Source organism: Streptomyces sp. NK15101, assembly GCF_020400725.1.
GTDB lineage: Bacteria > Actinomycetota > Actinomycetes > Streptomycetales > Streptomycetaceae > Streptomyces.
The window spans coordinates 1-113024 of the sequence record NZ_JAINVG010000011.1 but is presented as its reverse complement, the minus strand read 5'-3'; the positions used below and the strand labels follow the sequence as shown (position 1 = coordinate 113024).

The window sequence follows — 113024 nt, the reverse complement described above, 5'->3', positions numbered from 1 at the left end:
CATCCGCAGCAGCAGCACGATGAGCGCGACCCCCAGGATGGCCACGCCGACGCCGCCCATGATCACGGTGACGCCCGGGTCGTCCCGCTGTCCCGGTGCGTTGAGGGCCGTGACCGCGAACCATACGAGGGCGGCGGCCACGATCGAGCCGATCACGCCGTCCACGTACCGGAAGGCGGTGTGGGAGAACACGGTTCCGCGTCGCACCATCGTCACCAGCCGCCAGACGCAGACCAGGGCGACCTGGGCGGACACCATGCCCAGGATCGTGATCAGGCGCAGGGGGGTCAGCGGGAGCGACCCGTCCTCGGGGTCGGTGGCCAGCGCCCACACCATCGACGCCTGTACGAACACGGTGCCGGCGAGCACCACCACGAGCACGACGCGCAGCGCGCGCACGGTCAGCTTTCCCATAGCCCGTCCTTCCATCGAGTTGCGATGGAAATCTATCGAATTTCGATAGGTTGAACAAGGGTCGGGGCAGAGGGCGGGCCGTGGTTCGACACCGTGACGTGGCGGGGGCGGTGCCCGGCAACCCGGCCACCGCCCCTTGGGCGCCCTCGTTCACCGCCGCACGGATCAGGCCTTGACGTTCACCGCCGCCCAGGCGGCGTCCACGGCCCTGACCTCGGCGCCGTCGGCGCCGTAGAGGTCGGCGGCCGCCTTCAGGGTGCCCTCACGGGCGCCGTGGTAGTCGGTGGTGGAGGTGAAGTAGGCGGTCAGCGCCCGGTACCAGATCTGCACGGCCTTGTCGCGGCCGATGCCGGTGACCGTGGAGCCGTCCACGGTCGGGCTGTCGTAGTGCACCCCGTTGATGTCCTTCGCACCGCTGCCCTCGGACAGCAGGTAGAAGAAGTGGTTGGCGACGCCGGAGGAGTAGTGCACGTTCAGGTTGCCGACGCCGGCGCTCCAGTAGTCGACCGAACCGCGGCCGTCCTTGCTGGGCCGGTCCTGGTGGCGCAGCGGCTTGCCGTTGCCGAAGACGTCGATCTTCTCGCCGAGGAGGTAGTCACCCGGGTCCTGGGCGTTGTTCGCGTTCCACTCCACCGCGGTGCCGAAGATGTCCGAGGTGGCCTCGTTCAGGCCGCCGGACTCGCCGGAGTACTGCAGGCCGGCGGTGGCCGAGGTGACGCCGTGGCTGAACTCGTGGCCCGCCACGTCGAGCTGGGTCAGCGGGTGCTGGTCGTTCGCGCCGTCGCCGTAGGTGATGGTGAAGGACCGGTCGTCCCAGAAGGCGTTCTGGTAGGCGTTGCCGTAGTGGACCTTGGAGACCGGGGCCCGGCCGTCGTTCTTGATGCCGTTGCGGTGCAGGACGTTCTTGTAGAAGTCCCAGGTCTGGGCGGCACCGTAGGCGGCGTCCACGGCGGCGGTCTGGTTGTCGGCGGGAGTGCCGTCCCCCCAGGCGTTGTCGGCGTCGGTGAACAGGGTCCCCTTGCCGCCCGTCCGGTGCTGGAGGTCGACGACGCCGGCCCCGCCGCGCTCGTTGTCGACGAGGTCGTAACCCTTCGAGGACGCAGTGGTGTTGAGGCTGACGGTGCCGCTGTACTGGCTGACGCCGGTGCCGACTGCGCCGGCCTGGGGGCTGCCCGGCTTGCCGGCGGCGGAGACGCCGTTCTTGCCGGTGGCGCCGTCGGCTATGCCGTCGATCAGCTGGTTCTCGTACAGCTTCTTGCCGGTGTCGGCGTCGGTGACGACGCGCAGCAGACTCGGGGTGACGCCGTCCCGCTGGGTGCCGGTGACGACGGTCTCGTAGGCGAGGACGGGCTTGCCGGCGGCGGCCCAGACGACCTTGCGGGGGGCTTCTCCGGTGGCGGCCCCCGTGGTCTTCGCGGCCCGGGCGGCCTTGACCGCGGCGGACGCGGCGGCGGTCGCGGTGAGCTTCGGGGCGAGCGAGTCGACCTCGATGGCGGCCTGGACGGCCTTGGTGACGTCCTTGACGGTCCCGTCGGCGGCGCGATGGACGATCAGGTCACCGCCCAGGACCGGCAGACCGGCATAGGTGCGGTCGTAGCGGGTGTGTACCGTGCCGTCGACGTCCCTGATCACGTCCTTGACGACCAGCTCCTCCTTGGCGCCGAGGCCGAGGGATCCGGCGGTGACCGCGACGGACGTGCCGTCGTGGACCGGAGCGGAGCCCGCCGATGCGGTGGTGGCACCGACGGCCAGCAGGCCGCCGGTGAGGACGACCGCGCCCGACGCGAGCGCGAGACGGCGCGCCCTGCTGCCGGCAGAGGAAAACGTGGACATGTGGTTTCTCCAGAAGGTCGTGGGGAGTTGGACGGGATCGCCGCCGCCCGCCCGGACAACGGGGGACTGCCTCGATGGCCGGGGACGCTCCCAGTCCGCCGCGCACATGTCACGTGCCATAAAAGGGGGTTGAGCCGCTCACGCCCGAAATGCGGCCCACCCTTTCATCCGAAGAACAAGGTCCCGATACACGCCGACACAGGGGCCACAACAACCCGCAACACACGTGAAAGAAGCCCGTACCGCACCCGGGCCGCACCCGTACCGCACCCGCACCGCACCCGGGCCGACTTCCCTCCGGCGCACGGCTCCCGCCCGCATGACGAGGCAGGTGCCGTCCAGTTCCTGGCGGACTTGATCAGCGGGACTTCGGAGCCGTGGGCACTGCCGCCGGTGCGCCCATCCGTCGAGGGCCGCTGAAGGGGACCAGGGGGCGGTTCACCCCCTCGGGAGACACCGGGGTCGGCAGCCGCTCGTTCTCCGCCGAGGCGCGCCGGCGCCTTCCCCGGTGATGTATTGGGTTGTTCGTGAAGGGCTGAACCTGCGACGGTCACCGGTATGAACGTGGTTCTGGGAGACAAGCTCCGGTTCGCCGCCGAGATCGGCGAGCCGGGCCCACTGCGCCGTGTCGACCTCTGGGCCGTCGGCAAGTGGCTGACCTGCGACGACAACATGGCTTACGGCCCCCAGTTCCGCCGCGACGTGCTGGACACCGCCGCCTGGCTGCGGTCCGGCGAAGGTTCTCCCCAGCCGTTCGCCGGCCTGTCCGCCGAAGCCGCACACCGGCGTCTCGTGCGGAGCACGACGAACGACGACGAGTCCGAGGCCGCCTACCGGTTGCACGGTCGATTCCGGGCCCTGCTCTGGGGGCCGACCACCGACAACGTGTTGGCGCACCTCTTCCGCGAAGAGGACCGCCTGGTGATCACGCTGGAGTTCTGGCGTGAGGAACACCTGCTCAGCCGCCCCGAAGACGTCGGCACGGTCTTCGTGGTCGAAATCCCGGCGGACGAGTTCGTCGGGATCCTCGAGGACATCGCGGCCGCGCTCGGCACCACCCGGAGCGAGAGCCGTTCGTGATCCCTCGGTGGCGTCGCTCCGGCCGGCCCCGAGGCGGCATCGCCGAGCACGGCGAACGCCCCGCCCGGCCGGCCTCCGTCCACCCTTCGCCCAGCCGTCCTCCGTCCACCCGGTACGAGGTCCACCCGGTACGAGGTCCTCCCGGCGGAGGCGGCCCCTCCGGAGGGGCCCCTGCGCGGCATCCGGAACGGCGTCACCGGGCCGGGATCGGCTGGGTGAGGTTCAACGGATTGCCGTCGGGGTCCTGGACGTGGGCGACGCGCTGTCCCCAGGGCATGTCGTTGGGGCCGCCGCTGACCGAGCCGCCCAGTGCCGTCACCCGGCCGAGCGTCTCGTCGACGTCGTCGACACCGATGCCGAGCAGGATCCGCGGCGCCTCCCTGCTCCCCAGGTCCGCCTTGGCCACCAGCCCGAGGTCGCTGTCGCCGATGCGCAAACCCAGATAGAAGACCGGGCCTTCCTCCGGTACCCGGAAGATCTCCTCGGCACCGAACAGTTCCGTGTAGAAGCCGAGCAGGGCGTCCAGGTGGTCGGTGACGATCACTGGCTGGATGGTGGACATGGCACTCCTGTCGAGAACGGTCGTGTCGCTGGGTGGACCGTTCGAGGACGGTGAACTCATCGGCGACCCGCCCTGCCGGGCTCGGCACCGCCACCCGTGGCGAGAAGACGGCGACCATCCCCCGGCCCGGGCCCGGTGTCGCCGGCGTCTTTCTCCGGTCCTTCGGACCCGTGGCTCAGGAGCGGGAGCGAAGCGCCTCGGCCAGGCGCCGGGACTGCGGTAGTGGTTCCTGTGCCCCGCGGCGAGTACGTGGCGCAGTTCGGCGAGGTGCCGGGTGTCCGGGGGGAGATCCAGCCGGTCGAGGAGGGCCAGTGCGGCAGCCGGCTCCAGGTCGCCGTAGACGTCGTGGAAGCCCGCCCGAAGACCACGGAAGAGGGCTGGACGCAGGGCGGGGAGCCGCGCGGCCGTGCGGTACGCCGGCTCCTTCACCGTCCAGCGCACCGGCCCCGAGCACTCCAGAACCCGACGGGCTCGGCGGAGCAGGGCTTCCGGTCGATCGGCCACCACTCGGTCGACGTCGTTGCCGAGCACCTCGGCGAAGGCCGTCGCGGAAGTGGTGTGGTCCTCGAACCAGTCCACCCACAGCGAGTAGGTGACGGCCTCGGCATCCCGGTCCGCTTCCAAGCGGCGACGGTAGCCGTCCCACAGCACGTCGGCCGGCAGGGGGCCCTCCGCGCTCTCGTTCGCGAACCGGATCTCGCACGTGACCCAGTACTCGTCGAGGAGGTCCAGCAGTCCGAAGGCCAACCGCACCTGGTCGGCTGCGTCCAGGTCCTCGGCGAACACATCGCCGGCCCAGGAATGCGCCACCTGGCCGGCCGTGAGCACCACGTCCGGTTTCTCGTCGCTCACCCACCCGTCGCGCACCTGGCTGACGCCCTGATCGGCCAGCCAACGCCGTGCCGCCTCCACGGCTCGCACCTCCATCCGGGAAGTATGACAAGCCTCGCAAGAGCCGGAGGAAGCGGCCCGGGGATGTCTTTCGGATCACCCTGACGGACCGGAGGGAGAGGATTGGTGCCGTCGGGAGCCTGCTGCGGGAGCCCGCGTCCGCCGGGGCGCGGCGGGCATGATCCAGCGGATCGCCGCGACGACGGCGTGTCCGCCGGGGCGGGCGAGCGGGAGCAGCAGGCGCGTGGCGTACGGCAGGTCGAGACGGGCCCGTACCCAGGCGGGCAGCAGCTCGACCGCCGCGGCCGCCAGGAACGCGTAGGGCAGCCGGGCGGGCCACGGCAGCGGAGGACGCGAGAGCAGGTAGCGGGCCGCGGCACGTGATTGCGCGGTGGCGCGCAGCTCCGGGCGGTACCGCGCGAGCCGCGCCGCCAGTTCCCTGGTGTTCTCCGGCGGGTCCACGACCCCGAGCCGGCGTGCGACCTGTGCCATGTCGGCGACGTAGCCGTCCGCCTCCACAGGATCCAGCGGACGCCTTCCGTACCGCTGGTGGGCCCTGAGGAAACAGGCGGTCTCGGCCGCGTGCACCCAGGCGAGCAGATGCGGGTCGGAGGCCCGGTACGGCACGCCCTCCGGCGTCCGCCCCCGCACCGAGTCGTGCACCCGGCGCACCCGGAGCACCGCGCGTTCCGCGTCCTGCGCCGTACCGAACGTGGTGGTCGCCAGGAAGGTGCTGGTGCGCTGGAGCCGCCCCCAGGGGTCGCTCTCGAACCCGGAGTGCGCGGCGACCGCCGCCATCGCCACGGGGTGCAGCGACTGCAGCAGCAGCGCGGCGAGCCCGCCGACGTACATCGCCGCGTCCGGGTGCACGAGGCGCACCGGACGGTCGGGGCCGAACCAGCGCGGCCCCGGCGTTTCGTGGATGCGGGCCCGCTTCTCGTGCGCGGTGGGGCCCGCGACCCGGTGCAGGAGCGCCTCACCGGCCCGCTCCCGCAGCCCGCCGAAACACGGTGGGGTCCAGACCACGCCTCCAGTGTGCGCCAGAACCCCCCACGGGTGGCGCCCTCCCCGCAGAACCCGGAAGCCCCGCGCGGTGGGCGGGCCGGCACCCCCGCACGCTCGGGTCCGCGCGACCCCGCGGGCTCCCGGGGCGTGCCCCTCACCACCTACGACGACGCCACCAGGTTCTTCACCACACGGGACACGGGCGTCCGCGGTACGGCGGTCGACCCCGTTCCGAACGCCCTACGCGTGTGCCTCTGCGGCAGGACAGGGCGACCCCGTACGAGAAGCTGGAGGAGCTCCCGGCGGAGGCCTCGCGTGATCTTCGAGCGGCCTGTCCCGGTGACCAGGCCGGCGGCCCGCAGCTCGGTGAGGCGGTCGGAGAGCATGCGCGCGCTGATGCCGGGGACCGTACGCCGCGGGTTTGAGAAGGGGGCCGGACCGCCCATCAGTGACGTCATGGCGATGCCGGTCCAGCGCTTGCCGAACAGCTTGAAGACGCGCTCGACCGCGTTCCCCGTCGGTTCCACCCCGCGTGACGTCACCCAGGTCTTCAAGGAGAACTGGCTCGCCCAGCCCCCGGAGGGCGAGGCCGTCTACCGTGACCTGGGTGCCGAGCCGCTGCCGCACCTGGACGCCGTGGGCATCTCCGCCGGCTTCTCGGACCCCTCCACTCAGGCGGCAGCTGACAATCCGTGGATCCGACCGACGGCACGCAGGACCTCGTCCCGGTTCTTCGCTCGCTTGATCCACGTCGGAAGGCGGGCCACCAAGGTCATCTTCTGCCCGGTGTCGTACCAGGGCGCTCGTTCCCGCAGCGACGCCTGGACGAAACGGTGGATCAGGTCGAGATGTTCGAGGTCGTACGCCCACAACCAGCCGTGCCGGGTCTCCACCTGGAGCCACAGCGGCACGCCGAAGTACGGATCCGTCGCGGGTCGGGCCGTGCCGTGGGGGAGCGCGACACGACGGCCGCTCCACACCCGTGACAGTCCGCAGCCACGGCAGACCAGACGCCGAGGCCTGAACAACACCCGGCCGCCGGGGAAGGAGTCCCCCTCGGGGGCGGGAACGACGCGAGCGGCCTTCGCGCAGCCGGGGCAGCGCACCGTGATCGAACCGATGAAGTCGTACTCGGTGCTGCGCGGATCCCGAAACCGACCGGAGGGTGAAGCCATGCGACGAGTATGCGACCGCCCCGCAGACCGGCGCATCCGAATTCGGGTCGGCAGGGCGGCTCCGCCCTGCCGGCTGAGCAGGCCATCGCGTTGTTTCTCTCTGCGGCGAGCGGGTGACCTGACCCGGCATGCGGCCCGCGCCGTCGCGGCGAGGGCCGATTGGCGGTGTCAGCCCTGGGACGCCCCGAGGGTCTGGTCGGCCGTCGCGAAACGGTGCTGCGTCGGCCTCGGTACTTCGTGGAGGGAGTCGAAGTACTCCGTGTCCGCCGTCCCGGTGAGCACCGCCAGCAGGAAGGCGGAGCACCCCATGTCGTGGTGCTCCCACAACGGGCCGCGCCCCTCGTTGTAGAGCACGGTCCACTCGTCGGGCTGCCGGCCGGGCCGCGCCAGCCAGTACAGGAACGCCCCCGTGCCCTCCTCGAAGGCCCACGGCACGACCCTCGCGCCCGCCTCCAGCAGTTCCGCGGGCTTCGCCTCGAACTCCCACAGGTTGCTCAGGATCTCGACTCGTTCCGTCGCCTGAGTGCGCAGGTCGCAGTCGTCGTAGGCGGAGTCGGGGACGAGCAGCCAGATCGTGTCGTCGAAGACGCCGTCGCCGTACGCGTCGACGAGCTGCTTGTAGTCGGCGGGCAGAGCAGTGCCCAGGGAGCCTTCGGCCTGCGCCCAGTCCACCGCGGGCGGCGGATCGGCCGGCGGCGGGCAGAGGCGGACGAGGGCATCGAGGGCTGTCATGGGGACGAACGTTACGGGAATCCCAGCGGGCGCCTGGATTCCTCGCAAGCGCGGGCGCGAGCACAAGCGCGGGTGCGGGTGCGGGCGGGCGCGGCTGGAGACCCGGAGCGTGGATGAGGTGTCCAAAGCGCCGTCAGTGTCGTCAAGTCAGCGTCGCCGGTGACGATGCCGTGGACGACGACGAAGCCGGCGTTCGTGGCGGTGCGGAAGGTCAGGACGCGGCGCGCGCCTGTGCCTTGCGCCGGCTGGACAGGGCGAGCAGCGCCGCGGTGAAGAAGGCCGCCGAGGCGATGAGGGCCGAGACGTGCAGGCCCGAGACCAGGTCCCGGTCTGCGAGGAGGGACGCGAAGAGAGCGACGCCGAGCGAATTGCCGGTCTGGCGGGCCACGTTGAACACCGCTGAGGCCACGCCGGCGTTCTCGACGGGGGCGCTCTGCATGATGGCGGCGGTGGCCGCCAGAACCGTGGTCGGGGTGGCGAGGCCGGTCGCGACGAGGGCGGGCAGCAGCGCCCAGTACGGGGTGTCGGGACCTGCGAGCAGCCAGCCGGTGAACCCGGCCGCGCCGAGCAGCAGGGCCCCCGCCATCGGTGCGTACGGGCCGTAGCGGGCGGTCAGACGGCCGGCGAGCGGAGCTGCGACGAGGGCCATGCACACCGTCGGCAGCAGGACGAGACCGGCGCCCAGCGCGTCGTAGCCGCGTTCGTTCTGCAGATAGAGCGTGGACAGGTAGAGCATGCCGTAGTAGCCGAGGTTGAGCAGGACGCCCACCGCGGTGGTGGCGGAGAAGCCGGGTGACCGGAAGAGCGACAGGGGGAGCAGGGGCGGCTTCTCGGCGAGGCCGCGTGCCTCCGTCCGCAGCTCGACCAGGACGAACAGGGCGAGCGCGGCCGCACCGAGGAGACCGGTGCCCAGTACCACCGGCGAGGTCCAGCCCCGGGTGCCGGCCTCGTTGAGCATGCCGGCCGACGCCAGCACACCGACGACGCCCAGGAGCTGGCCGAGCGGGTCCAGACCGCGTGCCCCCGCCCGGTTTACGGGTGAGGGAACGTTCTCGAGGGTCAGCCAGACGGCCAGCAGTGCGACCGGAACGTTGATCCAGAAGGCGGCACGCCAGCTCAGGCCCGTCACCAGCAGACCGCCTACGAGGGGGCCCGCCGCGAACGCGATGCCGGAGATGGCGGCCCAGAAGCCGAGGGCCTTCGCCCGCACCGCCGCGGCCGGGTAGGCCGCGGTCAGCAGGGCCAGGGAGGTGGGCACCAGGAGGGCGCCGCCGGCACCCTGTGCGAGACGCCCGGCGATGAGCGCCGCCGGGGTGGTGGCCAGGGCGCAGCCTGCCGAGGCGAGGGTGAAGACACCGAGGCCGGTGAGGAACACCCTCCGGTGCCCGAGCCGGTCACCGAAGCCACCGCCCATGAGCAGCAGGCCGCCGAAGACGGCACTGTAGCCGTCGACGACCCAGGCCGCCGCCGAGGCGCCTGCACCGACCGAGTCGCGGATGACGGGGACGGCCACGGTGACGACGGTGACGTCCAGCATCACGAGGAAGTAGCCCAGGCTGAGGGCGATGAGAGGGGGCCACGAGAGTTTCCCGGCCGGGGAGACGGGTGCCTCGTTCGCCGCTGCTGTTCCGGTCGTATTGCGCATGTCGGCGATCCTCGGCTCCCGATATTTAGCCGCTCGCCAAACCGTGCTTGTATGACGCGCATGGACGAAGCCGCAGACCAGTCAACGGCCAGAACGGATGTGGAGCCGGAGTCAAAGCCGGAGCCGCAGCCGGAGCCGGAACTTGCGCGCGCCGCACGCCTGTTGGCCAGCGCTTCGCGGGCCCGGATGCTCAAGGCGCTGTGCGACGGCCGACCGCTGGCCGTCACGGTCCTGGCGGCCGAAGCCGGGGTGAGCGTGCCGACGGCGAGCGTGCACCTGACGCGGTTGGCCGAGGCGGGGCTCGTACGGGCCGAACACTCAGGACGCCACCGGTACTTCCGCCTGGCCGGCCCCGACGTCGTCACCGCCCTGGAGGCGCTGGCGGTCATCGCGCCGCCCGACCCCGCTCCGGTGACCACGTTGCGCGCCCACAGCCGGCGGAACGCGCTGCGGCGGTCGCGCACGTGTTACGACCACCTCGCGGGGTCCCTGGGCGTGCTGCTCATGGAAGGCTTTCTCGACCAGGGGCTGCTGCGGCGGGAGGAGGACGTCCCCGCATCCGGCCGGCGCCCCGATCGGCCCGCCTCCTACGGCAGGCGGGCGACGTACCACCTCACGCCTCGAGGAGCCGAGCGCTTCACCGGGTTCGGCATCGACGTGGACGCACTGCTCCGAGGGCGACGCCCGGTGGTGCGGTACTGCGTCGACTGGAGCGAACGGCGCCATCACCTCGCCGGTGCGCTGGGCGCCGCACTGGCCGCCAGGTTCTTCGACCTGACCTGGCTGCGGTACGGCGTCTCGCCGCGCGTCGTCCATCTCACCGACGCGGGCGGGAGCGGGGTGCGGGACGCCTTCGCGATCGAGGTCGCCGACTGAACCCGGCGCGGCACGGCCTCGCGTCCCTCACGCCGGACGTCGCGGCCCCTGCCTGTCGGGCGGTGCTGCTTTCCGGACAACCCCCAGGAGCCGGCCCGCAGGGATCGTCGGGCCCGTGCCGTCATCCCCGCGGCAGCGGTACGGCCGCCGACGCCGGCGGACCGGAGGTCCGCGTCGCCAGGGACGCGCCCGCACGGCGCACCGCGTCGAGGCGGAGGCGCTGGACGCCGACGAGGGCCTGGACGAAGGGTGGCCGGTACGGAGGGCCGGTACGGACGGTCCACCACGTCCGTGAGCGCGGCCGCCCGTTCGTCCGGTGTCCCGCGGTCGATCCGGCCGTCGGTGTCGTGCATGAACGCGACGGCGGCCACGACGTGCGGCAGCGGCACGGTGGGGAGCAGCAGCCGCGCGACCGCGTGCTCGGCCTTCCTGTACCTCCGTGCCGGAACTCCTCGGCGCGGACCGCGAGGCCCGCCGCCCGGCCCCGGAGGGGCCGGCCGGGGATGACGCCCGGCGAATTCATCGCCGGCGGGCGATGAACGCCCGGCGCGTCTCGATCACCTCGGCCGGATGGACGGCCCTGTGGCCCATCGCGGTGCTCGGCGCCTGTGCGGGCCACCCGAGACGTCCGTCACCAGCGCTCGTACACGGTGAAGGCGTGCCCCGCGCTCCCTCCGACCACCACCACCAGGTCCTGATGGGTGAGCACGTCCCCCGCGCCCGCTACACGGTCGCGGAACGCCCGCTCATCCTCCTCGTCGCCCGTGGCCGCGTCGATGACGAACATCAGGTCGCCGTTCTTGTAGCTGGGCCTCACGACCGTCACCCGGCCGTCCGCCACATCGAACGCGGAGCCCCCGCCGGCCTTCCGCCACAGCTCACCGCCGGTCGCCAGGTCGAAGGCGACGATCCCGCCGAAGGGGCCGCTCTGTCCCCTCCCCGACCCGGTGAGAGCGAAGAGCCGTCCGTCCTCGACGACCGCCGTGAAGATCTGGCCGTAGTCGCCGACGGCGTCGATCCTGCTCCGGGCGCGGCCGTCCGGTCCGAAGGCGAGGACGGCGCCCGGTCCGTCGCCGTCCGTCTCGTGGACCCGGACCGTCGGCGGGTCGGCGGAGACGACGCTCAGCTCCGCATCCGCGTCGACACCGCGCCGGGCGTCGACGGGCACGGTCCACCGTGTCCTGCCGTTCACCGGATCGAACGCTGCAACCACGGCCCCGGTGCCGCACATCAAGGCGACGACCACCTGCTTCGGGGCCAGACCGAGGCCGCGCGGGTCGCAGCCCTTCGACAGCGGAGCCGTCCAGCGCGGGGCACCGGTCCTCAGGTCGACGGCGCGCAGGCGGCCGCCGTCGAGGAGAACGCCGAGGCCGCCGCCGGTGGTGACGACATCGTCCAGGAACGCCGCCGAGACGCCCGTGGTGCGCCACAGTTCCCGGCCGTCGGCGAGGTCGACCGCCACGACGGTGACGCAGCCCTTCTCCTGCGGCCTCGCCTCACGGAATGCGATCAGGGCGACCCCGACGGCGATGTCGGCACCCGACCCGCACGTCTCGGCCCGGTCGGGCACGAGGTACTCCCAGCGCTTCTTCCCCGACCGGACGTCGAAGGCGGTCGCGCCGTCGACGCGGCTGCGGACGACGATGTCGCCGACGAGCCAGGTGTCGTTTCCGCCCTCGGCGGCCTCGCCGTCGTGCGGTGCCTCCCAGACGGTGGTCATCGCGTTGAAGGGCATGTAGCCCGGCAGGACGAGATAGACGAGACCCGCGATGAAGGCGAGCGCGATGGCCGCCACGACGGTCAGGGCGAGTGCCGTGTGCCACCTGCCCGCCGATTCGGGTCGAACGGCGCGCGCGTCGTTCGTTCGCCATGTCATACGATCCCACCCCTGGTTCGACCGGCGTAAAGATCAACAGGTTAGGCGGTCTTCGACCGGCGGACACCATGCGGCTGCCGCGACATCGCGACCCGGAGCAGCCGTCGCTCTCGCAGCACCGTGAGCGTGAGATCCGACTGGTGGCCGGTTCCTGGGAGGAGGGGCTCGTGACGATCCCGGCGCACGGTGATGAGAGCCGGCTCGGTGGACCCGGTGGCGGAGGTGCTGCCCTGGCCGAGGGCGTACGAGTGGAAGTGCGGAGGTGCGTACGAGAAGGCGTGCCGAGCCGGTCGCGAGGGGGGAATCGGGTGCCGGCGCGGGGCGTCGCGGGGAAGAATGGCCGGCATGACGATGTGAAGAGCACATGGCGAGCGGCGGCGGTGGATCAAGACCGGATCCTGGGAGACGGTCCAGGCTGGTGACCAGCGGATCTGCGCGGCCTGCGAGACGCCCGTCCGCTCGTACGCATACCGCTTCCATCCACCTGAGTCGCCCCTGTTCGAGCGGTGCATAGCGTTGGCCTGGTGTTCCGGCTGCCGCGTCTACTCCGGCTCGATGGTGCGAGTTCCCAGGAGGAGGACCCTTGCCGACGCCTTGGCGTCGCTGCCCCGAGACCAGAGGGAGCGTCTCGAGCGAAGCGAAGTCAGGTTGATCGAATACCTGGACCGGCAGCTCCGGGCAGGCGGACCGCCGTCCGATCGCTGACGGCCTGCCGGATGCGTGCGGCGGCGCTGATGGCTCCGGCCGCACAATTCGCCGGTACCGCCTCCTGGGCCGGCCCGGGGGTCAGAGCGAGCGCCGCATCGCGCCGCCGGTTGCGCCTGCGCCCCTTCGGGCATGCACCGGTGCTCCGGCCGCCGGGTTTCGACGACTCCTCCGGCGGCCCGGGGCTCGGTGGCGGTTCACCGTCGAAAGGTCACCTGCCGGCGGGTCACTCCCGCCCCGCGGGGGCCTCGGCCGCCGGGGCGGGCTCCTGAGGGGCCGGCCCCGGGCGGCGGTGGGCGGCGAGCGCGGTGCGCATGAGGCGGCGGGCGCGGGGCGCGGCGCGCTCGTCGTCGAGGAGCTGGATCTCCTGGTTGGCGGCCATGGCGAGGCCGGTCAGGAGGGACACGAGGTCCTCGGGGTCGAGGTCCGGGTCGAGGTCGCCGGCGGCCTGCGCGATGGTGATCTGCTCGGCCAGGAAGCTCCGCCACCGGGTGACCGTGTCGTACAGACGGGAGCGCAACTCGCCCGGCCGGCCGTCGAGTTCGCAGGACGCGGCCGTGACGAAGCAGCCGTTGGGGAACGGACAGTCGGCCAGGTAGGCGCACCAGGCGTCGATCACGGCGTGCAGGCACGGCAGGCCCGCGCCGCCGGCGCGACCGGGCGTCACCACCGCCGCCGTGAACATCTCCACCGCCCGGTCGAGGGCGGCGAGTTGGAGGCCGGCGCGCGAACCGAAGGGGCCGACGACCCCCGCCTTGCTCATCTCGAGCGTCTCCGCCAGCACGCCGATGGTCAGTCCGGACAGTCCCAGTCCGGACGCCTGGTGCACCGCGGTCTCGACGATGCGTTCCCGGGTGCGCCGGGCCTCTTCGGCCGATTTCCTCATGCCCACGATCTTACCGATCGATCGTCTGCTATTTTAGCGAACGATCGTCCGGTAAAAATCGATGGGGGAGGACCTCACATGCGTGTCCGTTGGCTCGGCTGGGCCGGAGTGGAGCTCGAAGCGCAGGGCGAGAGCCTGGTCATCGACCTGCTCGGCCGGCCCGAAGGCGTCCTGGAGGGGACGGCGCTCTCGGGAGTGCCGCTGCCGAAGGTGGTGCCGCCCCGCACCGAAGGCCAGGTGCTCGCCGGACTCTGCACCCACCTCCACCGCGACCACACCGACGCCGGCGCCCTCGCCCGCGCCCTGCGGCCCGGTGGGACGGTCCTGCACCCCGAGTCCTTCGGCGGCGACGACCACGAGAACCTCTGGACCCTCCAGGCGGAGGCCGAACTCACCGCCCACGACCTGCCCCGGCGGCCCATGGGCCTGTGGGAGACCACGACCATCGGGCCCTTCACCATCGCCGCGGTCCCCGCCGTCGACACCCTCGGCGATCCCCAGGTCTCCTGGGCCGTCGAAGCCGACGGAACCCGTGTGATCCACCTGGGCGACACCATGTACCACGGCTACTGGTGGCGCGCCGCCCGCCGCCACGGCCCCTTCGACGCCGTCCTCACGCCCATCAACGGGCCGACCGTCTGCTTCCCGCACTGCCAGCCGGCGAGCCCCTACCCGGCCTCGCTCGACGCCCGGCACGCGGCCGTCGTGGCCCGTCTCCTCCAGGCGAGGACCGCGATACCGATGCACTACGACGGCTTCCACTCCGAAGGCTTCTACACCACCCGGCAGCCCGACGAACTCGCCCGCTTCCTCGACGCGGCTGCCGGCGAGCCCTACGAGGTCCTCACCCCGGGCCTGGGCGAGGAACTGATCCTCTGACCCGCCGCGGGCCTCCCCGGCCGGGCCTCCCTGACCGGCCCCCCGGACCGTCCTGCCGCGCGCGTCGGAGCCCACAGGACCTCGGACCGGCTCGCCGGACACGGTGCCGTGTCGTGAATTCGACGGTCCGTCGCCCGTCACCGGGCCGGCGCATCCGTTCGCCACGTGACGGGGGACCGGCGCAGGCTCAGGAATGGGCGCGGCAGAAGTCGCGGACGGCTCGGTTGAACTCCTCGGGCCGTTCCAGGTTGCTGACGTGCCCCGCGCCCGGGATCACGACCAGCTCGGCGTCCGGGATCGCTTCCTGGAACCGTCGCGCCACGGCCAGTGGCGAGCGCACGTCCCGCTCCCCCCAGAGCAGGAGGGTGGGCACCGAGACGGTGGGCAGGAGATCTTGCTGGTCCGTCTCGGCCATGAGGGACAGCTGCCTCCGCATGGACTCGGGGCGTACGGCGTCCGTCATCGCGTTCAGCAGGGGCGCGTACGCGGCGGGCGGCTCGCCGGCGAACAGTCCGGGCAGGGTCGGATCGAACTCGCCGGGCGGCGCGGCCAGCATCCGGCGCGCGCCCTCGACCCGGGCCCGCACCTCCTCCGCGGGCAGGGAGCCCTTCCAGCCCGCGTAGGTGTCGATGAGGACCAGCGTCCTCACGAGGCCCGCGTGGTGGCGGTAGAACTCCAGGGCTAGGGTGCCTCCCCAGGACAGACCGGCGATGTGCGCCGGTCCGAGCCGCAGTGACTCCACGACCGCGGCCACGCAACGGGCGTAGTCCGCGAGGACGAAGGACTCGGGCACGTCGGAGGAGCGGCCCGCTCCTGGCTCGTCCCAGGCCACCACCGTGAACGCGTCCGCCAGCGCGTCGAGTTGCGGCCGCCAGGCGCGGGCGTCCTGCGCCGCACCGTGCAGAAACACGAGGGGCGGCCCCTCGCCCACGCGGTCGTAAGCAACCCCCAGGCCGTCGACCTGTACCGTCGCCATGACTTCAGGGTAGATCCCCCACGCTGTCGCGGCACCGGACACCGGGGGCCACGGCCTCGACGGCCCGGGGAAGCCCGCGCCCCTCGCCGTCGGGAGGGCCTCTGGATCTGCTCGGCGTGGCGGTGGTGGTCCTGGACGCCGGGGGGCGGATCGTGTTCTGGAGCCCACAGGCCGAGGAGGTCTTCGGCTACAGCGCGCAGGAGGCCCCGGGGCAGAAGGCGGACCGGCTGCCGGTCCACCGAGTGCACAGGGATCCGGTGATCAAGCTGTTCGTCGAGGTGATGAGCACCGGGGCCTGGCCCTGTACCCGAGAACGGGTTCTGGCACGACCTCTGCGGGCCCGTGGCAGCGGTCGCCGACGACCGGATAAAGGATTCGTCCGCGGAGAACGGTGTCTCTACGCTTGGTCAGAGCGGGAGTGCGCGCGTTTCCGCAGGTTGCGGTGCCGTGGCAGAGCGGTCCATTGCGATCGCCGTGGGCGAGGTCCCTCCCACGGCGACTGACGGGGACGGGGCGGACCTGCTCCCATCTGTCTCGCGGGTTCGAATCCCGTCGGCACCGCAACCGACCAGGACGTCGTACGGCGCACGGACCCGCCGCCTCGCGCCAGGTCCACAGAGGTTGTGCCAGAACCCGAGTGCGGGAGGCACCCGCCACTGACTCGATGGGTACACGTACGTGTGCCCAGACGCCAGTGGTCGAGCCACGTGGCCCGCGCCGCCGACATCGTCACCAGTTGCCACCAGCTCGGCGGCTGCGCCCTCCGTCGGCTCTTCCGCTCACCAGCCCCGTTCACCCCGAGCACTTCCGGTACATCATTCGGAGATCAGGGCGACTCGGCCAGGAGTTCAGTCGTCGAACACGTTCAGGAACTTGGTGGACGCCCACCGGAACTCCTCGTCATCGTCGCGCGACTCCAGCAAGCCGGCTTCCACAAGCGCCAAGAGGGTGGCGTGGAGAGCTCGCCCAGCCGGGTTGTCTTCCCAGAAGATCCTCTTGCTCTTCGAGAAGGGAACGTCAGCCGTGAGCACACCGAGGCTCAACCCCAGCTCATATGCGGCCTGGTCCCAGTAGACCCAGTCCTCCATCGCTTCCGAAAAGACCATTGCACTCACTCACCCTTCTCCTCGTTACGGTTCCCTTCGAGTCCAAAGGCCGCACGCCGGACCGCGAGTGACTCCCGAACTCATCGACGTCGATCATGGAACAGGGCCGTGCGGTGACCCCCGAAGCCGTCGACGAACGACTCCCGTTCTCGGGCTCCGGCTCACTTGTGGACGGCATTGATGCCGTCCACCGACCACCAACCGTCCTCTGTGAGCACGTCAGCGCTGGGTGATTCCGAGTCGGTGAACTCACGGATGCACTCGGCACGTGTTCCCTCATAGCCGATCACAGGATGCTCCTCTGGACCGATGGATCCCACGAGCCCCGGATACCCCGTGTCCAGGCTGAAGGGGTGGTCGAGGTAGGCCTTGATCAACGGCTGGTCCCGGTAAGCGGCAAGCCGTTGCATCCAGGATCATCGTGGATGAGCCGGGGATCTCCCCAGTATCCAGGGGCAACTGCGAAACCCCTGCCGTCGCTGCCTCCGGCAACGCGCCGCACATCGCACATGCCGCGCTCCGCGGGGTTCTCCTCCGTGTCTATGCACAAAGGCGCGAGAGCCCTTGTAAGCGCCCCTTCGACATCGCCTGCGGCCTCACCTGGCAGACGCGTCGTCGCCCAAACGCCCGCCATCCGCCCCCCTGCCGCATCGGCGAGCAGCATGATCGCACGTGGATGGAGACGCGCCACGAGCCAGGGTGGCCGCCGGCGCTGGACGCGTCGGCAGGATGACGCAGACAGGAGCCGTAAACGCCCTCCGACCAGCCGCACCCAGCGCAACCGTCACTCAGGGCGCAAGCTTCACGGAGAGTGGGCCAGAACCCGTTCTCGCGTACAAAGCCCCCGCAACGAGGTCCTCGGCGCCTTCGGCCTCATGCGCGCCCGCAACCCCCTGCCGTTCGACGAGGACGACGTCCTGCTGACCGTCCTCGACCGGCCGCCCCAAGGCCTCGGAAGAACCTGCGGCTCTGCCGGTCGCGCGCCGGGCGGTGGTGGAGGACCGTTCTCATCCGAGTGCGGCGGGGGAGTGAGCGTTGCGCAGCAGCAGCCGGGGCTTGCCGGAGCCGTCGGCGGGGACGGTCCAGAGGTCCTTGGTGCCGTCGTCGTGCTGCTGCGCGTACGCCAGGGTGGAACCGTTCAGCCAGGCCGCCTGGTCGTCCACGCTGCGGGCCTCGGCCGTGGCGGTCACGCGGCCGGTGGCCAGGTCGAGGACGGAGAGCCGCCACCCCTTCGCCGAGTCACCGTCGACGGGGGCCTTGAACGCGATCCTGGTCCCGTCGGGGGAGAGCGAGGGGCACTCGACGCGGTCACGCAGAGTGCGGACGGTGCGGGCCGCGAAGTCGCCCTGGACCAGGTACCGGTGGCCCTTGGTGTACATGGTCGCGTAGAAGGTGTTGTCGTCCTTGGTGAACGTCACGCCCCAGTAGTTGACGTCGGACGACTGGTAGGGCTTGCCGTCCTTGACGACGGAGAAGGTCTCCAGGGTCTTGAACAGGGTTCCCGTCCTGGTGTCGTAGATGCCCGTGCGAGTGGCGAAGTCGAGCGTGGCGTAGCTGTCCCCGCCGACGAAGGCCGTCCAGGAGACCATGCGGCCGCTGGCCGAGACGCGGACCCGGTTGGGGACGCCGCTGACCGGGATGGCCTTGCGTTCCTTGAGGTCCGGCGACAGCACGCGCATCGTCACGGTGCCGAGGACCCCGTCGCCGTAGAGGCAGGCCACCGTGCCCGCCGCGGCGTAGACGCGGTCGCACTTGGTGTCCGACACGGTGCGTGCGCCGCCCGGGTCGGTCTTGTCGACGGTCGTGATCTGCCCGGTGCTGGTCAGGGTCAGCAGCCGCGGGCCGGGTGCCAGCGACACCGTCTCCGCGGTGGCGGCCGTGTCGGGGGCCTGGGCCGACGAGCTGTGCCGGGCGTAGCCGATGGCGACGGCGGCGAGCGCGAGGGTGGCGGCCACCGTGGTCGCGATGCGGGCCGTCCGCCCGGACCGGCGCAGCGCGGGGACCGGGTGCGCGTCGGGCTCGGCTTCGATGGTCGACTGCTTGCTCATGCGGTTTCCTCGGTGTCGGTGGGGTGGTGGGGCGGACGATCAGCAGGAACGCGGTGGCGACGACCGCCGGCACGACCAGGGCGGCGGCGCACCGGACGGCGACGACCGGGCCCCACAGCTGCCAGGCGAGTCCGAAGAGGACGGAGGAGGCGAGGTAGGCGAGGGCCTGTCCGGTCTGGATCAGCGCGAGGCCGGTGGTGCGAAGGTGCTCGGGGAGCACCGGGCCGGCCAGCGCCATCAGTACGCCGTCGGTGGCGGCGTAGAAGAAGCCGTAGAGCACCAGCACCAGTGCCACCAGCGGCCGGCCGTGGAGGAGGCCGGAGAGGAGCAGGTAGACGCCGAGCAGGGCCGTGTAGCCGCCGAGCACCACGGGCACACGGCCGATCCGGTCGGCCAGCGCTCCGATCGGGACCGCCAGCAGGAGATAGACCAGGCTGGTGCCGACCGCCAGCAGGGGGAAGCTGCTCAGGGACACCTCTTCCCGTCGCTGCAGGAGCAGGTAGACGAAGCCGTCTCCGATGACGGCGAAGCCGAGCAGGCACGCGGCGGCGAGCAGGCGGCGGACCGGGGCGGACCGCAGCAGCGCCACGGCCTCGCGTGGCGAGGCCACGGCGGCGGGGGGCCGTTCGTCGTGCCGGTCCCGGACGAAGAGGAAGAGGACGAGCACGCCGAGTGCCGCTATGCAGAAGCTGGTGACCAGGACGGCGTCGAAGGCCTGACCGGCGGCCGCCAGCACGGCCAGCGCGACGAGCGGTCCGAGGAACGCGCCGAAGCTGTCCATCGCCCGGTGTACGCCGAAGGCGCGGGCCAGGGCGTGCGGCGGGGCCGACAGGGTGATCAGGGCGTCCCGGGGAGCCGTTCGGAGTCCCTTGCCGGCCCGGTCGGCGGCGATGACGAGCCCGATCGCACCGGCCGTGCGGCCCGCCGCGAGCAGCCCGAGCTTGGCCAGCGCCGACAGCGCGTATCCGATGCCCGCCACCGTCCTGGGCCTGCGGACCCGGTCCGCGACATAGCCTCCGACGAGCCGCAGCAGAGCGGTCGCTCCGGTGTGGAGGCCGTCGAGCGTGCCGTAGGCCAGGGGGCTCATGGACAGCCCGAACACCAGGTACACCGGGAGGATCGCGGTGACCATCTCGGCGGAGACGTCGGTCAGCAGGCTGACCGTGCCGAGCGCGAACACGTTCCCGCCGACGACCGTGATCCCGCGGAGGCGGGAGCGAACGGCGGTGGGTGCGGCATCGGCCCCTGGCCTGTCGATCGAGGACAGATACATGCGGGCGGACCTTTCGGGGCGGGGAGCGGAGCGGGGGCACTCGACGGGGAGCGGGCGCTCGACGGGGAGCGGGTGCTCGGCGCACGGAGGGAGGCGCCCTCCCCGGCCGGGGAAGGCACCCGTCGCTCATGTGCCTGTCAGTGGCAGGAGTTGGTGCCGCTGTCGGTGAAGGTCTTGCCCGCCTCGGGGACGAACTGCCAGTCGTAGCCGCTGGGGTGCAGGGTCAGCTTCAGCACGCCCCACGTGTTGCTGTTGCGGACCTGGCTGTTGGGCTGGATGGTGCCGAAGCCACCCAGACCGGTGCCGCCCATGCCGGCGACGAACTGCCGGATGCCACGGGTGTTGTCCAGGCCGCCGGTGGCGTTCATCGGGGCGAACCGCTCGTAGTTGTGGTTGTGCCCGGTCACGATCACCTCGGCGTTGTTGTCGTACAGCGCCTGGTACAGCGGCTGCACCGAGGTGTTCGGGCCGTGGCTGGCGCCGGACGTGTAGCGCGGGTGGTGCCAGTACGCGACGGTGCACGGCTTGGTGCTGGCCGCGAGGTCGCTGCGCAGCCACTGCTCCTGTGCCGAGCCGGCCGCGCAGGACACGATCGAGCAGTTGGAGTTGAGGGCCACGACGTGCCAGCTGCCCAGGTCGAAGGAGTAGTAGCCCTTGTTCGGGTCACCCGCGGAAGCGCCGAAGTAGTTGAAGTAACCCGAGGCGCCCGAGGTGTGGTACTCGTGGTTGCCGGTGGCCGGCTTGGTGCGGGCCTTGTGCCTGCCCCACGTCGGGTTGTAGCAGTTGGTGTAGTCGGCGGCGGTGCCGTCCGGGTAGGCCGTGTCGCCGATGGCCATGACCGTGCCGCTGATGCCGTCGAGGAGGTCGGAGGTGGCCTCGTCACCGCCGGTGCCGCAGTCGGCGATGTCGCCGGCGCCTACCAGCACCGGGTCGGACGTCGGCGCCGACGTGGACGGCGTGGGCGTGGGGGAGGGGGCGGTGCCGGTGGTGATCACGAGCTGCGGGGCGTCGGCGCCGGACTCGCGGGAGTCGTAGTACGCGCCGTCGGAACTGGTGGAGCTGCCGCCGAAGCCGAACGTGCCGTTCCCGGTCACCACGGAGGTCACGTCGATCTCGACCCACTGGTCGTTCGCCACCGCGCCGAGCGACGCGAGCGTGGCGCCGTCGACGACCGGCTTGTTGTTCCACGTGACCGCGGTCTCCGACCACGTGGTGTCGCTCATCGACTTCCAGACGCCGCCGTTGCCGCTGTTGCCGGTGCTGGTGACGCGGATCCGCAGCTTGGCGCCGACCACGTCGTCGGTGAGGCCGCTGACCGTGAACTTCAGGTACGACCGGCGCACCGGCGAGTTGTCCGTGGTGAACAGCGACGAGGTGCCGTAGTTGGTCGACGGGGCGGTGTCCTGCACATAGGTGTCGGCGACCGGTGTGAAGGTGCTGGTGGCGGCGCTGGCCGACGGAGCGGCCGTGAGCAGGGCCACGACGGCGGCGGTGGTCGTGGCGACTGCTGCGGCCGCCAAGGACGCTCTTCGGATGCGGCGGGTGCCCATCAGGTGAATCCCTTCGGAGGTGAGGGTGTCGCCTCGTGCACGAGGCAGTGAGGAACCTAGGGATCCGCCACGAGCCACGACTACAGCCGCCGAATGAACCTTGGGTGCCTGGAACGTGAGCGTTTCCCTCTGTGACGTGGGCGCATTGACACGCCGTGGGAGCGGGCTGCCCGGCGGTGGTGTGTCCGTGCAGTGGCGTGTCCGTGTCGCCGAGAGTTCAACGGGACATCGAGGCCAGGACATGAGCACGTCACGCGGCCCACTCTTCTCCGGGCTCCACTCCTCGGCGTGACGATCGCGACTCCGCCGCCGGGACATCGAGGCGCACTCCGCAGAACGACCATCGCGTGGCTTCGCGTCGCGCTCGGCGCCGTGGTCCTCGCGGGACTGCTGCTGTCGTGGACGGCCCCGGCCGCATCGGCGCACGTCCCGACGACGGACGGCACGTCGGTGATCCGTCAGGACGGGGCATCGGTGCACTACACCCTGGAGCTGGACTACGACACGCTGACGAAGGCCGCCGGATTCGGCACGCTGCCGCGCGGCACGAAGGACGCCGAGCACGCGGCCTTCCTCGAGGCCCACCGCGCACCGCTCGTCTCGTACCTCTCCGACCGCCTCACCGTCGCCCTCGACGGCTCCCCGTGCTCCGCCGTGCTCGGCGGGACGGGGATCACGAAGCGGCAGCGGTTCCTCTACGCGCGCCTGCTCCTCACCTACCGGTGCCCGGAGTCGGAGAGCGGCGAATTCACCGTGCGGTACCAGGTGTTCTCCGAGGCGGACGCCATCGGTGCCGAGCACACCAACATGGTCGACTACGAACTCGGCGGGTCCGGCGGCAGCGACGTCTTCGACATCGGCCATCGCGAACTGCGGGCAGGCCGGAGCGGTGCCGCCCACGCGGGGCGCGACGCTCCGCGTGCGGACGGCCCGGACCTCTCGTGGGCGTCGACGGGCCGCTTCGTGTCCTTGGGCCTGGAACACATCCTGAGCGGCGCCGACCACGTGCTCTTCCTGGTGCTCCTGCTCCTCGGCGCGCAGGGATGGCGCAGCGTCGTCCGGCTCGCGACCGGCTTCACCGTGGCACACAGCGTGACGCTCGCCCTCGCCGCACTCGGGTGGCTCGACGTCCCCACCGAGATCGTCGAACCCCTCATCGCCCTGTCGATCGTGTACGTCGCCGTGGAGAACATCATCCGGGGCGAGTCGCGGCACCGCCTCCTGGTCGTGTTCGGATTCGGCCTGCTGCACGGCCTCGGCTTCGCCGGGGCACTGGATTTCACCGGCGACTTCAGCGGCCGGCTGCTCGTCTCGCTCCTGGGCTTCAACCTCGGCATCGAGCTCGGTCAACTCGCCATCGTCCTGGCCGTGTTCCCGCTGATCCTGCTCGCACGCCGCCGCTCCTGGTCGGTGCTCGCCCACGTCGGCGCGGCTGCCGCCGTCGGCGTCATCGGCCTCGTCTGGTTCGTCGAGCGCCTGCTGCCCCCCGGCGGCGCCGCGTAGACGTGCGACGCGGCCTCGGCAAGGAGCAGGCGTCCCCCCGGCCGGAGCACGGGTCGGCCGAAGAGAAGTTCACAGGACGTCGCCCGTCGTGGCCGCGCGGAACCGAACCCCGCGGCCCGGGAGATCAGGAGCCGCTCCATGGCGGACAAGATCACGCTGCGCCCCGTCACCGCCGACGACCTCGACGTGTGGGAGCGGGAGTTCGACGGGCCGGAGCTGGACGCACCGGCACCCGATGAGCCGGAGATCTCGGCGGCGGAGTACTACCGCCCGGACGACCGCTTCTCGACCCGGAGCAACGACACCCGGATCGCGCCGGCCCGGGACCGCGCGGCGCGGTCGGCCGACGGCGCCGCCTTCGCCGGGGACTTCGCCGCCACCTGGCAGCGGGTCGACCGGCTGTGCCGGGTCCAGCCGGCGGGCCGGACCGTACGCACGCGTCATGGCGACGCCATGCTCCTGTCGGAGTTCCTCCTCGCCCGCGTGGTGGAGGTCGCCGCCCACGGTGTCGACCTGGCCGACGCACTCGGCCACGAACCCTGGCTCACCCCGTCCGCCGGGGACGCCGTGACGGAGCTGCTCCTCGGCACGGAACACGTCGCGGCCACCGAAGAGCTGGGATGGAGTCGGACGCGTCTCCTGCGCAAGGTCACCGGCCGGGAGCCGCTGGACGAAGCGGGGGCCGAGCAGATCGAACGGCTCGGCCTCCGCTGGCTCGCCCTGGGCCGAGTACCCCCGGCGAAACGATCCCGCCCGGTGGTGGGATCCCCTCGGGAGTGCTGATCGGGGTACGGGGCGGCCCGGTCGGATTCGATTCCGGAGGGGCTGCGGCCGAGCGAGAACGTCTCCTCAGGGCCAGGACGTCTGTTGCCGGGTCGCGTGGAGAGTCCGCACAATCGCGGTATGACCAGCACCGTCGACGCAGCCTGGCAGAAGGTCCTCACCACTTACGGCGAACCCGTCCCGCCGGAAGGATCACCGCTCCGGAAGTCGTTCGCCGCGCTGGCTCGGGTAGCGCATGCCGAACCGGCGCTTCGTCGGCTCCATCCGTGGACCGGCATGTGGGAGCTGCACTTCAGCAGGTGTACGGAGAGGGACTACACCTGGGACGTCCCCTACATCGGCACGCTCGGGGACGGCCGGTACTACGTCGAAGGGCCGAGTCGGCGCAGTCCGCGGATCGCCGTGACGGACAGCGCGCGGGCCGCGGTGGCGATGGTCGTCGATCGTCTGCCGCCAGGCTGTGGCCCGGCCTTCGTCGGCAACGCAGGGGAACTGGCCGCTCACGAGAGGGCACGAGGCGGCAGGTAGGGCGGACGCCCCGGACGGAATCCGGAGCTCTGGTCCGGCTGTGCGCACCGGCCACCGCCCTCGGCCGGACCGCCGATCAGGTCCCGCCACCCACGGAGCGCCGGGACCGTCCTGGTCGTTCACGTACGTCTTCCCTCGGACTCCGCCTTCGCCGTGTGCTGGATCCCATCCGGTGGGGCGCGGTTCGTCAGCCGGACCCGTCCAGATGCGCGGTGTCGTCGAGGGCGGCGAGGATCCAGCGCGTGTTGTCGTAGCCGTCCTGGCGCCGTTCGAAGCGGGTGAGGCCTGCGTGGGAGGTGCCGAAGCCGATGGCCGAGCTCTTGCTCACCGGGATGCCGAGGAGGAGATGGCAGGCCGCGTGGAGGGTTTCTCCGTGGGCCGCCAGCAGGATGTGCTGACCGTCGTGGCGTTCGATGAGCTCCGCGAGGTGTCGGGTCGCTCGGGCCAGGTAGCTGTTCCAGGGTTCGGCGCCAGGTGCGTACGGGCGGTCCGGATGGGCTTGCGGGGCTCCCTTGAAGGCCGATTCGACCTCGCGCCAGAGCATGCCGTCCGCTTGGCCGTGCCGGGGGCCGTCGAGGCCGGGATCGGTGAGGAGAGGGAGGTTCAGGGCCGCCGAGAGGAGGCGACCGCTCTCCTGAAGGCGTCGGCGGGGCCCCGCGTAGACGGCGTCGATCCGGCCGTCGGTGCTCTGCGCAGCGGCGAGCCGGGCAGCCAGGCGTTCGGTCTGTCGCCGGCCGAGGTCGGTGAGTCCGGTGCAGGTCTTCGGCCCGCCGACGCGGCCTTCGACGTTGCACCGGGCTTGTCCGTGGCGGGCGATGTCCAGACGTGTGGTGACGGTCATGATCGATGTGCGGTCACAGGCTTGCGGCGAGTCTGTCGGCCGTGCGGAGGGTGAGAGCGGCGAGGGTGAGGGTGGGATTGGCGGTACTGCCGGTGGGGAAGACGGAGTTGCCGACGATCCAGAGGCTGGGGTGTGCATGGGAGCGGCCGTCGGCGTCGACGACGGAGGTGGCACGGTCGGTGCCCATGCGGGTGGTGCCCATGGGGTGGCCGGCGCCGTTGTACTTCAAGGTCGGCTGGAGCGGCTCGACCTCCTCTGCGCCGGCGGTGTGTTCCAGGTGTTCCCAGATGCGGCGTGCGACGGAGTGTCCGTAGGCGAGGGCGCGCTTGGAGTACTCGTCGACCTTGAAGGCGATCTTGGGGCGTGGGACGTCGAGTCCGTCGCGCTGGTCGGAGAGGGTGACGCGGTTGGCGGGGTCCGGTAGTTGCTCGGTGGAGTAGCCGATCCGCATCATGCGGGTGACGCGCTCGGCGAGCCGGTGCTGCAGGTCGTCGCCGTAGTGCTTGAGCCGCTTGGCCACCGGATCCCACATGAGCTTGTCGAGGGCGGCGCCGGGGGATTCGAAGCGGCCCCACCCGTCGTTGCCGATGGTCATGCGGAACGCGCCGGTGGTGCGCCGCCAGTCGCCGTCACGGAAGGTTTCGATGCTCAGGGTGGACTGGGGGCCGCGGAAGGGGAAGACGGGCTGTCCGAAGAGGCCGACGACCTCCTCGGCGAGGTGGTCCATGAGGTTGCGGCCGACCTGGTCGCTGCGGTTGTCCAGTCCGGAGATCAGCCACAGCTTCGGCGTCTCGATCGCGTTGAGGGCGAGGACGACGTGCGTGCCGTCGACCTGCTGCTCGAGGCGGTCGGTGGTGGTCCAGTCGCGGAAGACCACGGTCGGCGACGCCGTGCCGGGCCTTGGGGCGAGGCGGGTGACGGTGCAGCCGGTGCGCACCTCGACGCCGAGCTCGTCCCGGGCCCGCAGCACGTGGACGGAGGCGTCGTACTTGGCGCCGGAGGGGCAGACCGGGATGCAGCTGGAGTTGCCCTGGCAGGCGGGCCGGCCCTGGTAGTCGCGTGAGTTGCGGGCCTGTGGGGTGGTGACCACGGTGAGCGGCACCTCGTCGATCTCCTTGAGAGAGGCCAGGGCGGTCCGCACGAGCTCGTCGCCGTAGCTGGCGACGATGCCGGGCATCGGGAAGTCCGTGCTGCGCGGGGTGGCGGTCTCCCATTCGGCGCGGTTGCCGGAGACGCCGAGTTCGTTCTCGGCCTGCGCGTAGAAGGGTTCGAGGTCGCTGTACGTCAGGGGCCAGTCCACCGCGACGCCGAAGCGGGTCTTCATCTCGAAGTCGCTGGGCAGGAAGCGGGGGCTGTTGCCGCGCCAGGCCCAGGTGCTGCCGCCGACCATGCGTTGGAACCCGCTCTTGTACAGGTCGGGTCCGGTCTCGACGTAGTAGCGGTTCATCGCGACCGGGTCGCCGACGCCGTCCGAGGAGGGGGCGTAGCCGTCCTTGTTGTTGCGCAGGGCCGCGTACGGCGAGGGCACGTTCTTCGAGGCGGAGAGCTGGTAGGCGTCGACGAACGCGGCGCGCTGGGCGTCATCGACGGCGTTGTCGCCGGCGTCGATGAGCAGGACGCGCGCCTGGGGCTTGGATTCCTTGATCCGGCAGGCGCACAGGGCTCCTGCCACGCCGGCACCGACGATGACGACGTCGTAGGCAGTGTCCATGGGAAGGGTTCCTCGTCTCAGGGGTGCCGGGCCCAGTAGCCGTACCCGCCGGGCACCGGCGCGGCGGAGAGCGGGTGGGCCTGGATCACCCGCCACACCAGGCCTTCGCGGTAGCGGGCGGGTGTCTCGGGCCCGACCTGGGTGTTGTCGGGACGGGCGAACTGGGCGGTGTACCAGATGGCGAGGGTCTCGCGGGCGACACGGGCGAGCTCGGGGTCGGCGTTGACCGCGGCGAACAGCGCCGCTCCCGGATCGGGCTCGCCGGAGACGCTGCGGTAGGTGTCGATCAGGCGGGTGAGCGCTGCCGCGTAGTGGGCTTCGAGGCGGGTGCGGTGCGCGTCTGCGGTGGCTTGGTCCAGCGGAGTTTCGCCGGTCAGGAGTTCGGACAGGGCGCGGAAATCCGCGGCGGGGGTCATGGCGCTCCTCGTTCAGTTCTCGACGAAGACGAGGTCCTCCGGCGGATGGGTCATCCGCACCTTGCCGTCGATGACCTCGACGACGGCGTCGAGGCCGGTGGTGGGGTGGCTGGTGGAGATGATCCAGAACTCGTCCGCGGCTTCGTCGAGGAAGGCGGGGAAACCGGTCAGATCCGGGTTGTCGGGGTCGCCGAGGTACAGGTAATCCACCAGGCGCCGGAACAGCTTGGGCAGGATCACCACGTCGTCCTGAAGGGAGTCGATGCCGGTGACGGTCGCGCCGTCGAGCGTGTCGTCGTCCCTCCACAGGCCCTTCTCCTCCTCCTGCGCCTGGCGCACCGCGGCGGTCAACTCGTCGCGCAGGTCGGGGAAGAGGTTGGTGTAGTACGTCGGGTAGGCCAGACCCGCCAAGAGCACGTGATGGTTGAACGTGGTACGCAGCAGCGCCTCGTCGACGTTGATCCACGTGCCGCTCGTGCCCGGGGGCGTGCCCTTGCCGGCAAGGGCGATACAGCGCTTGTCACGGCCCGCGCCGCGGGTGAGGATCCAGCCGGGCCTGGTCGTGGGAGTGGCCGCGGTGACCGTCTCGTCCGGCGCGCGCTCGACGGTGGTGAAGCCGAGCCATTTCGTCAGCTCGTCCCGGGCGGCGCGGCCGTGGAGCCACGGCTGGTGGACCTCGGGGTTGCCTTCGCGCGCGTAGTGGGTCTCCAGCGTGTCGATGGCGTCCAGTCTCAGCTTGGCCTTGCCGGACCCGTTGCGCTTGACCTTGTGGGGGCCGGGGACGAGGTTCCACTCCTCCTTCTCGTCCGCCACGAACTGGATGGTGTCTCCGTCCGGCCGGCCGTTGACGAGGTGGTACGAACCCTTGATCAGCAACATGGGCATGACGATGCGGCTCCCTCACGACGGGCATGAACACCGAACGGATGCTCACTCGGCGTCACGTGGAGTGAGGGTACGGGACACGGACGGTGAAACCAGGCATGCCGTTCGCTCGTTGAGCCCTTTCCAACTCGTTCAGCGGTCACCGCCAGGTCCAGGCTCCCTCAGGCCCGTTCCGGTCAGCACGCCCTTCGGTGCGCTGCCGGAGAGCGGTGTCCCGCCGCCACCGGCGAACAGCAATGGGACCATGGCCACGGCGAAACCTACGGGAAGGTAGATCCACTGCAGATGGAACCGGCATCGCAGCCCCCGGACCGAGCGCGGCGGCAGCGGCCCGTTGCTGCGTGGTGACGATGTGCATGCCGATCGGTGGAGCGAGGATGCGTGGGGACGGTCCCGCTCTCGGCACCGCGGCCGATGACCGAGGTCGTGTGACTGTCCCCGCGTCCGAACCGCGCGTCGGCGTGGACCCGGGCGCCGCCTTCCCCGCGGAAGGCGGCGCCCGCGTCCGCTCTCACGCCCCGCTGCTCCCGCTGACCCGCTCGACCGGGATCCACAGCTGGGAGTCCGTCTCCGTGCCGATCTCCACCGGCTGCGTCCGCAGCAGCTCCGGACCCGGCCGGCTCGCGTACGGGTTCGAGGGGAACCACTGCGTGAACACGTCCCGCCACAGCTCCTGGAGGGCGCTCGGATACGGCCCGTGGTTGTCGAATACCGCCCAGGTGCCGGCCGGCACGTCGAGCGCGTCGAGCTCGTCCGCGGCAGCCTCCGGATCGGCGACCACGCCGATCCAGTAGTCCACCTCCGCGCCCTCCTCCCGGCTGTCGGTCAGGTGCACCACCGCCGACAGGACCCCCTCCGGCTCCCCGTCGGCCAGCTCCTTCATCCTGACGATCGCCTGCTCGTCCAGGCTCTCCACGTGCGCCGCGGCCGCCGCGTTGACCCCCTCGTGCACGAGGGGGACCCGGGCCTTCCTGCCGACGACCCGAAACGCTTCCTTCTCGACGATCCGATACCGCATGGTCGTACTCCCTTCGACGACGACACGGAAGGACATGCGCGACTGCGCCGTGAGCGTCGCGCCCGTGCGCCGGGCCTCGCCCGGCCCGATGCCGTGCACCGACCGGAACGCCCGCGCGAACGCCTCGCCCGAGCCGTACCCGTACCGCACGGCCACGTCGAGCAGCGTCCGCTCCCCGCCCAGTACCTCGGCCCCGGCGAGCGTCATGCGCCGGCGCCGTACGTACACGGAGAGCGGCATCCCGGCGAGCGCCGAGAACAGGCGCCGGAAGTGGTACTCCGACGTCATCGCGATCCGGGCGACTTCGGCGATGTCGACTTCCCGGCCGGCCTCCGCCTCGAGGCAGTGCTCGATGTGGTCGAGCGCCTGGTTGAGCTGATCCAGCACGGGTGCGTGTCCTTCCCTCTGATGTCTTCACCGTAGGAACCGCCACCCTCCCGGGACCCGACGATCCGTGCCCGGAACGATCGGGTGACGGATGCGCGGTGTACGCCGCGTCCGCTCCTGCGGCCTTCGTACGGGCCCGGGACAGCCGGCCCGACCTCGACCCCGCCCCGAGCCGCAGGCCTCGCACCGAGAGGGCCTCGGACCGAGGAGGCTTCAGGCTGAGAAGGCCTCAGACGGCGACCGAGAGCAGGTCCACCACGAAGACGAGCGTCGAGCCCGCCGGGATCAACGACGAGGGCGACTGGTTGCCGTAGCCGAGGCGCGGGGGAATGACGATCTCGCGCCGGCCGCCGACCTTCATCCCCCTGATCCCGCGGTCCCAGCCCTTGATGACCCTGCCACCGCCCACGGCGAACTTGAACGGCCGGCCCCGGTCCCAGGAGGCGTCGAACTCCCTTCCGGACTCGAAGGTGACCCCGACGTAATGGACCTGGACGACCCTGCCCGGCTTCGCCTCCGGCCCGTCCCCGACGACGAGGTCGCGGATCGTCAGCTCGGTGGGGGCGTCACCCTCCGGAAGGTCGATCTCGGGCTTCGTCAGTTCACTCATCGCAGCCTCATTCACTCTCCGCCGGAAGCCCTTGCACGGACCGGCCGGGCGCATGGTCACTCCATGCGGCAGCTGATCACGCTACCGATAACGCGGGTCCCTGGAGTGCGTCGAACCCGACGGAAGACGCGCCCAGCGCGACTGGGCGCGCTGCTCCCTCGGTGTCGTCACGGCGAGGCCCGAACCGACCGGGTGCTCGTCGCCGACGAGGACGAGCCGGTTCCGGCGGGTGAATCGGGCACGGTCGGCTCCGAGCCGAGCGGTCACCGGATGGCGTACCCGTCCCACAACGGGCCGCCGGCCAGGTCCAGCACCTCTGTCACGACCGCGGTGAAGGCCTCCGCGTCCCCGGCGATCGCCCGCGGGGCGGCTTCGGACAACGCGCGGTGCACCGCGGGGTCGGCCGCGGCCAGCCGCCGTGACAACCACTTGCCGGCGCCGAGCCAGTGTCCGCCGGTCAGCAGGACCAGCTCCGAGGCACGCTGGAGGACGTGCGAGACCAGATACACCCGCTCCGCGGGGTCCGTGCAGCCACGCAGGTCATCGAGCAGGTCGGTCAGGACGTACCGCTGGTGGTCGCGCTCGTGGTCCGAGAGCGGCGGCGGGCCCGCGGCCCAGCGCCTGCGTGCCTCGTCCTGAAGCGAGGCGCCCAGTCCGTCCCTGTCCACCAGGAGCATGCCGTCGGCACACATGGCGAGCAGCGGCGATCTCCGCGTCGCGGCCTCCTGGTCGGCGAAGCCGCGCCAGACGGCCTCCGTCTGTACGAACAGCTCCACGGGCCAGCCGCGGTACACGAGGTTCTCCCGGTGGGGTGCGGGCGGCCCGTCCAGGAGAACCACGATGTCCAGATCGGATGCGGGCGTCCGGCGATCGGTCAGCACGCTGCCGGCGAGGAAGGCCGCCTGGGCGTCGGGAAATCGGTCCCGCAGCAGTTCGCGGGCGGTGAGCACGGGGTTGTCCATGATCGCAGCGTACGGGCGGCGTCGGCCTCGCCGGTACGCGTACGTCGGACTCGACGTCCCGCGACCCTGACCAGCGGTGAAAGCGGCCCTCTACCTGGGCGGCTGTTCCCCTTCGAGGCCGTCCGGCATCTCGGCAACGCGCGCAACGAACCGTTTCATCAATGCGAAAGGCACCGGTTGCTCCGGATCGAAGCGCACGAACGGCGGCTTCTCCACCTCTGCGTCATGGGCGACTACGGCAACCATGACGACGCCGGGCATGACGGCCCCCTCATGCTCCGTCCCGGCCCAGGAAGCAGGGGCCGGACGCGCCTCGCTCAACTCGAAGACCCACGCCTCCTCGCTCTCCACGTGAGCGGACCGGAAGCAGTAGTACTCGCCCTCGTCCTCCCGCATCTCCGATGCCATGGCGGGCATGCCGTCACAGCCCCCGTGAGCGTCCGCCTTCTGCGGGCTCCGGTGCGGCCGTCACGGCATGTGGGCACAGCCGGTTCCATCGATCCTCATCGGTGTCGTCAGGAGCCTTGCGAGGTCGGCGCTGTCAGAAGCCGCTCGTAGGCTCGAAGAAGGCGGGTTGCCCGCCCTGACCCGGCCACCAACGGATGGCACGACGAGCAGCCGGTGGTACGGCGGGGCGTAGATCAGCTCGATGGCGCGGTACGGGTCGACGCCGGCGGCGACCCGTCCGTCCGCCTGGGCGCGGCGGACGCGCTCCGCGCACGCTCATATACTCGTGCGAGCTCATGGAGGGGGAGGTGGAGACAGTGAAGCTTGCCGAGGCACTGGCGGAACGTGCGGAGGCGACGCGCCGTGTGGAACAGCTGCGAGCGCGCGTCGTCAGCAGTGCGCGGTACCAGGAGGGGGAGACCCCCGCCGAGGACGCGGCTCAGCTGCTGGCTGAGGTCGGTGAGGTGCTGGACTCTCTGGAGACGCTGATCCGTCGGATCAACCGGACCAATGCCACTGTGGAGATGGGTCCGGACGGCACGCTCACCGACGCCCTCGCGCGCCGCGACGTCCTGCGGTTGCGCCACTCCGTGGTCACCGCGGCGGCGGACGCGGCGGCGGGGAGCGGCGAGCGGGGATACGGCCGGCAGCTTCGGTCCGAGTTGCTGATGCTTTCCGCGCTCCCGGTCGCGGAACTGCGCGCTCAGGCGGATGCGCTCGCCCGGGAGATCCGCGAGGTCGACGTGCGGATCCAGCGTACGAACTGGGAGGTCGACCTGCTGGACTGAGCAGTCCGGCAGGGCGGGGCCATGTGGAGCAGGTAGCGGCTTCGGAGGCGTGCACACACCGAGGGCCGGCGGTTTTCCGGCCCACTCCTGGTGCGTGAAGAGCAACGCTGGGGTTCGAATCCCCGACAACGGTGCAGCTCAGCATCGCGTACAGGTAAAGGTGCACATCGCACGGCACATCACCACGTGCAGATCCGGGGCCGCGAGGGCGGGTTCGGGGCTTTCCACATCGCGGTACCACTGAGAACCGCTGGCGCGTGATCAACAGTACGGGGCCCTGACGGGTGTCGGGACGAGTTCCGAGCCGAGTCGAACGCGCTCGAACCGGAGCCGGTCCGTCGGCCGGCGCCGCGACTCCGCTCGCCGGCGGTTCAGGTGCCGGGCGACGAGTCGTCCGTCCTTCCGGCGGCGGTCCGGCGGCGGTGGTGTCGCGTTGGGGCGAGGGTGTGCCGGGCGTCAGGACGTGGTGGCACCGTCACCGGCCGTCAGGCGCCGGCGCTGGTAGTGGCGAGCCGCGCGGGCGCGGTTTCCGCACGAGGGCTTGCACCATTCCTGCCGTCCGTGGCTCTTGACGAAGTAGCGCACGCAGCGGGGCGCGGTGCAGGCCCGCAACCGCTCGCGTGGCGGACCGCTGAGGAACTCGACGGAGGCGCGCGCCAGGGCCGCCACGAGCCGGGTCTTCGGATCGCCCTCCGTCGAGAGCAGACGGGTCACGGGCGTTCCTTGTCGCGGCCAGTCCAGCTGCGGGACGACCGTTTCACGAGCGGCGACCGTGTTGAGGCGGGTCAACGCCCGGTCGGCAGGCATCAGCAGACGGGCGTCCGCCGAGCTGGGGGGAGCGGGGCTGACCGCCCGGGCGAACAGTGACCGGACCGCCTGCCGCAGTTCGACGATCTCGATCCGCAGGCCTTCGTCCACCGTGACCTCCCCGGCCGGGACCGTGCCGGCCAGAAGGTCGGCCTGGGCCTGGATCCAGCGGACGGTTCCGTGTGTCGTGGCGAGGTCGTCGGCGACGCCGCCGTCCCCGTCGTGGCGGATCGTGCTCGCCAGTTCCAGCGCCAGCCAGCGCTCCATCAGCGCCTCCCTCCCTGTCTGTTCGACGACCACTTGATCACATTCCGATGCGCACCCTAGAGTCCCTAACGGAAAAACAAGAGCATCCGTTAGAAGCCGGCGTGGATCACGAACCCGCGTCGCTGTGACCCGCGGCCGGAGCCGCCAGGGGAGGACGAAGCATGACGGTGTTGCTCGCCCAGATCAGTGACCTGCACCTGGACGGCAGCGAGAGGGCCACCCGGCGCGCCGAGCGCGTCATGGACCACCTGCGGGCCCTGCCTCACCCGGTCGACGCGGTCCTGGTCACCGGGGACATCGCCGATCACGGCGAGGAGGCCGAATACGAGCAGGCGGCCCGTATCCTGGCGGCCCCCTTCCCGGTGCTCACCTGCCCCGGCAACCATGACGTGCGTCCGGCCTACCGCAAGGCCCTGCTCGGAGAAGCACCGGACCACGGGCCCATCAACCGGCTCCACCACATCTCCGGGACCGCCGTCCTGATGTGCGACTCCACCATTCCCGGCCGTGACGAGGGGCGCCTCGACGCCCAGACGCTCGACTGGCTGGACACCACCCTCGGCGGTCTGCCGCGGGACACCCCGGCGCTGGTCGCCTTCCACCAGCCGCCGGTCGAACTCCACCACCCGCTGCCGGACTCCGGGATGCTCGAGCAGCCCGGACGACTGGCCGCCCTCCTCGAGTCCCATCCGCAGGTGGTCGCCGTCCTGACCGGGCACGCCCACACGGCAGCCGCCTCGACCTTCGCCGCCCGTCCCCTGATCGTCGGCCCGGCCGTCACCTGGACCCTGCGCATGCCCTGGGAGGGCGACCGCCCCGCAGACCGGGACCAGCCGCCCGGCATCGCCTTCCACGTCCTGGGCGACGACCGGCGCCTGACCACCCACTACCGCGTGGTGCTCTGACTCCGCCTGCCCGATCCGGAGAATCGCGGCCCACCCCTGCGCCGTCCTCGGATCCCCGGCGGCGGCCTCCTCATGACGCGCGACGGCACCGGGCCCACGCCGACGATCCCCGGCCCGTCACCGTTCCAATCGGACGCGCACGGCCTCTGCGGACCAGTTGAACGCCGGTGCCAGGCTCTCCGGAGCGGGCCAGCCGTTGATCACCGCGAGCAGCCGGAGGTGCCGATCCCGGCGCGGGTCGTTCATGCTCTCCAGCCGGGCCAGCAGCAAGCGGCGCAGCTCGGCGTCGTCGGAGCGGCCGAGGGCGCGGGCATGGTGGGCCGCAAGCGCCGCGACGATCGGATCGGCCCGGTGCGACATCGGGTCGATGCCCGCCGCCAGGGCGGGGCCGACCCGGTCACGGACGACCGCACCGAGGCCGCGGCGCGGGCCCGTCATCCCGCCTCGTGCCTGTTCGGCCGCGTGGTCCTCGGCGATCCGCCGCAGACTGGTGCGGAAATCCGGGTCTGCGGCCAGTTCGGCCCACTCCACCCATGCCCGGACCTGCTCCGCCTCGGGGCTGTCGGGCATCGCGGGGGTCATCGAGCACCTGACCCCCGCCCACGCGGAGTCGGTGTCGGGACTGCCGAAGACGGCATCGAGGAAGTCCCCGATCAGACGTCGGCGTTCGTCCTCGGAGAGCTGGGCCAGCTTGTGCATGAGATCCGTCTCTTCAGCAGTGAGCCCGCGCTCGGCCACCGCCGTCAGCACCGTGTGCCGCAGGCGCAGGACGCGGATCTGCACGGCCAGGGCTTCGGCGTGCGCTGCGGCGACCTCGGGAAGCGAGAGTTCCCGGTCCACGACCCTGCGGATCGTGGTCAGGTCCACTCCCAGGTCCCGCAGGGTCCGCACGAGGTCCAGGCGTGCGACGGCGTCGGTGCCGTAGAGGCGGTAGCCGGCCGGGCTGCGGTCCGTCGGCGCCACGATCCCGCGATCGGAGTAGAACCGGATGGTCTTGACCGTCAGGCCGGTCCGCCGGGCCAGTTCGCCGATCGAGTAGAGCGTGTCGCCGTTCATGCCCTCACTCTGACGTCTCCCCCTACGGGAGACTCAAGCCCCTGGCGAGGCGTGCAAGCGGTGCGATGCCGTTCTTTCCGCTCCGTCATCGCGCCGCCGGAGCGGACCGCCGGGCGCCGAGGAATTCTCCGGAAGATTATGGAGGAGTTCTGACGGTCGCGTGACTTTTCCGTCGGGGATTCGCCGCCCGCATCTCACCGAACGCGCGTGCGCGTCCTTCCAACTCATTGGTAACCGGCCTCTGACCTGGGAAGACGCGTTCACGGAGCGGTCTGTCGCGAATATCCCGCCCCTTCAGACGGCCGATGTATGGTCGGGCCGCCCTCGTACGGAGGGGCGTGAAGGCGAGGCAATTCGAGGCGAGGCACACCGATGGGAACTCCGACCACTCCGTCGTCCGACGGAGCAGGCGAAGGCGGGGGTTGGTTCGCCCGAAGGCCGGCGCAGGCGCCCGACGCGTTTTCTGCGCCCCAGGTGCCCCCCGCATCTCGCGCGCCCTCCGCGTCCGGTGCGTCCCGGATGCCCCCCGCGCCTCACGACTCCCGCACGGCCCGGGGACTCCGCACGCCGGCCGGCCAGGCCGGGACCGGTCCGTCGGACGAGTCGGACGCGGCCCTCCTGCGCCGCACCATGGCCGAGATCGAGCCGGTCGCCGACCAGGTCACCTCGTACTTCTACGCCCTGCTCTTCCTCCACCACCCCGACCTGCGGGAGCTCTTCCCCGCGGCGATGGACACCCAGCGGGACCGCCTCTTCAGGGCACTGCTCACCGCCGCGGCCCACGCGGACGACCCCGCCACCCTGACCACGTACCTCGCCCACCTCGGCCGCGGACACCGGAAGTACGGCACCCGCCCCGAGCACTACCCGGCCGTCGGCGAGGCCCTGATCGGCGCCCTCACCCGTTACGCCTCCGCCGTCTGGGGGCCCAGGACCGAGGCCGCGTGGGTGGCCGCCTACACCACGATCTCGCAGATCATGATCGACGCGGCGACCGAGGACGAACTCCGTTCGCCCGCCTGGTGGCAGGCGGAGGTGGTCGCCCACGAGATGCGGACCCCGGACATCGCGGTCGTCACGGTCCGGCCCGACCAGCCGTACCCCTTCCTCGCCGGGCAGTACACCGCCCTGGAGACCCCGTGGTGGCCGCGCGTCTGGCGGCACTACTCCTTCGCCTCCGCGCCCCGCTCCGACGGGCTGCTCTCCTTCCACGTCAAGGCCGTTCCGGCGGGCTGGGTGTCCGGCGCCCTCGTGCACCGCGCCCGTCCCGGCGACGTCATCCGGCTCGGTCCGCCGGCCGGCTCCATGACCGTGGACCACAGCACCGACAACGGGCTGCTGTGCCTCGGCGGCGGCACCGGCATCGCCCCCATCAAGGCCCTCGTGGAGGACGTCGCCCGGCACGGCCGGCGCCGCACCGTCGACGTCTTCTACGGCGCCCGCGAGAACCACGGCCTGTACGACATCGAGACGATGCTCCGGCTCCGGCAGACGCACCCCTGGCTCTCGGTCCGACCCGTCCTGGACGACGGCCCCGGCGGCCTGCCCTCCGGGGGACTGCCCGACGCCGTCCGCGAACACGGCCCGTGGCACACCCACGACGCCTACCTGTCCGGCCCGCCCGGAATGATCCGCCGCGGTGTCGAGGCCCTGGTGGGCGTCGGCATCCCCACCCACCGCATACGACACGACTCCCTAGAGGAACTGGCCGGGGCAACGACGTGAGCACTTTCCAGCAGGACCCGAGCACTTTCCGGCAGGACCCGAGCACCCGGCAGTGCTCGCGCGCCTTCGAGCGGACCGGACTGCGGACCGCACCCCCGCGCACCGCCCGCCCGGGCAGCGACGGCGAACACCTCGTCCAGTGGCGCCTGGGCACCGCCGAACGCGCCGACCGGTTCTACGCCGAACAGGTCCTCGACCGGCTGAACCCCCGGATGCGCGAGTTCACGGCACGACAGGAGATGTTCTTCCTGGCCACCGCCGACCGCCACGGAGCCTGCGACAGCACCTTCCGCGCCGGCCCTCCCGGCTTCCTGCACGTCCTCGACGACACGACGCTCGCCTACCCCGAGTACCGGGGCAACGGCGTCCACGCCAGCCTCGGCAACATCGAGGAGAACCCGCACGTCGGCGTCCTGATGGTGGACTTCCTCCGCGACCGCATCGGCCTCCACGTCAACGGCCGGGCCAGGGTCGTCGCCGACGACGAGATGCGCCGCGCCCACCCCGACGCCGGACTCGCCGTCGACCCGGTGCCCGGCCGGCGGGCCCTGGTGTGGGTCGAGATCACCGTCGACGAGGCGTACATCCACTGCGCCAAGCACATTCCCCACCTCCAGAAGGTCCCCGCCCGCGACAGCGGCAGGTCCTGGGGCACGGACGACGTCAAGCGCAAGGGCGGAGACTTCTTCGGCGCGGCCGCCGGCGCCTCGGAGCGCGGCCCGTTCGTGCCGCCGCCCCGCGCGGACCGGGCGACCTGGCGCGCGGCGGCCGAGACGGTGCTGGCGAAGGCCGACTCCGCGGCGGGAGCAGGGGGGTTCAGCGGCTGGTTCAGTCGCAGCACCTGCCCGCGCTGAGACGCCCGGGCGAAGGCGGCGGAACCCCGCGTGGCGGGCACCGGCCCGCACCTGATCGGGCGTCATCCGCCCGGCGCGACGGGAAGGTGTCATCGCCATCGGGCCGTGTCGCTGCCGCGGCGACCGCGCGGCGACCCACAGCATGGACGGGCGGTCACAGGGTGGGTGTGGCGCTCGTCGGCGGCCGAGCCCGCCGGCCGGACCGGTCTGCGAGCTTTGGAGAAGGTGTTGACGAGGACGCCGCCCCGACGAGCCCCCGAGCCCGTCGCCTTCCCGTTGTTGAGCATGCGGTGGGAGCGGCTCGCGATGGTGCACTGGAGGTACGAGGCCGAGGTCGTCCAGCGCCTGCTGCCCAACGGCTTGCTCGTGGACCGGTTCGAGGACCGGGCCTGGGTCAGTCTGACGCCGTTCACGATGTCGTCCGTCCGCGGCCTGGGGCTCGTGCCGCTGCCTCCCGCGGACTTCCCCGAGACGAACCTGCGGACGTACGTACGGCTGCCGGACGGACGCAGCGGGCTGTGGTTCTTCTCCCTCGACGTCACCGCGCCCTATCTGTTGGGCGCGCGGGCGATCGGGGTGCGTTACCGGCTGGCGGACCTGACGGTGCGTGAGCGCGGCGCCGAAACGTTCTACGGTGGACGACGCCGGGGTGCGGAGGGCGCCGGATACCGGATGCGGATCCGCGCGGGCGCGCCGGTCGAGGAGATGTCGGCCCTCGACGAGTGGCTCACTTCGAGGTGGGTCGCCTTCTCGCGGAGCGCGGGCCTCCTGTGGCTCGCCCCGGTGCACCACGAGCCCTGGACGCTCAGGCACGGGACGGTCGGGGAGCTGGAGCAGACGCTCACCCGGAGCGCCGGTCTCCCCGATCCGGAACCCTCGCCGCTGGTGCACGTGTCCCCGGGAGTCGGTCCCGTCCTCCTCGGGCCTCCCCGCCCGGTGCGCTGACGGCGACGTTCAGGCGAGCAGGTTCACGGCGCTCTGGAACAGACCGGGGAACCGGGCGGCCGCCGGCATGATCAGAGGGGCCAGTGGCGGCTGGTTCCGCACCCAGAGCAGGGACCTCGTCAGGAGCCGATAGCTGCGGGACAAGCGGCACCAGGCCTGTTCGTACGCCTGCGGACGCCCCTCGCTAAGGCAGCGCACGAGGGCGTCCGCCGCCGTCAGGGCGAGGGTGAGGCCCTCGCCGGTCAGCGCGTCGACGTACCCGGCGGCGTCGCCCACGAACAGCACCCGCCCGGCCGTCCGGGTACGGGCCTGCTGACGGAGCGGCCCGGCGCCCCTGACGGGTGTCCCGCCGGCCGCGCGCAGACGGGCGGCCAGTGCGGGGAAACGGGTCAGCTGGTCGTCGAAGGGCCGTTGGCGCGAGGTGAGGATGGCGACGCCGACCTGCCGCGGTCCGAGCGGAGTGACGTACGCCTCGCAGTCGGCGGACCAGTACACCTCGACCAGGTCCGTCCACGGCTCGACGGCGTAGTGGCGCCGCAGCCCGTACCGGGGCGTGTGCCGCCGGGTGGCGGTCGGCCGTACGGTCAGGCCGAGCGCGCGCCGGGTGGGCGAGTGCAGTCCGTCGGCCGCCACGAGATAGCGGGCGGTGATCCCGTCGGCGGTCACGTACCCCTCGGACTGGGTCACCCGGCGGATGCGGTGCGGGACGACCGGGACACCGAGCCGGGCGGCCCGGGCGGCGAGCGCCCCGTGCAGCACGGTCCGGCGCACGCCGAGACCGGACCCGGTGCGGAAGCGGGCTTCGGCACTTCGGCCGCCGGCGGCGTCGGCGTAGCGGATGCCGCGGAGGTCCCGGCCGGGCACGTGCACGTCGAGGGCTCCCAGGGCGTGCACCGCCGTGGGCATCAATCCCTCTCCGCAGGCCTTGTCGATCGGTGCCGGCCGCGGCTCGGCGACCACGACGTCGAAGCCGCGTCGCGCTCCGTGGATCGCGGTGGCCAGCCCCGCCGGGCCGCCACCGACGACGAGGAGGTCGATCACGACGCGGCTCCGGTGGGGGAGAGGGTGCGTGAAGGTGCCAAGGCGGTGTTCTCGCAGCGGATGCGGACGGTGAGCAGGGCCGCGTTCAGGAGAGAGAAGCCCAGGGCGGTCACCCAGGCGGTGTGCACCAGGGGCAGGGCCATGCCCTCGACGACGACCGCGACGTAGTTGGGGTGCCGGAGGAAGCGGTAGGGGCCGGAGGCGACGAGCGGGAGGTCGGGGACGATCAGCACCCGGGTGTGCCAGCGGGGCCCGAGCGTGCCGATGCACCACCATCGCAGGGCCTGGGCGGCCAGTGTGAGGGCGAGGGCGGCCCAGCCGAACAGCGGCAGGAAGGGCCGGTCGGCCGCCCGGGGCTCGACGAGGCAGCCGAGGAGGAGCGCGGCATGCAGGACGACCATGACCGGGTAGTGCCCGGCGCCGTGCTCGCGGGCGCCCCGGGCCCGGCTCCAGGCGCCGTTGCGTCGCGCCACGGCGAGCTCCGCGAAGCGTTCGGCGACGACCAGCAGGACCAACACGGTGTACGGCGTCACGGTCACGACGGCCTCACCAGGCCAGGAGGACGAGCTCGGAGGAGAAACCGGGCCCGAAGGCGAGCAGCAGGCCGGTCGTTCCGGACGGCGGCCGGTCGGCCTGGGTGTCCTTCAGGATCTGCAGCACCGACGCGGAGGACAGGTTGCCGTGGGCGGCCAGGGCGCGGCGGCTCGCCGCGAGGGCCGAGTCCGGCAGGCCGAGCCCGTCGGCGAGCGCGTCCAGGATCTTCGGGCCGCCGGGATGGCAGATCCATGCCCCCACGTCCCCGGGCTTGAGGTCGTGGACGGCGAGGAAGGACTCGACCTCCTCGGCCACGTGCAGCCTGACGAGTTCGGGGAGTTCCGGCCCGAGGACCATGCGGAAGCCCCAGTCACCGACGTCCCACCCCAACAGGTGCTCGGTCCCGGGGTACAGGCGGCTGCGTGCCGCCACGACGCTCGGCACGGAGGCCCCGGACGGGTGCGGTGCCGTACGTGACGTCGTACGGGGGCGGTCACCGCCGACGGCCACGAGTGCGGCGGCTCCGTCCCCGAACAGACCGCCCGCCACCAGGTTCGCCATCGACCTGTCGGCGCGCTGCAGGGTGAGCGAGCACAGTTCGGTGGAGAGAAGGAGAGCGGTGCTGCCCGGCCGGCCGTCGAGGAAGTCGTGGACGCGGGCCAGGCCGGCGGCGCCCGCGGAGCACCCGAGTCCGAACAGGGGCGTGCGCCTGACGTCGGGCCGCAGACCGATCCGTGCGGCGAGGCGGGCCTCCAGGGACGGGGTCGCGATGCCGGTCACGGTCGTCGAGACGACCAGGTCGACCTCTTCCGGGCGTACGCCGGCGTCGTGGAGGGCACGCTCGACGGCTTCGGCGCCCAGTGCGGCGGCCAGTTCGACGAAGAGGCGGTTGGTCTCGCCGAAAGTGCCGAGATCACGGTAACGGTCGAGGGGGAGAGCGAGATGACGGCTCTCCACGCCGGCCGCCGCGTGCAGCCGGCGCACGAGATCCCTGTCGGATCCGGGCGGCAGGCCGGAGACGAGGTCTTCGGTGATCTCGTGCTGCATGTAGCGGTGCGGCGGGAAAGCCGTGCCCACCGCGAGGACGCGGGTCATTGCTCCAACATAGGGACGGTGAGGCGTCGACACCCTCAACCCGGAGGTCATGGGCGCGCCGTCGCCTAGCGTGGTGCGGTGCGCCCCACCACGGACGAAGGAACCCACCGCCTCGCCGCCCCGGCCGTGCCCGGCCCGGCGGAACGCCCGTACGTCGTAGGCCTGCTGAGGGCGAGTCACCCGCTGCCGGCGGCGACGGTGACGGTCCTCGCGGCGCTCCTGTCCGCCGCCTCCGGGCTGGACTCCGCCTCCGCGGCCGAGGCGGTGGCCGCGGTCGCCGCCGGCCAGTTGTCGATCGGCTGGTGCAACGACCGGCTGGACCTCCGGCGCGACCGGGCCGCGGGACGCCGTGACAAACCACTGGCCACGGGGAGCGTACGGCCGGGCACGGTGGGCGCGGCGGCCTGCGCGGCCCTGCTGGTCTGCGTCCCGCTGTCGCTCGGCTGCGGGCTCCTGGCCGGAGCGGTGCACCTCGGCTGCGTCGCCGCCGGATGGACGTACAACCTCTGGCTCAAACGGACGGTCCTCTCCTGGCTGCCGTACGCCGTCGCCTTCGGCCTGCTGCCCGCCTTCCTGACGCTGGCTCTCCCGGGCCACCCGTGGCCACCCCTGTGGTTGACCGCCGCGGCGGCGCTCCTGGGGACCGGCGCCCACTTCGCCAACGTCCTGCCGGACATCGCGGACGACCTCGCGGGCGGGGTGCGCGGCCTCCCGCAGAGGATGGGCCGGCGCGGATCCACGGCGTCGGCCGCGGTCCTGGCGCTGGCCTCCTGCGTGATGCTGACGGCCGGTCCGACGGGCCGGGTGTCCCCGGCCGGGGCGGGCCTGATCGGCGTGACCCTCGCGCTCTGCGCCGTGGCGGTGGCCGGACCGCCCGCTCTGGTGCGCGGACGCGTGCCTTTCGTCGCCGTCCTGGTCATGGCCGGCCTCGACGCCGCACTCCTGGTGCTGGCCGGAGGCGCGCCTCCCGCCGGCCGGGTCTGGCCGTGACCGAAGCGAACGGATCCTCGGGGACCCGCCTCAGAGACTGGTGAGGATCTGCGGCGAGAGCACCTTGATCATGGTGTCGGTCCAGCGCATCTGCCGCAGCGTCCGCGGGTGGCAGTCGGAGGACAGGGCCAGGAGCCGGTCCTCCCTCGCCGCCTGGGCGTACTGGGCGAGCATTTCCCAGTACAGGGAGTTCCCGGCCGCCGCCAGGTGGAGGGAGCGCAGGTCACGCAGGAGGAGGAGACCGGGCTCCGGTCGATGCCCCAGCCACTCGGCGGTCTTCTCCCGCACCGCGGAGAGCAGGCCTTCGCCCGGCTTCTCCTCCGCGCCGCCCTTCAGGTCGAGCCCGTGGGCCCGGGCCGCGTCCGCGATGCGGTCGGCGTGCTCGTCGGACCAGCGGGCGAGATCGGTGGCGACGTGGTGCACCTCGTGGTCCGTGCGGTGACGGTCCGCGACGGCCACGAGCTCCTTCTCCAGGTGGCGCTCGCCGTGGTGGAGCGCACGCAGGACGAGGGTGATGCCGCTCATGGCCGTTCCTCCGTCGCGTAGGCCCGCGGTCCTCCGCCGGTGGCCGGAACACCGTCCGGCGCGGACGGGGCGGAGGCGGTGTTGGTCGGGGCGGGCGCCGGCGTGCCGTCACCTCGTGCGACGCGTTCGACGCGGGCCGCGGCCGTCTTGAACAGGGGCTGTTTGGAGGCCGGGTCCCAGGCGGTGATCGTCGTCTCGTTGGCGGCTCGGCCTTCCGCCGGCGAGGCCGGGCCGTGGCCTCCGGGGGTGTCCCAGTAGCCGTAGTGGAAGGGCACGAAGACGAGCCCGTCGCGGATGTCGGTGATCCGGACGCGGGCCTGCAGCGATCCCCGCGCCGTGGTGATCAGGGCGAGGTCCCCCTCGTGGAGGTCCCGCGCGGCGGCCTCGGCGGGACTCAGCTCCGCCCACACCTCCGGGGCGGCGGCGTCGAGCTGCGGCACCCGGCCGGTCTTGGTGCGGGTGTGGAAGTGGTAGAGGGTGCGGCCGGTGGTCAGCTGGAGGGGGTACTCCTCGCTGGTGTCCTCGTGCGGCGGGAGGTACTCGGCGGCCTTGATGACCGCCTTCCCGTCGGGGTTGAGGGACCGGTACTCGACCACCTCGACGGACGCGCCGGTGACCAGGTCCTTGCCGTAGCTCTCGCAGACGTCGGGATGCGCCCAGCTGATGCCCTCGGTGTAGAGGCGCTCGGTGCCGTCGGGAGCGTCCTCGTTGCAGGGCCACTGGATGCCGGTGCCGCCCCGCAGTTTCCCGTACGTCAGACCCGTGTAGTCGCACGGCCGGCCGGCGCTGCAGCGCTTCCACGCCTCGAACGCCTCCTCGGGCGTGCTCCACTTGACCAGCGGGCCGTCGTCGCGGTCGCGGAAGTCCATGCGCCGTGCGTAGTCCAGGAAGATGTCCAGGTCGGGGCGGCTCGCCCCGGGCGGTTCCACCGCCTTCTCCGAGAGGTGGACGGTGCGGTCGGCGTTGGTGAACGTACCGGTCTTCTCGCCCCACGTCGCGGCCGGCAGGACCACGTCGGCCAGCTGTGCGGTCTCGGTGAGGAAGAGGTCCTGGACGACGGTGAAGAGACGCTCCTGCCCGAGGATGCCGCGGATGCGGGCGAGTTCCGGCAGGGACACGGCCGGATTGGTGCCGCTGATCCACAGCATGCGCACCGACCCCTGTTCGGCGAAGCGGAAGATCTGCATCGCCGGGGTCGGCGGGGCGTAGTGGGGGACGGCCGACGGGTCGACGTTCCAGACGCGGGCCAGGTCGGCGACGTGCTGGTCGTTCTGCCAGTTGCGGAAGCCCGGCAGGTCGCCGTCGGCACCGGTCTCGCGGGTGTTCTGGGCGGTCGGCTGGCCGTTCATCTGCAGCACTCCGCAGCCCGGCCGGCCCAGCATCCCGCGGATCAGGTGCAGGTTGTTGACCTGGACGGCGGCCGCCGTGGCCTGGTGCGACTGGTAGACGCCCTGCAGCACCGTGGACAGGAGCCGCTCGGCGCCGCCGAGCAGCTCCGCGGCCCGTCCGACGGCCGCGGCGGACACGTCGCAGATGTTCGAGGCCCACGCGGGGGTGCACTCCGCGACCTGCTTGCGGAGTTCCTCGAAGCCCACCGTGTGCGACTCCACGAAGGCGTGGTCGATCCGGTCGTTCCGGATGACCTCGTGCAGGAGCGCGTTGAACAGGGCGACGTTGGTTCCCGGCCGGGGCGCCAGATGGACGTCGGCGCGCCGGGCCACCACGGTGGGACGGGGATCCACGCACAGCAGCCGCGGCGGGGCCTCGCCCTCCAGCCGGTCCAGCACCCGCATCCACAGCACCGGCTGCGTCTCGGCCATGTTGTGGCCGAACAGCGCGAGGGTGTCCGCGTGGTCGACATCCGTGTACGAGCCGGGCTGGCCGTCGCAGCCGAACGACTCCTTCAGCGCCTCGGCCGCGGTGGAGGTGCACAGACGGGTGTTGCCGTCGAGGTGGTTGGTGCCGATCCCGGCGCGGGCCAGAACGGCCAGGGTGTAGTACTCCTCCAGGAACAGCTGCCCGGTGGTGTAGAACCCGATCGCTCCTGGCCCGTGGGCGGAGAGGAGTTCGCGGGAGCGCTCCACCACGCGGCCCATGGCCGTGTCCCAGTCGCACTCGACCAGGCGCCCGCCCTCCCGGACCAGTGGGCTGCGCAGCCGGTCGGCGGCGTGGTTGGCCTGCCAGCCGAAGAGGTCCTTCGGCCCCAGCCGGCCGCGGTTCACCCGGTCCACCGCACGTCCCCGGACACCGACGATGCGGCCGTCCCGCACCGCGATGTCCATCGCGTCCCCGTTCGAATGCAGCACCGACGCGGACTGCACCCACCGCTCGACGTCGGCCGCCGTGACGCCGTCGGCGAGATGCGTGTCCACCCGGGCCGGCCACGTCCCGCCGGCGCCGTAGGCGGTCCGGCCACCCCAGGGCCGTGCGATCCGGTCGACCGGAGATTCCATTCGACCCTCCGCCTTCCCTCTCGTCCTTCGGTGGCGTGCGTCTACCCCTGGCCCCTCCGGTCAAGCGGCGCTCCCGAACCGCTGCGCGCAGCGCCCGCCCGGGACGGCTCCGTCCGCGCCCGGCCGCGTCTCGCCCGCCCGGGCGGACGACGACCGGCCCGCCGGCGGTACGGACCACGCGCTGTCACGAGTGCCCGACGCACGGAGGCTGCCGCCGCCGACAAGGCGACGACAGCCCACCGGTGCGGTCCGCGGGACCGGGGCGCGGGCGCCTCAGTCCTTGCCGCGCCCGGTCATGGCATCCCGCAGCCGGTCGACGAGACCCATGCCGGGGGCGAGGAGCTTGTTGGCCGGGGGCGTGTCGGGAGCGGAGGGATGGGGACGGGTCGGCGCCATCTTCTTGGCCCGTCGCACCTTGTCGCCCAGTTCGTCCAGCATGTCGGCGGGACACGCCTGGCGCAGCCGGGGGAAAAGGTTGTTCTCCTCGTCGGCGACATGGGAACGGATTTCGCTCATGAGCCGCATCATCAGCTCGTCGAACCGCGGATCATCGGCGGCGCAGCCCTCCAGCTCCTTCATCGTGCGCTCAGCCGCGGCGTGGTCCTGGAGTTCCTTGTCGACCAGGCCGTCGCCCTGGGGGACGTGTTCCCGGACCGCCGGGTAGAGGTAGGACTCTTCCGCGACCGAATGTCGCACCAGCTCCATGGTGACCTGATCCGCGTGGTTCTTCCTGCGCGGATCACCGGAAGGAAGTCCCTGGATCTTGGCGAACAGCTGCTCCACTTCCTCGTGGTCGGCGGTGAGCTCGGCGATGACATCGCCACCGTGTCCCATGTCCCTCTCCTTTTCTTTTCTCCGGTGTGGACTTCCAATGAAGCGCGAGGAGAGGGAAAAAGGTCGCAATTCCCGGGACGTCAGCGTGTCGCTCTTCCGTGCTGCGTGACCTGCGTCATTTCGGGTTTGCGGAGTGCCGGTTACCGTGCTGGGGTTTTCGCTCCCCTCTTCTCCGTACGGACGGTCAGCCGTGCCCGCAGACGACTTCCTCTCCCCCATCGTGGCGGCGACGACGCAGTGGCTCGTCCAGTCCTACCCGCCCGCCGGCGGCGCACTGCAGCGCGGTCTCGCGGAGGCCCAGGCCCGCCAGGCCGTGACGGTGGCGGCCCTGCTCCGTTACCCCACGGAGCTGGACGCCGAACTCGTGGCGTTCTCGGGGCCGGGAGGCGCGTCCCGTCTCGACTGGATCACCGGTGCGGATGCCACCGCCCCGGAGCACGCCGAAGCATGGCGCTCCTGGGTCGACGAGGTCGTGACCAGCTGGGCCGCCTGCCTGCTGGGCTCTCCGGCCCTGGCCTCCCTCGCGGCCGGAGCGGTCGTCGAGGCGCACGGCGACACCGCCCCCGTGGCCTTCCGCCGGCTGACCGATCCGACGGAGGAGGACCACCGGTCGGCGGCCCTCCTGCGCCATCCCGACGTCCTGGCGCCGATAGCCGATCTCCACGGTGCGGAACTTCGGGACCGCCTCCGGGCCGCCCTGCCGACGTGACCGCCGGGACACCGCCGGAGCCGTGCTCCGGCGGTGTCCGAACCCCGAGGACGTGATCGACGGCCGCGTGGCCGGACCCTCCCGCCGGACGGCCTCGGCACGGTGCGCGAAGCGCGGTTCCACGGCCGCCGCGGCATGGAGGTCCGCATACGGAACGGGGCACCGGGTAGCGGCAGACCACGACCCGGCGCATCAGCCGCGAGGAAGCAGGCGCCGACGGCGCCGCCGGTGTCCCCGAGGGCTCCGGCACGGCCTCGGGCGGTCGGGTCCCGGGCAGCGGTCCGAAGGGAGAGGGAGACCCATGACGAGCGAAACGGCCGGCGGCACCGAGACCGGTGGAGTCACCGGCACGAAGGACAAGGACTACAACCTCATCTGGTACGTCGAGAGCTGCCTGGCCAACGCCTTGCGGCTGGAGACCTACATCCAGGACGCGGAACGCGAGAACGACAGCGAGGTGGCCGAACTCTTCCGCAAGGCCCAGGCCGACAGCCGCAAGGGCGCCGAGCTGGGCAAGCGACTCCTGAGCACACGCATGGGGGGCTGACGCCGTCATGAAGGCAGTCGTGTGGCACGGCACCGGCGACATACGCCTGGACGAGGTGCCGGATCCCAAGATCCAGGACCGGTACGACGCGATCGTACGCATCACCACCTCCGCGATATGCGGAACCGACATCCACTTCGTCCGCGGCACGATGCCCGGCATGCGGGAGGGCCGGATCCTCGGCCACGAGGCCGTGGGCGTCGTCGAGGAGACGGGCGCCGGCGTACGCAACCTGCAGGCCGGTGACCGGGTGGTGGTGCCGTCGACGGTGGCGTGCGGCACGTGCAGTTACTGCCGGGCGGGTTACTACGCGCAGTGCGACAACGCCAATCCGGGGGGCCCGCGGGCGGGCACCGTCTTCTTCGGCGGTCCCGAGGCGGCGGGAGGCCTGGACGGACTCCAGGCGGAGTACGCCCGGGTGCCCTTCGCACATGTGGGACTCGTGCCGCTGCCCGACACCGTGGACGACAACCAGGCCATCCTCCTGTCCGACATCTATCCGACGGCTTGGTTCGGCGCGGAGCTCGCGGAGGTGGGCGACGGGGACACGGTGGCGATCGTGGGGGCCGGGCCCGTGGGGCAGGCGGCGATCGCCTGCGCACGTCTGCTGGGTGCGGGCCGGATCATCGTGGTCGACGGAGTGGCCGACCGGTTGGACCTGGCCAGGCGCCAGCACGCGGAGGCCGTGGACTTCAACAGCGAGGATCCGGTCGAAGCGGTGCTCGAACTCACCGGTGGCATCGGTGTGGACCGGGTGATCGAGGCCGTGGGCGTGGACGCGCGGCGTCCGTCGCACGGGCCGGCGGCCGAGGCGCTGCGCGACCAGGCGGAGCAGTTCGAGCACGAGCGCGACGAGGCCGCGCCGGAGCGGAATCCGGACGGTGACACCTGGGTGGTGGGGGACGCCCCGTCCCTCGCGGCCCGCTGGGCGGTGCAGATGGCGGCCAAAGCCGGAACCCTCGGCACGGTCGGCGTCTATCCGCCGCAGGTCCAGCACTACCCGTTCGGCGAGGCGTTCATGAAGAACCTCACGCTGAAGGCGGGCAACTGCAACCACCGCCGCTACGTGCCCCGCCTCGTCTCCCTGGTGGGCTCCGGCACGCTCGACCCGACCCCCCTCGTCACGCGCTGGTCCGGGTTCGGGGACGCCATCGCCGCGTACCGGGCGTTCGACCGCAGGGAAGCCGGCTGGACGAAGGTCGCGCTCGGCCTCGACGACCGGGGAGCCGTCGCGCCGGGCATGGGCGAGGAGGCCGGCACCGGGGCCGCCACCACCGCCGGCTCCCACGAGGGGACCGCCGGCTGACGCCGCACCGGCCGCGAGCGCGCACAAGAGGGCCTCGGACCCGCTGGTTCGTGCGCGTGGGCGACGGGCAGGCGCCAGGCGACCGCATGCGATGACAAGCCGACGGGAGGCCGTGATGCCCGAGCCGGGAAGCAAGAAGTACGACACCCGACGTGCCAGGCTGCGGAAGGACGCCGAGCGTGCGGGCGTACCGGACGCGAAGGCGAACGACGAAGCCAACGAGTCCCTGCAGGAGGACCCGCAGTGGCGCAGCGGAGGTCCACGGACCGAGCGTGGTCTCGGACCGAAGGGCGAGAGGCCGGAGAAGGCCGATTGAACCGCGGCGCGGAAGACCACGGAGACCGGGGAGGAGGCGCCCGCGGCCGACGTGGGCCCCTCGGCGCATGAAAGCCCTCAAGGGGGCGGGAACCCCGCGAGGGCCGCGGTTTCCTCGTGCCGGCGAAGAAGCGAGCTCGTGGGCAACGCGGTGCGGCACAGCGGCGGCCCGGACGTGGCGCTGCTGCTCTCCGCCTGCCTCTCGACGCCGGCCGTCGAAGTCAAGGACAAAGGCCGGTGGCGGCCGCGCCCCGGCCGGCCCCGCCACGAGGACGAGCTCGTCTGCGGCGGACGCGGCCCGGACATCGTCGAAGCGCATGCGCTGTGCCGCTTCGTCCGCACGAGGCTCGACGGCACCCACGTCATCGCCGCGATGTCACTCCGGGACCGATCGGGTGTCCGTGCCCATCGATCGGGCACGGCTCTTCCGCGTTCCCTGTGAGCGGACCCCCGACCGGACACGGAGCCGGTCACGGGTCCGACGCCGCGTCCACCACATCGCGCAGACGACGCCTCCCGCCGCCCCGTACGCGACGGTCACCCCCGCGGTGCCGGTGACCGGGCCGGCGAGGTAGGCCACCGCACCCGCCAGGGCGACGCCGAGCCACTCCCAGCGGCCGTCCAGGGCGACGAGGGCGACGAGCAGCAGGGCGTACCAGGAGTAGCCGGGCGTCAGCAGGAGGAACGCCGTGCCCGTGGTCGACAGGGCGCCGTGCCACGGACGGTCGGGGTCGCCGCGCCACCACACCGCCGCCGACACCGCCGCGATGACCAGCAGCGCCGCGGGCGGCGCCCACGTGTCGGGCAGCACGAGGCGGAGCAGGGCGTAGCGGCCGCCCGCGCCCGCGTCGTCATAGCCCTCCTCCCGGGCGTATCCGCTCAGGTAGCCCAGGACCGAGCCGTCGGAGAGGAGGACGTACGGCAGGTACGCCAGCGCCACCGTCGCCGCGGCCGTCAGCGCCACGGCCGCGACCGCACGGGGCCGCCGGATTCCGGACAGCGCACCGGGCAGGAGCACGGCGGGCAGCAGCTTCGCGGCGACGGCCAGACCGAGCAGCACCCCGCCCGTGACGTGGCGGCGGCGTGCCACCAGAGCGAGCGCGCCGACCGACAGGAGCACGGCCAGGACGTCGACGTGGGCGTTGTCGACCGCCTCGACGGGGACCGCCGGGCACCACGCCCACAGGGCGGCCCGGCGTGGATCCCCCCGCCGGCGCAGGACGCCGAGCAGGAGGCCGCCGACGGCCAGAGCGAGAACGGCCGAGCCCGCCTGGAGCCCCTTGTGGCGGACGCCTTCCGGCGACAGCGCGTGGACGAGGAGGAACCAGCCCTCGGCCACCGGAGGGTAGATCGTGTGTACGGCGGGCCTGTTGATCCGGGTGCACCGGCCGTCGCCGACCGGCGCGAGGGCGGCGCCGTCCCGCCGGCAGGCCGCGGCGCGGGGAAAGAGCCAGTCGTCCCGGAGTCCGGCGAGCGCCGGGTCCGCCGGCGGGTGGTCGTACGGCGAGACGCCGGATGCCTGAACCCGGCCGTCCCACGCGTACCGATAGGAGTCCGTGCTCGTCCGCGGGGCCGCCACCAGGCCGGTCGCCGTCACCGCGACCGCCCCGGCGAGGACGAGCGGGACGACGTGCCGGCGGGGGACACGACGCAGGGCGACCGCGGCCGCCGCGAACACCGCCCACGCACCCGCGTACCCGGCCAGGAAACCGGTCCCGTGCGCGTCCGCGCGGAGCAGGAGGGCCAGCGACGCGGTCAGGAGCGACAGCAGGAGCACGGTGACGACGACGGGAAGCGGGGGGCGGCGGTCGCGGGGCATGGGCGCAGACTGGCAGCGCGCACGGCAGAGGCGGAGGAGACCCGGCGGGGCGTTCGGGTTTCGTAAGGTGTCGGACCGCCCGCGCCGCCGCTCGCGGCGGTGTCATGGACGGCATGACGTTCCGCATGCCCCGGCTGCCGCGCCCCGCGCTCCGGCCCCCGGCCGTCCGGCCGCCCGCGTTCACCGGGCGCCTTCACGATGCCAGAACCGCGACGGCCGTCGGCCGGTGGCTCGGCGCGGCCTTCGCCGTCTGCCTCGTCACCGGGCTCGTCAGCCACTACCTCCAGCAGCCGCCGGACTGGCTCGCCGACCGCCTGCCCTCCCGGCCGGTGTGGGGCTACGCGTTCACCCAGGGCCTCCACGTCGCCACGGGACTGGCGGCGATCGTGCTGCTGCTGGTCAAACTGTGGGCGGTGTACCCGCGGTTGTTCGTGTGGCCTCCGCTGCGGTCCGTGCGGCACGCCCTGGAGCGGCTGTCCGTCGCGGTCCTCGTGGCCTCGGCCGTCTTCGAGGTGCTGACGGGGCTGCTCAACATCGTCGAGTGGTACCCGTGGCCCTTCGCCTTCGTCCCCGTCCACTTCGCCGTCGCCTGGGTGGCGACCGGCTCGATCCTGCTGCACATCGCCGTCAAGGCCCCCGAGATCAGGGACCATTGGGGGCGCCGCTCGGCGGGCACCGCAGCCCTCCCGGCGCAGGACGAAGTCGACCGGCGCTCGCTGCTCCTCGCCACCGGCGGGGCCGTCGGCGTGGTGACGCTGACGACCGTCGGCCAGTCCTTCACGCCCCTGAAGGCCTTCGACCTGCTCGCGCCCCGGCACCCCGACCACGGCCCGCAGGGACTGCCCGTGAACCGGACCGCCGCCGCGGCCGGTGTGACGGCACGCGGTCTGGCGGGCTGGCGCCTGGAGGTCACGGGCCCCCGCCCGTACGTCCTCACCCTCGACGCCCTGAGATCGATGCCCCGGGCCGGAGCCCGGCTGCCGATCGCCTGCGTCGAGGGCTGGAGCGTCGACGCCGACTGGGGCGGGGTACGCCTCCGGGACCTGATCGAGCGGGCCGGCGGACGGCCGGGCCGGGACGCCGTGCGGGTGACCTCGCTGGAGGTGAGCGGGGCCTACCGGGTGATGGAGATGGGCGCGGAGTACGCGGACGATCCGCTCACCCTCCTCGCCCTCACCCTCGACGGGCAGCCGCTCGCGCTCGATCACGGTTTCCCGGCGCGGATCATCGCCCCCGGCCGGCCCGGGGTCCTGCAGACCAAATGGGTGCACGGGCTGGAGGTGCTGTGAGGACGGTGAGCGTGCTGCGGTACGCACTCGGGGCGCTGGGCGTCGCCCTCGTGGGGCTCGGAGCGTGGCTCGTGGTGGCCGAGCCGGATCCGCTCGGCGTGCTCGTGTGGCTGGCGGGTGCGCTCGTCCTGCACGACGGGATCCTCGCCCCCTTCGTCCTGGCCGTGGGGCTGCTGCTCGTGGGACGGCGCCGACGGGGCCCGCTGCGCGGGGCGTCGCTGGTCGCGGGGAGCGTGGTACTGGTGACGCTCCCCCTCCTCGTACGGCCGGGAGCGCCGCCCAACCCCTCGGCGCTGCCCCTCCCGTACGGGCGGAACCTCGCGGTCGTACTGCTGGCCGTAGCCGTGGTGACGGGCGCGCTGATCGCCGTACAGCGGTGGCGGGAGCGCCGTCAGGACCGGGCGGCGGCGGACGGCTGAGGGACGAGCGACAGGAACGTACGGCCCTCCAGGGTCCATTGCTCGCAGACGTCCCAGCCGGCACGCCGCGCGTGCGCGGCCGAGGCGCGGGAGCCGGCCCGGGCCCAGAGGAAGGACGCCCCGTGTCCGCCCCGGCCGTCCTCGACGCGTACCTCGCAGCACTCGTCGACGTCCACGGGCGCGCACTCCGTGAGGAGGCGCCCGGAGGGCGACACGACCTGGCGGAGCCGGCGCAGCAGGGCGGCCGGGTCGCCACCGATCCCCATGTTGCCGTCGATCAGCAGCGCCGTGTCCCAGCGCCCCTCGGCGGGCAGCGGTTCGAAGACCGACCGGCACAGGGCCGACCCGCCCAGCCGCAGAGTGCGGGCGACGGCCTCGGAGCTGATGTCGATGCCCAGGGCGCGCCGGCCCTCGGCGGCCAGCGCGGCCACGAGCCGCCCCGGTCCGCAGCCGACGTCGAGGACGGCGCCACGGCAGCGGTCGAGCACGGAGCGGTCGGCGCTGTCGGGTGCCGTGCACCAGCGCTCGATCTCCAGGGGCAGGAGCCAGCCGTCGTGCCGGCGCAGGAACAGCGGACCCCTGCCGGTGCGCAGGGCGCAGTCGTACGGGTCGGCCCGCCATGCCGTGGTCGTGGTCAACGGCCCGCTCCCGTGGTCGTGGCGGTCAGCTCGGCGTACCGGGCGGCGAAGCGGGTCCCGGGCGCGGCGGCCGCCACCTGCCGGGCGTCCGACGCGGTGTCCACGTCCCGCAGGACGGGCAGCTCTCCGACGCGCAGTCCGGCCGCCCGCAGCCGGGCGCGCTGGACGGCGCCGGTGCCGGACGTGGACATGGGGACGCCGAGCAGGAGGGAAGGGGCGGGGCGGGCGAGGCCGAGGGCCCAGAAGCCCCCGTCGGCGGCCGGCCCGAACCAGGCGTCGTGCGCCTCCCAGCGCAGGGCGGGAGCCAGGAGCTCCGGCGTGACGTGCGGGGTGTCCATGCCGATGAGCAGGGCCGGTCCCGCGCAGCCGGTGAACGCGGCGGCCAGGCGCGCGTCGAGCCCGCCGCTCGCCTGGGGGACGACCGCGAAGCCCGGTGGCAGCCACGGACCCGGCCGCCCGTCGAGCACGAGGACGTGCCGGTCGGCGGGGACGCGGGCGGCGGCCGAGAGGGTGTCGGCGAGTGCGGCCTCGGCGAGTGCGGCCGCCTCCTCGGGGGTGAACGGGGGAGTGAGCCGGGTCTTGACCCGGCCGGGCCGGGGCTCCTTGGCGATGACGAGGAGGGTGGTCACGGGCGGCCACCGCCCGCCGGCGCCGGTTCGTCGAGCACCCTGCGCATGTCGTGGACCGCCTGCCACGTGCCCTTCCAGGTGCCCGTGACCTTCGAGCGGCCCGTCCGGGGCAGGTACGGGACGTCGACCTCGCGCACGCGCCAGCCGGCGTCGGCCGCCCGTACGACCATCTGCAGCGGGTAGCCGCTGCGCCGGTCGTCGAGGCCGAGACCGAGCAGCGCCTCGCGGCGGGCCGCCCGCAGGGGACCGAGGTCGTGCAGCCGCAGCCCGGTGCGCCGGCGCAGCAGCCAGGACAGGGCGAGGTTCCCGGCCCTCGCGTGGGCCGGCCACGCGCCGCGCCCGGTGGGGCGCCGGCGGCCCAGCAGAAGATCGGCGGAGCCGTCGGCCACCGCATCGACGAGGCCGGGCAGCAAGCCGGGATCCAGGGAGGCGTCACAGTCGCAGAAGCAGACGAACTCGGCGTCGGAGGCGAGCAGTCCGGCGTGGCAGGCGGCGCCGAAGCCGCGCCGGGGCTCGTGCACGACGGTGGCGCCGAGGGCGGCGGCGACGGCCGCCGATCCGTCGGAGGAGCCGTTGTCGACGACGATCGCCCGCCATCCGGCCGGAACGCGGGCCAGGACCCAGGGGAGGGCATCCGCCTCGTCGAGGCAGGGAAGGACGACATCTACGGTCATGGGGGTCACGGGTCTCACCGTAGGAACCGCGGGGCCTCCCGGGGCCGCTCCACTCCTTACGAAACGCGGACGTCCTCCGTCGTACGCCCGGGTGGCCGTGACCGCCCGGCGGGCGGATGCGACGCTGTGCGGCATGAACGAGCACAGCGCCCCGCCGTCCCCGGCCCGGATCCTGGTGGTGGACGACGATCCGACCGTGGCCGAGGTGGTGACCGGATACCTCGGCAGATCCGGCTTCGCCGTGGAGCACGCGGCCGACGGTCCCGACGCCCTGCTGCGGGCCGGGGAACGGAGGCCGGACCTCGTCGTGCTCGACCTGATGCTGCCCGGTCTGGACGGTCTGGAGGTGTGCCGGCGGCTCCGGGAGACCGGTCCGGTGCCGGTGATCATGCTGACCGCACGGGGCGACGAGGAGGACCGGATCACAGGTCTGGAGGTGGGCGCGGACGACTACGTCACGAAGCCGTTCAGCCCGCGCGAGCTGGTGCTGCGCGTCGAGTCAGTGCTGCGCCGCAGTCGCGGAACCGGACCGGCGGCCACCCGGACGGTCCTGCGCGACGCGGACCTCGCCGTCGACCCGGTCACCCGGAGGGCCACCCGTGCCGGCCGCGAACTCTCCCTCACGCTGCGGGAGTTCGACCTCCTCGCGTACTTCCTGGAGCGACCCGGCGCCGCGCACACCAGAGAGGAGCTGATGCGGCGGGTGTGGGGCTGGGACTTCGGCGACCTGTCCACGGTCACGGTCCATGTGCGGCGGCTGCGCGCCAAGATCGAGGACGATCCGGCGCGGCCCCGGCTCATCCGGACCGTATGGGGCGTCGGATACCGCTTCGAGCCTCGCGAGGACGGGGAAACGCCATGAAGGACGTCCTGCTGATCGCCGGTTTCGCCCTGGCGGGAGCCGTCTGCGCCGGTCTCGCCGGAGCGGTCGTCCTCCGTCTCGTACGGCACCGTTCGGTCGCGGTCTCGTTGACGGTGGTCGCGGCCGTCACGGTGACGGCGATGCTCGCCGGGACGCTCGCCGTCGCGCAGGCGATGTTCCTGTCCGCGCACGACCTGTGGGTGGTGACCGTCGTCGTGGCCATGGCGGCCCTCGTCTCGCTCGGCACGGCCCTCGTCCTGGGCCGCTGGGTGGTGGCCCGCAGCCGGGCCCTCGCCCGTGCCGCGCGCGACTTCGGCGACGGCGGCCGCTTCTCCGCTCCCGACGGTGCCGCCACCGCCGAACTCGCCGCGCTCAGCCGCGAACTGGCGGCGACCAGTGCCAAGCTCGACGCGTCCCGCAAGCGCGAGCGTTCCCTGGAGGCGTCGCGCCGCGAGCTCGTCGCCTGGATCTCCCACGATCTGCGCACCCCGCTGGCGGGGCTGCGGGCCATGGCGGAGGCCCTGGAGGACGGCATGGCCGACGACCCCGCCCGCTATCACCGGCAGATCCGCACCGAGGTCGAGCGCCTGACCGCGATGGTCACCGACCTCTTCGAACTCTCCCGCATCCACGCCGGCGCCCTGGTCCTCAGCCCGAGCCGCATGTCCGTGTACGACCTGGTCGGCGACGCCCTGAGCGGCGCCGACCCGCTGGCCCGCGAGCACCGGGTGCGGCTCGTGGGAGAGGAGGTCGCGGCCGTACCCGTCGAGGTGGACGGCAAGGAGATGACCAGGGTCCTCGCGAACCTCCTCGTCAACGCGATCCGGCACACGCCGGCCGACGGGACCGTCGCGGTCGCGGCCGAGCACCGCGAGGACGCCGTCGTCCTGTCCGTCACCGACGGCTGCGGGGGAATCCCCGACGAGGACCTCACACGCGTCTTCGACACCGGCTGGCGCGGGACCGAGGCCCGCACCCCGCCGGCCGGCGCCGGGCTCGGCCTCGCCATCGTCCGCGGCATCGTGGAGGCCCACGCGGGCCGCGCCGAGGTCCGCAACGTCCCCGGCGGCTGCCGCTTCGAGGTCACCCTGCCGACGGCGGCGAGCTGAGCCCGGTCAGGCGAGGGCCGCCGAGGCCCGTTGTTCCGCCCGGGCGAACTCCGTCATGCCCTCGGCGAAGCCGACCACGGGCCGCCAGCCCAGCTCCCTTCGCAGCAGGGACGAGTCGGCGGTGACGTGCCGGACGTCGCCCAGCCGGTACTCGCCCGTGACCACGGGCCGAGGGCCACCGCACGCCCGGGCGAGCGCGACGGCCATGTCGCCCACGGTGTGCGGTTCGCCGCTGCCGGTGTTGTACGTGCTGAGCGCGCCGGCCGGCAGACCGTCGGCGGCCTCCAGCGCGACCAGGTTGGCCGCCGCCACGTCCCGCACGTGCACGAAGTCCCGCCGCTGGCCCCCGTCCTCGAACACGCGGGGCGCCTCGCCCCGGGCGAGGGCCGAGCGGAAGAGGGAGGCCACGCCGGCGTACGGGGTGTCGCGGGGCATCCCGGGCCCGTACACGTTGTGGTAGCGCAACGAGACCGCCGTGCCGCCCACCGCGCGCGCCCACGCCGCCGCCAGGTGCTCCTGGGCGAGCTTCGTCGTCGCGTACACGTTGCGGGGGTCGACGGGGGCGTCCTCCGCGACCGGGCCGGGGGCGAGTTCGGCGCCGCAGGCGGGGCAGCGCGGTTCGAAGCGGCCGGCGGCGAGGTCCCGGGGGAGGCGGGCGCCGGGCCGTACGACACCGTCCGCGGGGCACTCGTACCGCCCCTCCCCGTACACGACCATCGATCCGGCGAGGACGAGTCGCCGGACGCCGGCGTCCGCCATGGCGGCGAGCAGGACGGCCGTGCCGAGGTCGTTGCAGCTCACGTACTCCGGTGCGTCCGCGAAGTCCTTGCCGAGACCGACCATGGCGGCCTGGTGGCACACCGCGTCGACATCCCGCAGAGCGGCTCCGACCGCCGACGGATCCCGCACGTCCGCGCGGAGGAACTCCACGGCCGGCACCTCGGGAGTCACGCGGTGTGCGCTGGGCAGCAGAGCGTCGAGGACCACCGGCTCGTGCCCTGCCTCGGTGAGCGCGGTGACGATGTGCGAGCCGATGAACCCGGCTCCTCCTGTGACGAGTACACGCATGGGCGCGACGCTACGGACCGGGGCCGGGATCAGGAGGAGCCCGCGCCGGTCCGTAAGACTTCCGTCATCCCGGTGGGGGACCCGTGGCCGAACGGTCCCGGCCCGGTGGCGTAAGCCTTTCGTCATGGGGCCAGGACTGTTCCGTGAGGGGCGGATCGCCTTGGATGGCGGACGAAGGCGAGTACGGGATGCAGGGAGGGAAGGCGTCGTGGAGAGCGTCACGAGGAAGCGGCGGTCGTGGGCCGCGGTGATCGTCGCGGGTCTGGCGGTGGCGGTGGCGGTGGCCGGGTCGCTGTGGTTCAAGCCCTGGGCGCTGTGGGTGGACGAGACGGTGAACGAGGCGTTGCCCTCCGCGGGCGCGACTCCCGCTGGGCCGGCGACGGGTGAGCCCTCCTCCGCGTCGGCCGCTCCCGCACCGTCCGGCCCGGCCACCGTCGCGCAGGGCACCTTCGTCAGCCACGAGCACACCACGACCGGCACGGTGAAGATCGTCCGGCTCGCGGACGGCACCCACACGCTCCGGCTCGAAGGCCTGGACACGAGCAACGGCCCCGACCTGCGCGTCTGGTTGAGCGACGCGCCGGTGAAGGAGGGCAAGGCGGGCTGGGACGTCTTCGACGACGGGAAGTACGTCAACCTCGCCAAGCTGAAGGGCAACAAGGGCGACCAGAACTATCCGCTGCCCGCCGGCTTCGACTGGTCGACGTATCCGAGCGTCAGCATCTGGTGCGACCGGTTCGACGTCTCCTTCGGCGCCGCGGCGCTCGCCCGCACCTGAAACCCGTCAGGCGGTCCGTCCGTCCCGATGCCCCGGAGCACGCATGCCCGGGGCATCGGCACGTGGCATCCCGCTCCCGAGCGCCGCACCTCATGACGCTTTCGGCATCCCCTTGACGCCGCCTGGGACGGCTGTCCTAGAGTGGCGTCCGGCAGGTAGGACGATCGTCCTAGCGGTGGATGAGGGCTGTGAGGTCGTGGGGTGGCGGGAAGCACGGACACGCGGGCGCAGATCGTCGATGCCGCGAACCGGCTCTTCTACGCGAAGGGTTTCGAGCACACGTCGTTCGCGGCGATCGCCGAGACGGTGGGCATCTCGCGGGGCAACTTCTACCACCACTTCAAGAGCAAGGACGAGATCCTCGGCGCGGTCATCGAGGCCCGGCTCCGGAGCACGCGCGCGATGCTCGCGGAGTGGGACCGGGACGAGCCGGGTCCCGCCGGGCGGGTGCGGCGGTTCGTGGAGATCGTCATCACCAACGCCACTGACATCCAGAACTTCGGCTGCCCGGTCGGGACTCTGACGAACGAGCTCGCCAAACTCGGTCATCCCGCACGGCCCCGGGCCGTCGCCGTCTTCGACCTGTTCCGGACGTGGCTCCGGGCGCAGTTCGAGGAGCTCGGCTTCGCCGACGAGGCCGACGACCTCGCGATGCACGTCCTGGCCTTCGGCCAGGGAGTGGCGACCGTGTCCAACGCCTTCCACGACGGCGAGTTCGTACGGCGGGAGGTCGACCGCCTCCACGCCTGGCTCGACGAGCGCCTCGCGCACGGCCCGGCACCGCGCTCCGCCCACTGAGCCCGGCCTCTTTCCCCCTCCGACAGTCGAAGGAGATCTCCGTGTTCGTCGTCCTGCTCCGCTTCGCGGCCCACAAGAACAAGGCCCCTGATCACATGGCGGAGCATCAGAAGTGGATCCGGCAAGGCGTGGAGGACGGGGTCTTCCTGCTGGTCGGAAGCCTCCAGTCCGGCCAGGGGGGTGCCGTGCTGGCCCATGGCGCGACCCTCGACGAGCTGGAGGAGCGGGTCGCGGCGGATCCGTTCGTCGCCCACGAGGTGGTCTCGGCCGAGATCGTCGAGATCGCGCCGAACACCACCGATCCCCGGCTCGCCTTCCTGGCGGCCTGAGCCGTGGCCGTGCTCATCGCCCCCGGCCGCGCCCCTCAGCTCAACCGGTCGAGTGCGGCCAGGATGTCGGCCGGTTCGGCGCGGGCGGTGTAGTCCGTGTCCACGAAGGCCCAGCGGATCGTGCCGTCGCGGTCGATGACGTAGGTCGCCGGCACGGGCAGGGTGCGCGGGTGGCCGGCGTTCGAGCGGTCGAGGTCGATGCCGAAGCCGGCGTAGACGGCCGCGAGGTCGTCCGGCAGGTCGAAGGCGAGACCGTACTGCTGGGCGGTCTCGCAGCCGAGGTCGCTGAGCACGTCGAAGGCCAGCTCGTTCTTCTCGGCGTACGACAGCGACTCGTCGGGGACCTGCGGCGAGACGGCGACCAGCCGCGCCCCGCGGGCGGTGATGGCGTCGTGGTGCTGCTGCAGGGAGCGCAGGGCGATGTTGCAGTAGGGGCACCAGGTGCCGCGGTAGAAGGTCAGCACCACCGGTCCGTCGGCGAGCAGTTCGGGCAGGTCGACGGTGCGGCCGGTGGCCGAGGGCAGGGTGAAGGACGGTGCCTTCGCGCCGACGGTCAGGGCCCGGTCGGCCTGCCCGGACTCGGCCAGCTCGCGCGCCGCGCGCCGCATGACGGAGCGGACGTCGTCGGGGACCTGCTGCCGGCGGCTGTCGAAGAAGGCGCGCAGCTCGGCGTTGACGCTCATGGGTCTCCTCCCGGAGTCATCTTGGAACGTTCGTTTCAAGATAGCGATGAGAGCGCACTCCAAGTCAACGGTGGAGCGGGTATCTTGGAATCATCGGTTCAAGAAGGGGCGGCGGGGCATGGCGGACGTCAAGCACTTCGATCCGGACGCCACCCTGGACACGGTGGTGCGGCTGTTCTGGCGTCAGGGCGTGGCCACCACCGGGATCCAGGACATCGTCGACGTCACCGGGCTCAACCGCTCCAGCCTGTACGCGACCTTCGGCGGCAAGCAGGAGCTGTACCGCACGGCCCTCGAACGGTACGTCCAGGACCGGTCACGGCTCGGCCGGCTGGAGGAGGACGACCGCGGACTGCCGGCCGTCACCGAGTTCTTCGCCACGCTGATCGAGACCCGCTGCACCGGTGAGTTCGCCGGATGGGGCTGCATGATCTCCAACGCGCACGCGGGCACCGAGAACGGCGATCCCGCCGTCCGCGCCATCCTCGACCGCCAGCACCAGCGCCTGCGCACCGCCCTCCACACGGCGCTCCTGGCGGCACGGCGGCAGCGACAACTCGCCGAGGGCGCCGACCCGGACTCCGCGGCCGACATCCTGGCCCTCCTGGCACACGGCGTGAACCTGCGCTCCCGTGCCGGGGCGGACGCCCAGGAGCTGCACGGAACCGTCGCGGCGGCGATCGCCGCTGTGGCGCGCGGAGAGTGATCCCCCTGCCGAGGCGCGCCTTCGGCCGGCCGGGGCGCGGTCGCCGCCCTCGAACGACGACCTCGTCAGCGCTGCTTGCGGAGGTGCTCGAAGAATCCGGCGGTGCCCCCCGCCCTGCTGCCGGGCGGGGGGCACCGCCGTCCGTTCACCGCGCCCGGGCCGCCCGGGCCGTACGGGCGAGGGCGTCCCGGGCCGCTTCTTCGGCGATGGCGCGGTCCTCCGGGACCACGCCGATGCGGGTGCGGCGGTCGAGGAGGTCGGAGGCGTCGAGGGCGCCTTCGTGGCGGACCGCCCAGACCAGTTCGGCGCCCGTGACGGGGTGGCCGGGCACGACGGGCTCGGCCAGGGCGGGGTCTTCGAGCCCGAGGGCGTGGACGGCCGGGGCTTCGGAGCCGTAGCGCTGTACGAGGCGGGGCGGGACGTCGAGACCGGCGAGGGTCCGCGGGCCGGCCGCGCCGACGAGGGGGAGGGACGCGGTGCGGCATGCGCCGGCGGCCAGGCCGCGGACGGCGACGGCCGCGTCGACGGCGTCCTGGGCCATGCGGCGGTAGGTGGTCAGCTTGCCGCCGACGACGGTGACGATGCCGTCGGGCGAGGTGAGCACGGCGTGCTTGCGCGAGATGTCGGCGGTGCGGCCCTCCGAGTCCCGGGTGTCGAGCAGGGGCCGCAGTCCGGCGAAGGCCCCGACCACGTCGGAGCGGTGGACGGTGACGTCGAGGGCGGAGCCGAGAACGTCGAGGAGGAAGCCGATGTCGGTCTCGGGGACCTCCGGCACGTCGGGGACGTCGCCGTCGACGGGCTCGTCGGTGAGGCCGACGTACACGCGCCCGTCGCCCTGGGGCAGGACCAGGACGAAGCGGTTCGTCTCGCCGGGGATCGGGATGTGCAGTCCGGCGGAGAGCCGGCCGAGGGTTTCCGACCGCAGGACGAGGTGGGTGCCCCGCGAGGGCCGCAGGCGTATGTCGTCGATGAGGCCGCCCGCCCAGACCCCGGCCGCGTTGACGACGGTGCGGGCGCGGACACGCAGCTCCTGGCCTGTGGTCTCGTCGCGCACCAGCGCGCCGTCGCCGTGGAGTTCCAGGGCCCGGGTGCGGGTGAGGACGCGGGCGCCGTAGGCGGCCGCGGTGCGGGCGATCGCGGTCACCAGGCGTGCGTCGTCGGAGAGCCGTCCGTCCCAGGAGAGCAGTCCGCCGCGCAGGCCGACGGGGCGCAGGGCCGGGGCGAGGTGGCGGGTCTCGACGGCGGACAGCGTGCGCGGCTGCGGCAGCGTGCGGCGCGAGGTGCGGGCACCGACGCGCAGCAGGTCGCCCGCGACGAATCCGGCGCGGGCGAGGGCGGCCTGGCCGCGGCTGACGAGCGGGGTGAGGGGGAGCACGAAGGGCTGGGCGCGGACGAGGTGGGGGGCGGTGCGCTCCATGAGGATGCCGCGTTCGACGGCGCTCTCGTGGGCGACGTCGAGCTGCCCGGACGCGAGGTAGCGCAGTCCGCCGTGGATCAGCTTGGAGCTCCAGCGGGAGGTGCCGAACGCCAGGTCGTGGGCGTCGATCGCGGCGACGCGGAGCCCGCGGGTGGCGGCGTCGAGCGCGGCTCCGGCTCCGGTGGCGCCGAGCCCGACGACGAGTACGTCGACGACGTCGCCGTCGGCGAGCCGGTCCAGTTCGCGCCGGCGCCGCTCGGCGTCGAGCGAGGAGCCGGGCAGGGCGGTGCTGCTCGTGGGGTTCATGGGGCGAGGGTCCTCTCCAGCAGGGTGCGCAGCTCTTCGAGGAAGGCGGCTTCGCTCAGTTCGGGATCGTCCTCGTCGGCCATGGTGCGCAGCGAGAGCGTGAAGGACTGGACGACCAGCAGCAGGGACCGGGCCTGCAGGTCGAGGTGGGCGCGGCGTACGGAACCGTCCTCGTGCCCTTCTTCCAGCGCTGTGAGGAGGAGTCCGAGGAGGGCGTCCTGGCTGGCGCCCCGCCGGTCGAGGACGTACGGCAGCAGCAGCTCGGGGTCGACGTCGAGGATCTTCCGGAACAGCGGATGCGACCGGAACGCGGCGACTCCCGCCACCAGCCCCTCGACGATCCGGGCCCGTTCGGGCCGGTCGTCGTCGGCGGGCGGCATGGCGCCGGCGGCGACGGCGATCCATTCACGGGTCATCAGGTCGCCGACGAGGGTCCGCACGTCGGGCCAGCGCCGGTACAGCGTCATCCGGGACACGCCGGCCCGCCGGGCGACGTCGGTGAGGGTGGTTCGCCGTACGCCGACGGCGAGCACGCAGTCGCGTGCTGCGTCGAGTACGGGGTCTGCGTCCGCATGGTTGTGACGAATGGGCGTCATCTGTCACAGTGTAATGCCAGTGCGGGCCGAGCGGCAGCGCCGTCCGTGAAACAGACCGTGAGGAACCTCTCGAAGTGGACATGTTGTGGAGCGGCTGGGGCGACCCGGCCAAGGCGGCGCCCCTGCCCGAATCGGTGACCGGCCTGTTGCGGGACCTGCTCGGCGTCACGCCGCGCGAGAGCGGCCCGTCCACCCTCGCCGCCATCGAAGTGCCCGCCCCGGCACTGACCGACGAGGCGAACAGCGCGCTGCGCGCCGCCGTCGCCGCACCCGACGGCCTGCGGGACGACGCCGAGAGCCGCATCCGGCACACCCGGGGCAAGTCGACCCCCGACCTCCTGCGCATCCGCGCCGGCGAGGTCGACGACATCCCGGCCGCCGTCGTGCTCCCCGCCGGTCACGACGAGGTCCTCGCCGTCCTGCGCGCCTGCGCGGACCACGGCCTGGCCGCCGTCCCGTTCGGCGGCGGCACCTCCGTCGTCGGCGGCCTCGCGCCCACCACGAAGCGGCCCTTCGTCGCCCTGGACCTCCGCCGGCTCGACCAGCTCCTCGCCGTCGACGAGGTGTCGCGCACCGCGACCCTGCAGCCCGGCCTGCGCGGCCCGCAGTGCGAGGCGCTGCTCAACGAACGGGGCTGGACGCTCGGCCACTTCCCGCAGTCCTTCGAATGGGCGTCCATCGGCGGCTTCGCCGCGGCTCGCTCCAGCGGCCAGGCCTCGGCCGGCTACGGCCGCTTCGACGAGATGGTCGTCGGCCTGAAGGTCGCCACCCCCGAGGGCACCCTGTGGAGCGGCCGCGCCCCGCGCTCCGCCGCGGGTCCCGACCTGCGCCAGCTGCTCCTCGGCTCCGAAGGCGCCCTCGGCGTGATCACGTCGGTGACCGTACGCATCCGCCCGCTGCCCCAGAAGCGGATCTACGAGGGCTGGCGCTTCGCCTCCTTCGAGGCCGGTACGGAGGCGCTGCGCCGGCTCGCCCAGGACGGCCCGCGGCCCACGGTGCTGCGGCTGTCGGACGAGTCCGAGACCTTCGTCGGACTGGCGCAGCCGGATGCCATCGGCAGCACGGAACTCCCGCAGAACCCCGGCTGCATGGCCGTCGTCGGCTTCGAGGGCACCGAGGCCGACACGGCAGCCCGCCGCGCCGCCGCGCGTGAGGTCCTCCTCGCCTGCGACGGCGAGTTCCTCGGCGAGGAGCCCGGCGACAAGTGGGAGCACGGCCGGTACGACGCCCCCTACCTGCGCGACGCGCTGCTCGACGCCGGCGCGTTCGCCGAGACGCTGGAGACGGCCGCCTTCTGGTCCGCGATCCCCGGCCTCCACACGGCGGTACGCGACGCGCTGACCCGCACCCTCACCGAGGCCGGCACCCCGCCGCTCGTCATGTGCCACATCTCGCACACCTACGAGAACGGCGCCTCGCTGTACTTCACCGTCGTCTCCGCGCAGGGCGAGGACGCCGTCGCGCACTGGGCGCCGGCGAAGCGGGCGGCGAACGACGCGATCCTGGCGGCGGGCGGCACCATCAGCCACCATCACGGCGTCGGCACCGACCACCGCGACTGGTACGCCCGCGAGATCGGCCCCCTCGGCATCCGTATGCTCCAGGCCGTCAAAGCCGAGATCGATCCGTCCGGCGTGCTCAGCCCCGGGGTCCTGATCCCCGTCCGCTGATCCCCGCCCGCCGAACCCCTTCCTCCCGAATTCCTTCTTCTGCCGCCCGGAGGCCAGATCCATGCGACAGTTCACCGCCGTCGTCAACCCCACCGCAGGGGGTTCCAGCGGCACGGCGAGCCTGCTCCCGCTGGCCCGGCTGCTGCGGGAGGCGGGCGCGCGGCTCGACACCGTCTACAGCCGCAGCCTGGAACACGCACAGGAACTCGCCCGGGACGCCGGAGCGAAGGGGCACGTCGTGCTGGCCGTCGGCGGTGACGGCATGGCCGGAACCGTCGGCGGCGCGCTCAGCGGCACGGACACGGTCTTCGGCCTGGTCCCCGCGGGCCGCGGCAACGACTTCGCGCGCGCTCTGGGGCTCCCCACCGACGCCCCGGGCCTCGCCGAGGTGCTGCTCGACGGCGAACCGAGGGCCGTCGACACCATCGAGGTGAAGTCCGCCGGGCACCCGGGAACCCACGTCCTCGGCAGCGTGTACGCGGGTGTCGACGCGGTGGCCAACCGCCACGCCAACGCCTCCCGCCTGCTGCGCGGCGCGGCCTCCTACTACGCCGGTGGCCTCCGGGCGGTCCTCGCCTGGAAGCCCGCCGCGTACCGCATCACGATCGACGGGATCCGGCACGAGCGCACCGGCTACACCGTGGTCGCGGCCAACTCCGGCTTCTACGGCTTCGGGAGGAACATCGCCCCGGGCGCTCGGGTCGACGACGGCCTCCTCGACGTCGTGGTGATCAAGGAGGCGCCCAAGCGCCTCTTCTTCGCCATGATGAACGAACTGAAGACGGGCGCGCACGTGAGCCGTCCTCAGATCGAGATCCTGCGCGGCGAGGAGGTCCGCATCGAAGCCGACCGGCCCCTCCCGTACGGGGCGGACGGCGAGGTCGACGCGACCCTGCCGGTGACCCTCAGGGTGAGGCCCGGGGCTCTCCGCGTACTGGCCTGACCACGGCTCGGCCCGATCCGACCCGCCACCTGTGTCCCCCCACGGCCGCCCCGAGGGGGCTCAGGGGGACGGAGGGTGCGTGGCCAGCCAGTGCCGGGCGATCTGCTCGCGCGTGGCGACCCACGCGCCGCCGCGCTGTGCGACGTACCGCAAGAAGCCGTCGAGAGCGCGAATGCGGCCGGGCCTGCCGATGATCCGGCAGTGCATGCCGACGCTCATCATGCGGGGAAGTCCGGCGCCTTCCGCGTGCAGGGTGTCGAACGCGTCGACGAGATACGCGAGCATGTCGTCCGCGGTCGTGAACCCGTGGACGATCAAGAACTTGAAGTCGTTCGCGTCGAGGGCGTACGGCACCACGAGGTGCGGGCGGCCGGCTTCCTCCACATAGAAAGGGAGATCGTCCGAATAGTCGTCGGAGTCGTAGAGGAAACCGCCTTCCTCCACGACGAGGCGCCGGGTGGCGGAGCTCGTCCGGCCGGTGTACCAGCCGACGGGCCGGCGTCCGACGAGCCGCTCGATCGTCGCGACCGTGCGTGCGACGTCGGCGCGCTCGACGTCCTCGGGCGCGTCGCGGTAGTCGATCCAGCGCCAGCCGTGGCCGGCCACTTCCCAGCCGGCGGCGCCCATCGCGCGTGCCGCGTCCGGATTGCGCTCCAGGGCCTGCCCCACGGCGTACACGGTGAGCGGTGCGCCGTGGGCGACGAGCGTGCGGTGAACGCGCCAGAACCCGGCCCGCGCCCCGTAGGCGAACATCGACTCCACGTTCAGATCGCGTCCGCCGACCACCGGCGGAGCGCCGACGACCTCGTGCAGAAACCCCTCCGAGGCCGGGTCGCCGTCGAGGACGTTGTGCTCGCCGCCCTCCTCGTAGTTGAGGACGAGGCTGACGGCCACACGGGCGCCACCCGGCCAGCCCGCACGTGGCGGCTCGGCGCCGTAGCCGACGAGGTCGCGCTGCTGCTCGGACACGGCGGCCCCCTACCGCCGGCCCGCATTGGCATGGCGGACGGAGCACTCCTCGTACCGGTCTTCGACCGCCTGCGCGATCAGCGGCCGGTCGAAGGTCTCGTAGCGGCTGGTCTCGGTCTCCGGGAGCAACACGCCGATGGTGAGGCCGTCTTCTCCACTGCCGCCGCTTCCCCCAGGGGTGTCGGTGGTGCCGCAGGCGGTGCTTGCCGGAACGGGAGCGGCGATCATGGGGGTGCCGACCGTCCATGGCTTCATACGGGACCTCCGCCGTCCGTCGGCACGTCCATCGCTTTGACCAAGAACGCCCTGGCTCGAACGTTTCACCCCATTTTATCCGGGTCGGCTTTTCTGTGAGCGCGACGACCCGCCGACGGGCGAGGAGGCGGCCACGGTCGACTTCCGCCCATGGGAACGGTGCGGGTGCAGGGCGGCGGCACGGCCTCCGGCCTGCACCCGCACCGGTCCTGGGAATGTCCGGGGCTCAGGCGCCGCCGGCGGTGACGAGGGCGGGGTCGCACGTCCGCAGCCCCGTGACGTAGTTGCCGTCCGTCCCGTAGCCGGCGAAGGTCGCCCAGCCGCCGGGCTCGATGACGCGGCACGGGGCCCACTGGCCGTTCGTGTACTCGACCGTGACGGAGACGGTGTGACCGCAGCCGTTGTGGACGTCGGTGTAGCGCCAGCTCTGGAAGTACTCCACGCACTCCGGAGCCGGTGATCCGGTGTCCGCCGCGGCGGACGGGGCGGTGGTCAGGGCCGTCAGGAGACCCGCCGTGGTCATGACGGCGACAGCGACGAGACGCGATGCGCGCTTCATGTGGTTTGCCATGTCCCGAATCCTCGGGACACAGGGACGCTCCCTGCAAGTTTCTGTAAGTATTTTCAGACAGTACTCCGCTGTTGGCATCAATGGACAGGTCAGCAGTCCTTTCGAGGATGGAAAGAAGTTGCACACCTCTCGCGTGTCATGGCCGTGACGAAAGCGGTTCCCGCCTGTCGCAGCCGGTTTCCACGGCATCGGTCACGGACCTGGTTCGCGGGTGGTCGCGGCGCTCACAGTGGCCGAGATTCGACGGATCCCCGCAACTCGTCAACCCCGGGCCTCACGCCTTCGCGCCCGCCCTGACCGGCCCCACCCCGCACGTCCGTCGAAAGTCGCAGTTCGAGTCGCCGTGTCCGGCGCTTCCTCTGTCCGTGAAGGACGCTTCGCCGCAAGGTGTTTCAAAGTCTTGCAGAAAGGAGGGTGCCGCCTCTTGACGGTGGCGTCGGAGCGGGACATCGTCATGGCCGGCCCTTCACAGGACGAATCAGTCGCTCGGCCGGCTTCGCCGATGGCCTGCTTCCGCCATGCCGGCGTGGCTCCGCGGTCGATCGGCCGCCGTACGACCCGTGGGTCGCCTCCTCCGTTCGCCCCTGTGAGCCGCAGCGTCCAGGAGACACCATGACCGTGCTCCCCCAGTCCGTGAGCCCTCCGCCCCGAACGGCGCAGGACCGCCGACCGCACGCCCTCAGCACCTCGGCACGGGCCCCGCGGCCACTGCTCCCCGTGTGGCTCGTCACCATGCCCACGGTCGCCGGGGACGGCACCTGCGGAAGGCAGTGGTTCGCGGTCCGCACCCGCACGGCGGCGCAGGCGATGGCGACCGCCACCGTGCGTGCGGGAAGCCCCCGAGCGGTCTTGCGCCGGCGAGGAGCCCGCATCCGCGTCGAACACGCTCACGCCGCCCTGTGCGATACGGCCGGGTCCCCATGGCTGTCGCCGTGACGGGCCCGAGAGGAGTCGGCGCATGGGCTCCTGGCGGTGGGGGCCGACCGAGGTGCGGTGCCGGCCGGGCCGGGCGGACGTGCCGCCCGGCCCGGCCGTGGATCAGGCGCAGGCGCTCCCGTTGAGCGTGAAGGCCGTGGGGGAGGGGTTCGAGCCCGTGTGGGTGCCCTGCACTCCGAAGCTCGCGGTCGCACCGGGGGCGATCGTCCTGTTCCAGTCGGCGTCGCGGGCGCTGACGGTGGTGCCGTTCTGGGTGACGGTGGCGTTCCAGGCGCTCGTGACGCGCTGGCCGCCCGGGTAGGCCCAGCCCAGCTGCCAGCCTTCCACGGCCGTCGGGCCGGTGTTCTTGACGGTGACGGTCGCGGTGAAGCCGGTGTTCCAGACGTTGCTCACCGTGTACGTCACCGCGCAGGCGGCGGTGGGCGGTTCGCCGCCGGTGGTGGTTCGCTCGGCGGCGTAGGTGGCGAGCCAGGCCAGCGGGGCGTTCCAGTTGACCGCCACCTCGTTGGTCGAGTACGAGCCGATGTCGTCGACGTAGCAGGCGGCGGGCGCGCAGCCGGTCAGCTTCTCCTGCGCGACCGGGTCCTGGAGCGCGCTGTTGGGACCGCCCGCGAGCGACCCGGCCGGCGGGCGGGGCAGGGAGGCGTCCAGCTGGTGGGCCCAGGACCGGTGGTGCTGGTTCTGCGAGGACGTCTCGCCGTGGCCGGTCACGTACGACACGCCGAGGGCGTTGCGGCCGAGCAGGTAGTCCATGGTCTCCAGCGCGCCGGCGCGGTAGCGCCCGTCGCCCGTCAGCTCGCCTGCGACGGCCATGACGATCGCGTCGTTGGCGACTTCGCCGTTCGAGCCCCAGAAGTATCCGTCCGCCGGGACGGGCACGGCGTAGCCCTGGGCGGCCATCCTGGACAGGTGGACGTCGGCGGCTGCCGTCACCGAGGCCCTGATCCGGGCCAGGTCGGACGCGGGCAGGCCGTTGGGGACGGTGGCCAGGACGAGCCGGCCGAGCGCGGCCGTGTCCGCCCAGCCGAAGCCGTACGGGCTGAACGCGTCCGCGGAGGTGTGCCAAGACGAGGAGGTGACCGCGTCCCGGTAGGCGCTCTCGCCGGTCGCCGCGTACAGCTCGGCGGCCGCCCAGTAGAACTCGTCGGTGACCCGCGTGTCGTCGTAGGCTCCGCCGCCCGTGCCGTCCGAGGCCGGCGCGTACAGGGCGGGGTCGGCCTGCGCCGCGGTCCAGGCCCGGCGGGCGGCCGACAGGCACCGGTCGGCGTAGGCGGAGTCGTACGGGCGGAAGACCCGGGCGCACTGCGCGGCGGCCGCCGCGAGGTTGAGGGTCGCCGCAGTGGACGGCCGGTGCAGCTCGCGGGGCTGCGCGTCCTGGTCGGGGCGCAGCGGCATGCCGGTCCAGGCCGCGTCGTGGACCTTGTGGAAGGCCATGCCCGCGTACGGCTTGCCCTCGGGCACCTGCATGCGCATCAGGAAGTCGAGCTCCCACCGCGCCTCGTCGAGGACGTCGGGCACTCCGTTGCCGCGTTCGGGGATGCGCAGGGTCGAGTCGCCCAGCGCGGCGTCCCTGCCGGCCCGCTTGGCCCGCTCGAAGGAGTTGACGACCAGCCAGGTGGAGATGCCGCCGTTGACCACGTACTTGCCGTGGTCGCCCGCGTCGTACCAGCCGCCCCTGACGTCCCGCGCGTAGTCGCACACGGTGGCCTGGCACGGGACGGACGTGTCGCCCCGGTTGGGCGCGACGCCGAGGTGCCCGGCCGGGCGCGCGTAGGCGGAACCCACCAGGGAGGCGTCGATCGCGATGCCGCTGCGCTGGTGGTGGAAGAACGCCATCGAGTCGGAACGCAAGGTGTCGTAGAGATCCGCGCGGATGTCGAAGGGCGCGCTGCTGTTGCCGTCCACGGACAGGACGTATCCCGAGCCCGTGCTCCGGTACGAGGAGAAGTCGGCCACCTGGACGGACTGCCCGGAGGGGGCGTCCGCGCCGCGCGGGACGGTCGATCCGGAGGCGACCAGGGCGCCGGACGCGTTCCGCAGCTGCCAGGGGAGCGCCTGCGTCGCCGTGGTGACGACGGTGGCGCGCTTGGGCCCGTCGGGCAGGTAGCCGACCTGGTTGACGCGTACGCCCGTGGTCGCCGCCGTGGCGGCGGGGGCGTCCGCGACGGCCGGCGCGGTCGCGAGACCGCCCAGGAGGAGGGCGCCCGTCAGCAGGGCGGTGGAGAGGCGTAACGAGCGAGAGGGTGGCATGTGCGGCTCCTGTGTGTCGTCGGGGGAATCGGCGGGGCGAGTCGGTCTGCGCGAGCGGGCCCGTCTGCCGGGAAGGCGGAGACGGTCGCCCGGGAAGCCGGAGGTGGTCGCCTCCGGCCGGCCGGGACGCCGCTGGACGACCGTGCCTGCATGAGGTGAGCATGCCAATCGGCCTCACTTCGCCTCCCTGGCTGTGGGAGCGCTCCCAAGCCGTGACGTGTCGAACGCCGATCAGAAGGGGGGGGATCTGAGCGCAGATTAGTGAGGCCCGCCCATGCCGTCAACGGAATCGACGCGATGGCGCGAAGCCGGCCGTCGGGCCGGTCCACGGGACGTGACGCCCGTGCGGGTAGCGTTCGGCGCAATGGTGCAGGCGGTCGACCGCCGCGACGGAAGGACCCGATTCTGAACCCCCAGCTCGCGGAGACCCTGTCCGCGGCCCTGCTCGTCCTCGTACTGGCCTGTGCGGTCATCCGCCCCTTCGGCTGGCCGGAGGCGGTCGTGGCCGTCCCGGCCGCGGCCCTGGTGATCGTCACCGGGGCCGTCTCCCTCGACGACGCCCTGGCCGAGGCGGAACGGCTCGGGCCGGTGATCGGCTTCCTGGCGGCCGTGCTGGTGCTGGCCCAGCTCTGTGACGACGAAGGGCTGTTCCAGGCCTGCGGAGCGTGGATGGCGCGTACGGCGGCGGGCCGGCCGCGTCGGCTGCTCGCCCAGGTGTTCCTGGCGGCATCGGCGATCACCGCCGTGCTCAGTCTGGACGCCACGGTCGTGCTCCTGACCCCGGTGGTGTTCGCCACCGCGGCCCGCATCGGCGCCCGTCCGAAGCCACACGTGTACGCCTGCACCCACCTGTCGAACACGGCCTCCCTGCTGCTGCCCGTCTCCAACCTCACCAACCTCCTGGCCTTCGCGGCCAGCGGGCTCAGCTTCACCCGGTTCGCCGCCCTGATGGCCTTGCCGTGGGCAGCCGCGATCGCCGTCGAGTACCTGGTCTTCCGGCGCTTCTTCGCCACCGACCTGGACGCGGGAGCGCAGGCCCCCGCCGTCGTCGAACCGCCGCCGCTGCCGCTGTTCGCCCTGGTGACCGTCGGATGCACGCTCGCGGGCTTCGTGCTGACCTCGGTGGTCGGCGTCGATCCGGCGTGGGCCGCCCTGGCAGGGGCACTCGCCCTGGCCGTACGGGCCCTCGTCCGCCGCCGCACCACCCCCCGTGCGCTGGTCCGCGCCGCCTCGGTGCCCTTCCTCGCCTTCGTCCTGGCCCTCGGCATCGTGGTCCTGGCGGTGGTGGACAACGGTCTCGACGATGCCCTGGGACACCTGATCCCCGACGGCACCGGCTTGCCGGAACTCCTCGCCCTCGCCGGACTGGCCGCCGTCCTCGCGAACGTCATCAACAACCTGCCCGCGGTCCTGGTGCTCCTGCCGCTGACCGCCCCGTCGGGGCCCGGCGCCGTCCTCGCCGTCCTGCTCGGGGTGAACATCGGCCCCAACCTCACCTACGCCGGTTCACTGGCCACCCTGCTGTGGCGGCGCATCGTCCACGCCCACGACGGCGAGGTGGAACTGAAGGAGTTCACCCGGCTCGGCGTGTACGCCGTACCCACGAGCCTGGTCGCCGCCGTACTGGCACTGTGGTTCTCGCTGACCGTCATCGGAGGAGGCTGACCCATGGCCGTGGTCGTCTGGATCGTCGAGGGCACGTGGCGCGCCTGCGTGGACGCCGCCCGCGCCCACACCCCGGCGGACGCCGACGTCGTCCTCCTGCACGTCACCCCCGCCGACGTCCCGGGCGCCGCGCACGGCGCCTTCGCCGGACTCCTCGGCCGCGGCCACCCCGCGGGGCACCGCCCGGCCGAAGGCTGGGGGAGGGACCCCGGCACGCGACTGGAACACCTCGCCGCCGCCTCCGCGCGGCAGCTGCTCCAGGACGCGGCCGACCGCCTGGACCGCCCCTGCACGCGGACCGAACGCACCGGCCGCGTCGAGCGAGAGGTCGTCGCCGCGGCCGAGGACAGCGACCTGCTGATCCTGGCCCGGGACGGAGACCGCACCCACCTCGGACCGCACAGCCTCGGCCCCGCCGCACGCTTCGTCGTCGACCACGCCCCCTGCCCGGTGCTGCTCGTGTGGCCCGAGCCGCCGCCGGGGCTGCCCACCCTGCCGCCCCCTCCTCCGCGCCACACCGCCTGACGGGCGGCGGACCCCCGCCGGCCACCGGCGGAGGCCGGTCACGCGGCCTGCTCCCGCGCGAGCCCGGCCACGGGCGAGAGGCCTCCCGTGGCCGACGCGGACGGGGGACGAGCGGAGCTCGCCGGTTGAAGGTCAGCCGCGGTTGAAGGTCAGCCGCGGTGCCGCGTTGCGGGCCAGCGTGTGGGCCTGGTCGGGCCACCAGGCGCCGGCGGGCGGGTCGACGATGCCGTACTCGGGGTCGATCGTGCCGCCGGTGTTGCGCGTGCAGCTGCCGTCGGACTCGCCGGGGACCTTGATCCACAGGTAGGCGTCGACGAGCGGTACACCGGTGTCGGCGGTCGGGCGCGGGCCGAGGCCGCGGCCGGGCGCGTTGCACCAGATCTCCGGGTCGCCGGTGTACTTGCCGGGCTCCGGGGTCCAGGCGCCCAGGCCGTTGCGGCTGGTGTCGATGACGAAGTGGTGCAGGGCGTCGTTCGGCAAAGTGCCCACGCTCCGGTCGAACCAGGCGTCGGTCCAGCGCCAGGTGGCGGGGTCGGCGGAGTCGACCGCGTTGCCGGGGACGCCGTCGTTGGGCGCGGCGGGCGAGTAGTACTGGGTGGCGCACCAGTCGGTGTGGCCGCGGGCGTACTCGGGCCCTTCGGTGGCGAACCACATGCACTTGGCTATCCAGGTGCCGTAGCGCGCGTTGTGGTCGGTGGGGTGGGTGTTGGACACGTTGAGGGCGAAGCCGTCGCTGTCCTGGACGCCGGCGTCGAGCAGTCGCCGCGCCATGTCGCCCACAGGCCGCCACAGGACGTTGCCCGCGTCGAGGTAGACCGCGGTGCGGGCCTTGGACTTGATGGTCCTGACCGCGTACGCCAGGTCGGCGACGCGGGCCGCCGTGAGTTCGCCGCTCGGGTCCGCGCCCGGCCCGCAGTCGCCGGGGAGGAGGGCGAGCCCGTCGGGCTCGACCACGACGACGGCCTCGCTGTCGCCGATGCCGGCGGCGAAGGCGTCGATCCACTGCCGGTAGGCGGCGGAGGAGGCGGCGCCGCCGCTGGAGTACTGGGTGCAGTCCCGGCCCGGCACGTTGTAGGCGACCAGGACGGGGGTCCGGTTCACCGTCCTGGCTTCGCGGACGAGGCTCCGCACCTTGGACCGGACTTCGATGGGCGTGCCCTCGGTGAACCACTCGGCCTGCGGCCAGCTCGCGAGCTCGGCCATGTTCGCGGCGTTCGTGAAGTCGCCGTTCCTGAGGTCGGTGAGTGCCTGCTCGGCGGCCTTGCCGTGCGGGTCCACGTAGAACTTCGTTGCGGGGGTGAGCGTGTCCCCGGCGGGTGCGGCCTGCGCCTGCCCCTGCGTCGCGGTGAGGGCGGCGCAGGCCGCGAGCGCCGCGAGGGCGGCGGTCGCACGGCGCCGTAGGGTGCGCGGATTCATGGAGGCTCCTGGTCGAAGGGGCGGAGGTGAGGAGGGGGTGGTGCCCGTGGCCCGGTCGCGGGAGGCGGACGCCGGGCCACGGGACTCCGAGGTCAGTAGCCGTAGATCATCTTGTAGGCGACCTCGGGGAGGAACTGTCCGGCCGTGGAACCGGTTCCGACGCCGCAGTTGCCGTCGGACTCGCCCGGGGCCTTGATCCACAGCAGCATCTCGGCGCCGCCGCCCAGCTGGGTGGGCGTGCCGATGCGGCGGCCGGCCGCGTTGCACCACTCGCCGTTGGAGCCGTTGCCGTTGCGGCTGGTGTCGACGACGAACGGCTTGGTGTAGCCGTAGCGGGCGGCCAGTTCGCTGTTGACGGCGTTGCCGTAGGCGGTGTTCTGGGCGGTGGTGTAGTGGTTCGACACGTTGAGGGAGAAGCCGTGGGCCTGGCGCAGGCCGGCTTCGTGGAGGCGCTGGGCCATCGTCCCGGCGCTCACCCAGCCGGGGTTGCCGGCGTCGAGGTAGACCCAGGTGTTCGGCGCCTGGCGGCCGAACTCGGCGAGGGCGCCGCTGAGCATGCCCTGGCGTTCGCGGATCTGGGTCTGGTTCAGGCAGCCGTAGTCCGCGAGGGAGTCGGGTTCCAGGACGACGACGGCCGGGCGGTTGGCGATCCCGCCGGCGAACTGCGCGATCCAGGTCGCGTAGGCGGACGGCGACGAGGCTCCGCCTCCGGAGTGCCCCCCGCACGAGTCACGGAGGTAGATGTTGTACGCGACCAGGACGGGCAGCTTGTCCGAGCGGTCCGCCGCCCCGACGTACGCGCCGGTCGCGGTGCCGATGGTGCCGCTCCAGGAACCGAACCAGCGGGCCATGGGGGTGTTGGCGAGGGACGCGCCGATGGCGGGCGCCCGGCCGTCACCGGGGTTGGCGGCGACCCACTGCTTCGCGCTCGAATTCGGGTCCACGTAGAACCCGCTGGTCATGGTGGTCGGATCGGCCGCGTGGGCGGAGGGCGCGACGGCGAGCGCCAGCGGGAGCGCGAGGAAGGCTGCCGCGAGGGCGCGGATTCGGCGGCGCATGACGGTACCTCGATTCCTGACGGGGGACGCGCCGCACGCTCTCGTCCCGAGCGGGCGGCGCACTGAGGAAGTGCGGTGGTACGTCACACCTGGGAGTGGAAGCGCTCCCACTGGAAGCGATCCCAGTGCACGCTTCGGCTGCCCTGAGGTGTGGCCGGTATCGTGTGACGCCCCGTTCGGCCTGTCAAGTGGGCCTGTTCGAGCAGCACTTCACATGACGGCGAGAAGGCTTTACAGTCCTGGAACTGGAAGCGCTTCCAACCTTCCAGGCGTTCAGGTCGCGACAGGGAGGCGGATCATGGCCGAAGGTGCGCCGCGACGGCAGTCGACACTCGACGAGGTGGCCGAACTGGCCGGTGTCTCACGGTCGGTCGCCTCGCGTGTGCTCAACAACGCCCCGCACGTCAGCAGCGCCAAGCGGGAGGCGGTCGAACGGGCCGTCCACCAGCTCGGTTACGTTCCCAATCCGACCGCCCGCGCGCTGGCGACCCGCCAGACCGGTGCGGCCGCCCTGGTCGTCTCGGGGGAGGACCCGTCGATCTTCGCGGACCCGTTCTTCGCCCAGGTGATCGTGGGCGCCTCGGCCGCGCTGGAGGACGCCGACCTGCACCTGATGCTGTGTCTGGCCGCCTCCGACCGCGGACGCCGGCGCGTGGAGCAGCTCCTCCGGTCCAAGGGGGCCGACGGGGTGATGCTGATGGCGCTGCGCGAGGACGATCCGCTGGCCCGCATGGCGGAGAAGGCGGAGATGCCCGTCGTGTTCGGGGGGCGCCCGGTCGGGCTGGATCCCCGGTGGTACGTGGACGTCGACAACCTCGGAGGGGCGCGCGCGGCGACCGAGCACCTGATCTCGCTCGGCCGGACCCGGGTCGCCACGATCTGCGGGCGGCTGGACACCGAGGCGGGGCGCGCCCGTCACCGCGGCTACCGGGACGCCATGCTGGCGGCGGGCCTCGAACCGTACCCGCCGGAAGCCGGTGACTTCACCGAGTCGAGCGGAGCGGTCGCCATGGCCGCGCTGCTGGCGCGGCATCCGGACCTGGACGGGGTGTTCGCCGCCAGCGACAACATGGGGGCGGGGGCCTTGCGCACGCTGCGCGAGGCCGGCCGCCGCGTCCCCGCCGACGTCGCCGTGATCGGCTTCGACGACCTGGCCGTGGCCCGGATCGCCGATCCGCCGCTGACCACGGTGCACCAGCCCATAGAGGGTCTCGGCCGGGAGATGGCGCGCATGGTCGTCGCGCTCATCAACGGGCAGGACCCCACTCCGCTGATCCTCCCCACGCGTCTGGTCACCCGCGCCAGCGCCTGACGGGTCGCTCTCGCCGCCCACCCCGCGGCGAGATTTCGCCACCCCATTTTTGGGAGCGCTCTCATAGGTTCCCCGCGCCGAACGCCGAACGCCGAACGCCGAACGCCGACCGCCGAACGCCGACCGCCGACGAGGCGAGGCTCCGCCTGGCGTGTCCCCAACCCCTTTGGCGCATCGAGGAGACGCCATGTCCCGCTCGTCCGTGCCGCATGCCCGCATCCGCTCCGCCGCACTCACCTCCGCGGCGGCGACGCTCGCGCTCGCCCTCACCGGCCGCTCGTCGCCCGGTGACGGCTCCGCCCCGCCGACGGGGAGATCGCCCTCACCTTCGGGACCTTCGGGACCTTCGGGACCTTCGGGTACAAGGGGGCCGGCCTGTACGACGCGTACATGAAGCAGAACCCCGGGATCACCGTCAAGGAGAACCCGACGACCGTCGAGGGCAACTACTGGACCGCCCTGCAGACCCGACTGTCCGGCGGCCTCGACGAGGTCCAGGCCCTGGAAGTGGTTCGCATCTCCCTGGCCACCTCCGGGGAGCTCTCCGACGCCTTCGCCGACCTGTCCCACGCCCCCGGCGTCGACAAGAAGGCGTACCTGCCCTGGAAGTGAGACCAGGTCATTACTGCCGACGGCAGGACGATCGGCCTGGGCGCCGACGTCGGCCCGATGGCCGTCTGCTACCGCCAGGACCTGTTCGAGGCCGCGGGCCTGCCCTCCGGCCCCGAGGCAGCGGGGCGGCCCAGGTAGACGGCGCGGTCGCTGCCGCAGATCCCGACGGCGTGGACCTGGACCTGGGTCTCGCCGGGCCCCGGATGCCGGGGCGTGTCCTCCACGAGGCGGGACATCCCGGGAGCGTCGAGGACGACGGCCTGTCCCCGAGGGCTCACAGGAAGCCGCCAGGGGTGCTGGACCGGGCGGAGCGCATGGGACGACTCCCGATGTTCGAGATCTCGGGCGATGTTCGAAATCGTGTCGCGACGATACGAAGTGCGCCGAGGGGGTGTCAACGGCCCCCGCCCGCAGGGTTTTCGCCGCCGCCCCGCAGGGTTTTCGGCAGTCCACGGCGGTCCTCCGGCAGCCCTCCCGGGATGCGTGTAGGCGCGACGCGCGCCGGCGTCCCCTCCGGCTCGCATGCGCGGAATGGGGAGCATGAGTGTTAACGCTCACAACTTTCAGGTCGATGTTCCACGTCAGGACGCCTCGGGCCCGGAGGCGGCGGAGCGGCGCCTCGATCCGGCAGAGTTCGTAAAGGCTGTTCGGAGAGGCGAGGAGCTCTTGGCGACCGCGTGCTCCTCCTGGCCTCCAGGGGCCTCTCCTGCTCCGTCGCCGGCTCCCTCCCGCGCATCAAGAACGGGTAACGGCCGTACGAGCCCTTGAGTTACAACTCTGTTAGCGCTCACAATGTGTCGCGTTCGCCAGCTCGCCGATCGTCGGGGCCGACGCTTCGTCCTGCCTCGCCCGGCTCAACCACCCCTGCGCAACCACGCCTTCACGGGCCCGTCTCCTTCAGGGCTCCGCCTGGTACGACGCACGTCCCGAGAGGAATCACGACATGGCCCACAGAACCCTCCGCATCATCGCCGCCGCCGCCCTGGCCGGCGGTGTGCTGACCGCCTGCACCACCGAGCCCGCGACCACCGGCACCGCCGGCGGCACCGGCAAGGGCTCCTCCGACGGCAAGCTGGTGCTCGGGTTCGCCCAGGTCGGAGCCGAGAGCGGCTGGCGCACCGCCAACACCAAGTCCGTCCGTGACGCGGCCGAGAAGGCGGGCATCACGCTGAAGTTCTCCGACGCGCAGCAGAAGCAGGAGAACCAGATCAAGGCGATCCGCACCTTCATCCAGCAGAAGGTCGACGTCATCGCCTTCTCGCCGGTGGTGGAGTCCGGCTGGGACACCGTCCTGAAGGAGGCCAAGAACGCCGGCATCCCCGTGATCCTCACCGACCGCGCCGTCGACTCGAAGGACACCTCCCTCTACCGCACCTTCCTCGGCTCCGACTTCGTCAAGGAGGGGAACGAAGCCGGCAAGTGGCTCGTGAAGGAGTACGAGGGATCCTCCGAGACGGTCAACGTCGTCGAGCTCCAGGGCACCACCGGCTCCGCCCCCGCCAACGACCGCAAGGCCGGCTTCGCCGACGCCATCAAGGGCGACCCCAAGTTCAAGGTGATCGCCTCCCAGACCGGCGACTTCACCCGGGCCAAGGGCAAGGAGGTCATGCAGGCCTTCCTCAAGTCCCACGAGGACATCGACGTCCTGTACGCCCACAACGACGACATGGCCCTGGGCGCCATCCAGGCCATCGAGGAGGCCGGCAAGAAGCCGGGCACCGACATCAAGGTGATCTCCGTCGACGGCATCAAGGACGCCTTCGTCGCCATGAAGGACAAGAAGATCAACGTGGTCGTCGAGTGCAACCCGCTCCTCGGCGACCAGCTCATGGAGCTCGCCAAGAAGGTCGCCGCCGGTGAGGACGTCCCGCGCCGGGTCGAGACCAAGGAGGGCGTCTTCACGCAGGACCAGGCCGAAGCCGCCCTGCCCGGCCGTCAGTACTGACCCACCGCCCGCACGCACCGGGGGCGGCCCTCGCGCCGCCCCCGGACCCCTCAGGAGAGGAGGGCGGATGGCAGCCCCACCCACCCCCCGCACACCCACCCCCACCGGCCGGCCCGTCCTGGAGGCCCGCGGCATCCGCAAGGCCTTCCCCGGCGTCATCGCCCTCGACGGCGTGGACCTGCGCCTCTTCCCCGGCGAGGTCCACGCGCTGATGGGCGAGAACGGCGCCGGCAAGTCCACCCTCATCAAGGTGCTCACCGGAGTCCACGCGCCCGACGCGGGAACCGTCACCGTCGACGGAGACCACCGGCTGTTCACCGAACCCCTGGAAGCCCAGCACGCCGGAATCAGCACGGTCTACCAGGAGGTGAACCTCTGCCCCAACCTCTCCGTCGCCGAGAACATCCTCATCGGCCGTGAGCCCCGGCGCCTGGGACTCGTCCACTGGTCGGCCCTCCACCGGCGCGCCGAGCGGCTCATCACCGAGCTGGAGCTCGACCTCGACGTCCGCGCGCCGCTGAGCGCGCACTCCATCGCCGTCCAGCAACTCGTCGCCATCGTGCGCGCCGTGGACATCAAGGCGAAGGTCCTCGTCCTCGACGAGCCCACCTCCAGCCTCGACCGGGACGAAGTCGCCCAACTGTTCACACTGGTGCGCCGGCTCCGCGACCGGGGCGTCGCGATCCTCTTCGTGACCCACTTCCTCGACCAGGTCTTCGACCTGTGCGACCGGGTCACCGTCCTGCGCAACGGCCGCCTCGAAGGCGAGTACCGGATCGACGAACTGACGCCCGTCACCCTCGTCCACCGCATGGTCGGCGGCGAACTGCGCAGCCTCGACGAACTCGCCGAGACCTCCCAGACCGGCGCCGACACCACCGCCGGCCCCGGGGACGTCCCCTTCCTGAGCGCCCGCGGACTCGCCAGGACCGGGTCCATCCAGCCGTACGACCTCGACATCCACCGAGGCGAGGTCATCGGCCTGGCAGGGCTCCTCGGATCCGGACGTACGGAGGCGGCCCGGCTGCTCTTCGGCGCCGACCACGCCGACGAAGGCGAGCTGCGGATCGACGGCGAACCCGCCGCCCTGCGCTCCCCACGCGCCGCCATCGCCCGCAAGATCGCCTTCTGCTCGGAGAACCGCAAGGCGGAGGGCCTGATCGGCGAACTCACCGTCCGCGAGAACATCGTGCTCGCCCTGCAGGCCGCCCGCGGCTGGACCAGACCCCTCTCCCGCGCCCGGCAGGACGAGATCGCCGCCCGGTGGATCGAGGTCCTCGACATCCGCCCGGCCGCCCCCGAGGCGCAGGTGCGCAACCTCAGCGGCGGCAACCAGCAGAAGGTGCTGCTCGCCCGCTGGCTGCTCACCGATCCCGAGCTGCTGATCCTGGACGAGCCCACCCGGGGCATCGACATCGGCGCCAAGACGGAGATCCAGCGGCTCGTCGGCCGCCTGGCCTCGGAGGGCACGGCGGTGCTCTTCATCTCCGCCGAACTCGAGGAAGTCCTGCGCCTCAGCCACCGGGTCGGCGTCCTGCGCGACCACCGGCTCGTCGCCACCCTCCCCAACGACACGACCCTGACGCCCGACCGCATCCTGGGCACCATCGCCACCGGAGCCACCTCATGACCCCACCCGACGACACCGGCGCCGGTACGCGCCCGGCCCAGGTGCCCGGCGGTGCCCGGCGGTTCACCGGGCACCCCCTGTTCTGGCCCGCCGCCGTCCTCGCGGCCCTGCTCCTCGGAAACGTCGCGCTCACCCACGACTTCCTCGCCGTCCGCGTCCAGAACGGTCACCTGTACGGCAGTCTCATCGACATCCTCCAGTTCGGCGCCCCGCTGATCCTCGTCTCGCTCGGCATGACGCTGGTCATCGCGACCAGGGGCATCGACCTCTCGGTCGGCTCGACGGTCGCCATCTCCGGCGCCCTGGCGTGCGAGCACATCGCCACGGCGAAGGACCCCGGAAGCCTGCCCACCGTCCTCACGGCGATCGCGACGGCGCTCGGCGTGGCCACCGCTATCGGACTCCTCAACGGCCTCCTCGTCGCCCGGCTCGGCGTCCAGCCCATCGTCGCCACGCTGGTCCTCATGGTCGCCGGGCGCGGCGTGGCCCAGCTCATCACCGACGGTCAGATCATCAGCGTCTCCAGCAGCGCCTACAAGATGATCGGCGGCGGTTACTGGCTCACGCTCCCCTTCGCCGTCCTGCTGGCCGCCGCCCTCGTCGCCGTGACCTCCCTCGTCACCCGGCGGACCGCGCTCGGCATGCTCATCGAATCAGTGGGCGGCAACCCGGTGGCCAGCCGCCTCGTCGGCATCCGGGCGTCCGGACTGCTCGTCACCGTCTACGTCGTCAGCGCCGTGTGCGCCGCCGTGGCCGGCCTGATGATCAGCTCCAACGTCTCCAGCGCCGACGGCAACAACGCGGGCCTGTGGATCGAACTGGACGCGATCCTCGCCGTGGTCATCGGCGGCACCGCCCTCACGGGCGGCCGCTTCTCCCTCGGCGGCACCGTCCTCGGCGCACTCGTCATCCAGACCCTCTCGACCACGATCTACACCCTCGGCGTACCGCCCGAGACCACCCTCGTGTTCAAGGCCCTGGTCGTCATCGTCGTATGTCTCGTCCAGTCGCCCGCTTTCCGCGCGCGACTCTCGCGCAGTCGCCGCCCGGCCGCACCGGACCCGGCCCCCGCCGCCGGCGACGTCGCGGGCCGCCGGCAGGAGGTCCACCCGTGAGCACCACCCTCAGCTCCCTCACCAAGCCGCTCCACCGGTTCTCGGTACGGCACGCCACCCGCCTGCCCCTCATCGTGACGGCCACCCTGCTGGTCGCGATGTTCTCGGTCGGTTCCCTGAACTACGAAGGCTTCTTCTCCGCGCAGGTCCTGCTCAACGTCCTCATCGACAACGGCTTCCTGCTCGTCGTGGCCATCGGCATGACGTTCGTCATCCTCACCGGCGGGATCGACCTGTCCGTCGGCTCCATGGTGGCCCTGTCGACCATGCTGACGGCCTGGCTCGTCGAACAGAACGGCCTGCCGCTCGCCCTCGCGATACCCGTGGTCCTGCTCGTGGGGGCCGGCGGAGGCGCGCTGATGGGCTGGGTGATCCACGCCTTCGAGATCCAGCCCTTCATCGTCACCCTCGCGGGCATGTTCCTCGCCCGCGGCCTCTGCTACATGATCAGCACCGAGTCCATCTCGATCACCGACCCGACGACCACGCGGATCGCCCAGACCCGGGTGCTCCTGCCCGGCGGCCTGTTCGTCTCGCCCGCCGTGGTCATCGCCCTGGTGGTGCTCGCGCTCGCCTTCGTCGTCCTGCACCACACCCGCTTCGGCCGCAGCGTCTACGCCCTCGGCGGCAACGAGACCTCGGCGCGCCTCATGGGCCTGCCCGTGGGACGCACCAAGGTCGCGGTGTACGCCGTGAGCGGTCTGTGCTCCGCCCTCGGTGGCCTGCTGCTGACGTTCTACATGCTGTCCGGCTACGCCCTGCACGCCGTCGGCATGGAACTCGACGCGATCGCGGCCGCCGTCATCGGGGGGACGCTGCTGACCGGGGGCTCCGGCTTCGTCCTGGGCACCGCGCTGGGCGTGACGGTCCTCGGCCTGATCCAGACCGTCATCAGCTTCCAGGGCACACTCAGCTCGTGGTGGACGCGCATCGTCATCGGCGGTCTGCTGTTCGTCTTCATCCTCCTCCAGCGCCTCTTCGGCGGAGCCCGTACGGCGGAATGACCGGCCCCGGCCACTCGGCTACCGCGCCCGGAACGGGGGCAGGGACTCCCTGCCCCCGTTCCGGGCACCACCCACCCCGGACAAGGAACCCCATGAACCCGTACCCACCCACCCCCACCGGAGTACCACCGGTCTGCCAGCCCTGTGAGGACGGAGGAGAACGCTGGACCTTCGGCTTTCCCGGCGGAATCACCGCCGAGGTGCACACCCTCGGTGCCCGCCTCCACGGACTGTGGGTGCCGGACCGGTTCGGCACCCTGGCCGACGTCGTCCTCGCCCCCCGCGACCCGGCCCTGACGGCCACCTCCGCCCGGTACTTCGGCGCCACCGTCGGCCGCTACGCCAACCGGATCGCACACGGCCGGTTCTCCCTGGACGGGAAGCCGTACCAGCTGACCACACAGGAGGACGGCCACTCCCTGCACGGCGGAACCGACGGCTTCGACACCCGGATCTGGGAAGCCGAGAGCGTGCACACCGCGGAGTGGACCGGAGTCCTCCTGCACCTCCGCAGCCCCGACGGCGACCAGGGTTTCCCGGGGAACCTGGACGTCACCGTCAGCTGTCTCGTCGGCCGCGACAACGAACTCTCCTTCTCCTACGCGGCGGTCACCGACGCCCCCACCCTGGTCAACCTGACCAACCACGCCTACTTCAACCTGGAGGGCGAGGGCGCCGGGGACGTCCTCGACCACGAACTGACCGTCGACGCCACCCACTACACACCGGTCGACGGGGATCTCATCCCCGTCGGCGACCACCGCCCCGTCGCCGGCACCGCGTTCGACCTCCGCCGACCGCTCGGGATCGCCCGGGCCCTGGCACGCCCCGGCGCGGACGGCGGGTACGATCACAACTTCGTCCTGAGCCCGCACGACGGCGCGACACCGCGCCGGGCCGCCCTCCTCCACGCGCCGGCCACCGGCCGCTGCATGGAGGTGCTGACCACGGAACCCGGACTCCAGATCTACACCGCGGGGCAGTTCGACGGAACGGTCCTCGGCAAGAGCGGTACGCCCTACCGGTCCGGCGCCGGCATCGCGCTGGAGACCCAGCACTTCCCCGACTCCCCGAACCGCCCCGGTGACCCCTCCCCGGTGCTGCGCCCCGGCGACGAGTACCGGTCGAGCACGGTGCTGCGGTTCAGCACCCGCTACTGACTCCGTACGGACATGCCGACACGGCTGTGCCCGCCGGTCGGGGAACCGGCGGGCACAGCCGTGTCCGGAGCGGCGTCAGGCGCCCGCCCTGCGCTTGTTCCACACGTCGAAGCCGACCGCGGCGAGGAGCACGAGGCCCTTGATGACCTGCTGCCAGTCGGTGCCCACTCCGACGAGGTTCATGCCGTTGTTGAGCACGCCGAGGACCAGGCCGCCGATGATGGCTCCCAGGACGGTCCCGACGCCACCGCTCATCGACGCGCCGCCGATGAACGCGGCGGCGATCGCCTCCAGTTCGAAGTTCACGCCGGCCTTCGGCGAGGCCGCGTTGAAGCGCGCCGCGAAGACGAGTCCGGCGAGCGCCGCGAGCATGCCCATGTTCAGGAAGACCGCGAAGGTCACCTTCCTGTCCTTGACCCCGGAGAGCTTCGCGGCGGGCAGGTTGCCCCCGATCGCGTACACGTGGCGGCCGATCACCGCGTTGCGCATCACGTATCCGAAGGCCACGAGCAGCGCGGCCAGGATCAGGAGGACGACCGGGGCGCCCTTGTAGCTGGCGAGCAGCAGGGTGGTGACCAGGACCGCCGCGACCAGCGCCGTCGTCTTGAGCGCGAACAGACCGGTGGGGAGCGTCTCCAGGGCGAACTCCCGCTGCCGGCGACGGTCCCGGAGCTCCTGGACGACCACGTAGGCGACGAGACCCAGGCCGAGGAGCAGGGTCAGGTTGTGGTAGTTGGTCCGCGGCCCCACCTCGGGCAGGAAGCCGTTGGCGACCTTCTGCAGTCCGTCCGGGAACGGGCCGAGGGTCTGCCCCTTGAGGAAGATCTCGGTGAGCCCGCGGAACAGCAGCATGCCGGCGAGCGTCACGATGAACGACGGTATGCCGACGTACGCGATGAAGAAGCCCTGGAGAGCGCCGGCGACGGCTCCGAGCAGCAGGGTGAGGAGCACCGCCACGGGCCAGGACACATGGTGCTCGACCATGAGCACGGCTCCGATGCCGCCGACCAGTGCCATGAGGGAGCCCACCGACAGGTCGATGTGCCCGGAGATGATGACGATCATCATCCCGATGGCCAGGATGAGGATGTAGCTGTTCTGCAGCACCAGGTTGGAGACGTTGCGCGGCAGCAGGAGGTCGCCGCCCGTCCAGATCTGGAAGAGGAGCACGATCAGGCCGAGTGCGAAGAGCATCCCGTACTGGCGCATGTTCCGCCGGACACCGTCCAGGAGCACCCGGCCCACCGGTGTTCCGGTGGACGGGGTCCCGCCGCTCCGGGCGGGGGGGACGGTCGTTTTCGTGCTGGCGTCGGTGCTCATGCCTGGTGTCCTTCGTCGGATGTGCCGGTGTCCTGCGTCATGTGCCGCATCAGGACTTCCTGGGTGGCGTCCGCGCGGCCGACCTCGCCGGTCAGCCGTCCGGCGGCCATGGTGTAGACGCGGTCGCACATGCCGAGCAGTTCGGGCAGTTCGGAGGAGATGAAGAGAATCGCCTTGCCCTCGGCGGCGAGCCGGTCGATCACGGTGTAGATCTCGTACTTGGCCCCCACGTCGACCCCGCGGGTGGGCTCGTCGAGGACGAGGACGTCCGGTCCGGCGAGGATCCACTTGCTGAGGACGACCTTCTGCTGGTTGCCGCCGGAAAGTCGGCCGACCGGTTCGAGGACGTTCGGAGCCTTGATGTTCATGGTCCGCCGGAACCGTTCGGCCACCCCGCGCTCCTCGTGCCCGTCGACGATTCCGCGGCGGGCGAGGGCGCCGAGGGACGCGAGCGAGATGTTCCGGCTCACGGAGTCCGCGAGGTCGAGACCGTAGTGCTTGCGGTCCTCGGTGACGTACGCGATGCCGTGGGCCACCGCCTCGGGGACGGTGTGCGTCCGCACCTCCCGGCCGTCCCTGAGCACCGTGCCGCGCTCGTAGCGGCCGTAGGAGCGCCCGAAGACGCTCATGGCGAGTTCGGTCCGGCCGGCCCCCATGAGTCCCGCGACCCCGACGATCTCGCCGCGGCGGACCTGGAGCGAGACCCCGTCGACCACCTTGCGGCCCCGGTCGAGCGGGTGGCGCACGGTCCAGTCCCGGATCTCCAGGGCGGGCGCGGCGTCGGCCGCGCCCTCGTACGGGGTGCGGTCGGGGAAGCGGCTGTCGAGGTCCCGTCCCACCATGCCGCGGATGATGCGTTCCTCCGTGGTGGCCGGATCCCTGACGTCGAGTGTCTCGATGGTCCGCCCGTCGCGCAGGATCGTGACGGAGTCGGCGATCCGGGCGATCTCGTTCAGCTTGTGCGAGATGATGATCGAGGTGATGCCCTGGTCCTTCAGCTCGCTCATGAGGCGCAGCAGCTTCGCGCTGTCCTCGTCGTTGAGCGCCGCGGTGGGCTCGTCGAGGATCAGCAGCCGGACGTCCTTCGCCAGCGCCTTGGCGATCTCCACGAGCTGCTGCTTGCCGACGCCGATGTCGGCGACCCGGGTCTCGGGGTGTTCGTCGAGACCGACCCGCCTGAGCAGGGCGGACGCGCGGCGCAGCGCCTCGTGCCAGTCGATGATCCCGCGCCGGGACGGTTCGTTGCCCAGGAAGATGTTCTCGGCGATCGACAGGTAGGGGACGAGTGCGAGCTCCTGGTGGATGATGACGATGCCGCGGCGCTCGCTGGCCCGGATGTCCTTGAAGCGGCACGGCTCGCCGTCGAAGAGGATCTCGCCCTCGTAGCTGCCGTGCGGGTGGACGCCGGAGAGGACCTTCATGAGGGTCGACTTGCCGGCACCGTTCTCCCCGCACAGGGCGTGCACCTCGCCGCGTGCCACGGACAGGTTGACATCGGAGAGCGCCTTGACTCCGGGGAAGGTCTTGACGATGGAACGCATCTCGAGGACGGGTCCCGCCGGGGTGGGGGCGGGGGTCACCGCAGGGCGCCGGCGTCGATGTAGCCGGAGTCCACCAGGACCTTCCGGTAGTTCGTCCTGTCGACGCTGACCGGGTCGAGCAGGAAGGCCGGAACCACCTTCTTGCCGTTGTCGTAGGTGGTGTCGTCGTTGATCTCGGGCTTCTTGCCGTCGAGGACGGCGGTCACCATGTCGGCGGCGACCTGCGCGAGTGCGCGGGTGTCCTTGTAGACGGTCTGGGTCTGCTGGCCCGCGATGATCGACTTCACGGAGGCGACCTCCGCGTCCTGTCCGGTGACGATCGGAAGCGGCTTCGCGGCACTCCCGTAGTCGTCGGACTTCAGGGCGGACAGGATGCCGATGGAGATGCCGTCGTAGGGGGAGAGGACGGCGTCGACCCGGGCCGAGGCGTACGCGGAGGTCAGCAGGTCGTCCATGCGCTTCTGGGCCGTACCGCCGTCCCACCGCAGCGTGGTGACCTGGTTCAGCTGGGTCTGCCCGGAGCGCACGACCAGCTGCTTCTTGTCCATGTAGGGCTTCAGCACCTTCATGGCGCCGTTGAAGAAGTACTTGGTGTTGTTGTCGTCGTTGGAGCCGGCGAAGAGCTCGATGTTGAAGGGGCCCTTCTTGGCGCCGGCCTTCAGCCCCAGCTTGTCGACGATGTACGTGGCCTGGAGCTCGCCGACCTTCTCGTTGTCGAAGGAGGCGTAGTAGTCGATGTGCGGGGAGCCCAGGATGAGCCGGTCGTAGGAGATCACCGGGATGTGGGCGTCGGCCGCCTGCTGGAGGACGTTGGAGAGGGCCTCGCCGTTGATGGCGGCCACGACCAGGGCGTCGACGCCCTGGGTGATCATGTTCTCGATCTGGGCGACCTGCTGGTCCGGGTCGTCCTCGCCGTACTGCAGGGTCGTGGAGAACCCGGCCTTCTTCAGGCTCTCCGTCATGTTCTTGCCGTCGGCGATCCACCTCTCGGAGGACTTGGTGGGCATCGCGATGCCGATGGTGAGGTCCTTCTTGTCCTTCGTCTCCTGGCTGCCGCCCTCGCTGTTCTGCCCGCAGGCGGTCAGCAGCAGGGCACAGCCGGTGGTCACGGCCAGGAGGGCGGATGCGGATCGGAACTTCTTCATGGGGGAAACCCATCCCGTCGTCGAGGGCGGCTCCGACCGGGGCGGGCTCGATGGCGGCGCGTGTCCTCGCACCACCGGGACGGCACCGTTCCGGTTGGGGGGTCCAGGGCGTCGACACCCTGGTCGAGCTAGATTGTTAGCGCTCACAACGCCGTGATACAAGAGGCGATAAGGTTTTTCTCGCATCGATACACGACCGTGAGCACGGAGAAGGGAGGCGAACGTGGCCCAGTCCGCGGAAGACGTCCGCCCGCCGACGATGGCCGACGTCGCACGAGAGGCGGGGGTCTCGCACCAGACCGTCTCCAGGGTGCTGAGCGGTCACCCCAACGTGCGCGCGGCCACCCGCGACCAGGTCACCCTGGCCATCGAGCGGCTCGGCTACCGCCGCAACTCCGCCGCACGCGCCCTGGTGACCCGTCGCACGAGGACGCTGGGCGTCATCGCCGTCAACACCGCCCTGTACGGCCCCGCCAGCACCCTGACCGGTCTGGAGGAGGCGGCCCGGGAAGAGGGCTACCTCGTCTCGACCGTCAGCCTCCGCGGCGGAGAGGGGCAGGGGCTCAAGGACGCCATCGACCACCTCGCGGCCTGGGGAGTGGAGGGCGTCGTCGCCATCACCCCGCAGCGCTCGCACGTGCAGGCGCTCGCCGAACTGGACGCGCCCTTCCCCGTGGTCACCGTCGAGGGCGGCCACCAGCTCGACCTGCCCGGCGTCTCGCTCGACCAGGAACGCGGCGCCCGGATGGTCACCGAGCATCTGCTCGCCGCCGGGCACCGCACCGTCTGGCACGTGGCGGGCCCGGAGGACTGGCTGGAGAGCGAGGCCCGCACCGCGGGATGGCGCGCCGTCCTGGAGGAGAACGGCATCCGCCCTCCGCGCGTACTGGCGGGGGACTGGAGCCCGCTGTCCGGGTACCGGGCGGGACAGGAACTGGCGGGCCTCGCCCTGGCCCGCCGCGGCGCGACACCGGTCACGGCCGTCTTCGTCGCCAACGACCAGATGGCGCTCGGCGTCCTGCGGGCGCTGCGCGAGGGCGGGATCCGCACCCCCGCGCAGGTGGCCGTCGCCGGTTTCGACGACATCCCGGAGGCGGAGTACTTCCCGCCGCCGCTGACGACGGTCCGCCAGGACTTCGCCGCGATCGGGCGCCGCAGCATCCAGCTTCTCGTGGACCACATCGAGGGCCGCGCCAAGAAGGCCGAACACCTCCTGGTGCAGCCGCAGCTCATCATGCGCGCGAGCACGCGCCCCTCGAACGAGGCCTGACGCGGCAGACCCCGCAGCCGTCTCCCGGGCGCCGGCGGAGTGCTCGCCGCCGGCGGGCGTAGGGGCGGCGGCGCATCCGTGCGCGCCGATCCGCCCGCGCCGATCCGCGCGCTTCGTATGCGTACGTGTCGGTACGCGCCCGCGTCGGCGCCCCACGCGTCGGCACGGCAAGGTGAGCGCTCACTTCCAGAGCCCCTTTTCTTGGCGAATGTTCGACAGAACCGCACCCAGCTATTGTCCAACCTGATTGTGAGCGTTAACAATCTGGATGCTCCCCTGGCCCCGCTCATGACGAGAGAGACGCATCGTGACTCCACACGCCCTTTCCGACCCCGCGGCCCGACACCACCCCGAGGCCTGCACCATCGGAGTCGACTTCGGCACCCTCTCCGGGCGCGCCGTCGTCGTCAGGGTCCGGGACGGCGCCGAACTCGGCTCCTCGGTCCATGAGTACCGCCACGCCGTCATCGAGGACCGCCTTCCCTCCACCGCGGCCCCCCTGCCCCCCGACTGGGCGCTCCAGCACCCCGAGGACTGGCGCGACGTCCTGCGCACCGCCGTTCCGGCGGCGCTCGCCGACGCCGGAGTCGACGCGGCCCACGTCATCGGGATCGCCACCGACTTCACCGCCTGCACGGTCCTGCCGACCACCCCGGACGGCACCCCGCTCGCCCTGACGCCCGAGTGGGCCGGCCGTCCGCACGCCTGGCCCAAACTCTGGAAGCACCACGCGGCCCAGGGGCAGGCCGACCGCATCAACGCCCTCGCGCACGCCCGCGGCGAGAAGTGGATCGCACGGTACGGCGGCAAGATCTCCTCCGAGTGGCAGTACGCCAAGGCCCTGCAGGTCCTGGAGGAGGACCCGGCCGTCTACGCCGCCTGCGCCCGCTGGATCGAGGCGGCCGACTGGATCGTCTGGCAGCTGACCGGCGCCGAGTCCCGGAACACCTGCACCGCCGGCTACAAGGGCATCCACCAGGACGGTGCCTACCCCTCGCCGGACTACCTCGCCGAACTCCACCCGGAGTTCGCCGACTTCCCCGCCACGCGCCTGGAGCACCCGCTGTCGCCCCTGGGCTCCCGGGTCGGCGGACTGACCGCCGAGGCGGCGCGCTGGACGGGCCTGCCCGAGGGCATCGCCGTCGCGGCCGGCAACGTCGACGCCCACGTCGCCGCCCCCGCCGCGGGCGCGGTGGAGAACGGCCGGATGCTCGCCATCATGGGCACGTCCACCTGCCACGTACTCAACGGCGCCACCCTGGCCGACGTCCCCGGCATCTGCGGGGTCGTCGACGGCGGCATCGTCGAGGGCGCCTACGGCTACGAGGCCGGCCAGAGCGCGGTCGGCGACATCTTCGCCTGGTGGCTCCGGCAGGGCGTACCGGACCACTACCGCGCCGAGGCCGAGGCGTCGGGCGAGGACCTGCACCAGCTCCTGACCCGCAAAGCCGCCGGTCAGCCGGTCGGCGCACACGGCCTGGTCGCCCTCGACTGGATGAACGGCAACCGCTCCACCCTGGTCGACCACCACCTCTCGGGCGTCATAGCGGGCCTCACCCTCGACACCCGGCCCGAGGACGTCTACCGGGCCCTGCTCGAATCCACCGCCTACGGCACCCGGACCATCGTCGAGACCTTCGAGGGCGGCGGGATTCCCGTGGAGGAGTTCATCGTCACCGGAGGCCTGAAGAAGAACGCGCTGCTCATGCAGATCTACGCCGACGTGCTCCGCCGCCCCGTCTCCGTCGGCACCTCCGAACAGGGGCCGGCGCTCGGCTCCGCCATCCACGCCGCCGTCGCCGCGGGCGCCTACCCCGACGTCCGCTCCGCCGCCGCCGTCATGGGCAGCGTCCAGCGCGACGCGTACGTGCCCGACCCGGCACGCGCGGACGCCTACGACGCGCTGTTCGGCGAATACCGCGCCCTGCACGAGCACTTCGGCACCGGCACGGACCTCCTCCTGCACCGCCTGCGCCGCATCCGCAACACGGCACGCCTCGCCACCGACGCCTGACCGGGGCGCCTCCCCGCCCACGGTCCCATCGGCCGACCGGCAGCGCCTCCCCGCGCCCGGCGGCCGCCACCGGCCGGCCGGGGCGCCTCCCCGCCCCGGCCGGCCCAGGCCCGACACCTCCGCCCCGCACTTCCGAGGAGCACACCCGACATGACGCTCACCCCGCCCGACCGCGAGATCTGGTTCCTCACCGGCAGCCAGGGTCTCTACGGAGACGAGACCCTGGCCCAGGTCGCCGACCAGTCCCGCGCCATCTGCGACACCCTCGCCGCCCAGCCCCAGATGACCGTCCGCCTGGTCTGGAAGCCGGTCCTCACCGACGCGGCCGCCATCCGCGCGCTGATCCTGGAGGCGAACGCCGACGACCGCTGCATCGGCCTCATCGCCTGGATGCACACCTTCTCCCCGGCCAAGATGTGGATCGCCGGCCTCGACGCCCTGCGCAAGCCCCTGCTGCACCTGCACACCCAGGCCAACCGCCGGCTGCCCTGGTCCACCATCGACATGGACTTCATGAACCTGAACCAGGCCGCCCACGGCGACCGCGAGTTCGGCTTCGTCCAGACCCGCCTCGGCGTCCCGCGCAAGACCGTGGCCGGCCACGTCTCCACCCCCGACGTCGTCGACCGCATCGCCGGGTGGGCCCGTGCCGCCGTCGGCCGCGCCGAGCTCACCACCCTCAAGCTCGCCCGGTTCGGTGACAACATGCGCGACGTCGCCGTCACCGAGGGCGACAAGGTGGAGGCCCAGCTGCGGTTCGGCGTCTCGGTCAACACCTACGGCGTCAACGACCTCGTCGCCGTGGTCGACGCCGCCCCCGAGGACGCCGTCTCCGCCCTCGTCAAGGAGTACGAGGAGCTCTACGCCCTCGCGCCCGAGCTGCGGCCCGGTGGCGAGCGCCACGACTCGCTGCGCTACGCCGCCCGCGTCGAAGCCGGTCTGCGGACCTTCCTCACGGAAGGCGGATTCCGCGCCTTCACCACCAACTTCGAGGACCTCGGCGGCCTGCGCCAGCTGCCCGGCCTCGCCGTGCAGCGACTGATGGCGGACGGCTACGGTTTCGGCGGCGAAGGCGACTGGAAGACCTCCACCCTGCTGCGCACGCTGAAGGCGATGGACCGCGGTCTGCCCGGCGGCACCTCCTTCATGGAGGACTACACCTACGATCTGACGCCTGGTCAGGAGCTTATCCTCGGCGCCCACATGCTGGAGGTCTGTCCCTCGATCACGTCGGCCACGCCCAGCTGCGAGATCCACCCGCTCGGCATCGGCGGCCGCGAGGACCCGGTCCGCCTGGTCTTCGACGCGGATCCCGGTCCGGCCGTCGTCGTCGGCCTCGCCGACATGGGCGACCGCTTCCGCCTCGTCGCCAACCACATCGACGTCGTCACCCCGCCCGAGCCGCTGCCGAAGCTCCCCGTCGCCCGGGCCGTCTGGAGCCCCCGCCCCGACCTGCGGACCTCCACCGAGGCCTGGCTGACCGCGGGAGCGCCGCACCACACCGTCCTGACCACCGCCCTCGGCGGCGAGGAGCTCGAAGACCTCGCCGAGATGCTGCGGATCGAACTCGCCGTCATCGACGAGGACACCACCGTACGGCGGTTCACGCGCGAGCTGCGCTGGAGCCAGGCGTACCACCGTCTGGCCCAGAGCCTGTGAGCGCGGCCCCCACCCCGACCGACCCCGCGAGGACGGAGACCTCCGTGACCACCGCCGTTTCCAAGGAGCTGCGCCGGGAGGTGCTGGAGGCCAACCTCCGCATCCCCCGGGCCGGTCTGGCCACCCTCACGTGGGGCAACGTGAGCGGTGTGGACCGGGAAGCCGGCGTCTTCGTCATCAAGCCCTCGGGCGTGGCCTACGACGTGCTGAGCGAGGAGGACCTGGTCGTCGTCTCCCTGGCCGACGGGAGCGTCGTCGAAGGCCGTCTGCGCCCGTCCACCGACACGGAGACGCACCGGAGCCTCTATCTGGCCTTCCCGTCCATCGGCGGGGTGACCCACACCCACTCCACCCACGCCGTCGCCTTCGCCCAGGCCCGGCGCCCGATACCGGTGCTCGGCACCACCCACGCGGACACCTTCAACGGTCCCGTCCCCGTCACCGCGGCCCTCACCCCCGAGCAGTGCGCCACGGACTACGAGTACAACACCGGTCAGGTCATCGTGGACCTCCTCGGACGTGACGACACGCGGGCCCGGGAGGTCCCCGGCGCGCTGGTCGCCCATCACGGCCCGTTCACCTGGGGTGCGAGCGCCACGGCGTCCCTGGAGCACGCGATCATCTGCGAGGCGGTGGCGGAGATGGCGCTCCACACCATCGCCCTGGGCACGGTGGAACCCCCGCAGCACGTGCTGGACCGTCACTTCACCCGCAAGCACGGCCCCGACGCGTACTACGGGAACCCGCCCTCCGCCTGACGGCGAAGGGGGGAGCCAGGACGATCCTGGCTCCCCCCTTCGCCGTGTGCCAGCGGGTCGGACGCGCGTCAGACGCGGGTCCACCGCTGGTTGGTGCCGTTCCAGCACTGGTACAGCTGGATCAGCGTGCCGTTGGCGGTGCCGTTGGCGGCCGCGTCGAGGCAGAGCCCGGACTGCACGCCGACGATGGTTCCGTCGGAGTTCAGGCGCCACTTCTGGTTGTCGCCGCCCCAGCAGCTGTAGATCTGCACCTTCGAGCCGTTGGCGGTGCCGGCGGCGTCGAGGCACTTGTCGCCGTAGACCCTGAGCTCACCGGCGGAGGTGAGGGTCCACTGCTGGTTGGTGCGACCGTTGCAGTCCCACAGCTGGACCTGGGTGCCGTCGGTGGTGGAGGAGCTCGGCACGTCCACGCAGCGGCCCGAGGCGACGCCCTTGATCGGTCCGGTGCCGGGGGTCGGCGTGGGTGTGGGAGTGGTGGAGCCGCCGTTGAGGGCGTTGAGCACGGAGGTGTACGCGGGCTTCTTGCTGCCGTCGCCGTTGAACAGCAGCGGTGTGTCGCCGGAGCGCCAGGAGTCAGTGTCGCGCACGCCCCAGACGGTGATGCCGAGGCAGCGCGGGACGGCCAGGCAGTCGTTGGTCACGTTGGCGTACGTCGTGCCCGAGGCGCCCTGGATGTCGAGCTCGGTGATGGCCACGTCGACGCCGAGCGCGGCGAAACTCTGCAGGGTGGTGCGGAAGTTGCTGTTGTACGGGCTGTCGCTGTTGAAGTGGGACTGGAAGCCGACGCAGTCGATCGGGACGCCGCGCTGCTTGAAGTCCTTGACCATGGCGTACATGGCCTGGGTCTTCGCCCAGGTCCAGTTCTCGACGTTGTAGTCGTTGTAGCAGAGCTTGGCGGCGGGGTCGGCGGCACGTGCCGTACGGAAGGCGACCTCGATCCAGTCGTTCCCGGTGCGCTGGAGGTTGGAGTCGCGGCGGGCTCCCGAAGTGCCGTCGACGAAGGCCTCGTTCACGACGTCCCACTGGGCGATCTTGCCCTTGTAGTGGGCCATCACGCCGTTGATGTGGTTGATCATGGCCTGGCGCAGCGAGCTGCCGCTGAGGTTCTGCATCCAGGCGGGCTGCTGGGAGTGCCAGGCCAGGGTGTGGCCGCGCACCTGCTTGCCGTTCTGCACCGCCCAGTTGTAGACCCGGTCGCCGGCGGTGAAGTTGAACTGCCCCTGCTGCGGTTCGGTGGCGTCGATCTTCATCTCGTTCTCGGCGGTCACCGAGGTGAACTCGCGGGCCGCGATCGACGTGTACGTCGAGTCGCCCAGCCGGCCCGAGGCGATGGCGGTACCGAAGTAGCGGCCGCTCTGCGCCGCCGCGGCGCCGAGCGTGCTCTCGGCGGCCTGGGAGGCCGGCGCCGCCAGCAGGGTGGCGGACCCGAGGGCGCCGGCGAGGAGCGCCGCGATCAGGCCGCCCCTTTTCCGGCGGACCGTGGGCGGGGCAATGGCGTGAGAGCGCATGGGTGGACCTCCGATAAGGGAAATCGCGGGTGGGGGAGAGCGCGCGGCGGAAGGAATCCGCGGCGATGTCCGAGTCCGGGAAATGGGACCGCGGAAAGCGGCGGTGACGCCTCGGGAATCAGTCTGGAAATACGGCATGAGCCTGTCAATGGTTTCGTAGATGTTTCGGAAACATCAGCCGTCGGTCAGGACCGTCACGGCATTTCACTGGAGCCAAGAAAGAACGGTCCCTGTCGAAAAGGTTTCGACAGGGACCGCTTCTCTGTGAGTGAGTCCTCGGTCAGTTCGGATACGCGATGTCGAACCACGGGAAATGGGCCTGGTTCGAGGACGGGTGCCCGTGGGAGGTGGCGTACAGACCGATCTGGACGCTGGTGAACAGCGGCCTGAGGAAGCCGGCCTCGACGGTGGCCAGCTCCTGCCAGGGGCCGTCGGGCGCCGCGTGGACGAAGGTGTGACCGAACCCGCGGACGCGGACCCCCAGACGGAGGGGGCCGGGGGAGAGCGGGACGCCGGCCAGGACGTCCGGCCCCCGGCGGAGGACGAGTCCCCCCTCGGTACGCAGCAGGAGGAGGTGGGCGTCATCGTCGACGACCACGGCGAGGCCCGCCTCCTCGCCCGGTCCTGCCGGGGTGAAGCGCAGCTCCGTGGACACGTCGCAGTCGGGCTGTTCCTGGGGGCGGACCAGGAGGGACGGGGCAGCGCGTTCGCCGAGCCGCTCGGGGCGGAGCCGGAGCCGTAGCCCGTCGCCGGTGCTCCAGAACGGCGCGCGCGGAGTGCGCAGGGTGCTCCAGTCGGGGGAGAGGGTGGCGAAGTCGTCGCGCAGAGGGCGTGAGCGGCCGGCGTGGACGACGGGGGAGAAGGCCGGCACGCCGTCGTGCCAGGTGACCCGGCTGAGGAAGGTCTCCCGGCCCAGGGCGGAGCCCGGCCGGACGCCCAGCAGGACGGCCCGCCACTCCCCGTCCGGAGTCTGGACGAGGTCGGCGTGACCGGTACAGGTGACCGGCCCCTTCGGGACCGGGGCCAGGACCGGGTTACCGGGAACGCCCTCGTAGGGGCCGGTCACCTCGTCGGCGCGGGCGGCCACCACGCTGTGGTCCACGTCGGTGCCGCCCTCGGCGGTGAGCAGGAGGTAGGTCCCGTCGACCTTGTAGAGGTGCGGGGCCTCCGACCAGCGGGCCTCCGGGTGGCTCCCCGACCACAGGACGTACTCCGGTCCCGTGAGCCGTCGCTCGCCGGGCACGTACTCGCGCATCCAGATCTCGGTGTGGCCGGCGGCCTCGTCCCTTACCCGGGAGGCGGTGAACCAGGCCCGGCCGTCGCCGTCCGGCCCGTCGTCGAAGAAGAGCGACGGGTCGAAGCCCTCGCCCTCCAGCCAGTGAGGCTCCGACCACGGCCCGGCGGCGTCGGTCGCCGTGACGACGAAATGGCCCGGGCCGTCCATCAGCGTGCAGACGAGGTGGAAGAGGCCGTCGTGGTGACGGATCGTCGGCGCGAACAGGCCTCGCGACGGCCCGCACCCGTCGAGGTCGAGCTGCGACGGCCGGTCGAGCGCGGAGCCGAGACGCCGCCAGTTCACCAGATCGCGGCTGTGGAACACGGGCAGCCCCGGGAACCACTCGAAACTGGATGTCACCAGGTAGTAGTCCGCCCCCACCCGGCAGGCGGACGGGTCGGGCCTGAACCCCGGCAGGACGGGATCAGCGAACGCCCCGCTCACGGCACCGGGACGATCTCGACCGGCACGGACAGGACACGGTCGGCACCCGGGTGACGCACGGGGCCGTGCAGGGTGAAGGACCCCTGGAGCGGAAGATCACCGCTGGACCGTCCGACGGCCACGCCGAACTCTCCCGGCTCCACCCTCCTCCGCAGGTCGATCCCGGTGAAGGAGGTCCGGTCGGCGTGGACGGAGAAGGTGAGCCGGGCGGCCTCGCCCGGCCGCAGCTCGGCCCTGCCGAATCCGGCGAGCCACCGCAGAGGCCGGACCACGGACGCCTCGGGGTCCGACAGGTACAGCTGGACCACCTCGGTCCCGGTCACCTCGCCGACGTTGCGCACGGTGACCGCGACCGACACGGACCCGTCCGTCGCGGCAGCGGGATCCACCGTGAGATCCGTGTAGGCGAAGCTGGTCCAGCTCAGCCCGTGCCCGAACGGGAACAGCGGAGTCGGGTCCACCGAGCTCCAGTCGGTCTTGCCGCCCAGCGTGGAGTGCAGGTAGGTGCCGGGCTGTCCGCCCACCTGGCGGGGGAGGGAGACCGGAAGGCGCCCACCCGGTTCGGCGGCTCCGCTGATGACGCGGGCCAGCGCCGTCCCGCCCTCCTCGCCGGGGAAGAAGGCCTGGACGACGGCCGCCGCCCGGTCGGCGAGCGAGCCGAGGGCGTACGGCCGGCCCGAGACGAGGACCAGCACGGTCGGCACCCCGGAGTCCAGGACGGCCTCGGCGAGCGCGGCCTGGTCGCCGGGCAGGTCGAGGGTCTCGGCGTCGCAGCCCTCGCCCGAGGTGCCCCGGCCGAACATGCCGGCCCGGTCGCCGAGTACCAGCACGTTCACCTCCGGATCCTCCTCGGTGACCGTGAACCCGGCGGCGGCGAGCGCCTCGCCGAGCGTCGGGATCTCCACCCCGGGATCGCCGGGCAGCGCGACGTGGTTCGGGAAGGAGTAGCAGCCGAGGAAGGCGTGCGGATCGTCCGCGTACGGCCCGGTGACCGCGACCCGGCACGGCCGCAGCGGCAGGATGCCGTCGTTGGCGAGCAGCACCGTGGACCGTTCGGCCAGGATCCTGGCCAGCGCCCGGTTCTCCGGCGGGTCGAGGTCGATCGGCTCGGGCTTGACGGGTTCCCAGTCGGGGTCGAGCAGGCCGAGCTCGGCCTTCTGCAGCAGCACCCGCTCCACGGCCCGGTCGACGAGGGCCTCGGGCAGGTCTCCCGACCGTACGAGTGCGGTCAGCGGCTCGCCGTAACAGCGGGCCGTGGGGAGCTCGACGTCGATGCCGGCGGTCAGTGCCAGCGCGCCGGCCGCGCCCCGCGATCCGGCGACGCCGTGCCGGGACTCCAGGAAGGAGACCGAGTAGTAGTCGGCGACGACGGTGCCGTCGAAGCCGAGCTCGTCCCTGAGGAGTCCGGTGAGGAGCCGCTCGTCGGCGGCGACGGGGACGCCGTCCACGTCGGTGTAACTGTTCATCACCGACCGGGCGCCGCCCTCGCGCAGCGCCCGGACGAAGGGCTCCACCAGGACGTCGGCGAACTCGCGCGGGCCCACGGCGACCGGGGCCATGTTCCGGCCGCCGCGCGAGGACGAGTACCCGGCGAAGTGCTTGAGCGTCGCCACGATGCCCGCGCCTTCCAGACCCTGGACGTACGCGGTGCCGATCGTGCCGACGAGATACGGGTCCTCGCCCACGCACTCCTCGGTACGGCCCCACCGGTAGTCGCGGACCACGTCGAGCACCGGAGCGAGCCCCTGGTGGACGCCGACCCGCCGCATCCCGTCGCCGATGGCGGCGGCCATCCGCCGCACGAGCCCGGGATCGAAGGACGCGCCCCAGGCGAGCGGCCCGGGGAAGACCGTGGCGCCGAGCGTCATGAACCCGGTCAGGCACTCCTCGTGAGCGAGGGCCGGAATGCCGAACCGGCCGGCCTCCGTCACCTGCGTCTGGAGCGCGGCGAGCCGCTCCATGCCGGTCTCCGCGGCGATCGGCGCCGTCCCGTACACCCGGGTGAGCTGGCCGAGACCCTGCCCGATGATGTCGTCGAGGCCGGGCGCCGGTTCGCCGGAATCGTCCTCCATGGGCGCCACCGGCGCTCCGGGATCGGACGGCAGGGCCCAGAAACCGGCGAGTTGACCCGCCTTCTCCTCCAGCGTCATCCGGCTCAGCAGATCGGCGACTCGGACGGAAGCGGGCAGGAGGGGGTCACGCCAGGGCTCGGTCACGGAGGTACTCCTAAGAACGGGGTGGGGCGGTGGAGACGCGGACCTTGAGTTCGGTCGAGAGCTCCATTCGGGGGCTGACCAGGGGCTGGTCCTCCAGAAGCTGGAAAAGCGTGCGAGCCGCGAGCCGGCCCATCTCCTCCAGCGGCTGACGCACCGTCGTCAGCGGCGGTGACAGCCATTCGCACATCGGCAGGTCGTCGAACCCGACCACGCTGAGGTCCCGGGGGATGCTCAGCCCGGCCTGCCGGACGGCCTCGTAGACGCCCATGGCCTGCTGGTCGCTGCCCGCGAAGATGGCGGTGGGCGGCTCGGGGAGGGCGAGCAGCTCCTGCGCGCACCGGAATCCGCCCTCGTGCTGGAAGTCGCCGAACCGGATCAGGTCGCGGTCGAACTCGATCCCGGCCCGCTCCAGGGCGGCCCGGTAGCCGTCGATGCGGGCCTGGCTGCAGAGCATCTCCTTGCGCCCGCCGATCGCGGCGATCCGGCGGTGGCCCAGCTCCAGCAGGTGTTCGGTGGCAGCGAGGCCGCCCGCCCAGTTGGTCGCGCCGATGCTCGGCACACCGTTGTCCGGCAGGTCGATCGGGTCGATGACGACGAGCGCCACCCCGCCCCGCTCGACCTGGGCGCGCTGTGCCTCGGTGACCGAGGCGGTGACGAGGATGACGCCGTCGCTGTGGTGCTGGACCGGCACCGCCGACCAGCTCGACGGGGTGGCCTCGCCGGCCGGGACGAGCGACACGACGGTGCCGATGCCGCGGCCGGCGCACTCGGCCTCGACGCCGCGGAGGATCTCCACCGCCCAGGCGCTGTCCAGGCCGCCGATGATCAGGTCGACGAGGCCCGATCTGCGGGTTCTGTTCTGCCGCCCGGGCTGGAGGTAGTTGTGGGATCGCAGCAGTGCCTCGATCCGTCGGCGCGTCGAGGGCGCGACGTCGGAGCGGCCGTTGATCACCTTGGAGACGGTGGCCTGTGAGACCCCCGCCTCCGCCGCGATCACCGCCAGGGTCGCCCGCTGCTCACTCAACTTCTCTCCTCTTCGACGCCGTCGGTCGACGACAGGTTTCGCAAACTTTCGAAGAGTTTCTGGGTGGCGTGACAGCTTGTCAAGTCCTGTGTTGCCGCCAGGTTTCCGAGATAAATCGGTGAGAAGTCTTGACCGTGGTGTCCGGCGTTCCTAGTTTATGGCACCACGTAATTCGAGAGTGTTTCGAAAAGTTTTCGAGCGCATCCCCCTCACGGAGGTCCCATGGCCAGCACCACCCCGAGCCGACGCAGCTTCCTGGCGCTCGTGGGCTTGACCGCACTGTCCGTCCCCCTGACGGCGGCCTGCGGGGCCGACACACCGGGCGGCGGGGCGGCGGCCGACGGCAAGGTGACGTTCGAGTGGTGGAACATCGCCACCACGGAGCCGGGCAAGTCCCTCTTCCCGGAGATCTCCACGGCGTTCACCAAGGCGCACCCGAAGATCGCGATCAACACGACCTCGCTGGAGAACGAGGCGTTCAAGTCCAAGCTGACCGCCACCACCTCCTCGGGCAAGCTCCCCGACGTCTACCAGACCTGGGGCGGCGGCGTGCTCCAGCAGCAGGTCGACGCGGGCCTCGTCGAGGACATCACCGACCTGATCGACTGGTCGGACAAGCTGACGCCGGTCTCGCTCCAGGCGTACCAGATCGACGGCCGGACCTACGGAATCCCGTACGACATCGGCATGGTCGGCTTCTGGTACAACAAGAAGCTCTTCGCCAAGGCCGGGATCACCGCTCCGCCCGCCACCTGGGCCGAGTTCCTCGACGACGTCAGGAAGCTCAAGGCCGCGGGCGTCACCCCGATCGCCCTCGCGGGCAAGGAGAAGTGGCCGGGCCACTACTACTGGGCCTACCTCGCGATGCGCGTCGCCGGCCTCCCCGCCCTCCAGAAGGCCGCGACCTCCAAGGACTTCTCCGACCCCGGCTTCGTCAAGGCGGGCGCCCACCTCAAGGAGCTCGTCGACCTCCAGCCCTTCCAGCCCGGCTTCCTCGGCGCCGGCTACGCCACCCCGGGCGGCCAGGCCGCGACCATGGGCAACGGCAAGGCCGCCATGGAGCTGATGGGCCAGTGGGGACCGTCGGTGCAGAAGGACGCGGGCGCCGACCTCGGAGCGGACCTGGGCTTCTTCCCCTTCCCGACGGTCGAGGGCGGTGTGGGGCAGGCGACCGAGGTGTTCGGCGGCGGCGGCGGCTTCGCGCTGCGCAAGGGAGCCCCGAAGGAGGCCCTGGACTTCCTGAAGTTCTTCGTCCTGGACAACGAGTCCAAGCTGCTCGCCTCCAACGGCTACCTGCCGGTGGTCAAGGGCGCGGAGAGCCAGCTCACCGACGCCAACAAGAAGGTGGTGGCCGAGAGCCTCGTCAAGGCGACGGGCTTCCAGCTCTTCCTCGACCAGGCCTACCCGCCGGCGGTCGGCCAGGAGGTCAACGACAGCGTCGCCGACCTCATAGCGGGCAAGAAGACGCCCGAGCAGGTCACGGCGTCGATCACCGAGGCTGCGAAGAGTGCCTAGCTCCGTGTCCACCCTGACCGAGGAACGGACGGAGGAGTCCGCGGTGGCACCCCCGCCGCTCCCGGAGCGTTCGCGGCGGAGCCGCCTGGGAGCCTGGGCGTCGGTCGCCTGGTTCCTCGTCCCCGCCCTGGTCCTCTTCCTCGTCTTCGTCCTCGCCCCGATCGTCGTCGCCGTCTGGACCGGATTCTTCAAATGGGGCGGCATCGGCCCCATGGACGACTTCGTCGGCTTCGGGAACTACACCAAGCTCTTCGACGACCAGGTCTTCCTCGGCGACCTGGGGCGCGGGCTCTACCTGATCGTCCTGTCGATCACGGTGCAGCTGCCGTTCGCCCTCTTCACCGCGGTCCTGCTCAACCAGAAGCTCCGCGGCCGGGCCGTCTACCGGATGCTGTTCTTCGCCCCGTACATCCTTTCCGAGGTCGTCACGGCGGTCCTCTTCACGATGATCTTCCTGCCCGGCGCGGGCATGGCGGACCACCTCGCGGGGTTGTTCGGCCTCGAGGGCCTCCAGGGCAAGTGGCTCGCCGATCCCTCGACGGTCATGCCGACCCTGTTCGTCGTCATGATCTGGAAGTACTTCGGCTTCCACATGATGCTGTTCCTCGCCGGGCTGCAGAGCATCCCGTCCGAGATCCTCGAAGCCGCCTCCATCGACGGCGCCAACGCCTGGCAGCGCTTCCGGCACGTGACGCTGCCGCTGCTCGGACCGACGATCCGGATCAGCGTCTTCCTGTCGATCATCGGGTCCATCCAGCTCTTCGACCTCGTCTGGGTCATGACCGCCGGCGGGCCCAACCACTCCTCCGAGACGATGGCCATCGCGATGTTCCAGTTCGGGTTCAAGCGGTACCAGGTCGGCTACGCCAGCGCGATCAGCGTGGTGCTGTTCATGATCAGCCTCGTCTTCTCCCTCTTCTACCAGCGGTACGTGCTCCGCCGTGACCTGAGCGGCGCCGTCACCTCGGGAGGTGGCCGATGAACGCCCGCAGGACGGTACGCGGCCTCTCGCTGCACGCCGTGGTCTGGCTGATCGCCGCGTTCGTCGCCGTACCGCTGCTCTACGCGGTCGTCTCCGGTTTCAAGAGCACCGCGGAACTGACGAACAATCCGTTCGGACTGCCGGAGCACTGGAAGGTCGGCAACTACACCGGAATTCTCGGCGACGGCATGTTCTGGCGGCAGATCGCCAACAGTGCGGGCATCGCGATCGGTACGACGGTCTGCACTGTGGTGGCCTCTGCGATGGCGGCTTTCGTTCTCGCGCGATATGCCTTCCGTGGAAGGGAGTTGTTCTATACGCTCTTCACCATCGGGCTGATGTTCCCGTTCGCGGTGGCCGTTCTGCCGCTCTTCCTCATGCTGCGGACCTTCGGTCTGCTCGACAATCCGCTCGGAGTGATCCTCCCGCAGGCGGCTTTCGGGCTCCCCATGACGATCGTGATCCTGCGCGGTTTCTTCCGGACCATCCCGGCGGAAATCGAGGAGGCCGCCACCATGGACGGCTGCGGCAAGTTCCGTTTCTTCTGGCAGATCCTGCTGCCGATGGCGCGCCCGGCGCTCGGCACGGTCTCCGTGCTCGCGGTCGTCGCGAGCTGGAACAACTTCTTCCTGCCGCTCCTGGTGTTCAGTGACCCGAAGTGGCAGACGATCCCGGTCGGTGTCCAGCAGTTCCAGGGCCAGTACTCGACCGACTTCGCGCTCGTCCTCGCGTACATCGTGCTCGCCATGGTCCCCGCCCTCGCCTTCTACGCCGTCGCGGAGCGCCAGCTGATCGGCGGCCTCACCGCGGGCGCGACCAAGGGCTGATCCGTACCGCGCGACCAAGGGCTGATCCGTACCGCACGCCCTCCCCTCCCGAGGAGACTCCGTGAAACGCCTGACCGCCTTGACCGCCGTCATATTGTTAGCGCTAACAACACACGTGGCCGCCGCCGACCCCGCACCACGGGCCGCCGGCACGGCCGGCACCGCCGCCGCCTCCGCCCGCCCCGCCATCGACTTCCGGGCCGACCTCCAGCCCATCGACGGATTCGGCTTCTCCATGGCCTTCCAGCGTGCCGACCTGCTGCACGGCGCGCGCGGCCTCAGCCCCGCCAAACAGCGCGAAGTCCTCGACCTGCTGCTCAGCAAGGAGAAGGGCGCCGGCCTCTCGATCCTGCGCCTGGGCATCGGCTCGTCGACCGACCGGGTCTACGACCACATGCCGACGATCCTGCCCACCGACCCGGGCGGCCCGGACGCCACGCCGACGTACGTCTGGGACGGCTGGGACGGCGGTCAGGTCTGGCTCGCCAAGGAGGCCAAGGCCTACGGCGTCAAGAGGTTCTACGCCGACGCCTGGAGCGCGCCGGCCTTCATGAAGACCAACGGCAACGAGAACAACGGCGGCGAACTGCTCCCCGCCTGGCGCCAGGCGTACGCGAACTACCTCGTGCAGTACGCCAAGTTCTACGAGCGGGAGGGCATCGACATCACCGACCTCGGGTTCACCAACGAACCCGACTGGACGGCGACCTACGCCTCGATGCGCTTCACGCCCCGACAGGCCGTCGACTTCCTCAAGGTGCTCGGGCCGACCGTCCGCGCCTCGGGACTGAAGACCGGCGTCGTCTGCTGCGACGCCGCGGGCTGGGACCGGCAGGTCGCCTTCACCGAGGCCATCGAGGCCGACCCGGAGGCCGACAAGGCCGTGCGGACCGTCACCGGCCACCGCTACAGCGGCCCGACCACGGTCCCGCAGCCGACCGACAAGCACGTGTGGATGTCCGAGTGGTCGCCGGACGGCACCACCTGGAACGAGCACTGGGACGACGGCAGCGGCTACGACGGCCTCACCGTCGCCGCCGACATCCAGAACACCCTGACCGTCGCCAACGCCAACGCCTACGTCTACTGGACCGGCGCCTCCCTCGGGGCGACCCGGGGACTCATCCAGCTCGCCAACCCCGGCGACGACTACCGGGTGTCCAAGCGGTACTGGGCGCTGGCCGCCTTCAGCCGCTTCATCCGCCCCGGCGCCGTCCGCGTGCCGGTCACGAACGCCGACCCCGCCCTGAGCGTCACGGCCTTCCGCAACACCGACGGCACCCGCGTCATCGAGATCCTCAACACCGCGACCACCGAGAAGTCCGCCGACTTCGCCCTCCGCGGCGGACACGACCGGCACCCCGACGCCTACGTGACCGACGAGACCCGCTCGATCACCCCGGCCGACGTCGCCTCCACGCACGGCACGACCCTCACGGCCAGGCTCGCCCCGCGCGCGCTCACCACGATCGTTCTCGACTGACTCTCCCGACACCCGAGGAGCCACCCATGTCCACGAAGAAGTCCCGGTCCGTGTCCCGGCACCTGATCGCCCTGTCCGCGGCCGTCTGCGTCGCCGCCGGCCTCGCCGCCACCCCCGCCACCGCCGAGCCCCGCCCCGCCACGCTCGCCGAACTGGCCAAGAAGCACCACAAGTACTTCGGCTCCGCCACCGACAACCCCGAGTTCACCGACGCCGCCTACCTGAAGCTCCTCGGCAGCGAGTTCGGACAGACCACCCCCGGCAACGCCATGAAGTGGTACGCCACCGAACCCCGGCCCGGCGTCTTCGACTTCACCGCCGCCGACGAGGTCATGGCCTTCGCCAAGGACCACCACCAGAAGGTCCGCGGCCACACGCTCGTCTGGCACAGCCAGCTCCCCGCCTGGCTCACCGACCGCACCTGGACCGCCGAGGAGCTGCGCCCCGTCCTCAAGAACCACATCCAGACGGTGGCGCGGCACTACAAGGGCAAGGTCATCCACTGGGACGTCGTCAACGAGGCCTTCAACGAGGACGGCACCTACCGCGAGTCGGTCTTCTACAAGACGCTCGGCCCCGGCTACATCGCCGACGCCCTCCGCTGGGCCCACGAGGCCGACCCGCACGCCAAGCTGTACCTGAACGACTACAACGTCGACGGCATCAACGCCAAGAGCGACGCCTACTACAAGCTCATCAAGCAGCTGAAGGCCGACGGCGTCCCGATCGAGGGCTTCGGCCTCCAGGGCCACCTGGCGCTCCAGTACGGCTTCCCCGCCGGCGTCAAGGAGAACATCCAGCGCTTCGCCGACCTCGGCGTCGACGTCGCCATCACCGAGCTCGACATCCGCATGCAGCTCCCGGCGACCCCCGAGAAGCTCGCCACCCAGGCCACCTGGTACGCCGACTACGTCAAGGCCTGCCTGGAGGTCGAGAGGTGCGTCGGCGTCACCATCTGGGACTACACGGACAAGTACTCGTGGATCCCCGGGGTCTTCCCCGAGGAGGGCGCCGCGCTGCCCTACGACGAGAACCTCCGGCCCAAGCCCGCCTACCACGCCATCCGGAAGGTGCTCGGCGGATGATCAGGACGGCGATCGTCGGGACGGGCGGGATCGCGGGCATCTGCCACGTCCCCGCCCTCCGGGCGCAGGCCCACCGGGCCGAGATCGTGGCCGCCGTCGACGTGGACGCCGTGCGCGCCGAGGCCTTCGCGGCCGAGCACGGCGTCCCCGCCGTCCACACCGACCTGGACACGATGCTCCGGGAGGAACGCCCGGACCTCGTGCACCTGTGCACGCCGCCGTACCTGCACGCCGAACAGGCCGTGGCCTGCCTGGAGGCCGGGGCGTGGGTCTGGTGCGAGAAGCCGGTGGCGCTGTCGCTGGCCGAACTCGACCGGATCCACGCCGCCGAGGGGACCGCCGCCGCCGGCGCGGTGTTCCAGCACCGGTACGGCTCGGGCGCCCGGTACCTGCGCGGCCTCATCGCCGCCGGGACCCTCGGACGTCCGCTCGTCGCGCAGTGCGTCACGGCCTGGTACCGCGACGACGCCTACTACGACGTGCCCTGGCGCGGCACCTGGGGGAGGGAGGGCGGCGGCCCGACGCTCGGCCACGGCATCCACCAGATGGACCTGATGCTCGCCGTGCTCGGTCCCTGGGCCGAGGTACGCGCGATGGCCGGCCGCCTCGAACGCGACGTCCAGACCGAGGACGTGTCCACCGCCCTGGTCCGCTTCGAGAGCGGTGCCATCGCGACGGTCGTCAACAGCGTCCTCTCGCCGCGCGAGGAGAGCTACCTGAGGTTCGACCTCACCGACGCCACGGTCGAGCTGCGGCACCTGTACGGCTACTCCAACGCGGACTGGACGTTCACCGCCAGGACGCCCGCCACGAAGTGGGAGCCGCCGGAGGACCTGCCCAGCTCGCACACCGCCCAGCTCGCGGAGCTCCTGGACGGCTACGAGGCCGGGATCCGACCCGACCTCGGCAGACCCACCATGGAACTGGTCACCGCCCTGTACAAGTCCGCGATCACGGGCCGGCCGGTCGTCCGCGGCGAGATCGACGCGGCCGACCCCTTCTACGGCTCGCTCCACGGAGGACGCCCGGAGGTGTTCCGATGACCTTCGAAGTTCTGGAGCAAGAGGACTCGCTGACCGTCCGGACACGCGGCACCGACCTCTTCCGCTACGTCCACCAGCCGGTCATGGACCCCTTCGAGGCACCGAAGCCCTACCTGCACCCGGTGCGCACGCTCGCCGGCCGCGTCGTCACCGGATACCGGCCGCACGACCACCGCTGGCACAAGGGCGTCCAGTTCACGGCGTCATGGGTGTCGGGCCAGAACTTCTGGGGCGGCGGCACCTACCTGCGCGGCCAGGGCTACGTCGACCTGCCCAACCTGGGCACGATGCGCAGCCTCACCGTCTCCGCGGAGACCGGGAACGGCCGCGCCGACATCACCGAACACCTCGCCTGGCACACGATGGCGGGGGAGCACTGGATCGACGAACGCCGCACGCTGACCGCACGCGACGTCGAGACCGACTCCTGGACCCTGGAGGTCACCACCGCGCTGACCAACGTCCACGACACCGAGCTGGTGTTCGGCAGCCCCGGCACCCAGGGCAGAGAACTCGCCGGATACACCGGCCTGTTCTGGCGCGGCCCACGCGAGTTCACCGGCGGCGACGTCATCGGCCCCGGCATGGGCGAACAGGGCGACTGGCTGGCCTTCGTCGGCGAGCACGACGAGGTCGACCACTCGTCCACGCTGCTCTTCCTGGACGATCCGGACGCCTCCTGCCGATGGTTCGTCCGCAGTGAGCCCATCCCCGCCGTCAACCCGTCCCTGGCGTTCGACGAGGAACTGCCACTGGCCCCGGGCGACACCCTGTCGCGCCGCTACCGGATCGTCGTGGCCGACGGCGCGTGGGACTCCGCGCACGTCGTGCGACACCTCGAGGAACATCCGTGGTGACACCGCTTCCCGGCGGCGTGGGGATCTCCGGGCTGACCGTGTACGACTGGGAGGCCGCCGACGGGCTGTGCGGCGGCACCCCCCACATGCACCTCGTCTGCTCGGAGGCGTACGTCGTGATCGACGGCGAGGGCAGCGTCCAGACCCTCACCACCTCCGGCTTCGCCGACACGCCGCTGCGCCCCGGCGACGTCGTCTGGTTCACGCCGGGAACGATCCACCGCCTCGTCAACGCCGGCGGCCTGCGCCTCATCGTGCTCATGCAGAACAGCGGACTCCCCGAGGCGGGCGACGCCGTCTTCACCTTCCCCACGCCCGTACTGTCCGATCCCGACGCCTATCGAACGGCGGCCGCTCTGACCGGCGACCACGCCACGGCGGCGCGCCGCCGCCGCGACCTGGCGCTCGAAGGATTCCTCGCCCTGCGCGAAGGCGGGCTGCGCGACTTCCACACCGCGGCCCACCGCCTGAAACGCGATCTCCTCGACGCCTGGTGGAACCGCTGGCGCGACGGCCCGCTGGCCGCGACCCTCGCGACCGGCGCCCAACTGGCATCGCTGAGGGCCGGGGACCTCTCCCACCTCGATCACGGCCACGTGTCGCGACTGGAACGCCCCGAGGAGCAGCTCTACGGCATGTGCGGCCTGCTCCGCCCCTACCACGCAGCCGTACCCGATCCCGACCTCGATCCCGACCCCAATTCCGTCCCCGTGCTCCCGACCCGGCCGCCGAGCGGTTCGTCGGAGCCACCCAACCCCCATCCCCCTAAGGAGCCCTCCTGATGAGATTTCGCCGCCCACCCCTGATCCTGAGTCTCGTCCTCGCGGTCCTGTCGTCCCTGCTGCTCGGGGCCTCGCTCCTCACCGCCCCGCCGGCGGCCGCGGCCACCGTCGACACCAGCGCCTGGTACGTCCTCGTCAACCGCAACAGCGGCAAGGCTCTGGACGTCTACAACCTGTCGACCAGTGACGGCGCCCGCATCACCCAGTGGACCAGGAACGACCAGAACCAGCAGCAGTGGCAGTTCGTCGCCTCCGGCGACGGCTATTACCGCGTGAAGTCCCGCCACTCCGGCAAGGTCCTGGACGTCCAGAACAGCTCCACCGCCAACGGCGCCGCCGTCACCCAGTGGACCGACGCCAACAGCACCAACCAGCAGTGGCGCCTGGCCGACAGCGCGGACGGGTACGTCCGCCTCATCGCCCGCCACAGCGGCAAGGCCCTCGAGGTCCAGGGCGCCTCCACCGCCGACGGCGCGAACATCGTCCAGTACGACGACTGGGGCGGCGCCAACCAGCAGTGGCAGTTCGTCAAGGTGGCCGGCGGCACCCCCGGCACCTGTGCCCTTCCCTCGACGTACCGCTGGTCGTCGACGGGCCCCCTGGCGCAGCCCAAGGCGGGATGGGCCTCGCTCAAGGACTTCACCGTCGCCCCCTACAACGGCAAGCACCTCGTCTACGCGACCACGCACGGCACCACGGCATCGGGAGTGGGCTGGGGCTCGATGAACTTCACCCCCTTCACCGACTGGTCGCAGATGGCCTCCGCCGGCCAGAACGGCATGACGAACTCCGTCGTCGCGCCCACGCTCTTCTACTTCGCGCCGAAGAACATCTGGGTGCTCGCCTACCAGTGGGGCAGGACCGCCTTCTCCTACCGGACGTCGACCGATCCCACCAACCCGAACGGCTGGTCGGCGGAGCAGGAGCTCTTCTCCGGAAGCATCGCCGGCTCGGGAACGGGCCCCATCGACCAGACGCTCATCGGCGACGGGACGAACATGTACCTGTTCTTCGCCGGTGACAACGGCAAGATCTACCGGGCCAGCATGCCGATCGGGAACTTCCCGGGCAGCTTCGGCTCGTCGTACACGACGGTCATGAGCGACACGGAGAAGAACCTCTTCGAGGCGCCCCAGGTCTACAAGGTCAAGGACCAGAACCAGTACCTGATGATCGTCGAGGCCCGGGGCGCGAACGAGCACCGCTACTTCCGCTCGTTCACCGCCACCAGCCTGAACGGTTCGTGGACGCCCCAGGCCGCCACCGAGAGCAACCCCTTCGCGGGCAAGGCCAACAGCGGCGCCACCTGGACCAACGACATCAGCCACGGCGAGCTGGTCCGCGCCGGCGCCGACCAGACCTTCACGATCGATCCCTGCAACCTGCGCTTCCTCTACCAGGGCCGTGACCCGAGCGTCGGCGGCGACTACGGCCAGTGGCCCTACCGCCCGGGCCTCCTGACCCTGCAGCGCTGACGGTGTGACACCGGTCCGGCTCCGGCGTGGAGCCGGCGCGAGGCCGGCGTGGAGGGCCCGGCGGACGGCCGGGCCCTCCACGCCGGTGCGGCGCAGGGTGTGGCGGCGCGCCGGTCGCGGTGACGTCGTCGCGGCCTCCCGCACTCCCCCCGCCCGCCGGGCCGGCCGTCACCCGAGGCCGGCCGGGAGTTCCTCCAGAAACGCCGCGAGCGCACGGACACCGAGGCGGAGGGCCTCGATCTCGACGCTCTCGTCCGGGCCGTGCCAGCCGTCGCCGGGAAGTCCGGTGCCGAAGAACAGCACGGGCGCGTCACAGGCACGTGCCAGCTGTGCCGCGGGCGCGGCGCCGCCGTTGCCGATCAGGAGGGCAGGTGAGCCGTACGCGCGACCCACCGCGCGGGTGAGAGCGGCGAGCGCGGGGTGGTCCTCCGGCGTGCGGTAGGGATCCGAGATGGTGGAGGAGATCTCCAGCTCGTAGCCGAAGCCCGGTCGCCGGTGACCGGCCAGCCAGGCCCGCAGCTGGTCGGCGACCTCGTCGGCCCGCTGGTCGGGTACGAGCCGGAGCAGCAGGTCCGCGCCGGCCTTCGCGGGGATCAGACCCAGCGACGGCGCGTCCGTGCGGCCGGCCGTGAGACGGGCCACCTCCACGGCGGGGCGGGTCCACAGGCGCTCGGGTGCGGTGAAGCCGTCCTCCCCGTCGGCCCGGAAGGTGCCGGTGTCGGCCAGCCACCCCGGCAGGTCGAAGGGCAGGGAGTCCAGGGACGCGCCGAGTGCCGGGCCCGGGCCGGCCACCGCGTCGTAGAAGCCCGGCAGTGTGACCCGACCGGAGCCGTCGGTCAGCAGGGCGAGGAGCCGGCCGAGTTCGAGGGCCGCGTTGGCGGCGGCGCCGGACACCGCGCCGCTGTGCAGGTCCCGCTCGGCGCCGCGGACCGTGAGGGTCGCGGTGACCGAGCCGCGGACCGTGGCGCACACGGTCGGTTCCCGTACGGACCACAGCATGGTGTCGGACACCATGACCACGTCGGCGGACAGCTCCTCGGCGTGCTCGGAGAGCAGGTCGGCCAGGTGGACGGAGCCGATCTCCTCCTCGCCCTCGATCAGGTGCTTCACGGTCACCGCCGGGGCGGAACGGTGTGCGAGGTGGGCGCGGACGGCCCACAGATGGGCCATGACCTGCCCCTTGGCATCGGACGCCCCCCGTCCGTACAGACGCCCCTCACGCCGGAGCGGGGAGAAGGGCGCCGTCACCCGCCACTCGGAGGGATCCGCGGCATGGACGTCGTGGTGGCTGTAGACCAGGAGAACGGGTGCGTCGGGGTCGGCCGCCGGCAGGCAGCCGTACACGGCCGGCAGGCCGTCCGTCTCCCAGACCCCGGCGCGCGGGAAACCGCTTCGCCGCAGGCGGTCCGCCAGCCAGCGGGCGGACCGGCGCACGTCGTCGGCCCGGCCGCCGTCGGAGGAGACGGACGGAATGCCCACCCACTCCGTCAGGGCGTCCACGGCGAGGGGCCCGGTCGGGGCGTCCCGCGGCGTGGCTGGCCCGGTGGCGCTCATGGTGGGTGACTGCCCTGGATCACCGGTTCGAACCGCGTCCCGCTGTCGGACCGCCTCACGCACCTCTCCGAGCAGCGGCGAGGCCCGCCCCTTCCTGCCGGGACGGACACGCATTCCGGCGGAGAGCGGTGGAGGCGCCGGTCCCGCCGGACCCGGAAGCGTCCGTGGAGTCGGCCCGGGGACCGACCCGGGGGCCGGACGCGCAGGACGTCTCACGCCACCGGGCACCGGACCCGAGCCGCCGGATCACCCCCTCGGACTGCTCCCGCAGCCGCTCGGGGGACGCGCGAAGCCGCCGACCGCCAGGTCACGCGACTCCTCGTTCGGTGTCCGGTGAACCGTCGGCCGACGGTCGTCGGTCGTCGGGCGGGCGAACGCAGCGGGCCGGGACCGGTGGCAGGACCACCGGTCCCGGCCCGCGCGGGTGCCGGCTCGTTACATCGGGTCGGGGAAGATGTCGCTGATGCTCCAGGCGACGCTGAAGCAGGGGGCGAAGGCGTCGGCCTCCTGCTCGGTGTCCAGGGCCTGGAGCGCGAGGATCTGGCTCATGGGTGATCTCCTCTTTCCTGTCGGGGTCGTATCGGTCGGTCACTGCGTACCCGGGCACGGAGGTGTTCGCCGCCGCGCCCAGGGGTTCATGGGAGGCCCGTCCGGTGACGTCACACGGCTGCCGGGAGCCGGGGACGGGCGTGGTGGGGCTCCGTCAGGAGCGGGCCGGCCAGCAGGCGGTGCAGGGCCAGCAGGACACCGGCCCCGCCACTGGACAGGTCGGCGGCGAACCGCCGCGGACC

The 113024-nt window shown here is 71.9% G+C and carries 102 protein-coding genes, 1 tRNA gene and 2 pseudogenes (1 of these 105 running past the window's edge); 50 read left to right on the top strand and 55 right to left on the bottom strand.

All coding sequences use genetic code 11. The annotated features are described in order from the left end of the window. Positions 1 to 414, bottom strand: partial view of a DUF2975 domain-containing protein gene (locus K7G60_RS09045; RefSeq protein ID WP_225800275.1) — the 5' portion only. 72 nt of this gene lie to the left of the window's left edge; only the first 414 of its 486 coding nucleotides appear in the window; its start codon is at positions 412 to 414; its stop codon lies off the left edge, out of view. A 165-nt stretch (positions 415 to 579) separates the two neighbouring features. Then, positions 580 to 2247 (bottom strand): M4 family metallopeptidase, encoded by a 1668-nt coding sequence (locus K7G60_RS09040; protein ID WP_225800274.1) that lies wholly within the window; start codon positions 2245 to 2247, stop codon positions 580 to 582. A gap of 558 nt (positions 2248 to 2805) precedes the next feature. Between K7G60_RS09040 and K7G60_RS09035 the strand changes: the two genes are divergently transcribed. Next, positions 2806 to 3327: a hypothetical protein gene (locus K7G60_RS09035; protein WP_225800273.1), complete on the top strand. Its 522-nt coding sequence runs from the start codon at positions 2806 to 2808 to the stop codon at positions 3325 to 3327. 193 nt (positions 3328 to 3520) lie between these two features. On the opposite strand, the gene K7G60_RS09030 is transcribed toward K7G60_RS09035, so the two are convergent. The 6 genes from K7G60_RS09030 to K7G60_RS09005 form a co-directional block, all read right to left on the bottom strand. Next, positions 3521 to 3889, bottom strand: a complete 369-nt coding sequence (locus K7G60_RS09030) for a VOC family protein (RefSeq protein WP_225800324.1) — start codon at positions 3887 to 3889, stop codon at positions 3521 to 3523. Positions 3890 to 4876: 987 nt separating this feature from the next. After that, positions 4877 to 5806, bottom strand: coding sequence for an oxygenase MpaB family protein (locus K7G60_RS09025; RefSeq protein WP_225800272.1), 930 nt, complete (start codon positions 5804 to 5806; stop codon positions 4877 to 4879). A gap of 140 nt (positions 5807 to 5946) precedes the next feature. Then, positions 5947 to 6327: a helix-turn-helix domain-containing protein gene (locus K7G60_RS09020; protein ID WP_225800271.1), complete on the bottom strand. Its 381-nt coding sequence runs from the start codon at positions 6325 to 6327 to the stop codon at positions 5947 to 5949. Between the two features lie 129 nt (positions 6328 to 6456). Further along, on the bottom strand, positions 6457 to 6960 hold the full coding sequence (locus tag K7G60_RS09015) for a hypothetical protein (RefSeq protein ID WP_225800270.1): 504 nt from the start codon (positions 6958 to 6960) through the stop codon (positions 6457 to 6459). 168 nt (positions 6961 to 7128) lie between these two features. After that, positions 7129 to 7692, bottom strand: a complete 564-nt coding sequence (locus K7G60_RS09010) for a hypothetical protein (RefSeq protein WP_225800269.1) — start codon at positions 7690 to 7692, stop codon at positions 7129 to 7131. A 211-nt stretch (positions 7693 to 7903) separates the two neighbouring features. Further along, positions 7904 to 9337, bottom strand: coding sequence for an MFS transporter (locus K7G60_RS09005; RefSeq protein ID WP_225800268.1), 1434 nt, complete (start codon positions 9335 to 9337; stop codon positions 7904 to 7906). A gap of 162 nt (positions 9338 to 9499) precedes the next feature. Here K7G60_RS09005 and K7G60_RS09000 point away from each other — a divergent pair, with 162 nt between their 5' ends. Next, positions 9500 to 10213 (top strand): ArsR/SmtB family transcription factor, encoded by a 714-nt coding sequence (locus K7G60_RS09000; RefSeq protein WP_374115611.1) that lies wholly within the window; start codon positions 9500 to 9502, stop codon positions 10211 to 10213. A 631-nt stretch (positions 10214 to 10844) separates the two neighbouring features. Here the strand turns inward: K7G60_RS09000 and K7G60_RS08995 are convergent. After that, the gene (locus K7G60_RS08995) at positions 10845 to 12089 is read right to left on the bottom strand and encodes a PQQ-binding-like beta-propeller repeat protein (RefSeq protein WP_225800266.1); all 1245 of its coding nucleotides are present in this window, start codon (positions 12087 to 12089) and stop codon (positions 10845 to 10847) included. A gap of 931 nt (positions 12090 to 13020) precedes the next feature. Further along, positions 13021 to 13680: a TetR/AcrR family transcriptional regulator gene (locus K7G60_RS08990; protein WP_225800265.1), complete on the bottom strand. Its 660-nt coding sequence runs from the start codon at positions 13678 to 13680 to the stop codon at positions 13021 to 13023. A 78-nt stretch (positions 13681 to 13758) separates the two neighbouring features. Between K7G60_RS08990 and K7G60_RS08985 the strand changes: the two genes are divergently transcribed. Beyond that, positions 13759 to 14559: an MBL fold metallo-hydrolase gene (locus K7G60_RS08985; protein ID WP_225800264.1), complete on the top strand. Its 801-nt coding sequence runs from the start codon at positions 13759 to 13761 to the stop codon at positions 14557 to 14559. 187 nt (positions 14560 to 14746) lie between these two features. Here K7G60_RS08985 and K7G60_RS08980 read toward each other — a convergent pair whose 3' ends face one another. Further along, complete coding sequence (locus K7G60_RS08980) at positions 14747 to 15535, bottom strand: alpha/beta fold hydrolase (protein ID WP_225800263.1); 789 nt, start codon at positions 15533 to 15535, stop codon at positions 14747 to 14749. Between the two features lie 23 nt (positions 15536 to 15558). On the opposite strand from K7G60_RS08980, the pseudogene K7G60_RS08975 reads away from it, so the two are divergent. Together K7G60_RS08975 and K7G60_RS08970 are read left to right on the top strand one after the other, a co-directional pair. Beyond that, positions 15559 to 15819 (top strand): annotated as a pseudogene (locus K7G60_RS08975) (PAS domain-containing protein); the annotation flags it as partial. 157 nt (positions 15820 to 15976) lie between these two features. Next, a tRNA-Gly gene (locus tag K7G60_RS08970) sits at positions 15977 to 16096 on the top strand. 287 nt (positions 16097 to 16383) lie between these two features. Here the strand turns inward: K7G60_RS08970 and K7G60_RS08965 are convergent. From K7G60_RS08965 to K7G60_RS08945, 5 genes and pseudogenes are all read right to left on the bottom strand, one after another. Then, the gene (locus K7G60_RS08965; protein ID WP_225800262.1) at positions 16384 to 16650 is read right to left on the bottom strand and encodes a hypothetical protein; all 267 of its coding nucleotides are present in this window, start codon (positions 16648 to 16650) and stop codon (positions 16384 to 16386) included. 152 nt (positions 16651 to 16802) lie between these two features. Then, a complete protein-coding gene (locus tag K7G60_RS08960) occupies positions 16803 to 17051 on the bottom strand; it encodes a hypothetical protein (protein ID WP_225800261.1) in 249 nt (82 codons plus the stop codon). Between the two features lie 597 nt (positions 17052 to 17648). Then, positions 17649 to 18689, bottom strand: coding sequence for a hypothetical protein (locus K7G60_RS08955; RefSeq protein WP_225800260.1), 1041 nt, complete (start codon positions 18687 to 18689; stop codon positions 17649 to 17651). Positions 18690 to 18744: 55 nt separating this feature from the next. Continuing rightward, positions 18745 to 19821, bottom strand: a pseudogene (locus K7G60_RS08950) (MFS transporter); the annotation flags it as partial. Positions 19822 to 20099: 278 nt separating this feature from the next. Then, positions 20100 to 21482 carry a DNRLRE domain-containing protein gene (locus tag K7G60_RS08945; protein ID WP_225800259.1) on the bottom strand — a complete coding sequence of 461 codons (1383 nt, stop codon included), beginning with the start codon at positions 21480 to 21482 and terminating at the stop codon, positions 20100 to 20102. A 318-nt stretch (positions 21483 to 21800) separates the two neighbouring features. Here K7G60_RS08945 and K7G60_RS39140 point away from each other — a divergent pair, with 318 nt between their 5' ends. The 3 genes from K7G60_RS39140 (at position 21801) to K7G60_RS08930 (ending at position 24326) form a co-directional block, all read left to right on the top strand. Further along, entirely contained in the window at positions 21801 to 23015 is a 1215-nt protein-coding gene (locus tag K7G60_RS39140) for a HupE/UreJ family protein (protein WP_225800258.1), read from the top strand. A gap of 138 nt (positions 23016 to 23153) precedes the next feature. Continuing rightward, positions 23154 to 23798, top strand: coding sequence for a maleylpyruvate isomerase N-terminal domain-containing protein (locus K7G60_RS08935; RefSeq protein WP_225800257.1), 645 nt, complete (start codon positions 23154 to 23156; stop codon positions 23796 to 23798). Between the two features lie 120 nt (positions 23799 to 23918). Further along, positions 23919 to 24326 carry a DUF6193 family natural product biosynthesis protein gene (locus K7G60_RS08930; protein WP_225800256.1) on the top strand — a complete coding sequence of 136 codons (408 nt, stop codon included), beginning with the start codon at positions 23919 to 23921 and terminating at the stop codon, positions 24324 to 24326. Positions 24327 to 24513: 187 nt separating this feature from the next. Here the strand turns inward: K7G60_RS08930 and K7G60_RS08925 are convergent, their stop codons facing one another. The 8 genes from K7G60_RS08925 to K7G60_RS08890 form a co-directional block, all read right to left on the bottom strand. After that, entirely contained in the window at positions 24514 to 25167 is a 654-nt protein-coding gene (locus K7G60_RS08925; protein ID WP_225800255.1) for a histidine phosphatase family protein, read from the bottom strand. A gap of 13 nt (positions 25168 to 25180) precedes the next feature. After that, complete coding sequence (locus K7G60_RS08920) at positions 25181 to 26878, bottom strand: GMC family oxidoreductase (protein ID WP_225800254.1); 1698 nt, start codon at positions 26876 to 26878, stop codon at positions 25181 to 25183. A gap of 17 nt (positions 26879 to 26895) precedes the next feature. Further along, positions 26896 to 27294, bottom strand: coding sequence for a sorbitol dehydrogenase family protein (locus K7G60_RS08915; protein ID WP_225800253.1), 399 nt, complete (start codon positions 27292 to 27294; stop codon positions 26896 to 26898). Between the two features lie 12 nt (positions 27295 to 27306). Next, a complete protein-coding gene (locus K7G60_RS08910; RefSeq protein ID WP_225800252.1) occupies positions 27307 to 28179 on the bottom strand; it encodes a thermonuclease family protein in 873 nt (290 codons plus the stop codon). A 511-nt stretch (positions 28180 to 28690) separates the two neighbouring features. Next, the gene (locus K7G60_RS08905) at positions 28691 to 29584 is read right to left on the bottom strand and encodes an AraC family transcriptional regulator (RefSeq protein WP_225800251.1); all 894 of its coding nucleotides are present in this window, start codon (positions 29582 to 29584) and stop codon (positions 28691 to 28693) included. Between the two features lie 229 nt (positions 29585 to 29813). After that, entirely contained in the window at positions 29814 to 30194 is a 381-nt protein-coding gene (locus K7G60_RS08900; RefSeq protein WP_308080514.1) for an FKBP-type peptidyl-prolyl cis-trans isomerase, read from the bottom strand. A 263-nt stretch (positions 30195 to 30457) separates the two neighbouring features. Next, on the bottom strand, positions 30458 to 31156 hold the full coding sequence (locus K7G60_RS08895; protein WP_225800250.1) for a nucleotidyltransferase domain-containing protein: 699 nt from the start codon (positions 31154 to 31156) through the stop codon (positions 30458 to 30460). Positions 31157 to 31246: 90 nt separating this feature from the next. Then, positions 31247 to 31564, bottom strand: coding sequence for a hypothetical protein (locus K7G60_RS08890; protein ID WP_225800249.1), 318 nt, complete (start codon positions 31562 to 31564; stop codon positions 31247 to 31249). A 356-nt stretch (positions 31565 to 31920) separates the two neighbouring features. Here K7G60_RS08890 and K7G60_RS08885 point away from each other — a divergent pair, with 356 nt between their 5' ends. Further along, a complete protein-coding gene (locus K7G60_RS08885; RefSeq protein WP_225800322.1) occupies positions 31921 to 32391 on the top strand; it encodes a DIP1984 family protein in 471 nt (156 codons plus the stop codon). 456 nt (positions 32392 to 32847) lie between these two features. Here the strand turns inward: K7G60_RS08885 and K7G60_RS08880 are convergent, their stop codons facing one another. Then, the gene (locus tag K7G60_RS08880; protein ID WP_225800248.1) at positions 32848 to 33465 is read right to left on the bottom strand and encodes an ABATE domain-containing protein; all 618 of its coding nucleotides are present in this window, start codon (positions 33463 to 33465) and stop codon (positions 32848 to 32850) included. A gap of 161 nt (positions 33466 to 33626) precedes the next feature. On the opposite strand from K7G60_RS08880, the gene K7G60_RS08875 reads away from it, so the two are divergent. Continuing rightward, positions 33627 to 34370 (top strand): phosphodiesterase, encoded by a 744-nt coding sequence (locus K7G60_RS08875; protein ID WP_225800247.1) that lies wholly within the window; start codon positions 33627 to 33629, stop codon positions 34368 to 34370. 117 nt (positions 34371 to 34487) lie between these two features. Here the strand turns inward: K7G60_RS08875 and K7G60_RS08870 are convergent, their stop codons facing one another. After that, entirely contained in the window at positions 34488 to 35426 is a 939-nt protein-coding gene (locus K7G60_RS08870; RefSeq protein ID WP_225800246.1) for a MerR family transcriptional regulator, read from the bottom strand. A gap of 372 nt (positions 35427 to 35798) precedes the next feature. Between K7G60_RS08870 and K7G60_RS08865 the strand changes: the two genes are divergently transcribed. The 3 genes from K7G60_RS08865 (at position 35799) to K7G60_RS08855 (ending at position 38950) form a co-directional block, all read left to right on the top strand. Beyond that, positions 35799 to 37151 (top strand): globin domain-containing protein, encoded by a 1353-nt coding sequence (locus K7G60_RS08865; protein ID WP_225800245.1) that lies wholly within the window; start codon positions 35799 to 35801, stop codon positions 37149 to 37151. Next, positions 37148 to 38005 carry a pyridoxamine 5'-phosphate oxidase family protein gene (locus tag K7G60_RS08860; protein ID WP_374115610.1) on the top strand — a complete coding sequence of 286 codons (858 nt, stop codon included), beginning with the start codon at positions 37148 to 37150 and terminating at the stop codon, positions 38003 to 38005. Before K7G60_RS08865 ends, K7G60_RS08860 begins: the two co-directional genes overlap by 4 nt. A gap of 285 nt (positions 38006 to 38290) precedes the next feature. Further along, the gene (locus tag K7G60_RS08855) at positions 38291 to 38950 is read left to right on the top strand and encodes a YqjF family protein (RefSeq protein ID WP_225800320.1); all 660 of its coding nucleotides are present in this window, start codon (positions 38291 to 38293) and stop codon (positions 38948 to 38950) included. A 9-nt stretch (positions 38951 to 38959) separates the two neighbouring features. Here K7G60_RS08855 and K7G60_RS08850 read toward each other — a convergent pair whose 3' ends face one another. The 3 genes from K7G60_RS08850 to K7G60_RS08840 are packed head-to-tail and all read right to left on the bottom strand — an operon-like array spanning position 38960 to position 41620. Next, on the bottom strand, positions 38960 to 39991 hold the full coding sequence (locus K7G60_RS08850; protein WP_225800244.1) for an NAD(P)/FAD-dependent oxidoreductase: 1032 nt from the start codon (positions 39989 to 39991) through the stop codon (positions 38960 to 38962). Next, complete coding sequence (locus K7G60_RS08845; protein WP_225800319.1) at positions 39988 to 40524, bottom strand: isoprenylcysteine carboxyl methyltransferase family protein; 537 nt, start codon at positions 40522 to 40524, stop codon at positions 39988 to 39990. The genes K7G60_RS08850 and K7G60_RS08845 overlap by 4 nt, the downstream gene beginning before the upstream one ends. A gap of 13 nt (positions 40525 to 40537) precedes the next feature. Next, positions 40538 to 41620 (bottom strand): type III polyketide synthase, encoded by a 1083-nt coding sequence (locus tag K7G60_RS08840; protein WP_225800243.1) that lies wholly within the window; start codon positions 41618 to 41620, stop codon positions 40538 to 40540. 78 nt (positions 41621 to 41698) lie between these two features. Here K7G60_RS08840 and K7G60_RS08835 point away from each other — a divergent pair, with 78 nt between their 5' ends. Further along, positions 41699 to 42610, top strand: coding sequence for a UbiA family prenyltransferase (locus K7G60_RS08835; protein WP_225800242.1), 912 nt, complete (start codon positions 41699 to 41701; stop codon positions 42608 to 42610). A gap of 30 nt (positions 42611 to 42640) precedes the next feature. Here the strand turns inward: K7G60_RS08835 and K7G60_RS08830 are convergent, their stop codons facing one another. From K7G60_RS08830 to K7G60_RS08820, 3 genes are all read right to left on the bottom strand, one after another. Then, on the bottom strand, positions 42641 to 43135 hold the full coding sequence (locus K7G60_RS08830; protein ID WP_225800241.1) for a hypothetical protein: 495 nt from the start codon (positions 43133 to 43135) through the stop codon (positions 42641 to 42643). Next, entirely contained in the window at positions 43132 to 45588 is a 2457-nt protein-coding gene (locus K7G60_RS08825; RefSeq protein ID WP_225800240.1) for a molybdopterin oxidoreductase family protein, read from the bottom strand. The genes K7G60_RS08830 and K7G60_RS08825 overlap by 4 nt, the downstream gene beginning before the upstream one ends. Positions 45589 to 45861: 273 nt before the next feature. Then, on the bottom strand, positions 45862 to 46422 hold the full coding sequence (locus K7G60_RS08820; protein WP_225800239.1) for a hemerythrin domain-containing protein: 561 nt from the start codon (positions 46420 to 46422) through the stop codon (positions 45862 to 45864). A 190-nt stretch (positions 46423 to 46612) separates the two neighbouring features. Between K7G60_RS08820 and K7G60_RS08815 the strand changes: the two genes are divergently transcribed. The 4 genes from K7G60_RS08815 to K7G60_RS08800 all read left to right on the top strand — a co-directional run bounded on the left by K7G60_RS08815 (position 46613) and on the right by K7G60_RS08800 (position 49300). Further along, positions 46613 to 47131, top strand: coding sequence for a hypothetical protein (locus K7G60_RS08815; RefSeq protein WP_225800238.1), 519 nt, complete (start codon positions 46613 to 46615; stop codon positions 47129 to 47131). 301 nt (positions 47132 to 47432) lie between these two features. After that, positions 47433 to 47678, top strand: a complete 246-nt coding sequence (locus K7G60_RS08810; protein WP_225800237.1) for a hypothetical protein — start codon at positions 47433 to 47435, stop codon at positions 47676 to 47678. A gap of 7 nt (positions 47679 to 47685) precedes the next feature. Continuing rightward, positions 47686 to 48984: a zinc-dependent alcohol dehydrogenase gene (locus tag K7G60_RS08805; protein ID WP_225800236.1), complete on the top strand. Its 1299-nt coding sequence runs from the start codon at positions 47686 to 47688 to the stop codon at positions 48982 to 48984. Between the two features lie 115 nt (positions 48985 to 49099). After that, positions 49100 to 49300, top strand: a complete 201-nt coding sequence (locus K7G60_RS08800) for a hypothetical protein (RefSeq protein ID WP_225800235.1) — start codon at positions 49100 to 49102, stop codon at positions 49298 to 49300. Between the two features lie 375 nt (positions 49301 to 49675). Here K7G60_RS08800 and K7G60_RS08795 read toward each other — a convergent pair whose 3' ends face one another. Next, on the bottom strand, positions 49676 to 51118 hold the full coding sequence (locus K7G60_RS08795) for a glycosyltransferase family 87 protein (protein ID WP_225800234.1): 1443 nt from the start codon (positions 51116 to 51118) through the stop codon (positions 49676 to 49678). 113 nt (positions 51119 to 51231) lie between these two features. On the opposite strand from K7G60_RS08795, the gene K7G60_RS08790 reads away from it, so the two are divergent. Together K7G60_RS08790 and K7G60_RS08785 are read left to right on the top strand one after the other, a co-directional pair. Further along, complete coding sequence (locus tag K7G60_RS08790) at positions 51232 to 52407, top strand: molybdopterin-dependent oxidoreductase (RefSeq protein ID WP_225800233.1); 1176 nt, start codon at positions 51232 to 51234, stop codon at positions 52405 to 52407. Between the two features lie 11 nt (positions 52408 to 52418). Beyond that, positions 52419 to 52826 (top strand): hypothetical protein, encoded by a 408-nt coding sequence (locus K7G60_RS08785; RefSeq protein ID WP_308080506.1) that lies wholly within the window; start codon positions 52419 to 52421, stop codon positions 52824 to 52826. Here the strand turns inward: K7G60_RS08785 and K7G60_RS08780 are convergent. From K7G60_RS08780 to K7G60_RS08770, 3 genes are read right to left on the bottom strand one after another with little or no spacing between them, the layout of a single operon-like run. Next, positions 52799 to 53464: a bifunctional 2-polyprenyl-6-hydroxyphenol methylase/3-demethylubiquinol 3-O-methyltransferase UbiG gene (locus K7G60_RS08780; RefSeq protein ID WP_225800232.1), complete on the bottom strand. Its 666-nt coding sequence runs from the start codon at positions 53462 to 53464 to the stop codon at positions 52799 to 52801. The genes K7G60_RS08785 and K7G60_RS08780 overlap by 28 nt on opposite strands. Then, positions 53461 to 54093, bottom strand: a complete 633-nt coding sequence (locus K7G60_RS08775) for a DUF2064 domain-containing protein (protein WP_225800231.1) — start codon at positions 54091 to 54093, stop codon at positions 53461 to 53463. The genes K7G60_RS08780 and K7G60_RS08775 overlap by 4 nt, the downstream gene beginning before the upstream one ends. Further along, on the bottom strand, positions 54090 to 54767 hold the full coding sequence (locus tag K7G60_RS08770) for a glycosyltransferase family 2 protein (RefSeq protein ID WP_225800317.1): 678 nt from the start codon (positions 54765 to 54767) through the stop codon (positions 54090 to 54092). Before K7G60_RS08770 ends, K7G60_RS08775 begins: the two co-directional genes overlap by 4 nt. Before the next feature lie 133 nt (positions 54768 to 54900). Here K7G60_RS08770 and K7G60_RS08765 point away from each other — a divergent pair, with 133 nt between their 5' ends. Together K7G60_RS08765 and K7G60_RS08760 are read left to right on the top strand one after the other, a co-directional pair. Continuing rightward, positions 54901 to 55629, top strand: coding sequence for a response regulator transcription factor (locus tag K7G60_RS08765; RefSeq protein ID WP_225800230.1), 729 nt, complete (start codon positions 54901 to 54903; stop codon positions 55627 to 55629). Then, positions 55626 to 56738, top strand: coding sequence for a sensor histidine kinase KdpD (locus K7G60_RS08760; protein WP_225800229.1), 1113 nt, complete (start codon positions 55626 to 55628; stop codon positions 56736 to 56738). The genes K7G60_RS08765 and K7G60_RS08760 overlap by 4 nt, the downstream gene beginning before the upstream one ends. Before the next feature lie 6 nt (positions 56739 to 56744). Here the strand turns inward: K7G60_RS08760 and K7G60_RS08755 are convergent, their stop codons facing one another. Beyond that, a complete protein-coding gene (locus tag K7G60_RS08755) occupies positions 56745 to 57806 on the bottom strand; it encodes an NAD(P)-dependent oxidoreductase (RefSeq protein WP_225800228.1) in 1062 nt (353 codons plus the stop codon). A 208-nt stretch (positions 57807 to 58014) separates the two neighbouring features. On the opposite strand from K7G60_RS08755, the gene K7G60_RS08750 reads away from it, so the two are divergent. From K7G60_RS08750 to K7G60_RS08740, 3 genes are all read left to right on the top strand, one after another. After that, positions 58015 to 58584, top strand: coding sequence for a DM13 domain-containing protein (locus K7G60_RS08750; RefSeq protein ID WP_374115609.1), 570 nt, complete (start codon positions 58015 to 58017; stop codon positions 58582 to 58584). Between the two features lie 201 nt (positions 58585 to 58785). Further along, positions 58786 to 59382 carry a TetR/AcrR family transcriptional regulator gene (locus K7G60_RS08745; protein WP_225800227.1) on the top strand — a complete coding sequence of 199 codons (597 nt, stop codon included), beginning with the start codon at positions 58786 to 58788 and terminating at the stop codon, positions 59380 to 59382. Between the two features lie 41 nt (positions 59383 to 59423). Further along, a complete protein-coding gene (locus K7G60_RS08740; RefSeq protein ID WP_225800226.1) occupies positions 59424 to 59711 on the top strand; it encodes a YciI family protein in 288 nt (95 codons plus the stop codon). A 35-nt stretch (positions 59712 to 59746) separates the two neighbouring features. Here the strand turns inward: K7G60_RS08740 and K7G60_RS08735 are convergent, their stop codons facing one another. After that, positions 59747 to 60394, bottom strand: a complete 648-nt coding sequence (locus K7G60_RS08735) for a peroxiredoxin-like family protein (RefSeq protein ID WP_225800225.1) — start codon at positions 60392 to 60394, stop codon at positions 59747 to 59749. Between the two features lie 118 nt (positions 60395 to 60512). Here K7G60_RS08735 and K7G60_RS08730 point away from each other — a divergent pair, with 118 nt between their 5' ends. Continuing rightward, positions 60513 to 61100: a TetR/AcrR family transcriptional regulator gene (locus K7G60_RS08730; RefSeq protein WP_225800224.1), complete on the top strand. Its 588-nt coding sequence runs from the start codon at positions 60513 to 60515 to the stop codon at positions 61098 to 61100. Positions 61101 to 61245: 145 nt separating this feature from the next. On the opposite strand, the gene K7G60_RS08725 is transcribed toward K7G60_RS08730, so the two are convergent. Beyond that, a complete protein-coding gene (locus tag K7G60_RS08725) occupies positions 61246 to 62823 on the bottom strand; it encodes a glycerol-3-phosphate dehydrogenase/oxidase (protein WP_225800223.1) in 1578 nt (525 codons plus the stop codon). Beyond that, on the bottom strand, positions 62820 to 63419 hold the full coding sequence (locus K7G60_RS08720) for a TetR/AcrR family transcriptional regulator (protein WP_225800222.1): 600 nt from the start codon (positions 63417 to 63419) through the stop codon (positions 62820 to 62822). Before K7G60_RS08720 ends, K7G60_RS08725 begins: the two co-directional genes overlap by 4 nt. 74 nt (positions 63420 to 63493) lie before the next feature. Between K7G60_RS08720 and K7G60_RS08715 the strand changes: the two genes are divergently transcribed. Together K7G60_RS08715 and K7G60_RS08710 are read left to right on the top strand one after the other, a co-directional pair. Then, positions 63494 to 65089 carry an FAD-binding oxidoreductase gene (locus tag K7G60_RS08715; RefSeq protein ID WP_225800221.1) on the top strand — a complete coding sequence of 532 codons (1596 nt, stop codon included), beginning with the start codon at positions 63494 to 63496 and terminating at the stop codon, positions 65087 to 65089. Between the two features lie 61 nt (positions 65090 to 65150). Beyond that, the gene (locus K7G60_RS08710) at positions 65151 to 66032 is read left to right on the top strand and encodes a diacylglycerol kinase family protein (protein WP_225800220.1); all 882 of its coding nucleotides are present in this window, start codon (positions 65151 to 65153) and stop codon (positions 66030 to 66032) included. 60 nt (positions 66033 to 66092) lie between these two features. On the opposite strand, the gene puuE is transcribed toward K7G60_RS08710, so the two are convergent. The 4 genes from puuE to K7G60_RS08690 form a co-directional block, all read right to left on the bottom strand. After that, positions 66093 to 67001 (bottom strand): allantoinase PuuE, encoded by a 909-nt coding sequence (puuE, locus tag K7G60_RS08705; protein WP_225800219.1) that lies wholly within the window; start codon positions 66999 to 67001, stop codon positions 66093 to 66095. A gap of 9 nt (positions 67002 to 67010) precedes the next feature. Continuing rightward, on the bottom strand, positions 67011 to 67256 hold the full coding sequence (locus tag K7G60_RS08700) for a hypothetical protein (protein WP_225800218.1): 246 nt from the start codon (positions 67254 to 67256) through the stop codon (positions 67011 to 67013). Between the two features lie 226 nt (positions 67257 to 67482). Continuing rightward, positions 67483 to 67827: an alpha-amylase gene (locus tag K7G60_RS08695; protein WP_225800217.1), complete on the bottom strand. Its 345-nt coding sequence runs from the start codon at positions 67825 to 67827 to the stop codon at positions 67483 to 67485. A gap of 1038 nt (positions 67828 to 68865) precedes the next feature. Continuing rightward, the gene (locus tag K7G60_RS08690; RefSeq protein ID WP_225800216.1) at positions 68866 to 71013 is read right to left on the bottom strand and encodes a glycoside hydrolase family 9 protein; all 2148 of its coding nucleotides are present in this window, start codon (positions 71011 to 71013) and stop codon (positions 68866 to 68868) included. Positions 71014 to 71418: 405 nt separating this feature from the next. On the opposite strand from K7G60_RS08690, the gene K7G60_RS08685 reads away from it, so the two are divergent. Both K7G60_RS08685 and K7G60_RS08680 read left to right on the top strand, forming a co-directional pair. Further along, complete coding sequence (locus tag K7G60_RS08685; protein ID WP_225800315.1) at positions 71419 to 72678, top strand: SLC13 family permease; 1260 nt, start codon at positions 71419 to 71421, stop codon at positions 72676 to 72678. Positions 72679 to 72681: 3 nt separating this feature from the next. Beyond that, positions 72682 to 73203 carry a universal stress protein gene (locus K7G60_RS08680; protein WP_225800215.1) on the top strand — a complete coding sequence of 174 codons (522 nt, stop codon included), beginning with the start codon at positions 72682 to 72684 and terminating at the stop codon, positions 73201 to 73203. A gap of 132 nt (positions 73204 to 73335) precedes the next feature. On the opposite strand, the gene K7G60_RS08675 is transcribed toward K7G60_RS08680, so the two are convergent. Together K7G60_RS08675 and K7G60_RS08670 are read right to left on the bottom strand one after the other, a co-directional pair. Beyond that, positions 73336 to 74619 (bottom strand): glycoside hydrolase family 6 protein, encoded by a 1284-nt coding sequence (locus tag K7G60_RS08675; protein ID WP_225800214.1) that lies wholly within the window; start codon positions 74617 to 74619, stop codon positions 73336 to 73338. 92 nt (positions 74620 to 74711) lie between these two features. Continuing rightward, positions 74712 to 75677, bottom strand: coding sequence for a glycoside hydrolase family 6 protein (locus K7G60_RS08670; protein WP_225800213.1), 966 nt, complete (start codon positions 75675 to 75677; stop codon positions 74712 to 74714). A 298-nt stretch (positions 75678 to 75975) separates the two neighbouring features. Between K7G60_RS08670 and K7G60_RS08665 the strand changes: the two genes are divergently transcribed. Both K7G60_RS08665 and K7G60_RS08660 read left to right on the top strand, forming a co-directional pair. Further along, positions 75976 to 76989, top strand: a complete 1014-nt coding sequence (locus K7G60_RS08665) for a LacI family DNA-binding transcriptional regulator (protein WP_225800212.1) — start codon at positions 75976 to 75978, stop codon at positions 76987 to 76989. A 390-nt stretch (positions 76990 to 77379) separates the two neighbouring features. Next, positions 77380 to 77601, top strand: a complete 222-nt coding sequence (locus K7G60_RS08660) for a hypothetical protein (RefSeq protein WP_225800211.1) — start codon at positions 77380 to 77382, stop codon at positions 77599 to 77601. A 68-nt stretch (positions 77602 to 77669) separates the two neighbouring features. Here the strand turns inward: K7G60_RS08660 and K7G60_RS39370 are convergent, their stop codons facing one another. Then, entirely contained in the window at positions 77670 to 77837 is a 168-nt protein-coding gene (locus K7G60_RS39370) for a hypothetical protein (protein ID WP_374115608.1), read from the bottom strand. 707 nt (positions 77838 to 78544) lie between these two features. On the opposite strand from K7G60_RS39370, the gene K7G60_RS08650 reads away from it, so the two are divergent. The 5 genes from K7G60_RS08650 (at position 78545) to K7G60_RS08630 (ending at position 84455) form a co-directional block, all read left to right on the top strand. Further along, positions 78545 to 79546 carry an ABC transporter substrate-binding protein gene (locus K7G60_RS08650; RefSeq protein WP_225800210.1) on the top strand — a complete coding sequence of 334 codons (1002 nt, stop codon included), beginning with the start codon at positions 78545 to 78547 and terminating at the stop codon, positions 79544 to 79546. A 67-nt stretch (positions 79547 to 79613) separates the two neighbouring features. Next, positions 79614 to 81176, top strand: a complete 1563-nt coding sequence (locus tag K7G60_RS08645) for a sugar ABC transporter ATP-binding protein (RefSeq protein WP_225800209.1) — start codon at positions 79614 to 79616, stop codon at positions 81174 to 81176. Continuing rightward, complete coding sequence (locus K7G60_RS08640) at positions 81173 to 82291, top strand: ABC transporter permease (protein WP_225800208.1); 1119 nt, start codon at positions 81173 to 81175, stop codon at positions 82289 to 82291. The genes K7G60_RS08645 and K7G60_RS08640 overlap by 4 nt, the downstream gene beginning before the upstream one ends. Further along, a complete protein-coding gene (gene yjfF, locus K7G60_RS08635; protein ID WP_225800207.1) occupies positions 82288 to 83295 on the top strand; it encodes a galactofuranose ABC transporter, permease protein YjfF in 1008 nt (335 codons plus the stop codon). The genes K7G60_RS08640 and yjfF overlap by 4 nt, the downstream gene beginning before the upstream one ends. 92 nt (positions 83296 to 83387) lie before the next feature. Then, positions 83388 to 84455: an aldose epimerase family protein gene (locus tag K7G60_RS08630; protein WP_225800206.1), complete on the top strand. Its 1068-nt coding sequence runs from the start codon at positions 83388 to 83390 to the stop codon at positions 84453 to 84455. A gap of 75 nt (positions 84456 to 84530) precedes the next feature. Here the strand turns inward: K7G60_RS08630 and mmsB are convergent, their stop codons facing one another. From mmsB to chvE, 3 genes are read right to left on the bottom strand one after another with little or no spacing between them, the layout of a single operon-like run. Further along, positions 84531 to 85775, bottom strand: coding sequence for a multiple monosaccharide ABC transporter permease (gene mmsB / locus K7G60_RS08625; protein ID WP_225800205.1), 1245 nt, complete (start codon positions 85773 to 85775; stop codon positions 84531 to 84533). Continuing rightward, positions 85772 to 87316 carry a multiple monosaccharide ABC transporter ATP-binding protein gene (gene mmsA, locus K7G60_RS08620; protein WP_225800204.1) on the bottom strand — a complete coding sequence of 515 codons (1545 nt, stop codon included), beginning with the start codon at positions 87314 to 87316 and terminating at the stop codon, positions 85772 to 85774. Before mmsA ends, mmsB begins: the two co-directional genes overlap by 4 nt. A gap of 35 nt (positions 87317 to 87351) precedes the next feature. After that, positions 87352 to 88461 carry a multiple monosaccharide ABC transporter substrate-binding protein gene (chvE, locus tag K7G60_RS08615; RefSeq protein ID WP_225800203.1) on the bottom strand — a complete coding sequence of 370 codons (1110 nt, stop codon included), beginning with the start codon at positions 88459 to 88461 and terminating at the stop codon, positions 87352 to 87354. 223 nt (positions 88462 to 88684) lie between these two features. Here chvE and K7G60_RS08610 point away from each other — a divergent pair, with 223 nt between their 5' ends. The 4 genes from K7G60_RS08610 to araD all read left to right on the top strand — a co-directional run bounded on the left by K7G60_RS08610 (position 88685) and on the right by araD (position 94162). After that, positions 88685 to 89731, top strand: coding sequence for a LacI family DNA-binding transcriptional regulator (locus K7G60_RS08610; protein ID WP_225800202.1), 1047 nt, complete (start codon positions 88685 to 88687; stop codon positions 89729 to 89731). 307 nt (positions 89732 to 90038) lie between these two features. Beyond that, on the top strand, positions 90039 to 91745 hold the full coding sequence (gene araB / locus K7G60_RS08605; RefSeq protein ID WP_225800201.1) for a ribulokinase: 1707 nt from the start codon (positions 90039 to 90041) through the stop codon (positions 91743 to 91745). A gap of 150 nt (positions 91746 to 91895) precedes the next feature. Then, positions 91896 to 93404 carry an L-arabinose isomerase gene (gene araA, locus K7G60_RS08600; protein ID WP_225800200.1) on the top strand — a complete coding sequence of 503 codons (1509 nt, stop codon included), beginning with the start codon at positions 91896 to 91898 and terminating at the stop codon, positions 93402 to 93404. A 44-nt stretch (positions 93405 to 93448) separates the two neighbouring features. Further along, positions 93449 to 94162: an L-ribulose-5-phosphate 4-epimerase AraD gene (araD, locus tag K7G60_RS08595; RefSeq protein WP_225800199.1), complete on the top strand. Its 714-nt coding sequence runs from the start codon at positions 93449 to 93451 to the stop codon at positions 94160 to 94162. A gap of 68 nt (positions 94163 to 94230) precedes the next feature. Here the strand turns inward: araD and K7G60_RS08590 are convergent, their stop codons facing one another. The 4 genes from K7G60_RS08590 to K7G60_RS08575 all read right to left on the bottom strand — a co-directional run bounded on the left by K7G60_RS08590 (position 94231) and on the right by K7G60_RS08575 (position 100630). Then, entirely contained in the window at positions 94231 to 95670 is a 1440-nt protein-coding gene (locus K7G60_RS08590; protein ID WP_225800198.1) for an endo-1,4-beta-xylanase, read from the bottom strand. Positions 95671 to 95950: 280 nt separating this feature from the next. Then, the gene (locus K7G60_RS08585; protein ID WP_225800197.1) at positions 95951 to 97390 is read right to left on the bottom strand and encodes a glycoside hydrolase family 43 protein; all 1440 of its coding nucleotides are present in this window, start codon (positions 97388 to 97390) and stop codon (positions 95951 to 95953) included. Continuing rightward, the gene (locus K7G60_RS08580; protein ID WP_225800196.1) at positions 97387 to 99606 is read right to left on the bottom strand and encodes a glycoside hydrolase family 3 N-terminal domain-containing protein; all 2220 of its coding nucleotides are present in this window, start codon (positions 99604 to 99606) and stop codon (positions 97387 to 97389) included. Before K7G60_RS08580 ends, K7G60_RS08585 begins: the two co-directional genes overlap by 4 nt. 10 nt (positions 99607 to 99616) lie before the next feature. After that, positions 99617 to 100630, bottom strand: a complete 1014-nt coding sequence (locus K7G60_RS08575) for a LacI family DNA-binding transcriptional regulator (protein ID WP_225800195.1) — start codon at positions 100628 to 100630, stop codon at positions 99617 to 99619. A gap of 222 nt (positions 100631 to 100852) precedes the next feature. On the opposite strand from K7G60_RS08575, the gene K7G60_RS08570 reads away from it, so the two are divergent. The 9 genes from K7G60_RS08570 (at position 100853) to K7G60_RS08530 (ending at position 110679) form a co-directional block, all read left to right on the top strand. Further along, positions 100853 to 102145, top strand: coding sequence for an extracellular solute-binding protein (locus K7G60_RS08570; RefSeq protein ID WP_225800194.1), 1293 nt, complete (start codon positions 100853 to 100855; stop codon positions 102143 to 102145). Beyond that, positions 102138 to 103127, top strand: coding sequence for a carbohydrate ABC transporter permease (locus K7G60_RS08565; protein WP_374115607.1), 990 nt, complete (start codon positions 102138 to 102140; stop codon positions 103125 to 103127). The genes K7G60_RS08570 and K7G60_RS08565 overlap by 8 nt, the downstream gene beginning before the upstream one ends. After that, positions 103124 to 103954: a carbohydrate ABC transporter permease gene (locus K7G60_RS08560; RefSeq protein WP_225800193.1), complete on the top strand. Its 831-nt coding sequence runs from the start codon at positions 103124 to 103126 to the stop codon at positions 103952 to 103954. Before K7G60_RS08565 ends, K7G60_RS08560 begins: the two co-directional genes overlap by 4 nt. A 115-nt stretch (positions 103955 to 104069) precedes the next feature. Continuing rightward, the gene (locus tag K7G60_RS08555) at positions 104070 to 105437 is read left to right on the top strand and encodes a glycoside hydrolase (RefSeq protein WP_225800192.1); all 1368 of its coding nucleotides are present in this window, start codon (positions 104070 to 104072) and stop codon (positions 105435 to 105437) included. A gap of 26 nt (positions 105438 to 105463) precedes the next feature. After that, entirely contained in the window at positions 105464 to 106522 is a 1059-nt protein-coding gene (locus K7G60_RS08550; protein WP_225800191.1) for an endo-1,4-beta-xylanase, read from the top strand. Then, positions 106519 to 107565: a Gfo/Idh/MocA family protein gene (locus K7G60_RS08545; protein ID WP_225800190.1), complete on the top strand. Its 1047-nt coding sequence runs from the start codon at positions 106519 to 106521 to the stop codon at positions 107563 to 107565. Before K7G60_RS08550 ends, K7G60_RS08545 begins: the two co-directional genes overlap by 4 nt. Next, the gene (locus K7G60_RS08540) at positions 107562 to 108422 is read left to right on the top strand and encodes a PmoA family protein (protein WP_225800189.1); all 861 of its coding nucleotides are present in this window, start codon (positions 107562 to 107564) and stop codon (positions 108420 to 108422) included. Before K7G60_RS08545 ends, K7G60_RS08540 begins: the two co-directional genes overlap by 4 nt. Next, positions 108419 to 109204, top strand: a complete 786-nt coding sequence (locus tag K7G60_RS08535; protein ID WP_225800313.1) for a cupin domain-containing protein — start codon at positions 108419 to 108421, stop codon at positions 109202 to 109204. Before K7G60_RS08540 ends, K7G60_RS08535 begins: the two co-directional genes overlap by 4 nt. Continuing rightward, positions 109204 to 110679: a non-reducing end alpha-L-arabinofuranosidase family hydrolase gene (locus K7G60_RS08530; protein WP_225800188.1), complete on the top strand. Its 1476-nt coding sequence runs from the start codon at positions 109204 to 109206 to the stop codon at positions 110677 to 110679. Before K7G60_RS08535 ends, K7G60_RS08530 begins: the two co-directional genes overlap by 1 nt. 168 nt (positions 110680 to 110847) lie before the next feature. Here the strand turns inward: K7G60_RS08530 and K7G60_RS08525 are convergent, their stop codons facing one another. Beyond that, positions 110848 to 112233, bottom strand: a complete 1386-nt coding sequence (locus K7G60_RS08525; protein ID WP_225800187.1) for a M20/M25/M40 family metallo-hydrolase — start codon at positions 112231 to 112233, stop codon at positions 110848 to 110850. Positions 112234 to 113024: the final 791 nt, after the last annotated feature.

What these genes read in the sequence shown, in the direction of transcription:
- K7G60_RS08720 (WP_225800222.1), bottom strand. Translation starts at nt 63,419, where the DNA reads ATGACGCCCATTCGTCACAACCATGCGGACGCAGACCCCGTACTCGAC.
- K7G60_RS08795 (WP_225800234.1), bottom strand. Translation starts at nt 51,118, where the DNA reads ATGCCCCGCGACCGCCGCCCCCCGCTTCCCGTCGTCGTCACCGTGCTC.
- K7G60_RS08735 (WP_225800225.1), bottom strand. Translation starts at nt 60,394, where the DNA reads ATGAGCGTCAACGCCGAGCTGCGCGCCTTCTTCGACAGCCGCCGGCAG.
- K7G60_RS08925 (WP_225800255.1), bottom strand. Translation starts at nt 25,167, where the DNA reads ATGACCGTCACCACACGTCTGGACATCGCCCGCCACGGACAAGCCCGG.
- K7G60_RS08695 (WP_225800217.1), bottom strand. Translation starts at nt 67,827, where the DNA reads ATGGCAAACCACATGAAGCGCGCATCGCGTCTCGTCGCTGTCGCCGTC.
- K7G60_RS08710 (WP_225800220.1), top strand. Translation starts at nt 65,151, where the DNA reads ATGCGACAGTTCACCGCCGTCGTCAACCCCACCGCAGGGGGTTCCAGC.
- K7G60_RS08690 (WP_225800216.1), bottom strand. Translation starts at nt 71,013, where the DNA reads ATGCCACCCTCTCGCTCGTTACGCCTCTCCACCGCCCTGCTGACGGGC.
- K7G60_RS08995 (WP_225800266.1), bottom strand. Translation starts at nt 12,089, where the DNA reads ATGACATGGCGAACGAACGACGCGCGCGCCGTTCGACCCGAATCGGCG.
- K7G60_RS08665 (WP_225800212.1), top strand. Translation starts at nt 75,976, where the DNA reads ATGGCCGAAGGTGCGCCGCGACGGCAGTCGACACTCGACGAGGTGGCC.
- mmsB (WP_225800205.1), bottom strand. Translation starts at nt 85,775, where the DNA reads ATGAGCACCGACGCCAGCACGAAAACGACCGTCCCCCCCGCCCGGAGC.
- K7G60_RS08570 (WP_225800194.1), top strand. Translation starts at nt 100,853, where the DNA reads ATGGCCAGCACCACCCCGAGCCGACGCAGCTTCCTGGCGCTCGTGGGC.
- K7G60_RS08530 (WP_225800188.1), top strand. Translation starts at nt 109,204, where the DNA reads ATGAGATTTCGCCGCCCACCCCTGATCCTGAGTCTCGTCCTCGCGGTC.
- K7G60_RS08525 (WP_225800187.1), bottom strand. Translation starts at nt 112,233, where the DNA reads ATGAGCGCCACCGGGCCAGCCACGCCGCGGGACGCCCCGACCGGGCCC.
- K7G60_RS08935 (WP_225800257.1), top strand. Translation starts at nt 23,154, where the DNA reads ATGGCGGACAAGATCACGCTGCGCCCCGTCACCGCCGACGACCTCGAC.
- K7G60_RS08680 (WP_225800215.1), top strand. Translation starts at nt 72,682, where the DNA reads ATGGCCGTGGTCGTCTGGATCGTCGAGGGCACGTGGCGCGCCTGCGTG.
- K7G60_RS09035 (WP_225800273.1), top strand. Translation starts at nt 2,806, where the DNA reads ATGAACGTGGTTCTGGGAGACAAGCTCCGGTTCGCCGCCGAGATCGGC.
- chvE (WP_225800203.1), bottom strand. Translation starts at nt 88,461, where the DNA reads ATGAAGAAGTTCCGATCCGCATCCGCCCTCCTGGCCGTGACCACCGGC.
- K7G60_RS08730 (WP_225800224.1), top strand. Translation starts at nt 60,513, where the DNA reads ATGGCGGACGTCAAGCACTTCGATCCGGACGCCACCCTGGACACGGTG.
- K7G60_RS08675 (WP_225800214.1), bottom strand. Translation starts at nt 74,619, where the DNA reads ATGAATCCGCGCACCCTACGGCGCCGTGCGACCGCCGCCCTCGCGGCG.
- K7G60_RS08920 (WP_225800254.1), bottom strand. Translation starts at nt 26,878, where the DNA reads ATGGACACTGCCTACGACGTCGTCATCGTCGGTGCCGGCGTGGCAGGA.
- K7G60_RS08875 (WP_225800247.1), top strand. Translation starts at nt 33,627, where the DNA reads ATGACGGTGTTGCTCGCCCAGATCAGTGACCTGCACCTGGACGGCAGC.
- K7G60_RS08805 (WP_225800236.1), top strand. Translation starts at nt 47,686, where the DNA reads ATGAAGGCAGTCGTGTGGCACGGCACCGGCGACATACGCCTGGACGAG.
- K7G60_RS08910 (WP_225800252.1), bottom strand. Translation starts at nt 28,179, where the DNA reads ATGCCCATGTTGCTGATCAAGGGTTCGTACCACCTCGTCAACGGCCGG.
- K7G60_RS09010 (WP_225800269.1), bottom strand. Translation starts at nt 7,692, where the DNA reads ATGACAGCCCTCGATGCCCTCGTCCGCCTCTGCCCGCCGCCGGCCGAT.
- K7G60_RS08700 (WP_225800218.1), bottom strand. Translation starts at nt 67,256, where the DNA reads ATGAAGCCATGGACGGTCGGCACCCCCATGATCGCCGCTCCCGTTCCG.
- K7G60_RS08830 (WP_225800241.1), bottom strand. Translation starts at nt 43,135, where the DNA reads ATGAGCGGCATCACCCTCGTCCTGCGTGCGCTCCACCACGGCGAGCGC.
- K7G60_RS08870 (WP_225800246.1), bottom strand. Translation starts at nt 35,426, where the DNA reads ATGAACGGCGACACGCTCTACTCGATCGGCGAACTGGCCCGGCGGACC.
- K7G60_RS08725 (WP_225800223.1), bottom strand. Translation starts at nt 62,823, where the DNA reads ATGAACCCCACGAGCAGCACCGCCCTGCCCGGCTCCTCGCTCGACGCC.
- K7G60_RS09040 (WP_225800274.1), bottom strand. Translation starts at nt 2,247, where the DNA reads ATGTCCACGTTTTCCTCTGCCGGCAGCAGGGCGCGCCGTCTCGCGCTC.
- K7G60_RS08900 (WP_308080514.1), bottom strand. Translation starts at nt 30,194, where the DNA reads ATGAGTGAACTGACGAAGCCCGAGATCGACCTTCCGGAGGGTGACGCC.
- K7G60_RS08990 (WP_225800265.1), bottom strand. Translation starts at nt 13,680, where the DNA reads ATGAGGAAATCGGCCGAAGAGGCCCGGCGCACCCGGGAACGCATCGTC.
- K7G60_RS08895 (WP_225800250.1), bottom strand. Translation starts at nt 31,156, where the DNA reads ATGGACAACCCCGTGCTCACCGCCCGCGAACTGCTGCGGGACCGATTT.
- mmsA (WP_225800204.1), bottom strand. Translation starts at nt 87,316, where the DNA reads ATGCGTTCCATCGTCAAGACCTTCCCCGGAGTCAAGGCGCTCTCCGAT.
- K7G60_RS08985 (WP_225800264.1), top strand. Translation starts at nt 13,759, where the DNA reads ATGCGTGTCCGTTGGCTCGGCTGGGCCGGAGTGGAGCTCGAAGCGCAG.
- K7G60_RS08540 (WP_225800189.1), top strand. Translation starts at nt 107,562, where the DNA reads ATGACCTTCGAAGTTCTGGAGCAAGAGGACTCGCTGACCGTCCGGACA.
- K7G60_RS08960 (WP_225800261.1), bottom strand. Translation starts at nt 17,051, where the DNA reads ATGCAACGGCTTGCCGCTTACCGGGACCAGCCGTTGATCAAGGCCTAC.
- K7G60_RS08955 (WP_225800260.1), bottom strand. Translation starts at nt 18,689, where the DNA reads ATGAGCAAGCAGTCGACCATCGAAGCCGAGCCCGACGCGCACCCGGTC.
- K7G60_RS08880 (WP_225800248.1), bottom strand. Translation starts at nt 33,465, where the DNA reads ATGGAGCGCTGGCTGGCGCTGGAACTGGCGAGCACGATCCGCCACGAC.
- K7G60_RS08855 (WP_225800320.1), top strand. Translation starts at nt 38,291, where the DNA reads ATGCGGTGGGAGCGGCTCGCGATGGTGCACTGGAGGTACGAGGCCGAG.
- K7G60_RS08790 (WP_225800233.1), top strand. Translation starts at nt 51,232, where the DNA reads ATGACGTTCCGCATGCCCCGGCTGCCGCGCCCCGCGCTCCGGCCCCCG.
- K7G60_RS08590 (WP_225800198.1), bottom strand. Translation starts at nt 95,670, where the DNA reads ATGCGCTCTCACGCCATTGCCCCGCCCACGGTCCGCCGGAAAAGGGGC.
- K7G60_RS39370 (WP_374115608.1), bottom strand. Translation starts at nt 77,837, where the DNA reads ATGTCCCGCCTCGTGGAGGACACGCCCCGGCATCCGGGGCCCGGCGAG.
- K7G60_RS08770 (WP_225800317.1), bottom strand. Translation starts at nt 54,767, where the DNA reads ATGACCGTAGATGTCGTCCTTCCCTGCCTCGACGAGGCGGATGCCCTC.
- K7G60_RS08560 (WP_225800193.1), top strand. Translation starts at nt 103,124, where the DNA reads ATGAACGCCCGCAGGACGGTACGCGGCCTCTCGCTGCACGCCGTGGTC.
- K7G60_RS08825 (WP_225800240.1), bottom strand. Translation starts at nt 45,588, where the DNA reads ATGGAATCTCCGGTCGACCGGATCGCACGGCCCTGGGGTGGCCGGACC.
- K7G60_RS08800 (WP_225800235.1), top strand. Translation starts at nt 49,100, where the DNA reads ATGCCCGAGCCGGGAAGCAAGAAGTACGACACCCGACGTGCCAGGCTG.
- K7G60_RS08820 (WP_225800239.1), bottom strand. Translation starts at nt 46,422, where the DNA reads ATGGGACACGGTGGCGATGTCATCGCCGAGCTCACCGCCGACCACGAG.
- K7G60_RS08865 (WP_225800245.1), top strand. Translation starts at nt 35,799, where the DNA reads ATGGGAACTCCGACCACTCCGTCGTCCGACGGAGCAGGCGAAGGCGGG.
- K7G60_RS08670 (WP_225800213.1), bottom strand. Translation starts at nt 75,677, where the DNA reads ATGCGCCGCCGAATCCGCGCCCTCGCGGCAGCCTTCCTCGCGCTCCCG.
- K7G60_RS08645 (WP_225800209.1), top strand. Translation starts at nt 79,614, where the DNA reads ATGGCAGCCCCACCCACCCCCCGCACACCCACCCCCACCGGCCGGCCC.
- K7G60_RS08930 (WP_225800256.1), top strand. Translation starts at nt 23,919, where the DNA reads ATGACCAGCACCGTCGACGCAGCCTGGCAGAAGGTCCTCACCACTTAC.
- K7G60_RS08545 (WP_225800190.1), top strand. Translation starts at nt 106,519, where the DNA reads ATGATCAGGACGGCGATCGTCGGGACGGGCGGGATCGCGGGCATCTGC.
- K7G60_RS08890 (WP_225800249.1), bottom strand. Translation starts at nt 31,564, where the DNA reads ATGGCATCGGAGATGCGGGAGGACGAGGGCGAGTACTACTGCTTCCGG.
- K7G60_RS09005 (WP_225800268.1), bottom strand. Translation starts at nt 9,337, where the DNA reads ATGCGCAATACGACCGGAACAGCAGCGGCGAACGAGGCACCCGTCTCC.
- K7G60_RS09030 (WP_225800324.1), bottom strand. Translation starts at nt 3,889, where the DNA reads ATGTCCACCATCCAGCCAGTGATCGTCACCGACCACCTGGACGCCCTG.
- K7G60_RS08840 (WP_225800243.1), bottom strand. Translation starts at nt 41,620, where the DNA reads ATGACCCGCGTCCTCGCGGTGGGCACGGCTTTCCCGCCGCACCGCTAC.
- K7G60_RS08640 (WP_225800208.1), top strand. Translation starts at nt 81,173, where the DNA reads ATGACCCCACCCGACGACACCGGCGCCGGTACGCGCCCGGCCCAGGTG.
- K7G60_RS08650 (WP_225800210.1), top strand. Translation starts at nt 78,545, where the DNA reads ATGGCCCACAGAACCCTCCGCATCATCGCCGCCGCCGCCCTGGCCGGC.
- K7G60_RS08630 (WP_225800206.1), top strand. Translation starts at nt 83,388, where the DNA reads ATGAACCCGTACCCACCCACCCCCACCGGAGTACCACCGGTCTGCCAG.
- K7G60_RS09015 (WP_225800270.1), bottom strand. Translation starts at nt 6,960, where the DNA reads ATGGCTTCACCCTCCGGTCGGTTTCGGGATCCGCGCAGCACCGAGTAC.
- K7G60_RS08765 (WP_225800230.1), top strand. Translation starts at nt 54,901, where the DNA reads ATGAACGAGCACAGCGCCCCGCCGTCCCCGGCCCGGATCCTGGTGGTG.
- K7G60_RS08755 (WP_225800228.1), bottom strand. Translation starts at nt 57,806, where the DNA reads ATGCGTGTACTCGTCACAGGAGGAGCCGGGTTCATCGGCTCGCACATC.
- araA (WP_225800200.1), top strand. Translation starts at nt 91,896, where the DNA reads ATGACGCTCACCCCGCCCGACCGCGAGATCTGGTTCCTCACCGGCAGC.
- K7G60_RS08660 (WP_225800211.1), top strand. Translation starts at nt 77,380, where the DNA reads ATGAAGCAGAACCCCGGGATCACCGTCAAGGAGAACCCGACGACCGTC.
- K7G60_RS08915 (WP_225800253.1), bottom strand. Translation starts at nt 27,294, where the DNA reads ATGACCCCCGCCGCGGATTTCCGCGCCCTGTCCGAACTCCTGACCGGC.
- K7G60_RS08760 (WP_225800229.1), top strand. Translation starts at nt 55,626, where the DNA reads ATGAAGGACGTCCTGCTGATCGCCGGTTTCGCCCTGGCGGGAGCCGTC.
- K7G60_RS08550 (WP_225800191.1), top strand. Translation starts at nt 105,464, where the DNA reads ATGTCCACGAAGAAGTCCCGGTCCGTGTCCCGGCACCTGATCGCCCTG.
- K7G60_RS08980 (WP_225800263.1), bottom strand. Translation starts at nt 15,535, where the DNA reads ATGGCGACGGTACAGGTCGACGGCCTGGGGGTTGCTTACGACCGCGTG.
- K7G60_RS08810 (WP_225800237.1), top strand. Translation starts at nt 47,433, where the DNA reads ATGACGAGCGAAACGGCCGGCGGCACCGAGACCGGTGGAGTCACCGGC.